The organism is Flavobacterium sp. LHD-85, from assembly GCF_030929595.1.
In the GTDB taxonomy this organism is placed as follows: domain Bacteria; phylum Bacteroidota; class Bacteroidia; order Flavobacteriales; family Flavobacteriaceae; genus Flavobacterium.
Genome location: NZ_JAVFVR010000016.1, coordinates 1 through 115,343 on the forward strand (window position 1 = coordinate 1; position 115,343 = coordinate 115,343).

Consider the following 115,343-nt stretch of genomic DNA (forward strand, 5'->3'; position numbering starts at 1 on the left):
CGAGGAACGAGGAATCACACTCGAAACTCGACAAAGGTTGACAATTATAGCATATGGAATTACTAGTGTGATTTCTCGTTTCTCGGAATGACAAAAAAAGCCTCTTAATTAGAGGCTTTTCTGTTTTTTATAAATTACTCATTTTCCTGAACCACCAATTTCAAAGAATTAATATAATCAGTATCAAATTCTATAACTCGAATTTTTTCGGGATTAAAACTTAATTCTCCACCAAACTGACCTTGCGTATCTAAAAAATCGATGGTCAATTCTTCCTCATTTAATTCGATTAATTTTCCTAGGTAAGCAGATTTAGATGATTTTTTTGCAATCTGAAAAATGCCATATTTCTCAGAAATAAATTTAATAATCGAAGCCAAATCTTTAATCGGGATAATATCATCAGAATTGATTTTTAAACCTTTCAGACGGATTACTTTTTCTGTGAAAGCCAGATCATGATCGCGGTTTACTGCTTCAATGTTTTTATTTCTCAAAATAACAAAACCATCCAAAATAAAATCTACAGGATTATTTCGAAGTAAAATCCATTCGTCAGAATAATCAATAAGAAATCCGGAGAAAATCTGTTTTTTATCCTGAAATTCTATTTCGACCAATTGTCTTAAATATTGTTCCATCATGTGTTTTTAAAATTCCAATAATTTAGTTCCAAATTCCAATATTTAAATTCCAAACTCCAATTACTTTGAGATTGGAATTTGGAATTTCAAAAATTTAGAATTTATTCTTTACGGGTTAGTAGACCAGATACTGCTGTTTTTAATAAACACTCTTCGGTTTAATTTTAACTGTGCAATTATTAAATCTGCCATATCTTCAGACTGCATTACTTTTTCTGGATTTCCATCCGTTAAGTTTAAGTCTTTTGCCATATCTGTAGCCACAGTACTTGGTGTCAAGGCAGTAACACGAATATTGTGTTTTCTCATTTCCTGCATTAAAGAATCGGTTAAACCTAAAACAGCAAATTTAGAAGCACTGTAAGCACTTGTCAGAGCGTTTCCGTTTAATCCAGCAGTTGATGAAATATTGATGATATCTCCAGTTTGTCTTTCGATCATATTTGGAATAAGGGCACGAGTTGTATAATACGTTCCCATTAAATTTACCTGAATAATTCTTTCCCAAGCTTCTGGTTCCAATTCTAAGAATTTTCCAAAAGAAGCAATTCCGGCACTGTTGATTAAAATATCGATGTGTTTAAATTCAGCAATAGCTTTTTCAGCAGCAGCATTTATAGAATTAATGTCAGAAACATCAGCAGACAAGGCCAAAGTTTTTACTCCCAATTTTGAAGTTTCTTTTGCCAATTGGTCAATATCGCTTTTGGTTCTAGAAACCAAAATCAGGTTTACACCTTCTTTTGCCAAAGCAATTGCCACAGCTTTTCCTATTCCTTTTCCTGCGCCCGTTATAAAGGCGTTTTTATTTTTTAAGTCGGTCATGATTGTGTTTTTAGAAATGCAGAAAGCATCATTTTAAGTCTTACAAAAATAAGATTTTGAAAACTAAAATGATGCTTTAAAAGATATTCTTAATCTAAGTTTAACAACTTTTGTTATTCTTTTAGAACCATGTCAATACACATGACAGCTCCTAAAATCAATTGTCTCAACGGACTGTCAGCTGTAACTGTATCTTCAATCTGAAGAACATAATTATCGGCACTTGTAAAAAACTCTTTTCCTAATCCTGCCCATTTTTTACTTACTTGAGCCAGTTGCTTATTCTCGTGCGAAAATTTAAAATCCCAGCCGGTCCATTTTCCTTGCAGTGTTGCAACCGGTTTTTCGTTTTTATCTAAAATTTCAAATCTTCCTCCGATTGAGAAAAATTTTTGTTTGAAAGTTCCAATCAAACGATCTTTTTCATCCAATACTTCAACGGTAGATCTAAAGATGGCAACACCTCTTCTTACGGTAACTAATTTTTCTCCAGAAGCAGTTGTAATTTCAACATTAAACGGAGTTGCTCTTTTATAATCTGTAAATCGAAATACTTTTGTGAAGAAACCAAGATTGTTTTCTCGGCAGTTCATAATGATTTGATTGGTTTCTGGATGATATATGTCGTAATTATTTGCGGCTTTGAACATTCCAACATGTTCTTTTACTAAAAATAGATTTTGGCTTAAAATGGGATTCATACGTGTGTAAAATATGTTTTAAAAATGAAGCCGCAAATGTAATACAATATTTATTAATTATACTGTTTAGAAGTTTCAACCAAACGAATAAACTCAGCTTTATAGCCTTCGCCATCGTTTGAATTTCCTTGCTTGGCAAGTTTTATAATTTCTTCAGAAGACTTGTCGGCAATTAATTTTGAATCTCTCAATTTTAATCCAAACCAAGCTACGGCAGAACTAAATTTCATATCATCGCTCGCTTTCTCCAAAGCAACCGATTTGTTTTCGATTACCTGAACCATTTCGATGCTTTTTTCGCCATCAGGTTTTTTGTAACGGAATTTAATTGTAGCCAATTCGTTGCTGTAATTGTTTGAACTGGTTTCTGTTTTAGTGTATTTTAAAGGATCTGGCTGTTCCGCCAAATAATCACTTTTTACACCAGCTGGAATAATTTCATACAAAGCTGTCACAGTATGATTGCTGCCTAATTCGCCAGCATCAATAGCATCATTTTTAAAATCTTCTGGACGCAATTTTCTGTTTTCATAACCAATCAAACGATACGCCTGAACTTGTTTTGGATTGAACTCGATCTGAATTTTTACATCTTTCGCAATTGCAAACATCGAACCTTTGAATTCTTTTCCTAAAAAACGATTCGCTTCTTGAATGTTATCGATATAAGCGTAATTCCCGTTTCCTTTATCAGCCAAGATTTCCATTTTGCTGTCTTTGTAATTTCCCATTCCGTAACCTAAACAAGTCAAGAAAACACCTGTTTTTCTTTTTTCTTCAATTAGTTTTTCCATATCAGAATTAGAAGTGCTTCCAACATTAAAATCTCCGTCAGTTGCTAGAATTACGCGATTGTTTCCGCCTTTAATGAAATTTTCAGTTGCCGTTTTATAAGCCAGTTCGATTCCTGCACCTCCGGCTGTACTTCCTCCAGATTGTAATTTATCTAAAGCATCGATGATTGTTTTTTTCTCGTCTCCAGAAGTTGGAGGCAAAACCATTCCTGCAGCGCCAGCATAAACCACAATCGCAACTTTGTCTTTTGCACGTAACTCGTTTACCAATATTTTTAAAGATTGTTTCAATAAAGGCAATTTGTTCATATCGCTCATGGAACCCGAAACATCAATCAGGAAAACAAGGTTTGAAGCTGGTAAATCATGGGTTGGAATATTTTCTCCTTGTAAACCAATTTTCAAAATTTTATTGTTCTTATTCCAAGGCGAATCGCTCACTTCTGTATTGATAGAAAACGGATGCTCATTTTTTGGCTGTGGATAAGTGTATTTGAAAAAATTCACCATTTCTTCTACACGAACCGCATCTTTTGGAACTTGCTGACCATTGTTTAAAAAACGTCTGATATTCGTATAAGAAGCATTATCAACATCTATAGAAAAAGTTGAAAGCGGAGCTGTTTTTGGACTTTCGAAAGCATTTTCTACAAAAGCATCATAATCTTCCTGAGTTGGTTCAGCTGGATTCGGAAGGATGTTTAATTTTTTATCTAATTCTTTTTCAGAAAGGTTCTTATAGATTTCATTTTTGGTTGAAATAACCACAACGCCATTTGAAGCTTTGCTTCCATAAATTGAAGTCGCATTTTTATCTTTTAAAACCGAAACATTATCAATATCATTAGGATTAATTTTTGCCATTTGATTGGCTTTTGCTGGAACTCCATCAATAATGTAAATAGGTTCATTCTTTGGAGAAACAGATTCATTTCCGCGAATAACAACAGTTGGGCTTGGCATAGCAGAATATCCCATCGAATTTTGAACTTGAATTCCCGTAGCTTTTCCTTTTAGTGCCTGCGCAGCATCTTTTTTCTCTCTTCTTCTTTCAGCACGAGCATAGCTTCGGTCTTCGTATTCCGAACTGCTTACGCCATAACCCACAACGACAACTTCGCTTAAAGTCTGATTATCTGGAAAAAGTTTTATATTAATCGTATTTGAGTTTTGAACCTTTTGACTTTGGTTTTTGTATCCAATGAAGCTGAAAACTAACATGTCTCCAGTTTTAGCTTGAATGGTATACTTTCCATCAAAATCAGTTGCAACATTTTTTTTTGATGTCTGATTGAAAACAGTTACGCCTGGAAGTGGCTGTTTGCTTTCATCTGAAACGATTCCAGAAATTGTTCTTTCTTGTGCCATGGTTACGAAACATATAAGCATAGCAATGGCTGATGAAATAAGTTTTAGACTTTTCATGATAATAAGTTTTAGAATTAATGTTTGGGTTTTGCTTTGTCAAAGCTGCAGACTTTGACAAAGCATTAGATTATTTTTTCGGAGCTGGTTTTCCGTTTTTTGTAGTGATTATAACAACTCCTTTTTTACCTCTTTCGCCATATTTTTCGGTCGCTTCAAGGTCTTGTAAAATAGTTACGGTTTTAATGTCTTGTTTATCTAAAGGCGCATAAGGGCTTGTTGGATTTTTGCCGAATAAATCATTTTCAGAATAATAAATTCCGTCAATGATATACAAAGGTTCATCAAGAACTACAAGCGAATCTAAATTTTCTGGTTGTAAATTCGGAAGTTCGTTCTGAATCATTTTGTCTTTTTTTGCATCGTTGCTGTGCGCTAATGCATTTCCGTTTAGAACAACTAAAGGACTGCTTTTTTTTGCTCTTTGCGTTGGTGTTGCAGAGTAAGCCGTTTTTGCAGATTCTCTTTGAGGATAGCTTGAATAGCCCATTTCTGGAGTCACTTCTTTTTTTGAAACGATGTTATTTTCTTCCTCATAAGATTCGCTTCTAAGAGGTGCATTTGCAGAAACAACAGCTTCTGCCGCAATACTTGGACTTGGTGCAGACAGAACTGGTCCAGCTTGAGGAGCCGTTACTTCTTGAACAGCAACTCGTTCTTTCTTTTTAGTTTGATTGTTTAAAATTTTAACGGCTTCTTCGTTTGAAACTATTCCTGAAGAAGTTGCATCATTTTGTTTTACAATAGGCTCTTCAGTTTGAGGCTGTTTTATTTCTTTTTCTTCCAAAACTACTTTTGGAGTTTTTGTTATAGTTTCTTTATTAGAATTTAAAAATTGAAATCCTAAAGAAAGCAATAATAGAAGAGAAGCTGCAACCGCGATTTTTTTCCATAATGTTATTGTTTTTTTGTCTTCTTTTTTGTCCAGTTTTTCTTCTACACGCGCCCAGACTTTTTCCATTCCTGGAAAGTCTTGAAACTCGGCTTTTTGCGAAGCTTCTTTTATTTTATCGAATAATTTATCTTGATTGTCCATGACTATTTTGCTTTTTGATAATACAGTTTATTAACCAGTTCTTTCAGTTTGGTCTTAGCAGCATTCAATTGTGATTTTGAGGTACCTTCAGAGATTTTCAGCATTTCGGCTATTTCTTTATGCGAAAAACCTTCAATGACAAAAAGGTTAAACACAGTTTTACAGCCATCAGGAATATGGTTTAATAAATTAAGTAAATCTTCTTCTTCCAATGTATTTAGTTCGTCAACAGAAGGCTGAGAAATCAGCTTTACGTCGTCGAGATACATGTTAAAGTTGGTTGCTTTTCTAATGGTCGCCAAACAATGATTTACAGTTATACGTCTTGCCCAAGCTTCAAAAGCATACGCTTCTTTTAACTGTTCTAGTTTGGTGAAAATAGTAAAGAAAGAATCGGCCAAAGCTTCTTCGATTTCCTCTTCCTTTTTTAAATATCTTTTGCAAAGGCGGTACAACTTTGGCGCCATGTATTCGTACACCTGACGCTGGGCATCGCGGTGCATTTTTTTACAGTTTGCTATTTGAGTTTCGTTTATCACAATTGTTGTCTTTCTTATATAGAGAGATAAAAAGATAAAAAGGTTGGGACGAGGGTGAAAAAAATATTAAAATATTTTTTTTAGGTTCAAAGTTACAAAGCTACAAAGTTACAAAGGTTTATTGTAGAGATGCACTGCAGTGCATCTGACCGTAATCATTCTCCTAAACAAATATCATTATAAAATTCTACGATTTCTTTAATGTCTTCGAAAATCCATTTGTCGCTTTTTAGTTTTTTGACGATAAAATCGCAGTCAGCAAAAACTTTAGAAGTGTTTTTTCGCCATGAGTTTACAATACCGCAGTTTAAACACGTTGGATATTTGTCTTTTGCTTTTTTTACATAATAAAATTCAGAAGATTCAGTTGGTTGGGAGGAAGAACTGGTTTGAGGATTGTAAGTTGCTGGTCGTTCATCATGTGGATTATAAATTTGATCGAGAAGACTAAAATCTGACCCAAATTTTTTATATAAGGTGGCTTCTCCTTTAATAATAATCTCGACCAGTTTTGGCTTGTCTAATGAATTTAATTTCACATATTCAAAAGACCTCGCAGAGTTAAAACCTAAAAATGTAATTTTTTTAACAAATTCATCATTCCAAGTATCAGGTTTGTCTTCGGGAGCGACCTTAAATTTTATTTTATTGAAATTTAAAGAAGCAAATCCCTCAATAGAATCTCCGTCTTTAAAGTAAATTATAGCTTCTTCTGTTTGAGAATAAATTTTAAGGCTGATAAAAAATAAAATGAATATGATTCTGTAGAGTTGTTTCATTTACTAATTAGAAATAATTTAAATTTTCTTTGTCTTTCTGTACCAGTTTTCTATTTTTCTGATTGATTCTTTGCTAGTTTTTGGATAGCTATTTAAACCCAAATTTATTTTTGTTTTGGAAATATAAGAATCTAAAAAAATTAAAGCAAAACCTCCAATTTCAGCATCTTCTTTTGAAATATGTGAGGAAAAAATGTTCATATATCCGCAACATTTTTCTTTAGAATACATTAAAGAGATTAAATAATTCACATCGTTTGGTTTTACCCAATTTTCTGGAAATTCTCCCGCCATTGTCACACTATTAATTGGCGTTTTATTATATCTCTTTTTGCAAAGCTCAATAAAAGATTTTGGATTCAAGTCTTTCACGTATATAGTTTTGGAGTATTCCTTTAATTCTTTGTTTTCTTTAAAATTGTAGAATAAAAAAGCGCTTGTTGCAATAACACCAATTATAAATAATAACAGAATTATTCTCTTCATAAAATACGTTTTATTTCACTAGATTAAGTTGTGTTGTAAAATTTCGGATATAAATAAAAAGCTCAATTTCTTATTTTATAGAAATCGAGCTTTTGTTTTTTTGCAATTATTTCGCAATTTGAAACTTAGGGTTCCCAACTTGCCATAAGGCAAAAGCAAACATATCGGCTTCGTCTCCAAATGTAACATCTAAATCATTTGAATGATGGCCGTTTGCATAGTTAACATGTAACAAAATTGGATTTTCTGATTTATTATAATTTTGTAGGATTGCTGCAAACTTACCTGGTTCCCATGGTACAACTCTAGGGTCGTTGATGCCTGTTCTAATAAAAACTGCTGGATATTTTTCGCCTTTCTTTACTTTACTCTGCGAATCCATTTCTAATATATGTTTTACATCTTCTTCATTTTTTAGAGATCCAACTTCAGGTATCTGATTTGGACCATTAGGGGTAGTTTCCATTCTTAAAGTGTTTGTACAGCCTACTTCTACAAGTGCTACTTTATAAAGATCAGGACGTTCTGTGATTGCTCTTCCAATCAATACACCTCCCATACTAACTCCATTTCCAATAAGTTTCTCTTTAGAAGTAAATTTTTCTTTAATCAAATATTCAGAGCAGGCAATAAAGTCCTTCCATGTATTTGGTTTTTTTGCTTTCATTCCGTCTACATGCCATTGATTACCTTTTTCACCTCCGCCTCTTACGTGGGCAAAAGCTACAATAGTGTTCTGTTCTAATAAAGTCATTAAACTAGGACCAACAAAATACGGATATTCGCTAATTCCATAGCCACCATATCCTGTAATAAAGCAAGATGTAGAACCATCCATTTTTACGTTTTTTGGATAAATAATAGACAGTGGAACCATTACACCGTCATGACTTGGAACCTCTACTTCTTTTACAACGTGATCTTTGCTAAAGTCAGGAAAAGCACCATTAGAAGTTAATTCCGTACTTTTTTCTAGTTTGCCTGTTAAGCTATTATAATCATAATCTGTAGAAGGTGTAACCCAACCATTGTTAAATAATAACAAATCGTCAGTTTGATGTGGATTTAATGGATAACCGCCATTAGAACCCACTGGTAATGGAATTTTTTTGGTTTCTAAAGTTTTGGCGTTAACTTGAAAAATTTCCTGATTGATTCCGTCGCTCAAATTATAATAGATAAAGTTTTTAGACTTTCTTAATCTTCGTATTACTTTGTCATTTTCTGGAACAAGGATTGTGGCATTATCAAAATTTGGTTTTTTTATACTTGTATAGGCAAGTTTATAGTTTGGCGCATTTTTGTGAGTAAGAAAAAATAGTTTGTCACCAATAATGTGACTTCCCGTTATTTCATCCTCATATTTAATTAATGGTTTCCAATTAATTTTTGATTTTCCAAGTTCAGAAAATGGAACGTAAAAAGAAAATTCTTCATTTTTTGTAGACCCAATATTTAAAATTATATACGCATAATCATTAGAAAAGGTAACATAAGGGAATTGTTCAGACAGAATGCCTAATTCAGGATTGTTTTCTTTTGAAGCCAGTATTTTATCTGTTTTAGAATCAGTGCCAATAATGTGCAGGAAAGATTTCATATTCTTCAAAAAATCTTCACTTGTATTATCTCTGGTAACCATTTGTGTATATGTTATGGCCTTACTATCTGGAGTAAATTCAAAAGGAAATTCGCTCCAAACAGGTGTAAGTTTATCCGAAAGGAATTTTTTCGATTCAAGATCCATAATTTGGAGATCACAAACTTCTGCACCGTCTTGAGAGATGGTTACTGCCAATTTTTTATTGTCAGGACTAATAATAAAACTTGTAATAGTTGCCCCTTTTTTGATCGTAGTAGGATCTATCAATAAAATTTCGGTTCCGTTTTTACCTTTGCGAAGGTACAATTTATCGATATTTTCATTTTTTTTATTTTTAGTATAATAATAAATATCTCCAACCTGCCTGATTAAAGCGTATTGATCTCCACCCAAAGCTTGAATTTCTTTCATTCTTTTAAAAAGGTCATCACGCCCAGAAATAGTTTTTACAATAGAGTTGGTATAATCCGATTCGTCTTTGAACCATTTTTGAACCTCAGGATTGTTCATGTCTTCAAGCCATCTGTATGAGTCTGTGATTTTGGTTCCAAAATAGTCATCTACAACAGGACGTTCAGGAGTCGTAGGGTATTTGTATTGGGCTTGTGAAGCTTGACTTGTAATAAAAACTAAAAGAGCGAAAGCGGTTTTTCTGATCATTATTTTTTAAATAAATTTATAATTATTGGTTTTTTGGTTTTGGTATAAAAGACGCTATTTTAAGAAAAATGTTACAATTTATTTAAGAGGTAATGTTAATTTATAAATCTTTGTTTCCAAAATTTCTGTATCATTATCCTCGCAAAGCAAAAACTCGATTTTATTATTTTCTTTTTTATAGAAAGTCAGACCTTCAAATTTATTGGTTGAGGTAATTTTTTGAGTGAAATCTATTTTCATGGTTTTTACGTCAATTCTTCCGATGAAACTTCCTAGAATTTCTCCGTCATCGTAAGTTGATTTTGTGTCTTCGGCAGTTGAGAGGAAATAGATTTTATCGTCGACCAAAACAGCATCGGTAAAACTGGAACGAACGCCTTTTATTTTTGGAAGTTTATAATTAACCGAAATCAGAGCAAATTCTTCTCCTAGATTTTTGGCGTGAATCGTAAAAATGGTGTTTTTGTTAGAAACGCCATTTCCGCGATTGAATAAATACCAGTTTTCACCATCAAAAATAGCACCTTCAAGATTGAAATCTTCTGGTTTAATTTCTCCAAAATTCTGCATTACGGCATACAAATCGACTAAATTGTTTTTCTGTAAAACAGTTTTTGATTTCAAATCGAATTCAATCATTTTGTTTCGGTTTTCGGTAGAACCAGAACCAAAAACATAAAGTGTATCATTATGATGTGTGATAGACTCAAAATCGGGTTTTAAGTTTTTTGGAATATTCTGTGTTGGATTATCAATCAAAGCATGCTGATTCAATTGCTGATTTTGCATATTGTACTCGTAAAGAAATCCGCTGTTGTCGCCAATTACATAAAGAGCATCATTATTGTAAAATAATCCCGATGCCGAACCGATTCCGATAATTTGAAATAATATTTCTAATGTGAATTTTTCCATGAATGTTGTTTTGAAAGCTTCTGCTATTTTATTTTTTTTGTTTTACTGATTTTGAGTTGTTAATTAACTCCATTGTTGTTTTATTTACTGCTTCACATATTTTTATTAAAGAGTTTGAAACAATACATTCTGCAACACTTATATAGACTAAATTATCGTCATCTGTCAAAATTTGATTATCCCAATCGGCTTGACTTGAACTGTTCATTCCATAGATTAAAGATACTGGAGTTCCTTCACTATAAAGTCTGACAGTTATTTCTATAGCTCTTTTAATGATTGCTTTTTCGATATCTTTTTGTTTCTCTGCATATTCAATTCTTGAAACACATTGGTATAGGGAACAGAATTTTACATTTTTCTTTTCAGGAATAAGACCTCTTGTTCCTTCAATTGACTTTAAATCCTTGTAACATTTCCCATATACTTTAATTAAGGCTTTTTCAGGATTTGAGTAATTTCCATCTTGACAATAAGACTTATTTAAGAAAAGTAAAAATACAATTAGAAATATCTTTTTCATTATGAATTTGAAATATTTGAATTGTTCTTTTGAAAATAAGTGCCTAGCCCTGATAGTAATGGAAATACTTTGAAAAGAAATTGCATTTTTTCCTGACATAAGAAAGCGACCAACGGAAGCTCTTGTTATGGCTTTGGAAAAAAGCTATTTATTGAAAAGTATTGCAATGGATAGCAGGAATATGCTTCGTAAAAGTAGTATATTTATGATATAAAATTTGAAAATATGAAATCAATAGACCCGAAAGATTTTAAAGTTGTAGATAAAATAAAGCTCAAAGAAATTCCAACTGTTTTAAATATTAAAGCCGATGACGATGAAAAAGAAGAAAAACTAGACAAGGTTCAAGCCAAATTGAGCGATTTGCAAGACGTAATGTATGCGCACAACAAATACAGCGTTTTGATTTGTCTTCAAGGAATGGATACTTCGGGTAAGGACAGTTTGATTCGGGAGGTTTTTAAAGAATTTAATCCGCGTGGAGTAGTGGTTCATAGTTTTAAAACTCCAACTTCAGCAGAACTGGAACATGATTATTTGTGGCGTCATTATATCGCGCTTCCAGAAAAAGGGAAATTTGCTATTTTTAATAGGACACATTACGAAAATGTTTTGGTTACGCGAGTACATCCTGAATATCTTTTGGCTGAAAACCTTCCGGATATTAATTCTGTTGATGATATTACGCCTGAATTTTGGGAAAATAGAATTGAGCAGATCAATAATTTTGAAAAGCATATTTGCCAAAACGGAACAATTGTAATGAAATTCTATTTGCACTTGAGCAAAGAAGAACAGCGCCAGCGTTTATTGCGCCGTTTGGAAGAAGAAAAACACAATTGGAAATTTTCTCCAGGTGATTTAAAAGAACGCGGCTATTGGGATGAATATATGAAGTATTATGAAGAAGCGATCAATAAGACATCAACACCTCATGCGCCATGGTATATTGTTCCTGCAGATGATAAAGAAATGTCACGCTATATTGTAGCCAAAATTATCTGGGAAGAAATGAAAAAACACACCGATATTAAAGAACCTGAATTGGACGAGAAAACGGCTATAAATATCGAGCTCTATAAAAAGGAACTTGGAGAGAAGTAATTGGGCAATTGAGATAATTAGTCAATTAGATAATTTTTTTGTAAACCCGACAGGTTTTTAAAACCTGTCGGGTTTATTTTTATGTCCGAAAATTTTTAAACTGCTTTTTTATATTCCATTGGTCAAAACAAAAACGCAGTTCGTCAAATTGATTTCAATAACACTTATGGTTTATGCTTCTTTGCTGTTTGTTTAAAAAATATAGAACTATTTTTGAAGTTAAATTTTCTCAGTAAATTATATATAGATGATTGCAATCAATAAAAATAGGCATTGGATATTTTTAGTCTTTTTTTGGAGTTTGTTAGGCATCACGATTTGGGCGCAGATGATCGAAGATTACGATTTTTTGACGGCTACGATTCAGGCTATTTTAGTTTTGATTTCTTCTGCCGTTTTAGCTCATATTTTAAGTGATGTTATACTGCCCAAAGCATTAAAACAAAATAAAATGAGCTCGTTTGCCGTACAAAGCGTTGTTGTTGTGCTGCTTTTGGCATTTTGTCTGTCATTGATTTATATTGTTTTTTCTGATTCGGTTATAAGAAGGAAAGCATATCCTGAAGAAACAGATGTAGATTCTCTTCATTTTTTATGGTCGCGATTTTACGGCAACATTCCGTCTGCGATTTTAATTTGCGGCACTGCTTGCGGACTTCGGTTTTATCAGGAACATAATGTTATCGAAAGAAATCATGCGCAATTGCAGCAGGTTCATTTAGAAGCTCAAATCAAGATTTTGCAAGATCAGATTAATCCGCATTTAATGTTTAATGTTTTGAACCATATTCATATTCTGATGCAGAGCAATGTAAAGTTAGCTTCAGATTTATTGGTTCAGTTTTCGGATATTTTGAGGTATCAATTGTATGAATGCAACAAAGAATATGTGCCTTTGCATCTTGAAATTAAATATTTAAAAGATTTAATTGCCGTTGAAGAAACTCGTTGGGGAAATGAATTGGAAGTAAAAAGCAAATGGAATATAGAAGACGGACAGCTTCAAATCGTACCGTTACTTTTGGTTCCTTTGATCGAAAATGCTTTTAAACATGTTTCCCGACTTCCAAATCAAAAAGGATATGTGCATTTGTCCTGCGAGCAAATAAATCATCAACTGAATTTTAAAATAGAAAACTCATATACAGAGCAATATAAAATACCTTCAAAAAATCAAGGATTAGGTTTAGAGAATGTGAAGAAAAGATTGGAAATACAATATCCTGAAAAGTACAAATTAGACATCCATAAAACCGATTCTGATTTTACAGTTGAAGTGGTTTTAGATTTAAAATAATTTTTTAGCCACAGATTATAAAGATTAAAAATGATTTTATTTTAGCCACTAATTGCACGAATTAGCACGAATTTTTAATCTTCAAAATCTTAACATATTGCTTTGTGCTCTTAGCATCCTTTTATAAAATTAAAACTTTGCGTAAAACCTTTGTGTTCTTTTCGTTAAAATTTTTAGCCACTCCCGATAGCTATCGGGATAAAAGATTATAAAGATTAAAAAGGATTTTATTTTAACCGCAAATTACGCAAATTAGCACAAATTTTAATCCGCAATGCTTTGTGATCTTTGCATCCTTTTAAAAAATTAAAACTTTGCGAACTTTGCGTAAAACCTTTGCGCTCTTTGCGGTTAAAGAAAAAATCTGCTAAATCTGCCCAATCTGCGAGAAACAAAAAAATACCAAACCAGAAACAAAAAAAACTATGAAAATGAAATGCCTCATAATAGACGATGAACCTATAGCAAGAAATGGAATAGCAGATTTTGTTTCTAAAATTGATTTTCTAGAAGTTGCCGGTACTTGCGCTTCGGCATTAGAAGCGACTTCGTACCTTCAGGAAAAGCAAATCGATTTGATGTTTCTGGATATCAATATGCCTTATCTTACGGGATTGGAGTTTCTGGAATCATTAGAGAACCCGCCCCTGGTGATTTTTACAACTGCTTATTCAGAACATGCTTTAGATGGATATCGTCTTCAGGTTGTAGATTATTTATTAAAACCTATTACTTTTCAGCGTTTTTATCAAGCTTCGTTAAAAGCAAAGCAATGGCATCAAATGCTGAATTCTCCAAAACAAAGCCAATTGGATCCTTTTTTATATGTGCGTCAGGAAGATGGATTTCAGAAAATTTCTTGGATAGATATTTTATATATCGAAGGAATGCAAAATTATGCAAAGCTTCATTTTAAAGATAAAGTGTTGATTATTCATCAGACGATGATTTCATTAGAAGAAACACTTCCCAAAGAAATTTTCTTTCGAATCCATAAATCATTTCTCGTAAATGTTACGCATATAGATTCTATTTCTGGCGGACGACTATTTATAAAAGGACAAGAACTACCCATTTCAAGAACACGCCGTGAGGAATTATTGAAAGAGGTAGTCTATAAAAACTTATTAAGCAGGTAGCTCTAGAATTTCCATTTCAGCGCTATTGCTCCATAAAATGTAGTGGTGAATCTTGGATCTGCAATATCTTTTTCCTTGAAAATTTCTTTAATTTTTCGGTTTGTTGTCGAAAAACTTCGAAGAAGAGTAGTTCCGCCAGTTGGTTCTAAAATCCAATGTTTTCCAAATTTCATCTGAGGTCGTAAGCCTGCAATTATTTGCTGATATCCAAGTAGTGTAGATTTATTTCCAATTTTGGTTTCAGCTGTCATTCCGCTTATTTCCGCTACTGCTTTTAAGTCAAAAGTATCAGACATTCGATAGCCAATTTCTACACCTTCCGGAAAAGCTACTTTAAAATGCAAAGCTCCTGTAGATTCCCAGTTAAAATAAATTCCAGGAAGAACCATTGGCACACCAAAACTATTAGTTAAAACCGGTCCAGCCCCCAAAGCCAGTTTAGGATTAAATTGTTTGATAAAAAGAATTCCACCTTGAAGCAGGACATCGTCTTTATTAATTTCGACCATGTCTGTATAAACCCCTACAGAAGCCATTATTAACAGCGACCAAGAAGAAGAAATAGAACGCAAATGCTTGACTCCAACTTGCGTATTGAGCAATTCATCTGGAAATCCGCTTTGAAATGCTACTGGAAGATCTTGAATGTTGTAGTTTCTGTTTTCCATTTTGGCATAACTGCTATTAAAAAACACCGACCAGAGTTTTGGATGATCATATTTATCCATTTTTAAAGATAGCGGAACTTCAAAAGCCAATTGCGCTCTTTTAAAATTGCTTTCGGCATTTGTTTTTGTGCTATCCATTGGTCGTACATATTTAGAAAAAGGAACGTAATCGACTTTGAATTCGCCTGAAATTCCCGATTGTGATCGTGCGGCAAGAGTAACAAGTAAAAAAATAAAAAGCTGCGATAAATAAAAGACTGTTTTGTTCATGATTTGATTAATTTTTCTGCGAATTACCGCGTTCTAAACCAATCCCAAAAAATCATTTGACTACCAGCACTTTTCTTTTGACCAATGGCATAAAATAAAAAACCCGACAGACTATTCAGACTATCGGGTTTTTACCAAAAACAAAATAATAAATTAAACCTATTTTTTAGAGTTGAAAACCATAAGCAACACGCAATGCTACTTGATTGGTTCTAAAATCATGATAATCTTCGTAACGAACACTTAAATCGATATATTTGTTGGCATAGCCAATTCCTGGAGCCCATAAAAATGTGGTTTGATTGTAACCATTAGTTACCGCAAAACCGGCACCCAGTTCTCCTAAAACATAAAATTGATCTTTTAAAACAAAAGCTTTAAAACCAGCTTTGGCCGGAATGAATCCAAGATCTTTTATGTCATTTCCAAGATCGTCTTTCCCCATAAATAAATTCGTAAAACCTGTTGTTAAGGTCAACGATGTTTTTTTGGAAAGATCATACTGTAAACGAACATCTCCCCCAAGAGACCAGTCGTAGTCATTGTCGGTTGGCAATCCCCCATTTAAGCCAAAACCTAATCTAAAACCTTGATCGTAATTTGTTGCTTCTGTTTCTTGAGCAAATGTGGTGTTGGCAAATAAAAATGTGAAAGCAGCTAGGCATAACATCTGTAATTTTTTCATGGCTTATATTTTTGAAATTTCTATGATGTAAAATTATAGGGAAGCCATTTGGAGTTTGTTATACAATTTTTAAAAATCGTTACATAATATTGAGTTCGTCTTATTTTTGTCTTAAAATAAGGATATATTTTTATTGATAGGATAGAATTCGAAGCTTCTGACTATCTTTGCGCACAAAATAGAATAGAAGTGAATTTTAAGCAGTACACCAAAGAGTTTTCGTATAATTTAAGACTGGCATATCCTGTTATTTTAGGAATGGTCGGACATACCTTAATTGGTATTGTCGATAATATAATGGTTGGTAAAATAGGAAGTACAGAACTAGCAGCGGTTTCGCTTGGAAATAGTATGATTTTTATCGCCATGTCTTTAGGGATTGGTTTCTCTACAGCCATTACGCCAATTGTTGCAGAAGGAGATGCAGAGAAAAACGACACCAAAATTCGTTCTGCTTTTCATCATGGATTATTTCTATGTACGATTTTAGGACTGGCGCTTTTTACCGTAATTATGTTTGCAAAACCCATTATGGAATTGCTGAAACAGCCTGCAGACGTAATTGTGCTGGCAAAACCATATTTAGGCTGGGTGGCTTTTTCTCTAATTCCGTTGGTAATGTACCAGGGCTATAAACAATTTGCAGACGGAATGTCATTGACCAAATATTCTATGTATGCTATGATAATGGCAAACGTGCTTCATGTCGGAATTAATTATGTTTTAATCTACGGAATTTGGTTTTTTCCAAAAATGGGAATTATCGGAGCCGCTTTAGGAACGGTGATTTCGAGAATATTTTTGGTAATGTTCATGCATATTATGCTTTCGCGAAGAGACGATTTAAAGCGCTTTTTTAAAGGTTTCAGTTTTAATGAAATAAAAAAGGCAACAATAGAAAAGATTATCAGCATCGGATTTCCTTCTGCAATGCAAATGCTTTTTGAAGTGGTTTTATTTACAGCCTCTATCTGGCTTTGCGGCAATATCGGAAAAACGAGTCAGGCGGCAAATCAGATTGCTTTGAGTTTGGCATCAATGACTTTTATGTTTGCCATGGGATTAAGCGTAACTTCGATGGTTCGTGTCAGCAATCAAAGAGGGCTAATGGACTATAAAAAACTAATTGTTGTAGCGCGTTCTATTTTCCTGCTTGCTATAATTTTAGAAACGATTTTTGCGATTTTCTTTATCGTTTTCCACGATTATCTGCCATATATTTTCTTGAATATGGAAAATACGGGACAGATTTTAGATAACGAAGAAGTGATAGGAATTGCCTCAAAACTGCTTTTAATTGCAGCAATTTTCCAGATTTCTGACGGAATTCAGGTTGTGGTTTTAGGAGCGCTCCGCGGTTTGCAGGATGTGAAAATTCCAATGTATATTACTTTTGTGGCCTATTGGGTTATTGGTTTTCCTATTTCGTATTATTTAGGAGAACACACCGAATTGAAGGCGCAGGGAGTTTGGGTCGGACTTTTGGCAGGTTTAACCGCAGCGGCAATTTGTTTGTATATTCGTTTTCATTACCTAACAAAGAGATTAGTTAAGAATTCAGACACAGAATAATTAAATTTGAATAAAAAATAGGCCGAAAATTATAAAGCTTAAAGTCTGGAGAAATCCTTTTAATCCTTATATCCCGATAGCTATCGGGAGTGGCTAAAAAAATAACCATTAAAAAATGAACACATATGGAATTACCTAAATTTTTACTTGGAGATAATACCGATTTTCCAGACGATATTTTTATCATTCACCTAGATTACCCAAGATTTATTATCAATTTGAAAGATGATGAGGTTGAGTTTTTAGAAGAACCAGAAGATCTTGACGAAGCTGAATTAAACGCCGAAATGGAAAGTTTGATTGAAAAAGCTAATGAGTTTTATGATAGAGAAATTAACCGTTACGAAGAGTAATTTGTTTTTCTAATCTCACGTTCTTATACTATTTTTAATGAAAAATTTACGTTTCTTAAAACCTATTTTCAGTTTTATATTAATCGGATTATTGATCACCACTTTAAGCCGAATCTTTTTATTTTTTCTTTTTAAAGAAAGAGTAGAGCAGACGCCAGATTTCTGGTATATTTTTCCAATCGGTCTTCGAATGGATTTGATATTGCTTTGTTATTTGTCGTTTCTTCCAGCATTGTTAATCACTTTTTTGCCGAATAAGGCGATAAAGTTTACCAATAAATTTCTGGTAGTTTATAGTTTTCTATTTCTGTTTTTAATTCTTTTTGTAGAATTGGCTTCGCCAGATTTTGTAAAACAATACGATACTCGTCCAAATAAGATTTTCTTAGATTATCTTATTTATCCAAAAGAAGTGGTTGGAATGCTTTTAAAAAGTTATTTAACTTCTATCATCGTGACATTCATAATTCTTGGAGTTGTAATTTATTTTGCTTTCAAAAAAGGAAAACAACTTTTCTACACTACAAGTACAGATTATAAATTCAAATTAATGGTGTTTCCATTAGTGGCTTTTTTATTGTTTTTTGGAGCACGTTCAAGTCTTACTTCAAAACGTCCTATAAATGCTAGTAACGCTGTTTTCTCAACAGATCAGTTAACAAATACTTTGGGATTAAATTCATTTTATACCGTTGCTTTTGCGGCGTATTCAATCAAAAATGAAGGAAATACGAAGATGTACGGTAAAATGGACGAAGCCGAAGCGATTGCCCGTGTAAAAAAATACATGATCGCTGGACCAAGTGATTTTACAGATAAGGATATCCCGTTTTTACACATACAGCAGCCAGATTCTGTTAAGAAAAAGCCATACAATTTGGTGATTTTTCTGCAAGAAAGTTTAGGTGCGGAATACGTTGGAATTTTAGGAGGAAAACCATTAACACCAGAATTTGATAAATTGTCTAAAGAAGGATTGTTGTTTACCAATTTATATTGCACAGGAACTAGAAGTGTACGCGGAATTGAAGCAGTTGTAACTGGATTTTTGCCTTCGCCATCAGAAAGTGTGGTAAAACTTGGAAACTCGCAGCAAGGATTTTTCACGCTGGCAGATGCTTTAAAACAGAAAGGTTATGATACAAGTTTCATTTATGGCGGAATGGCCAATTTTGATAATATGGCTTCGTTTTTCAACGGAAATGGGTTTACAGATATTGTAGACCAAACCGATTTTGATTCTGATGGAAATAAATATGCATTTAAAGGAACTTGGGGGTATTCTGATGAAGATTTGGTAACCAAAGCCAATCAGTATTTCAAATCAAAAGGAGACAAACCATTTTTCTCTTTAATGTTCTCAACTTCTAATCATGAACCTTTTGAATATCCAGCGGGAAGAATTAAGGCTTATGATAAAAAGCCTGCTACAGTAAACAATGCCATGAAATATGCCGATTTCTCAATTGGGAAATTCTTTGAAATGGCTAAAAAAGAAGATTACTTTAAAAACACGATTTTCATTGTAATTGCCGATCATAATACCAGAACTTACGGTAAAAATTTAGTCCCAATTAATAAATTCCACATTCCAGCATTTATCATGGGGCCAGGAGTTCCAAAAGGAACAGTTTATGACAGATTGGCAAGTCAGATTGATATTCCGCCGACATTGTTAAGCTATTTAGGACTTCCGTTTGAAACACCAATGGTAGGTAGAAACTTAAGCAAACTTGATCCAAAAGTACAGGGGAGATCTATTATGCAGTTTAATGATATTAATGCATTTAGAGTTGAAAATCAGGTTGTGATTATGCAGCCAAATTTGAAACCATTGCAGTTTGAAATCAAAAATGATACGACTTTAGTTCCTGTAAAGCTAAATGAAGATTTGGCAAAAGATGCTTTAGCGCACGTTATTACAGCAGGAAATTTATATAAAGAAAGCAAGTATAAGCTCAGAAGTAAATAGGTGCAAAGGCACAAAGCGACAAAGGTTCAAAGGTTTTACTTTGGACCTTTTTCTTTTTTAGTGAAATTGAAATACTTTATGGTTTTTCGGCTCCGCTCGAACTGACAAGTTTGTGTATAGAGATTGTTGAAGAATAAAAGGAGTAAAGCGACTTTTTTCTATTCTGAACCTTTGTCGTTTTGAGCCTTTGCACCTTTATTAAAATATAATTTTAATAAACTAGAAGCAGCGGCAAACGATGAAATCTCATTGTTTTGCACTGCTTTTTTGCTTTTTTCTAAAAGCGAAATGATATCAGGCTGATTATAGAAATTTTGTTTCAATTGTTCGTTGATGGTTTCCATCATCCAGAAGTGGTTTTGTTCGTTTCTTCTTTCGTCAAAAAATCCGCTTTCTTTGGTTAATTCGAAATAATCAGAAATCGTATTCCAAACTTCAGGAATGCCTTCTTTTGTCAGTGAACTGCAAGTCGTTACTTTTGGTTGCCAATTTGATTTTTTGGGAGGAAATAAATGCAAAGCCCGATTGAATTCTAGTTTCGCCTGATTGGCTTTTTTAATATTATCGCCGTCAGCTTTATTGATTACTATTGCATCTGCCATTTCCATAATACCACGTTTAATGCCTTGAAGTTCGTCGCCAGCGCCAGAAATCTTTAAAAGCAAAAAGAAATCGACCATGCTGTGAACAGCGGTTTCACTTTGGCCAACACCAACTGTTTCGATAATAATCGTATCAAAACCTGCAGCTTCACAAAGAATAATAGTTTCTCGAGTTTTTCGAGCCACACCGCCTAAAGTTTCACCTGAAGCACTTGGACGAATAAAAGCATTTTCATCTTTTACCAATTCTTCCATTCGGGTTTTATCGCCGAGAATACTTCCGTGAGAAAGCGAACTGCTTGGATCAACGGCTAAAACCGCAACTTTTTTTCCTAACTGTGTCAGATGTTTTCCAAAAGCTTCAATAAAAGTACTTTTTCCAACTCCGGGAACTCCCGTGATTCCAATTCGAATTGATTTATTGGCATGAGCTAAACAGCCTTGAATCACTTCGCCAGCTTTGTCAAAATGATCTGGATTGGTGCTTTCTATTAAAGTAATGGCACGGCTTAGAGAAGTTCGATTTCCTTCTAAAATGCCGTCGATTAATTCTTTAGAAGTTGGCTGCTGTCTGCGTTTGCTTTTAATTTGATTGATAGCCAAAACATTGGTAATTTCAGGAGGCGAAATTCCAGCTTTTTCAGATATGCTGCCAGTTTGTTTATTAGAATTTGACAAAACGCACTTTTTAGAAATGTAAAAGTACAGAAAACAAAAACAGTTTCAAAAGGATGGGTTGCCACTAATTACACGAATTTGCACTAATTAGTTTTTTTTCAATCTTGTCTTCCTTTGCGTAGTCGAAGAACACGCAGGTAGCTCGATAAAGATTGGTTAAACGCAAAAAGACCCGATAGGCTTTTAAAACCTGTCGGGTCTGATTTGTATTACGGAGTTATTTTGCGCCCTTCGACTTCGCTCAGGAGAAAAAAAACAATTAATAATTATTTAAGAATATCTGTATCGACAAGTCTTGCGTATTTACCCGTAATTATTCCTTTTTCGTCGATGGTAAAAAAAGTCGGGGTTCCTATTATGGCATAGGTTTGAAAGTTAGGCCCCGCAAAACCTTTGAAATCGCATAATTTTTCCTTCCATGGCAAAGTGTGATCGTGGCCTTCTGCGGCATCTTTGGTCATATCTGCGGCGACGCTTATAATTTCGTAGCCTTTGTTTTTTACGATTTCATAATTGCCCAATAACTGATGAATTTCGTTTTCACAGTTATTGCAGCCCGATTCGTAAAAGAATAATAACGTTTTTTTATTGATCGTTTTTTTTCCTGCCGCCGTCTGCAAAGCAGGCGCCGAAGCGCCAATTACAGGAGCACTAATCGCGTTTGTTAATTGCTTGCCGGGTTTTTCTAACCTTCCTGATTTTGCAGCATACTGGCTTATGGCACTTACCATATCATCTTTACCAGCTTTGGTAAATAATGCCACAGTTTTTTCTGTAAAAGCAGTGTAGATTTCATTGCTTTTTATGCGGGATAATATCTGTTTGGTATCTGCCAGCCAGGCTGTATCATCTTTAATAACGGCTTGTTGCAGCTGCATCCAGCCTTCAATAAGATTATTCCACTGGCCGCTGTTGTACAATACGGCCATATCAAGTTTGTCTTTTACAAAAAGGTTACTTTCTTTGGCTCTTTCTTCTTCTGACTGATTAATAGGGCTTCCTATTCCCAGTAAAACATCATAAATTTCTGCCAATCTTGCAGCATATAGTTTGCTTTGAGAGGTATTGCTTTTTAAAACGCTCAACTCTTGATTAAGGCTCTGCCTTTCTTTTTCAAGAGCATTATATAAAGGTTCTTCTTTTGTATAAATGTTAAGCCCATACTGCACCATACTTACTTTTTGGAAAAACTGATTCTGCTTTTTCTGCCTGCTGTTTAGAAATTCATTCTCCGGAGAACCTATATAATTGGTATTCTCAAAATTGGGCTGTTCTTCAAGACAGGAAATGGAGAAATTCTCCTTGTTTACAATAAAATCCATGCCGCCCCCGTCTGTAAGCACAAAATGCGAAATACCGGCATAGCCTTTTTTGGCATCAGGCACTACAAGTACTGCTTTTCCAGACGGGTCAAGCTTACCTGTAAGAATTGTGTCGTTTTTGTTTCCTCTCTCGAGTACATAAACATATTGTTTCCCTCCATAATGAGAAAAATTTACATTTATAGTTTGCGCCTGTACAGAAGTGATCACTCCGAAAACTGCAAGGGCTCTTAATAGTATTTTTTTCATATTTCCTTTTATTGATTCAAAAATTTTACAAAACACCGAAACGCCCTTCATTCTTGCTTGTGCGCAGGAAATGAAAAGCGTTGCAGTCTTTTTTGGTAATTTTATTGGTTAAACTTCTTATTAGGTAACAATATGCTTTTAGGGCTAAATTTATTTAGCCCTAAAAGCATTAATTGTTTTACAAGATTAAAAGCAATTTTTAAAATTATTATTTTTCACTATCAGGTATTGCTATACAACGAATCGCATCTGTGTCTATAGCTGCCCCATAACTACCTGCTACTAACGTAGAAGTATAACCTCCGTTATTATTATATAGCCCTGAAGCATACCAATTAATTACAGGTGTACTTGATAGATATCTAATAGGATTGTTTGATGTAGTTGAAACATAAGGCAACATTAAACTTGAACCCACCATAACTCCTCCATTTCCGACACTTTGAGAGCCTGTAAGACTTCTTACATTATTATCTACCATTCCTTGTAATTCACTTAAAGTTGGTACACGATAATTTGCAGGACAAGGATCCGTTGATGATTTTCTTCCGTTTTGATACCAATTTGTTGTATTTCCATTAAATGTATAAGTTAGTCCTTTTGTTGTCGGTATCGCTACTAAAGGGTTTGCGGTTTGTCGAACGGCTGTTGTAACACCTAAATTAAAGCAAGCAAAATTTCTCCATTCTGTAGCGCTTACCATTGCTCCACAGCAGTTGCAATCTCTTACTTGTATTGGCAGCATTGTTGTATAGTCTTTACCGTTTGATGCTGTATAAATTGCATATAATTTAAAAGTAAGCGCATTAGCTGCTGTTCTTCCTTTTGCTTTACCAGTAACGCCAGCGGCACTACTTAAGTCCTTTTTGAATGTTACTGTACAAGTAACATTTGACCTTATATTACTTGCAGGGTTGTCTCCAGTTATACCTTCAACAATTTGACCGCTAACGGTTTCTATATAAACAAAACGAACATTACTTATTGAAGTTCCTGTAGGAACAATTAGTGTATAGGTTTGTTTATTAGTCACATTAAAATCTGATTTGTTTCCAGCTCTTGACGCAAGAGTTCCACAATCTGTTGCTGCCCCATCTGTTTCTGCAACATCAAAACACTGCTTGCCTGAAAATAGCAATCCTCCAGGCCCTAAACTATCAATACTAGTTACAGTAATTGTAAATGATTGTGAAGTTACGGTTGTGCCAGAACAGCTATTCTTCACAACACAATAGAAATAGTATTTGCCTACTGCAGTTGGTTTGTACGAATAAGTGGCTAAAGTTGCACCATTGATAACTGTACCGCCTGTTGTACTTGTGGATGTATTTGAGTACCATTGATATGTAGTACCCACACTAGTGCCATTTGTTACAGCAACAGTTAAAGCAGCGGTCGCCCCCAGTAAAATATTTTGACTCACACTCGTCTGTTCTGCAACAACTGGCGTAGGACATGCATTATTTAAAGTAATAAAATGTTCTAAAGGAACTGACTTACCACAATCATTTTCTGCTGTTACAGTAACTTTTATTTTTAGTCCATCAGCTCCTGAAGCAGGAAGCTGTATTGCTACACTTTCGCCAGTACCAATGACGGTTGCATCATTATCAGCAGTCCACGTATATTTTTTTGGAGTAAATGTAGCCGAAACTTGTAACGTAACTGTTGCTCCAAAAGTAGCCGTTGCAGGATTAGCTTCCCACTTAACTGTAGGTATATTTGAAACTGTTGATGAAACGGTCATTAATGTCAGAACGCTGGTACAACCTGTACTATTTGTAACAGATGCACTATACTCACCACCTTCACGAACAGTAATGGTGGCAGATGTTTTATCATCCATTTTTTCACCATCTTTATACCATGCATAGGTATAACTGCCGTCAACAGCTGGCACTACAGTTAAATCTGTGCTTCCATTACAAAGTAATGTATTTCCTGTAATACTAGGCTGTGCAGGGGTATTGCCTGATACGATATTTTTATCTAACACATGCGATTCAGCAGGACATTTAGCACCGCTGTTGTCACTAGCAATCATACGAAGCGAAAGCTTGGTTTGAGATTTTGGTATTACAAAAGGATTTGTAGTAATAAGTTCACTGCCATTATACCAAGTGTAAGTAACAGAAGGATTTGGATTAGCAATACTTAAATCTAAACTACCATCTTCACAAAATGACGTAAAAGTATTTAATGCTTTTCCGTTTACCAATACATCTGCATCCGGAACGGTAATTTGTCCCGATCCTGTACTTTTGGTTATGATAAGAATATTAGATCTGTTAGAGTAACAGTTTTGGTCTTTTACTGCAGCAAACCATTCTCCAAGATTACTGTCTCCGCTTATTAAAATTTTTGCGCCAGACATTTTTTCTACTCCATTTTGAAACCATACTATTGTGCCACTGCTGTTTCCTGATGCCGAAAGTTCAATTTGATTTCCACCGCAAATTACGCCATTGTTTTCAGCAATAGCATTAAGAGTAACTGGTGTTATGGTGCCATTATTAGTAATATTGCGCTCATTTGCCACATTAGTATTACAGCCTACAGCACCCATAGAAATATTGTATTTTCCTGCTTGAGTCGCAATATAATAATTAACGCCTCGAGCTACCTCAATGCCATTACGGGTCCAGATTAATTTGTCAAGATTTGCTGTATTTGCCGGAACAGATAAATACACTGAACCTCCAGCACATAAAGATGTTCCCGATGCTGTCACTATTGGCACTGCATACGGCATAGAACCGCAGTCTACGCCATTTTGAGAGAATAAAAACTCTTTATACAAACTCGTACAGGTGCTTGTAACACGCACCAAAACAGTATGTATGTTTACAGTCTCATTCTGATAAAAGTTAATTTTGAAGTTTCCGTTAACATTATCCACATCCGTTAATGCTGCATAATCACCGCCGGCGACAATAGCAATTGAAAATGGCCCGTTCGGACAGTCGGGATCGGTAATCGTAAACGTGTCAGTGCATCCAGTGCCATCAGCCGGTACATTTATGCAGGGCTGCGGGCTGATTGTAGTCTGCGATGTTCCTTCACACAGACTCACCCAGCGCGTTGCGTTCCAATACTCCACACATTTAGTGTCGCTATTATAAATGGTTAGGCCTTCGCCTTTAGCATTGCCTTGTACCGCAAATGCATTACGCTGTGCAGTTGTCATCTGAGGCAGTCTAAGTCCGCCTTTGTTAAGCAGTTCGAGCACTGAGAAAGGTTCGGGAGCTTTTTTTCCCCCTATGGTCATCTGGGCTTGAGTATTTACAGAAAAAAATAGGGCCAGAAGGAGAAGCCACATACAAAATAGATTTTTCTTCATTATATAATGTGTTAAGTTGTTTTAAAATTTGAAACTGTTTATTAGCATAAATTGCAAGTCATCGAGCAATAGCATATAAACATATTTTATATGAATATTATCTTTATTTGACTTGCACTTTAATCTCTAGAAAGCAGATGCTAAAGAGAGGAAACTACATACCACTTATTTCCATCAGATTGCAAAGTGATTTTAAGAGTACCACCTGTAGATGAATAATATGGAGCGGCAATTTCATTTACGCTATAGGTATCTGAATAGAATACAGGAACATTAAATTTAACAGTAACTTCAGTACCCGAAGAGTTTAAGACATTTGTCTGATTAATCAATAAAGTTCTGTCTTTACTGGCCGAAGCATCTGGAAGCGTAATGGTAATATCGCCAGAAAGCTGCGAAGCAATAATGGTATAATCTGTATCTGTTACAGTGTAATTGGTGTTGATAATCTTAACATCTTTTACATTGGCTATAGATGAGCTGCTTATTTTTTTTAGAACTCCATTGGCATCTGTAACTATTATATTGTCTGTAGTAGCACCTTGTTCTAATCCTGTAACTGCTAATGTATTGACTGATGAAGTTGCCAGAGTAGTTGATCTAATTAAAGCACCGCCGAGTTGAACATTTCCGGCATTAGCAGATAAACCGTTATCTGCAGTGTTTAAAGAATTAGGGTTAATTTGTACTTTTTTACCGTTAATAGTAACAACAGTTTCCGTTTGTGCTATGACAAATCCGCTTTGGATTAGTAAAAGTATACATACAAGCTTTTTCATTTTTAATTGGTTTTTAGTAATTATTTGAATCTTTATTTATAAATTTTAAGCGATTTATAAATTGGGATAAAATTAACTGTAAAAATTATAGTAGTTTACCTGTTAAAATTTTTGTAATAACAGAATAAGACAAATTAATGGAAGGGAGGTTTTTTTTCTGCACTAAATAACACTGCTGATTTTTAATTCTATCTCAAACTTTGATAAGATTTATAATCATTTACGATCTTCATTATAAAATAAAAAAACCGCAGACTCTGTGATTTGTTTAAGAATCATTTTATCTGCGGCAAAAATTCCAATTAGAGATGGAAAAATTTTAATAATGTGCTATACTAAAATAGCCTTCAAACATAACTTATCTTCAGGACTATATTATTTTAATTTTTGTATTGTTATTTGCAATTACATCTGTTTTTGCTATTAGCAGTACAAATATATGTATTACTATGTAATAAAACTTACAAAGACCTCAAAATTAAGTAAGTTTTTTTTTTATTAAAAAACACTACCTTGTAAAGTCTTAAATAGTTGCATTTATCAAATGGAAACCTAAAATTATCACAAAACCTAAAATTTTACTCAGGATTGTGTGTACAGATACCTTGTTTTGACGCAAAGAGACCCAACAGTTTTTTAAAATCTGTCGGGTCTGAGTAGTATTGTGGAATTACTTTGTGTGTTCTTCGACTTCGCTCAGGAAGACATAAAGAACTCAAAAAAATGGCGAAAATTCATATAATTACTTCGCCTGTTGCTATCGCTCGGGTCACGGTAAAGAACTTAGTACCTCAGTCCCGATTGCTATCGAGATAGTACCTTAGCGTCTTTTAAGAAAATTAATATCCGGCAGTAAACCTAACTTGATGGTGTTTTGGATTTTCTACTTCATCAGCAATAACAACCGCTAAATCTTCTACAGATAAAATACTTCTTTGCTCGTCATTGAAAACAGGATTTTCTAAACCTAAACGGTATTTTCCTGTTCTTCCCGTTTTAGTTCCAGCGTGCATTTCGAAAGCAGGGCTAAAGAATGCCCAGTCCAAATCTTTTTCTTCTTTGATGATATTTAAATAATGTCTCGCAGCATTGGCACCTGGGAAAATCTCTTTTGGAAAATCTGGAGTATCAACCGCTTGTAAATCTGGCGCAACATATAAACTTCCAGCTCCGCCAATAGTGATAAAACGTTTAACACCCGATTTTTTAACCGCTTCTTGAATCGCTTTAGAACCTGCTAGAAAATCATCGTAAATATTTGGGTTTGTCCAACCTGGGTTATAAGCATTGACAACTGCATCGTGACCTTTTAAGATTTCTGCCAAAGCATTAACATTAAAAATATCTGCAGCAACCCAAGTTGCGTTTGCTGTGTCTTTTGGAGTTCTTGCAATTGCAGTAATTTCATGTTTTCTGTCTGCTAATTCATTTAAAATTGATGAGCCAACAAATCCTGTAGCTCCGATAAGTGCGATTTTCATAATATATAAATTTATTTAGTAATAAAAAATGTTACAGTTTAGGGTAAAAAAATAGTTTTAAAACTGATTCGAAAAATCTTCCAATGAAATTCCCTCCAGCTGTTTGCTGACGTTTTGATTCATTTCGCTGTACAAAGCTTCCAAATGCTGATTGATGTTTTTTCCAACAGGACAATCAGGATTAGGCTGATTCTTTGCAAAACCTAAACCAATCGTTTCAAAGGTCATTTCGAATATTTGTTTTAAAGTCAGTTCAGCAGCGTTTACTGCCAATTTTGTACCGCCATTTTTTCCTTCTTTACTTTCTACAATATGATGCGCTTTTAAGTTGGCAATTTCTTTTCGAACCAAAACAGGATTTAGATTAATACTTCCCGCAATATACTCCGATGACAAATAATCATTTGGGAATTTATGAAGCAAAGTAAGAATGTGAATCGTTATGGCAAATTTACCTGAAATCATACTGTAATAAAATATGTTACAAATTTACATCTTTTTGTAATGCAAAAAAACAATTTTAACTTAAAGTTAATTAAAGAAATTAGAAACATAAAATAAAAGTAAAGGAAAATGCAAATCATTAATTATGAATGACGTACAATTTCCTTAATTGACTATTTTGATTTTTGATTGATTCCATAGAGAAGAAAAATATACCCACGCTATAAAAAGAAGTTGCATTGGTATTCTAATCCATAAGTACGATAAACCTTTGCCGGTATAATCGGCAGTTTGTAAATTGATATTATGGCTTGCGGCATAAATGTTAGCGGGTAGGAGTAAGATAAAGAATAAAATCAGCAGTTTTCCTGTAAGGATTTTAGTTTTCGGCAGCAGTAATCCAATTGCAGCAATTAATTCTATAATGCCAGTAACAAATACAATAGCATTTGCCCAAGGCAAAAAAGAGATCATCATCGCCATTCCTTTAGCAAAAACAAAATGCCCAACAGCAGTAAATGTCAGCATAGCCGCCATGGCTACTCTTCCAGCAAATGCTAATTCAAACCGCTTAGTTGTAAGCCAAATAATAAGCAGTACGGTGATAAAAATTCCAAAAAGCACGATTATGGTTTCCATATCTTTTGTTTTATTGTACAAAGTTGCACAGTAAAGAAACCTAAAACAATGAACCTGGGTTAATAAATGCGTTTTCTGATTCGGCTTAAAGCTTGTGGAGTAATGCCAATGTAAGAGGCAAGATATTTTTGAGGAATTTTTTGTATTAAGTGAGGCTGCTCGGTGAATAAGTTAAGATAACGCTGTTCTGCAGAATCGTTTAGCAAAGACAGTTCTCTCTTTGATTTTTTAATAAATAAATCTTCGCTTGCTAATCGGCCAATGGTATTGCCAACTTTAGTTTCGGCATAAATGTCCTGAAGATCATTATAAGAAACGCGCCAAAGAATGGTGTCAGAAAGTGCTTCGATAGTATAGTTTACCGGTAATCTGGTAATAAATGAATCGTAGCCGCTTGTAAATTCGCCATCAAATACAAAAGTAAAGGTTAGGTCTTTATTCTCAGAAGGAATATAATATCTAAGAATTCCTTTTTCTATAAAAGAAAGATAATTTTCTATATGACCCGTTTGAAGTATTGCCGTTTTCTTTGGAAATTCCTGACGAATGAGTTTTGACGAAAAGATGTTCCAGTCTTCATCAGAAAGTTTGGCCATTAGTTCAAGATTATTCCTTATTTGCTGCATAGGTTTTAGAATTACATATTAAAAGTAACAAAAAACTCAAAGAGAGGAGATAATTTGTTCAATCCATCAAGTTATATTTTCCTATTTTTGTGCTGAAGTCATGATATGAACAACTTTATACTAATATTTCTCTTTCTTTCGCTGGGCTTAGTTCTACAGCATGTAAAACAGTTTCCTACTCACATCTATAAGACGCTCAATAAAATTGTTATTTATTTCTGTCTTCCTGCGATTACTTTATATCATATTCCTAAAATAAAATGGAGCAGCGAATTGCTGTTTCCAATAGGAGCAGGGTGGATTACTTATATTCTGGCTTTTATTTTTTTTCATTTTTTAGGAAGAAGAAATGGCTGGTCTAATAAATTGATTGGCTGTTTGATTTTGACGGCAGGATTAAGCAACAGTTCTTTTCTTGGTTATCCCATTATTGAAGCTCTGTTTGGAAAGAAAGGTTTAGAAACAGCTGTGTTGGTAGATCAGCCTGGAACTTTTGTAGTAGTTTCGACACTTGGCGTTTTTACTGCCGCTTTTTATTCTAAAGGAAGTCCAAATGCATTAGGGATTTTCAAAAAAATCATCACGTTTCCGCCATTTCTGATGTTTGTTTTGGCATGTCTAATGAATGTTTTCGATTATAATTTAAATGAAAATATCCAATCTGTATTATTGAAAATAGGAAGTTTAGTAACCCCTTTAGCTTTGCTTTCTGTTGGTTTGCAATTGACTTTTGATCGAAAAAGCCAGCATTGGAAATTTTTACGACTTGGACTTTTCTTTAAACTGCTTTTGATTCCTTTTGTAATTTTTGTGCTGTATGTTTTTATTTTTAACCAGCATTCTGAAGTTATAAAAATTACGATAATGGAAACGGCTATGGCGCCCATGATAACGGGTGCAATCCTTGCTTCGACTTACGGATTAAAACCAAAATTAAGCAGTATGATGATTGGTTTCGGAATTCCAATTTCTTTTGTCACGCTTGCGATTTGGTACTTTGTGGTGGGTTTTATATAATCTTTAATCGTTGGTTATATTTTTTTAAACACATAGAGACATAGCTTTTTCTTTGTCTAAAAGAGAAGATTAAAAGAAACTAGTTTCTAACACATAGTCTATGTTTATTAATGCAAGTGAAACGCCTTTTTTAGAATTACAAAAGCTATGTTTCTATGTGTTATAATTGCGCTCGAAACGAGTTTAAAATACTAACTAGATAGAGAATGTAGAATTTTAACTTTTTTTTACCTTTTGAATGTTTTCTAAATGTATTTTTTAGTTAATTTTAGATGAACTAAAAAAATGAAATTATGTCAACATTAAGATTAGGCGATATAGCTCCCGATTTTCAAGCAGAAACCACACAAGGACCAGTTAATTTTCACGAATGGCTAGGAGATTCGTGGGGTGTTTTGTTTTCGCATCCGGCAGATTTTACGCCAGTTTGTACTACTGAATTGGGAACTGTGGCGAACTATGTGCCAGAATTCAAGAAAAGAAATACTAAAGTTATTGCTCTGAGTGTAGACGGTTTAGACTCACACAAAGAGTGGATTAAAGATATTAACGAAACTCAAAATACAGAAGTAAATTTCCCGATTATTGCAGATGAGGATAAAAAAGTGGCAAATCTATACGATATGCTTCATCCAAATGCAAGCGATAAATTTACGGTACGTTCTGTTTTTGTTATCGGACCAGATAAAAAAATCAAATTAACGCTGACTTATCCAGCTTCAACAGGAAGAAATTTTGATGAATTGCTTCGTGTAATTGACAGTTTGCAATTAACAGCAAACTATAGTGTTGCAACCCCTGCAAACTGGAAAGATGGAGAAGATGTGGTAATTGCACCTGCAATTCCAGACAGCGATATTCCTGCAAAATTCCCAAAAGGACATACACCAATAAAACCTTATTTGAGATTGACTCCGCAGCCGAATAAGTAACTTTAAGGGACAAAGGTTCAAAGGGACAGAGGGACAAAGTTTAAAGGCTGGGATTTTTCCATTTGGAAAAATCCCAGCCTTTTTATTTTCTACGAGATCTTTGAACCTCTGTCCCTTTGAATCTTTGCACCTTCAAAAGCCATCAAAGCATTCATTTTTTTCTTGTCTCCTACAACCCAGAGAATATCATTTTTCTCTAGGATCAAACTAGATTCTGGGTTTAGGATACGGTTTCCATTTCTTTCAATTCCTACAACCATTCCGTCTGTTTTGGCTCTGAATTGGCCAATGCTTTTTTGGATAAATTCATCTTGAGAAACTTCAAGCTGGCGTAAAACAATATCGGTTTCTTCTACTTTTGTAGGCGGTTCTGTTTCGTTTTGAGTTAAGAATTTTGTGAATTCTGCAATTTGTGCATCAGTTCCGATTACGCAAATTTCGTCGCCTGGAAATAAGCGTTCGGTTTTGGTCGGAATCGGAATGGTAACTTCTCCTCGTTTAATGTAGGCAATATTTATTCCGAGTTGTTCGCGAATTCGGAGTTCTTGTAAAGTTTGTCCAACTAAATTAGATTCTTTTTTAATTTCAAAGAAAGACATGTGTCCGTCCCAGGGCATTAAATTGGCATATCTTCTGTCGATCTTTTTGTTTTCACGATCGTTGAGGTTTTTCAAAAAGTGATTTTCGATTTTATGATACTGCTCGTTTAGTTTTTTAGGGAAAATTTGATAAGCTCCAATTGCAATAATCAGCGCTATAAATGCCACTAAAGGAGAGAAGAAAATATTTAATAAGAATCCGACAAAGAATAGACCGAGACTCATTCTTATCAAGATCAGCATTAAAAGTGCACCACGGTATTTACGTTCTTCCCAAAGAGCTTCAACTTCATCTACTTTAACTCGGCGAAGTGAAAGCGCCCATAAAAATGGTGCAATTACAACCAATGTTAGCAAGGCAGCCAAAGTATTTCCGAATCTTGTATCGGCAACCAAAGGCGCTACAAATTTAGATGACAATAATATAATAGCCGTAATAATAATAGTATGAAGAATTATTTGTGTAATCGAAGAACGAAGAACAATCTGCCAAGTGCTGACAGACTTAATTGCTTGCGCATTCACACTATAACGGTTAATGTTTTTAACCCATCTTTTTGGCATTTTAGCCTCTAAATATAAAGCAAAGCTCTCCGAATATTTAATTAAAAAAGGAGTAGTAAAGGTGGTAATTGCAGATACAGCCACAATAATTGGGTATAAGAAATCGCTTGTAACTTTTAAAGACATTCCGAGAGTGGCAATAATAAACGAGAACTCCCCAATTTGCGCCAAACTCATTCCTGTTTGTACCGATTGTTTTAAAGGCTGGCCAGAAATTAATGCTCCAATAGAGGAACTAAAGGCTTTTCCGAATATGGTCAATAAAGTAATTATAGCCACCGGAAGTGCATAATTAATTAAAGTAACCGGATTGATTAACATTCCCACCGATACAAAGAAAACGGCACCAAAAAAATCTTTTACAGGCTGTATTAAATGTTCGATTTTTTCTGCCATCGTAGTTTCAGCAATAATAGATCCCATGATGAAAGCGCCTAATGCCGGAGAAAAACCAACATTTGAAGCAAAAATTACCATCATTAAACATAAGGCTAAGGAGATAATCAATAGCATTTCGTCGGTTAAGAGGTGTTTTGCTTTTTTGAAAATAGTCGGAATGATAAAGATTCCTCCTAAGAACCAAATGATTAAAAAGAAAACTAGTTTTAAAACAGATTGGAGTAGTGCAGTTCCCGAAACTTGATCGCTAACAGCAATGGTGGATAGTAAAACCAGCATTAAAATGGCAACAATATCTTCTACGATTAAAGCTCCAAAAACAATTCCAACAAACTTTTTTCCTTTTACACCCAGTTCATCAAAAGCTCTAATTATAATCGTTGTGGACGAAATAGAAAGTGTTGCACCCAAGAATATACTGTCCATTTTTCCCCAGCCCATCCATTGTCCGACTGCATAACCAATTACGGTCATAAACAAGATCTGGGTTATGGCGGTGACAGACGAAGTTCCTCCAACCTTCATTAGTTTTTTAAAGCTGAATTCGAGTCCTAAACTAAAAAGTAAAAATATAACCCCAATTTCTGCCCAAACTTCAACACTTTTCATGTCGGTGATAGATGGGAAAAAATCAAAATGGTTTCCGGCCAAAAATCCTGCGATCAGGTAACCCAAAACCAAAGGTTGTTTTAATCTTTTAAATAATAGAACGGCAATTCCGGCAGTCATTAGGATTAATCCTAAATCACTAATTAAAGGTTGTAAGTGGTGTGTGGTTTCTGCAGCGGCATTTAATGCAATCATATAAAAATGTGGTATTTTTTAGCGGCTGATCCAGCTTTTTGTTTCAAATGAAATTCATTAGCTCCAATTAAAATAAAAGGAGTGTAATCTGGATTTGCCTCTGGATTTAATAAAAAAAAGCTATCTCGATAAAGATAGCTTTTTTTGGTAAAATATTTGGTATTTTTCTTAGATTCCTGTGTAATTGCTAGGAGTTATAGCCAATAATTCTGCTCTAACTGAATCTGAAACTTCCAAGGTTGCAATGAAATTGTGAATTGCGTTTTTGTCGATTGCTTCATTTGTTCTAGTTAAACCCTTTAAAGCTTCGTACGGATTTGGATATGCTTCGCGACGTAAAATAGTTTGGATCGCTTCAGCAACTACTGCCCAGTTTTTCTCTAAATCTTCAGCAAATTTACTTTCGTTTAAAAGCAATTTGTTCAAGCCTTTTAAAGTTGCTTCAAAAGCAATAATAGTATGTCCGAAAGGAACACCAACATTGCGCAAAACAGTACTGTCTGTTAAATCACGCTGTAATCTTGAAACTGGTAATTTTGCCGCTAAATGCTCGAAAATAGCATTCGCAATTCCTAAGTTTCCTTCAGAATTTTCAAAATCAATTGGGTTTACTTTGTGCGGCATTGCAGAAGAACCAATTTCTCCAGCTTTGATTTTTTGTTTGAAATAATCCATCGAAACATACGTCCAGATATCACGATCTAAATCGATGATAATGGTGTTGATTCTTTTTAAAGCATCAAAGAAAGCAGCGAAATGATCGTAGTGTTCAATTTGAGTGGTTGGGAAAGAATGTTTTAAACCAAGATCTGTTTCAACAAATTTGTTTCCGAATTGTTTCCAGTCAATTTGTGGGTATGCTACGTGGTGCGCATTAAAGTTTCCTGTTGCTCCTCCAAATTTAGCTGCAAACGGAATATTGAACAACAAACGCATTTGCTCTTCTAAACGCTCTACGAAAACCAAAATTTCTTTTCCTAAACGAGTAGGAGAAGCTGGCTGTCCGTGCGTGCGAGCTAACATTGGAATATCTTTCCATTCAACACTTAATTCTTTTAATTTTGCAATTACAGCAATTAAAGTCGGCATATAAACTTGCTCAAACGCTTCTTTTGTAGAAAGCGGAATGGCAGTGTTATTAATATCTTGAGACGTTAATCCGAAGTGAATGAACTCTTTGTATTGAGATAAACCTAATTTCTCAAAAGCATCTTTTATAAAGTATTCAACCGCTTTTACGTCGTGGTTGGTTACTTTTTCTGTTTCTTTAATCCAAAGTGCATCTTCAGTTGAGAAGTTTTTGTAGATGTTTCTCAAGCTTTCAAACAAACTAGAATCAATACCTTGTAGTTGAGGCAATGGAATTTGGCATAAAGCAATGAAGTATTCCACTTCAACCAAAACGCGGTATTTTATTAAAGCTTCTTCAGAGAAGAAAGGTGCTAAATTTTGAGTTTTATTTCTATATCTTCCGTCAATTGGCGATATAGCATTCAATTCGTTTAGAGTAGTCATTGTTATGTTGTTTTTCGAAAGGTGCAAATATAAATAGAATTTGCGGATTAAAAGTTATTCTAAAGTCAATTGAAGGCATTTTAAAAGGTAAAAAAGAATACAAAACACAAATTTCACAAATTGACACGGATTTTTTTGCTACTTGATAGATAATACAAAAGATTCGTGTCAATTTGTGAAATTTGTGTTCAATAAATGATGTGCTTAAATCGATTTTAGTTTTTCTCTCAAATCGGCAACCCCTTCAGAAGCAAATTTGGCAATGGTTTCAACTTTATTGCGAAGGTTCGGAATTGAAATAGGTTTTGGATCTATATAAAAAACAGGAGTTGTGCTTGGAGTATAAGAAATTAATCCAGCAGCAGGATAAACTTGTAATGAAGTGCCAATAACAGCAAAATAATCTGCAGTTTCGGTAATGTCAATGGCTTCCTCGAGTGCAGGAACTTCTTCGCCAAACCAAACAATATGTGGGCGCAATTGATGTCCGTTTGCATCAAAATCTCCAGTAAGCAAATCTTCTGTCCAATCTAAAATCAGGTTTTTATTTTGAGTGCTTCGTACTTTTAGCAATTCGCCATGCAAATGCAAAACGTTTGTGCTTCCTGCGCGTTCATGAAGATCGTCAACGTTTTGAGTGATAATCTGCACGTCGAAGTCTTTCTCCAATTCAGCCAAAATAATATGACCCAAATTCGGATTTACTTCTTTTAACTGTTGGCGTCTTTTATTGTAAAAATCTAGAACCAATTCCTGATTTTTATGCCAGCCTTCTGGAGTGGCAACTTCCATAACATCATGTCCTTCCCATAAACCATCGCTATCGCGAAAAGTCTTAATGCCGCTTTCGGCACTGATTCCTGCTCCTGTTAAAACAACAAGTTTCTTTTTCATTCTTAGTTTTTTAAAAGATAAAAATAGTGATTTCTTTATTCAAATGTTTAGTAAATAGTAAGGAGAGACTGCAATTTTTTGGATAAAATAATGGGGGTTTATACGCTTTGTCTCTCTTTCTGAATTGTTTAATTTTAATGTTCTGTTTGGTAAAAGTGATTCAGTATGATTTTAATTCAGTTTACAGGGCTGTCAGGTTCAGGAAAAACCACACTGGCGGAAAATGTCCGGCATCTGCTGCTTCAAAACAATTACGAAGCAGAAATAGTAGATGGCGATGTTTACAGGCAGACAATCTGTAAAGATTTGGGATTTTCTAAAGAAGATCGCTGCGAAAATGTAAGACGTCTTTTTAACGTTGGTAGAAGTTTGATCAAGGAAAATAAAATCGTTTTGATGTCAGTTATAAATCCTTATGAAAATGTTAGAAATGAATTAAGAACTTTTGAATTTGTAAAAACAGTATTTCTAGATTGTTCTATTGCTAATTTGATTGAAAGAGATCCAAAAGGGTTGTACAAAAGAGCATTATTGCCAGACCATGATCAAAATAAAATTAGAAGTTTTACGGGGATAAGTGATGTTTTTGAAATTCCAGAAAAAGCAGATTTGGTCTTAAAAACAGATTCTGAAACGGTTTCTGCCTCTGCCCATAAACTGTACAATTTTATAATTAGCAATTTAAATTTTTAAGGCTTATGAATCCTTCTTCTTGTCAGCTTCCCATTTCTTTTTCGATAGAAAAACTTCAAAATGATTTAGTGACTTGCGAGACCAATTTATGGACACCGCATTTTAATATCAATCGTTACGAAGGGAAATGGACAAGTGTTTCTTTGCGATCGCAATCTGGTTTGGAAACCGATATACTTTCTTTTGCAGATAAAGAATATAAAAATACGCCTTTGCTTGACAGCTGTCCGTATTTTAAAGAAATAATGGATTGGTTTGAATGCGAAAAAGAAGCAGTGAGATTATTAAGGCTCGGTCCTGATAGCGAGATCAAAGAGCATTGTGATAATGATACCTCTTATGAAGATGGTTTTTTTAGGATTCATGTTCCTATAATTACCAATTCTGAAGTTTATTTTTATGTAGATAAAAAACTAGTTCCAATGAAAATGGGAGAGTGCTGGTATGCTAATTTTCAATTGCCGCATAGTGTTCAAAATAAAAGTTCGGAACCTAGGATTCACTTAACATTGGATTGCATAAGAAATGACTGGTCTGATGAATTGTTTTCTAAAATGGGTTTTGATGTGAATTTTGTGCCCAAGAAACAATATTCAGATGACGTAAAACAGCAGATTATTGATGAGCTTTCAAGAAATCCATCTGAAACTAATGCTAAGATTATTGCCGAGCTTCAATCACAAATGAATTTATAAAAAATGGAAAATCTAAAAGATTGTATTGCAAATTGGATTCCGATTAAATTGATTGAAAGAGAGAATGAAGTTTATTTTGAATGGATTTATTTCGCGGATATTCCTTTTGCAGATCCTTTTTTTGAAGAAACAATTGTGAAATGTAAAAGTCACAGCTATAATTCAAAGCCGTTTAAATTAATTAGTACAGCAGAAAATCTGATTGATTGGTCTAAAGAACTTGATTTTGTTGAATTGAAAGGATTGGTTTTTCATGTATCAAGATGTGGATCGACTATGTTGAGTCAGTCTCTGGCGACTTCAGCTGAAAATGTTATGGTTTCTGAGGCTCCTATTATTGACGAGATTTTAAGAAGTGATTTTTTTGATGAAGATACCAGAACGGTTTTGCTCGAATCGGTTATTAGATTGCTTGGGCAAAAGAGATTTGGAGAACAAAAGAATCTTATTGTAAAATTGGATGCGTGGAGTATTTTTAAGGCTTCTTATCTTAGGTCGATTTTTCCTGAAATTCCTTTTGCTTTATTGTATCGAAATCCAGGAGAGGTTCTAAGATCGCATCAGAAAATGGCAGGAATGCATATGGTGCCTAATTTAATTCCGCCTAGTGTTTTTGGAATTACTTTTAAAGAAATTCAAGAGACAAGTTTTCAGCAATATCAAGCTTTGGTTTTAGAAAGATATTTTCAAGGTTTTCTAGATTTTTATGAAATTGATCGCAATGTAATTATGCTTAATTATAATGATGGAATGAAAAATGTTATAGAACGATTTATATCTTTTATTGATGTCGATTTTTCTGAAAACGAAATAAATCTAATGTTGGAACGACTTAAAAAACATTCTAAAAATGAAAATGCTGCTTTCGTTGGAGATTCATATAAAGATGATGTTTTGTCTGTTAATTTGGATGAAGTTAATGTACTTCACGAAAAGCTTAATGCCAATTTCATTGAAGATTTAGCGCGTTGAAAATTTAGTTGGATTCTTCTTTCTCTATTATTTATGTATTTTTGCGCCAAACTTAAATAAAATGATTGATTTAGATTATCTCGCATTCTTAGAAAACATATTAACTGATAATAGAAAAGCTAATTTTTTAAAAGTACTAGAAAATAGAACAAAACATTTTACAGTTGCAGTAGAAGATGTTTATCAGATGCACAATACAAGCGCGGTAATGCGAAGCTGCGAAGTTTTTGGAATTCAGGAATTAAATGTAATTGAGCAGCGTTTTGGAAAAAGAATCGATAAAGAAATTGCTTTAGGTGCGCAAAAATGGGTTGATATCAATCGATTTGATTCGGTTTCAGGATGTCTTTCTGATTTAAAAAGTAAAGGATATCAAATTATTGCGACAACTCCGCACGAAAAAGACTGTATGTTGGAAGATTTCGATATTACAAAACCAAGCGCCTTATTTTTCGGAACAGAAAAAGAAGGTTTGTCACAAGAAATTATGGACAATGCCGATGGTTTCTTAAAAATACCAATGGTTGGTTTCACAGAAAGTTTAAATATTTCTGTTTCTGCAGCAATTATCATTCAAAGCTTAACGAATAGACTTAGAAGATCTGATATCGATTGGAAATTGTCTGAAGAAGAAATTTTAGTTAAACGTTTGCTATGGGCGAAAAACTCTATAAAAGATATAAAGCGAATTGAAGAGCGTTATTATCAAGATAACCCAAGATAAATTTTTTTAAGATTCTAAGATGCTAAGATTCTAAGGTTCTAAGAAAAAAACTTAGTATCTCAGAATCTTAGCATCTTAAAATTTACTTTTTCAGGAAAAGAATAAAACCTAAAATACTTACAATTAAAATTGAAAGCGCGACCAAAACAGTCGCTAAATCCCGAATATTTTTCCCAGCCCAATCCATAAATAAAAATTTGTGAAGAATAGCAAAAGAATAACCTTCAACTCGATCTGAATTATTGACAACCGCAGCCAACCTTGATGTTGAAGTTTCGATAAAATAAGTTGTTTTTTCTGGCGTGTCATAGGCTAGCTTTACTACCGGAAGCCTTTTGTTTACAAAACCATATTCTCTACTATCAAAATCGGTTAAAACTTTTGACTCAAGCAATTTTATATTTTCAAAAGAAGGTTGAGAATCATCTTCTGAAGTATCAATCATTTCGCAACAAGAAGCTTTTGGAGCTCCGTCAGTAAAATAATAAGCTAAAAACTCAGCATATTCCAAATCGAGATTTGGTGCAACTTTATTTGTTGTTGCATTAATGTAAACCACCTCAGATTTTGATTTTTCTTTTTTATCCCATTTCGAATCTGATTTTGGTATTTTGAACCTTTTTGTTTCTTTTTCAAGCAATTGACATCTGTAATAAATAGTGTCATTCAGCGTAATTAAGCTAATGTTTTGAAAACGATTCGAATCTAAATTAAGATTATTATTTGCACCAGGAGTTTCTTTGGTCACAAAAGTCGGTTCGTAAACCATTTGCGATAACGTGTAAGGCGCCCATTTTGTAGTCGCATGATAGGCACCGCTAAAAGCAAAAGTCAAAGTGAAAAGTGAAATACAGATTCCAATTTGACGATGGTATTTTCTCAATCCTTTTTTTGGTGCTAAATTATCCGTTTTCTTAAATTGTTTCCAAAGCAAACCATAGATTAGAATCCCGCTCAAGGCAGAAAACCCAATAATTGACAATAAGATGATCATTGTAATAATTCTGATACTATTATTGCTTATGGCATCTATAAACGACCAATTATGAAAAGTGTCGAAAAACCAGATAAAAGCTTGTCGAGAAATTGGGTTATAGGTTGCCAATTTACTAGATGAGGTTTCTACATATACTTGCATGCCATCTGGGCGATCAAAACTTAATTTATAAATGGGTAAATAACGATTTACATATTTGTATTGTGAGGTAAATTCGGTTACAACTTCGCTGTGTTTTACAGGATTTTTTTGGTCATCTAAGAAATAACGAGACAGCCATTCAGCGTATTTTTGATCTCCGTTTTCTAGTTTTTTAGCATTTGAGGCATCATAATACCAAAGCTCGCCAAGAATAGTTTTTACTTGATAATAAGTTGAATTATTAAAAGTGACAATTCTAAAATTTTTGAATTGCGATATTTCATTTTTCAGTAAAACTTCCTGAATAGAATAATGCAATTGATTTTTATCGATAATGGCTTGTTCGATTTTGTCATGAGCAATTTCAGGTTTGAAAAAGTGCGCCATAAATGGATGCATCAAACCAGAAAATGTCCAGAAAATTACAGGAACAATTGTAATCAACCCAATAACACGATGCCATTTGTACATGTGTTGTTTGACTTTTTTGATGAATTTGGAATCTTTTTTCAAAGATTTTTTATTGTTTTCTTTATTCATTCTTTACTTTTTTAATGAAAAATTATATTGAATTCCGAATACAAAAGTTCTAGGTGCTGCAGCTGTGTAAGTTGGCTGTGCATTGGCAACATTTGTTCTTGTGACATTGTAGGCGTATAATTTGTCAGTGAGATTTAGCACATTTCCGTAAACCTCAATTTTTTTCCATTGGTAACCAATTCTGGCATTGAAAATATTGTAGCCGTCATATTTTACCGTATTGATTTGATCTTGATAATAACTTCCTACGAGTTGCCATTCGATTGAAGTCCTTAAATTTGGAAGCCAGTTTGGATAATAACTTACTTCTGAATTTCCAGACCATTTTGGAGCAGACGGCATTTCTTTTCCGTTTAAATCTTGTATTGGATCTGATTGTTTGTCTGAAAGTTTAAAATCAATATAAGTATGCTGTGCATAAGTACCGCCAAGACGAATATTGAATTGTTTTGAAGGTCTGTATGAAGCTCCAAACTCAATTCCTTTATGACGCGTTTCTCCAGCCGAACGATAATCGGTTGAATTATCTGGAAGTTTGATATTTAGCAATTCATTTTTGCCTTCCATATAATAAAAAGCATAATCAAGGTTTAGCTTATTTTCGAAGAAAGAAAGCCATCCGCCAATTTCATAATTATCAAAATCTGCTGGTTTTAGATTGTAATAAAATTGGGCAGGAACGCCTGATGTACCGCCAGTTCCCGGTTTGGCTCTGAAAATTGAAGTAATCCCAGGAGGTGCAAAACCTTGTGAGTAATTGCCATAAAACCCCGCAAATTCTACAGGATTGTAATTAGCTCCAGCTTTAAAAGTAAATTTATCATATACTTTGCTTCCTGTAGAAAGATCAATTGCATTATCGTAATTCACTTTCATATTGTCATAACGTCCACCAACAGTAACAATTAATTTCTCGATTGGATTAAAGCTAATTTGCGCATAACCCGCAGTGTTAAAAATATCGGCTGTATAATCTGAAAGTTTAGAATCGGGATGTTCGGCAATTATTTCATATGAATCTACCGTTTGTTTTCCTGGCTGTCCTGGATTCAAATTGGCTTTTAAATCAATTACATACGACCAATAGGTGACAGGAGAGTAATCGTACAAAGCTCCTGCAACAAGCTTGGTGTTTAAAAAATCAAATTTTTGAGTGTGCTGTGCAATTGCGCCATAACTTTTAAAGTTATTCGAATTTACTTCACCCTTGGCTGTTGTCGGATTTACTGTCGGACTCCATTTGATTCCGTATGATGGATTTTGCCCTAATTTATTATCGCGCAAATAAGCTGTAATGTAACTGCTAGAATTGCTATTCCAGTCATGTTCTAATGTTAAACGAGTTCGCAAAGCATCAGATTTTCTATACGTGAAATCAGAAGTGCTTTTATAAGTTCTGTTGTTGAAAGCTTCCTCATTGACAGTTCCGCTCATGTCTGAATAATATTTTCCATACATCGTATTACTGATCAATCGAGTAGAAGGCGAGATATTGTAATCAATTCTAGCATTCAGATTATCTTTATTGTAATCAGAATAGGTCATCCAGCCATTTTCTTGTAAACTTGAAATTCCTGCAATATGAAAACCGACTTTTCCAATTGTGGCGCCACCTGCGGCCTGAAATCTTCTGTAGCCATAATTATCAGCTTGGATCCCGAATTTAAACTCAGGATCAACGGGAGGTTTTATCGAAATTAAATTGATAGTTCCGCCAACAGCTTCTGGCCCGTATAGAGAAGAAACGGGACCTTTTACAACTTCAATACTTTGCAGATTGTATTGGTTTATTTCCAATAACGCATTGTGGTTGAAAATTCCCATTGGGCGAATTGGCAATCCGTCTTCTAGATATAAATAATAGGCATTTGTAGTCATAGGTTGGCGAATAGACATCATGTGCTGTTCGTTTCCTAGGTTTACCATTAAGACTCCGGGAGTTTTATTTATGATTTCGTAAACTGCTGTAGCCTTGGTTTCATTGATAGTTTTTGCAGTCAATTTACTGATCGCAACTGGAGTTTCTTTTCTCAAAGTTGCCGTACGATTTGCCGTTACAAAAACATTTTCAAGTTCCTGCTTTGTTGTGTCTTGCTCGGTTTTGTTTTGTGCAAAGACACATTGCCCTATGATTAATAGGGTAAAGTATATTTTTTTCATTTTGAATTATATGAATTAAAGCTGTAAGCTATAGGCTTTAGGCCGTAAGCGAACTGCAAGTCTTAGAAATTTTGACTTTTTAAAATTTATATAAAATAGGATGGAGGATGAAAAATTGAATTTGCGATTGCAATAGGTTTTTTATTGAATGAAGTGAAAATTTTTGCTTTTGATTCAATAAGTCCTGTTAATTTGAAATTGTTTAAGATTGAAGTTTGAATGTAAACTACTTCTGCTTTTTCTTTCAGATTGTTTTGCATTCTTTTTTCGTTATCTGCGTATTTTTTTAAGCTTTTTTGAAGTTCACAACGACCATTACAGCTGTTGAAAACCATTTTGCGTTGTACACAGATTGTTTTAGAAATTTCTTCCTGATTTAATTTGAATGAGGTATAAACAAAGAAACTGCCAAAAGAAGGGACTAATAGCATGCAAGAAAGAAATATGACGAAAAGTCGTTTCAAAATAGGTTTCGTTGTTTTCGAGAGCAAAAATACATTTTAAATATTATCTACAAGAAGGATTTTTATCATTTAATATAAAAAAAAGAGCAACTGGAAGCATTAGAAAAGAAAAACCCGACAGATTTCAAAATCTGTCGGGTTTTTATGTTTGCTATTTGAAATAGAAATTATTAGTTAATTAAAACCCAAGTTCCAGCAGCGATTAAAGCTTCAGCTTTTTTGTACTTCATTGTTTCTGTTTTACCAGTAGCAACTTCTTGAACTACAACAGTATCATTTCTGTTGATTTTTGGCATATCTCTAACGATAGTTTCAGTAACTTGGCGTTGTTGAGTTTCTCCAGCCTCACGGTTGATGCTTTCGCTGTTTGGAATTTCGTCTTTACTTAATTGTAAATTTTCTTTTGGACGAGCCACTTCTCTTGCTTCGTGAATTTCAGGAACGTTTTGAGCTGGTAAATCACCTTTGAATAAGAATGAAATTACTTCTTTGTTAACGTTGTCTAACATTCCTCTAAACAAATTGAAAGCTTCCAATTTGTAAATAAGCAATGGATCTTTTTGCTCGTGAACAGCCAATTGAACAGATTGTTTCAATTCGTCCATTTTACGCAAGTGTTTTTTCCAAGCTTCATCAACAATAGAAAGCGTGATGTTTTTCTCAAAATCAGCGATTAATTGAGCACCTTCGCTTTCGTAAGCTTTTTTCAAGTCAGTTACCACATTCAAAGTTTTGATTCCGTCTGTAAATGGAACTACAATTCTTTCGAAATGATTGTTTGGCTCTTCGTAAACTCCTTTGATAATTGGGAAAGCTTCTCTAGCGCTTCTTTCTGTTTTTTCAGTATAGAAAGCTAAAGCTTCTTTATACACTTTTCCAGTAACTTCAATGTCAGATAATTTTAAGAAATCAGCTTCAGAAATTGGAGATGTTATTCCGAAATAACGAATTAAATCAAATTCAAATCCTTTGAAATCATTTGCTACTTTACTGTTGCTTACAATTAATTCGCAAGTATCATAAAGCATGTTTGCAATATCCAGTTTTAAACGCTCTCCGAACAATGCATGACGACGACGTTTGTAAACTACTTCACGTTGTGAGTTCATTACATCATCATATTCTAATAAACGTTTACGAACACCAAAGTTATTTTCTTCTACTTTTTTCTGAGCACGTTCGATAGATTTAGTCATCATAGAATGCTGAATAACTTCACCTTCTTTAAGTCCCATTCTGTCCATTACTTTAGCAACTCTTTCAGAACCGAATAAACGCATTAAGTTATCTTCAAGAGAAACATAGAATTGAGAACTTCCTGGATCTCCTTGACGACCAGAACGACCACGTAACTGTCTGTCTACACGACGAGAATCATGACGCTCTGTACCAACGATTGCTAAACCTCCCGCAGCTTTTACTTCTGGAGATAATTTAATATCGGTACCACGACCAGCCATGTTTGTTGCAATGGTTACAACTCCAGCTTTACCAGCTTCTTCAACGATTTGCGCTTCTTGCTTGTGCATTTTAGCATTCAATACGTTGTGTGTGATTCCTCTCATTTTAAGCATACGGCTTAATAATTCTGAAATCTCTACAGAAGTTGTTCCAATCAATACTGGTCTTCCAGCTTGTGATAATTCAGTAACGTCTTCAATAACTGCGTTGAATTTCTCACGTGTTGTTTTGTAGATGTAATCTTCTTTGTCAATTCTTGCAATTCCACGGTTGGTTGGAATTTCAACAACATCCAATTTATAAATCTGCCATAACTCTCCTGCTTCTGTAACCGCTGTACCAGTCATACCAGCCAGTTTGTTGTACATTCTGAAGTAATTCTGTAATGTAACAGTTGCAAAAGTTTGAGTTGCAGCTTCGATTTTTACATTTTCTTTAGCTTCGATCGCTTGGTGAAGACCGTCAGAGTAACGACGTCCGTCCATGATACGACCTGTTTGCTCATCGACAATCATAATTTTGTTGTCCATGATAACGTACTCAACATCTTTTTCGAATAAAGCATATGCTTTTAAAAGCTGAGTAAGAGTATGGATACGCTCGCTTTTTACTCCAAAATCTTGGAATAATCTTTCTTTAGCTTCCGCTTCCGCGTCTTTGTCTAATTTTTGTTTTTCAATCGCAGCGATTTCTGTTCCAATATCTGGTAAAACGAAGAAATCGGCATCTGTATCTCCAGAAAGGTATTTAATACCATTGTCTGTTAATTCTACTTGATTGTTTTTCTCTTCAATCACAAAATACAAAGCTTCGTCCACTTTATGCATTTCGCGATTGTTGTCTTGCATATATTGATTTTCAGTTTTTTGAAGCAATTGTTTAATTCCTTCTTCACTTAAAAATTTAATTAATGCTTTATTTTTAGGTAAAGATCTGTAAGCTCTTAATAATAAGAAACCTCCGTCTTTAGTATTTCCTTCTTTGATTAATTTTTTAGCTTCAGCTAAGAAACCATTTGCTAACTGACGTTGTTGTGCAACTAAGTTTTCAATTTTTGGTTTCAATTCGTTGAATTCATGACGATCTCCTTGAGGAACTGGACCAGAAATGATAAGCGGAGTTCTAGCATCATCAATTAATACAGAGTCAACCTCGTCGACAATCGCGAAATTGTGTTTTCTCTGCACTAAATCGCTAGGCGAGTGTGCCATGTTATCTCTTAAGTAGTCAAAACCAAACTCGTTGTTAGTTCCGTAAGTGATATCGGCGTCGTATGCTTTCTTTCTTTGCTCTGTACTTGGCTGGTGATTATCGATACAGTCAACAGATAAACCGTGGAATTCGAATAAAGGCGCTTTCCACGTGCTATCACGTTTTGCTAAGTAGTCATTCACCGTTACTAAGTGAACTCCATTTCCTGTCAAAGCGTTTAAGTAAAGCGGAAGTGTAGCAACTAAAGTTTTACCTTCACCCGTTTGCATTTCGGCAACTTTACCTTCGTGCAATACCATACCACCAATTAACTGAACATCATAATGAATCATGTCCCAAGTAATGTCTTTTCCAGCAGCATTCCATTTGTTAGCCCAAACAGCTTTGTCGCCTTCAATAGAAATGTATGATTTTGTTGCTGAGAATTCGCGGTCTTTTGGAGTTGCAGTAACTTCAATATGAGAGTTTTCTTTAAAACGGCGAGCAGTTTCTTTAACTACAGAAAACGCTTCTGGAAGAATTTCCAATAAAGTTTTTTCAGAGATTTCGTAAGCCTCTTTTTCAAGAGTATCTATAGCATCATAAATGTCTTCTCTTTTATCGATGTCTTCGATGTTTTCTACTTCCGCTTTAAGCGAAGCAATTTTTGCATCTTTATCAGCTCTAGCATCTTTTATTCTATCTTTAAAATAAACGGTTCTAGCTCTTAACTCATCGTTTGATAGACTCATTAGAGGAGCTTCGAATGTCTTGATTTTGTTTAAGTAAGGTTGTAAAGCTTTGACATCTTTCTGCGACTTATCGCCGACAAAGACTTTAATAATACTGTTTATGAAACTCATGATTTATTGTATTTCTTTATTATATAATATGTATTTGAACCAAAAAAAAAGTCTCCATGATGAGAGACTTTTTCCTTTGGTTTATTTTTTAATATTCATCCTCATTCCAAAGATAATCTTCGTCTGTTGGATAATCAGGCCAAATTTCTTCCATTGATTCATATATCTCACCTTCGTCTTCGATTGATTGAAGGTTTTCTACTACTTCTAATGGAGCACCTGCTCTGATAGCGTAGTCTATAAGTTCATCTTTGTTAGCAGGCCATGGCGCATCACTTAAATAAGATGCTAATTCTAATGTCCAATACATCTGTTATCTGTTTAGTTTGTGCAAAAATAAATTTTTTACTGAAAAAGACAAGTAAAATTTGATTTATTTTAATAAAATTTAAGAACGTCAATTGCTAAATTCCAATTTTTAAATTCCAAACCCCAAAAAAGGCAGTTATAGCGCCTAGTTTCGGAACTTTATTATGTAATTTAAATTCCTGGATTTTTACTTTTTCCTTGGAATTTGGGATTTCAAAAATTTGGAATTTCCAGAAGATTTATTTTCTGGGTATCCATTTCACCTCGTCCGCTTTTAAGTCTGAGGACAACTTTCGTGCCAAGACAAAAAGGTAGTCAGAAAGTCGGTTTAAGTATGTAATTGCTATTTCAGGAACGTGTTCATTATGACTTAAATGCACCGCTAAACGCTCTGCACGACGACAAATACAGCGTGCTATATGACAATGTGACACGGTTGGGTGTCCTCCAGGCAAAACAAAATGCGTCATTGGCGGAAGGCTTTCGTCCATTTTGTCTATTTCGTTTTCTAATAATTCAATATCCGAATCGATTATGCCTAGATTTTCCAAACGAAGTTTTCCGTTTTTTAAAACTTCTTTTTCTTGAGGAGTTGCCAAAATGGCACCAACTGTAAAAAGACGGTCTTGAATTTCGATTAAAATAGTTTTGTAATGCGAATCCATTTCTTGATCGCGGATTAATCCGATATAAGAATTTAGTTCGTCAACAGTTCCGTAACTGTCAATTCTGATATGGTCTTTTGGTACGCGAGTTCCTCCAAAAAGTGCCGTTGTGCCTTTGTCGCCTGTTTTTGTATATACTTTCATTTTTTTTAAGATGCTAAGGTTTTAAAGTGCTGAGATGCTAAGTTTTTTAGTTTTCTGTGAAACCGAGTTCATCATGCAGTTGAGTTAATTTTTCTTGAGCTTGATTGTTGAAGTTTCCGTCTACTCCATCAACAAAATGAGCAGTTGATTGAAGTTGGTAACAGCTTAGACAAACTTGAGTTTGGCAAATTACCGCATTATTTTTAAAATATATAAATGCAAGTCTTGGTTCATAACAGCCCGCTATGTTTGGATTTTTATATGTTTTTTTATTTCCAATAATCGAATTTAATCTTAAAATCTGACTTTGATTAAGTTTTTTCCTTTGACTAATTGTATTTATATATTTTCCTTTTTCATTAATAGGATTAAAGAAATGTTCACCAGAGAAACCAATATAATTTACTCCGATCACAGAGTCACATTTTATATTTTCACAATAGGATAGAGCGGGGTCTATTTTTAAGTTGACGATTTTATCGTTTAGCCAAAATATTTTTGTACTTGGTTTTTTTAGTGGTAATTCAGGATATTGATTTTCATTTTTTGACACATTTTTGCATGATGTCAAAACCAAAAACGCGAGTAAAAAATATTTTATGATTCGCATTTGTTTTTTTAAATTTTATTTGTTTGCAATTCTTTAGAAGTATCACTTTCAATCAGTCCATCTCTTAAACGAATAATTCTATGCGCATAAGCAGCAATGTCTTCTTCGTGAGTTACCAGAATTACAGTATTTCCTTGTGCGTGAATATCTCCAAAAAGCTTCATGATTTCTATAGAAGTTTTACTGTCCAAGTTTCCTGTTGGCTCATCGGCTAGAATAATCGAAGGTTTGTTTACTAGTGCTCTTGCAACAGCAACACGTTGGCGCTGTCCTCCAGAAAGCTGATTCGGCTGGTGATCCATTCTATCAGCAAGATTAACTTGTTTTAAAACTTCGGTTGCACGAGCGATTCTTTCAGATTTTCCATAACCCGCATAAATCATAGGCAATGCAACATTGTCTAAAGCCGTAGTTCTTGGCAAAAGATTGAAAGTCTGAAATACAAAACCAATTTCTTTGTTTCTAATTTCTGCCAATTCATCATCTTTCATTTTGCTGACATCTTTTCCATTTAAAATATAACGACCCGAAGTTGGGGTATCTAAACAGCCTAATAAATTCATTAATGTAGATTTTCCTGATCCAGAAGGTCCCATTAAAGCAACATATTCGCCTTTTTGTATCTCTAGATCTATTCCTTTTAAAACATAAACAATTTCGTTTCCTAAAGTAAAATTTCGTTTTATGTCGGTTATTTTAATTAATGGTTCAGCCATTTTATTTTACAATTTTGGATTTAAAAGTACAAAACACTTTTGAATAAGTAGTTGATAATTGGTTTTTGTTACAAAATCACTTTGACTTATAAAAATATCCATATGATAAAAAAAATACTCTTTTTAAAAGCAAAATGATTATATGATTCAGGTTTGATTTTATGTAATTCTCATTATTTTATATCTTTTATAGTTTTATGATGTTTTTTGTTTTAAAAACGTGAGAATCATGTAATTTCTTCAGTTAGCTATTAAGTAAATTTGTCTATATAATTAATTAACAACTAAGATTATGAAAAATATAAAAATAGCTATAGGAATTGCATTAGTAGTATTAGGGTTTACATCGTGTAAAGATGAAAAACAAGAAAAAGCTCAGAAAACAGTAGAAAACTATGTAATCTATGTTGACTCTGTAAAAAATGTAGCAGCTGCCGACTTAAAAGACAACTGGAAGAGCGTAGAAGCTGAGTACGATAAAAGATCTCAAGAAGCTCAGGCTGCTTTAGCAGATATTAAAGATAATGCCGCCGCGACTGAAAAAGTAAATGCAAGTAAAATTAAGTACGAGGAATTTAAAAATGAAGTGACCGCCCAATTTGCCCCGCCAGCTCCTAGTCCAAAACAACAGTTAAGAGATGCTTTGTTTGGCGCAGGAAAAATTGGTGATGATATGAGTTTTAATTGGGTGAATGCTCAAAATATTCATAGTGTTTATCAGCAGTTTGTTCATACTGTAGAAAATAATAAAGACAGATACTCTAGAGAAGACTGGGATGAAATTAAATTAATGTATGAAGCTCTTGACAGCCGTAAAAATACAGTTGAAAAAGAAGGTCTGTCAGCAGAGGATAACAGAAAGATTGCTGGTTTGAAAGTTAAGTTTGCACCAATGTATACTGTAAACAGAATGGGAGCAAAATCTGAAGAAAATAAAGACGCAAAAAATTAGATTTTTAAAATTTTGAGTTAGAAATAAAAAAGACGATCAGCAATGATCGTCTTTTTTATGCTCGAATTATAAAATGCTCTTTTGGCTGTTCTCTTCTAAAAAATACAAACCCCCATTGATAAGTGTCAATTGTGACTTTTACTTGAGGATGATTTTTTATAATCTCCCAAGCTTCTTCCATTTCGGGAGACCAATGAATATCATCGAAAATCCAAACGGAATCGTTGTCTATGGTTGGCAGTAAAAGGTCAAAATAAGCTAAAGTTGCTTTTTTTGAATGATTCCCATCAAAATATATCAGATTGTAATTTGTGGCTTGAATGTTCTCAGAAACTAAAAAAGATTCAAATTCAGAAATTACATTTTCAACATTCTTGCAATCAAATTCAGCCAATTGATTTTGAGCAACGTTTGCTGTATTTGGACAGCCTTCAATAGTAACTACTGTAGCTTTGGGATTTCCTAAAGCTAGGGCAGAAGTTGCCAATCCCAGGGAAGTTCCTATTTCTAAAATAGTTGAAGGCTTAAAATAATTGCTAACTCGAAACAATAATTCGGCACGTTTTGGCGAAATTCCAGCAGTTTGCGCAATTTTAGAAATTTGTCTTCGATTTGATTTGAAAACTCTTGAACCTGCTCCGAAATCAGTCACTTCTATAAAGTTTTTATTCTCTAAAAGCGTTTTTCTGTATTTTTTTAGAATAGCATATTCAGGTTTGGATTTCTTATCGTAGAAGCATTTTGTAAGCAGACTAAAAACGAACGGCGAATGAACCGCGTGTTCGTTTTTAGAATGCCAAAGAAATTTTAAATAAGATTGTATGTGAAACAGCACTCTTAGAATGTTTTGTTCTTCAGATCGATTAATTTACAGAAACTAGTTTTATTTCAAAAATTAAAACAGAGCCACCAGGAATGTTTTGAACCTTACTACTTCCATATCCTAAATGTGCTGGAACAAATAAGATACCATTTCCACCTTCTTTAAAAAATGGTAATCCTTGCTGCCATCCTAATATTAATTTGTTTAGAGGAAAAGTTGCTCCAGAAGCATTTTGGTCAAAAACAGTTCCGTTGGTAAGAGTACCTTTATAAGTAACGGTAACATTTGACTGTAAAGTAGGTTGTTTTCCTGTTCCTTCTTCTGTAAGAATATAATGCAAACCAGTACTTGTTTTTTGTGCTGTTAAATTATTTTTAGTCAAATAATCGGTAATTTCTTTTTCGTTTTCGACACTATAGTCTATTTTTTCTGGAATTCTTTCCAATCCTGAATCACTTGAGCAAGAGATGAAAAATGCAAGAATAGAAAATGCTGCTAATAATTTTTTCATGTGGTATTTATTTTAAAAGTCGTAAATATATTAATTACTTTTTTAGTCGTTGCGATGGTTTTCAGATATTAACATTAATTGCTGAAAATCAAAGCATGATTTATCCTTCAAGTTTCGCAGAAAGTTCAAACCAGCGTTCTTCTTTTGCGTCTATTTTATTAATTATATTTTGAAGTTCATTTGCTTTCTTTTCAATATCTGAATCTGCGACTTTTCCGTCAGAGAACAATTGTTCGATTTTAGCTTTTTCAGCTTCAAGATCTTTAATTTCTCGCTCGATTTTTTGATATTCTTTTTGTTCGTTGAAACTTAAATTTCCTGTCGGATTATTTTGTTTCCAGTCTTTCTTTTCTGCTTTGTTTTCTTCTTTTTGAGCAACATCTGCACTGTCTTCATAAGCTCTGAAATCAGAATAGTTTCCTGGGAAATTTTCTATTTCACCCTGTCCTCTAAAAACAAATAAATAATCGACAATTTTATCCATAAAATAACGGTCGTGCGAAACCACCAATAAACATCCAGGATAATCTAAAAGGAAACTTTCCAAGACATTTAAAGTTACAATGTCCAAATCGTTTGTTGGCTCATCGAGAATCAAGAAATTCGGATTCTGAATTAAAACGGTACACAAATACAAACGTTTTAATTCACCACCGCTTAATTTCTCTACATAATCGTATTGTTTTTTAGCATCAAAAAGGAAACGCTCTAATAGTTGCGAAGCCGAAATAATTTTTCCTTTAGTCAACGGAATATATTCTCCGTATTCTTTTATAATGTCAATAACACGCTGACCTGGTTTCGGGTTAATTCCAGATTGCGTATAGTATCCAATTTTTATAGTATCTCCTTTAACTACACGTCCGCTGTCTGGCGGAATAGTTCCTGTCAAAAGATTTAAGAAAGTTGATTTTCCAGTTCCGTTTTTACCAATAATTCCGATTCTTTCTCCACGTTGGAAATCAAAACTGAAATTGTCCAGAATAACACGGTCTTTAAATTTTTTAGAAAGTTTGTGAAGCTCAATAATTTTGCTTCCCATTCTTCCCATTCTTTCCATATTAATTTCAAGTTCAACTTTGTTTTCTTTGCGTCGGCTCTGTGCCTTTTCTTTAATAACGTAAAAGTCGTCTTGACGCGATTTAGATTTGGTTGTTCTCGCTTTTGGCTGACGGCGCATCCATTCTAATTCTTTTACAAATAGGTTTTTAGCTTTGTCAATACTTGCATTTTCAGAAGTGATTCTTTCTTCTTTTTTCTGTAAATAGTAAGAATAATTTCCTTTGTATTGGTATAGTTTTCCGTTGTCTAATTCGATAATTTCATTACAGACACGTTCTAAGAAGAAACGGTCGTGTGTTACCATAAACAGTGTAATGTTTTCTTTGGCAAAATAACTTTCAAGCCATTCGATCATTTCTAAATCCAAATGGTTGGTTGGCTCATCCAAAATCAATAAATCTGGACGGTTGATTAGAATTATAGCCAATGAAAGACGTTTTTTCTGTCCTCCAGAAAGATTTTTTACTTTAAGTTTAAAATCTTCCAGTTTTAATTTGAATAAAATCTGCTTGTATTGAGTTTCAAAATCCCAAGCATTATGCTGATCCATTGCATCGAAAGCTTTTTGGTAAGCTTCTTCATCTGAAGGATTCTCTAGAGCTTTTTCATAAGCTTCAATAACTTTAAGCGTTTCGTTATCTGAAGCAAAAATACTTTCTTCAATTGTAAGTTCATCCTGAAGATTATTGTCTTGCGAAAGAAAAGCCATTCTGATTCCTTTTCTTAAAACAACTTGCCCTGTATCTGGTTCTTCAAGTCCGTTGATAATGCTCATCATGGTTGTTTTACCAGAACCATTTTTTGCAATAAAAGCGATTTTTTGATCTTTGTTGATCCCAAAAGAAATGTTGTCAAAAAGGACTCTTTCGCCAAATGACTTCGATATATTTTCTACAGATAAGTAATTCACTTTGTAAATTGTAAGTTATAAATTGTGAGTTATGAATGTTTCTAAAACATAACTTTCTGCAAAAGTAAACTATTATCTTGCATTTGCGAATTATTTATGGAGATACAAGCCTACTACAGAACTCAAATCAAAATAATGAATTTGTTGCGGATTGTTTAAAACAGGTTTGCGAACAAAAGATTCGTTTGTAATAAAATAATGAAGACCGTCTTTTGTTGCAATTCCTTCTATTTGATGAAAAGGAAGTTTTAAACCAATTCGTTTTTTATTTCCAGACAAAAAATCTTGGTTTTTAAAATCGTAAAGTAAGTATAAAAACGGTTTTCCAACTTTGGTATAGCCACACAAAGCAATCAGTTTTTTATCTTCTAAATAAGTTGCACCAGTGACCAAACCTTTTGTGTCGAGTGTTGCTTTGAGTTTTGCAATATGTGTTCCTTTTTGTTTAGATAAAACGTAAATATTGGTTTTAGACGATTTCCATTGTTTGGAGAATAGATAAATACTGTCTTTAGAAACAATAAAGGCTTCACAGTCAAAATCGGTTTTATTGGGTTTCGAAGGAGAAAAATCATTTTGATTGGAATAGGAAAATGAAATGGTTTCAATTTGTGGATTTTCTTCTAGAAAAGATTTTTTTTCAATTTTGAGAATTTTCAAATCCGATCGGTTTCCCGAATAATTGTTTCCAAAATCTCCAATATAGATATAAGTATCATCTTGCGAGATTTCTTCCCAGTCGTTATTTACTGCCTGTTCCAGAACGATTTTCTTTTTAATTTTTCCCAAGGAGTCTAAGCCGTAAATTGTTTTGTCTTGATCGTCATTGTGCGTCCAAAGCAGATTCTCGAAGGCAATTAATCCAGAAGTTTCTTTTATAGAATCGCTCAAACGAATGGAGTATTCTGGTTTTAATTTCTGGTTTTTATCGCTGAGTTTACCATTATTTATTACTGCTGTAGAATTGTAATTTTTAGCTTTTACATCTGGGCGCACTTCAATTTGACTATAAGCTGAAGAGATAAATAGAATCCAAAGTGCTAATGTTCTAATCATTTCATTAAGGTTTATTAAGAAAGTAAAAATAGAGTTTAATGCCCGAAAAATGAGGCTGATTGTTATAAAAAAAAAAATTTTGCTCCATTTTGAGCAGGATACTTCGAGGTTTTATTTGTGATAAAATAAGACAATTCTTTCTTTTCGCCTTGTGAATCACCTAAGTGTTAAACTACTTTTGCAAAAAAATAAAAGCATAAGCTCGCAATATAATTTAAAAAAGGGTTTGTGTATTTAATCGACATCAGATTTGATCCCAGTTTATGTGAGTGGGAGTAGCGAAGCTGTGTCAGTCAGTTAAGATTTTAAACAATTATAAGCAAATAAGTAAATAAACTAATGTTTAAGAAATGAGGGTAGGAATAACTTTTAGCGCTTTTGATTTACTGCATGCAGGACATATTAAAATGTTAGAGGAAGCAAAGCAGATCTGTGATTATTTAATCGTTGGTTTACAAACAGACCCAACATTAGACAGACCAGAAAAAAATAGACCAACTCAAACTGTAGTCGAAAGATATATACAACTTAAGGGTTGCAAGTTTGTAGATGAAGTTGTTCCGTATTCGACAGAACAAGATTTAGAAGACATCTTAAGATCTTTTAAAATTGATGTTCGCATAATAGGCGATGAATATCAACATAAAAAATTTACAGGAAGATCATATTGTGAAGAAAAAGGGATTGAGCTTTATTTTAATAAACGGGATCATCGTTTTTCGAGTAGCGGGTTGAGAAAAGAGGTGGCTGTTAGGGAGTTGGCTAAAATCTGATTTTTAGGATGAAAGCTGATTCAAATGCTTATTGTTTTGACTTAACATAAATTTTTTCAATAAAATGTCACAAAGTAAAATTATATATACATCAGGAACATTTGATATGTTTCATTCTAATCATTTAAAAATGATTAAATATGCCAGAGGATTAGGAGATGTCCTTATTGTTGGGGTTAGTACAGATGAATTAGTTTGTTCTTATAAAAAGGCTCCAATTATTCCTTTTGAAGAACGTCTAGTGATCTTAGAATCTTTAAAATACCCTGATATTGTTATACCACAAAGATCTTTAGATCATACAGAATTAGTAAGAAATCTCAATATTGACTCATTTGTAGTAGGTGATGACTGGATTGGAAAATATGATTACTTAAGAGATTTAGGAATTAAAGTTTTTTATTTTCCCTATGGAGATGGTGTTTCTTCTTCTAAGTTAAAAGAAGATATTTTTCATAAGTATAAAGAATTGAAAAATAATAGTGATAAACATCCCAATCCTGAAGTTAATATAAAATGAAAACTGCATTAATTACAGGAGGAACAAAAGGAATAGGTAAGGCAATTGCTGAACGGTTATTAAAAGAAGACTGGAATGTAATACTGACTTATCTTTCTGATGAAAAAAATGCTGAATCATTTCAAGAAAGTTTATCATTATTACATCCGGAAAGATTTATTGTTTTAAAGGTAGACTGTAGTAATTTACAGGCTATAAGCGTAATTGATAATTATTTAATTGAGAATAATATTTTTTTAGATTCAATAATATTTAATGCAGGAATAACAGACAGAGCTGCTTTTGAGGATATTATTCCTGAAAATTGGCAACGAGTTTTTGATGTAAATATTAATTTTCCCACATTCTTATTGCAAAAAATTGCCTCAAAACTTAACAATGAATCTTCAGTTATTTTTACGGGGTCTTTAATGGGTATTCATCCACACTCAGTTTCTTTATCTTATGGCGTGACAAAAGCTGCGGTACATTCTCTTGTGAAGAATTTCGTTAAAATATTCTCTAATAGAAAAATTAGAATAAATGCAGTTGCGCCTGGTTTTGTTAATACTGAATGGCAAAGCAATAAGGCAATAGAGCAAAAAGCGAATATTTATAAAAAAATTTCTTTAGAACGCTTTTGTGAACCAACTGAATTGACTGACGCATATTGGTTCTTAATTAATAATAATTATGTAAATGGAGAAATATTGGTCATCGATGGTGGTTATTCAATGTTATAATGGTAAAAAAGAATAAATGTTCGCAAAAAAAATAAATTTAAACTCTTCATTGGTATCCAATTTTTTCTCGTTAGTAATTTTACAAGGAGCCAATTATATCTTTCCGTTGTTAACAATCCCGTATCTATTTAGAACTCTGGGTGTGGAAACTTTTGGTTTGATAAGTTTTGCCTCAGCATTTGCACAGTATTTTGTGATTTTAACAGATTTTGGATTTAATTTGTCAGGTGTTCAATTTATTTCAATAAATAGAGATAATAAGCAATTACGAGATATTTATTTTGTACATGTATTAATTTCACAACTTTTTCTGTTTCTCGTAGGTTTAGTCATTTTACTATCTGTACTTTTTATTTTTAATAAATTTAATCATGATAAGTGGGTTTACTTATTGTCTTACATGACGGTATTTGGTTCGGTACTTTTGCCAACTTGGTTTTTTCAGGGGATAGAACAAATGAAGTATATAACCAAAATTAATATTGCAACACGTACTTTGGCAATTATCCCTATTTTTTTTTTGGTAAAATCTGATGCAGATTATTTATTAGTTCCCTTTTTTTATGGCTTGGGTTCTATAGCATCGGGCGCAATTGCACTTTATATAGCGAAATCCAAATTTGGTGTAAATTTCAATTTAACAACAGTTTCTTTGACTGGAATAAAAAAGTGTCTTAAAGATAGCTCAGATTTTTTTGTTTCTAGAATTTCTGTTTCAATATATACTGTAAGTAATACATTCATATTGGGGTTAGTTTTAGGAAATACTGCAGTTGGATTTTATGCTGCTGCGGAAAAACTGTACCTGGCATTACAAAGCATGTTTGGACCATTGAATAATGCCTTATATCCATACATGATTAAACATAAGAATATTAAAATGTTTAAGAAGATATTTATTATTGTAATAGTAATTAATTGCATCTCCCTGCCAATTTGTATTTACAACTCAGGTTTTATTATGCAGTTGGTTTATAAAAATGTTGCAATAGAAAGTATTAATACTTTAAAAATTCTTTTTGGTGTTTGCCTTATCTCTGTTCCTTCGATTCTTTTAGGTTATCCTTTACTGGGAGCTTTTGGGCATACAAAATTCACTAATTACACAGTCATAGTTGCATCTCTTTTCCATGTGTCTATGCTAGTGGTGATGTGGTTTTTCAATTCAATTACGGTTTATTCAGTTGCTATGTTAGTTGTTTTAACAGAGTTACTGGTCTTGGGTTTAAGAGCAAATGGAGTTAGAAAGTTAATTATCAATAATTAAAATGGAAGATTTAAGCTGTTATAATCCAGAGGGATCTGTGTTAAGAAATGCCCAATTAAGAATGCTAGATATAGCGATAGAGTTTGATATAATTTGTAAAAGAAACAATATTACTTATTGGATAATGTCTGGTACATTGTTGGGGGCAAGAAGGCATGGAGGGTTTATCCCTTGGGATGATGATTTTGATGTAGGTGTAAAAATGGAAGACTATAACAGATTGCTAAAAATTTTAGAAGTTGAACTGCCTTATTTTCTAAAACTACAAACAAAAAAAACAGATCCCAATCATCCTTATTTTTATGCAAAAATACGCGATTTGAATTCCTTTATATTGGAAGACCAATGCTTACACAGAAATTATAAATATAATGGATTATTTATAGACATTTTTCCATTTGAATCTATTTGTTTACCAAAGAAAAGTAAACTTCTATTTGATTCATTTTACAGTAAGTTTAGATTTGAATTAAAAAAGGGAATCATTTGGAGTTTAATTTCTTCTTTTTTTTATCATATTACCTTATTGCTACTACCACTTTTAAAAGTCACAGGAAAAATTACTAAGAACAAATTTTCTCATGCATACGGTATAGGTTTTTATGCCCCACATAAATTGAATACTTGTTTTCCTGTTGGCAAAATTAAATTTGAAGAATATGAATTTAGTGCCCCAAATAATATTGATGAATTTCTGACAGATGAATATGGTGACTTTATGGGAATACCTCCAAAAGAGAAGAGATATGTTCACAGTTCTAAAATTGAGCTATTTAGTTAATTAGGTCAAGTAATAAAAAGAATAATTTAATGAGTATTCATAATCCTCTTATTTCTGTTTTAATGCCAGTTTATAATGGTGAAAAATTTCTTAGAGAAGCAATTGATAGTATTCTTAATCAGTCGTATAGAAATTTTGAATTCATAATTATAAACGATGGGAGCACTGATGAAACTGAAAACATAATTTTTTCATATAATGATAATCGAATCAGATATATAAAAAATGAAAGTAATCTACGCCTGATAAAGACTTTAAATTATGGAATAGAATTAGCCAAAGGTGAATACATTGCCAGAATGGATGCCGATGATATTGCGGTGACTGACCGCTTTGAAAAACAAATTAAGCAGTTTATTCTTCATGATGAAATCGATATGGTTAATTGTCAATGTCTTTTACTAAATGAAGACGGGAATGGATATAGAAAAAACAGAACAAATATTACGGTTAATTATGAAGCAATAAAATATGTTTCAATTTTTCAGACCATGATTGTTCATCCTGCGGTTATGATCAAAACTTCAATAATGAAGCGTTTTAAATATAATGATCAAATTAATACTGAGCATGTTGAAGATTTTGAATTATGGAATAGACTGTTTGAAAACAATATTAAATGTTTTACAATTCCTGAGTCACTGATATTTTATCGTCTCAATTCTGAAAGTATTACAAATACAAATGGAAGGGAGCAACAGGAAAGAATTAAAAGAATTACTATTTCAATCTTAAAGAAGTACGATACAATAATAGATGATAAAGTTTTGAATTTAATTTTAGGAGATTCTGAAAATTGCAGCTTTAAATTATTTAAAAAAGCGGACTCCGCTATATCTAATTTTTTCTTGAAAATTAGGAATGAAAAATTAGTTTCTAAAATTGGGTATAATGATATGATTTTGTGGAAAAACTCCAAAATTTTATTTATTTCATTTAAATCATTAAGACGAAATGGTCTTTTTAACAGCTTTGGAGTAGTGCTTTTTCTTATTACAAAGATGTTTTCATTAGTAAACATAAAATTAGTTAATAAGTTAAAATGAACTATTTAAGGGGGCTATGTTTTAAACCCTTTTATATGATTAAGATTTTTTTAGTGAAATGATTTCAAAATTTAATGTACTTCCCGCATTTTTTATTATTAAAATAATTCTAGATTTTTTTAGTCCTTTTAGAGAGCTTAATAGTGTTATACAATTATGCATTACACTTCCAATCTTGATGGATAGAGAATTTCTAAATTTTATAGTAAAGCGTAAATTGAATTTTGTTTTATTATATTTTCTGCTTTATGTGTTTATATCAAAAAATATTCAATCGGTTAAGATTTTTATCGCTGTTCTTTTTTATTGTATTTTTTTATTTATTGGTTATAAATCAACACTTAATGTAATAATTAAAAGATCTAAAATAATATGGAAAGTTGGTTTAGTTTGTTTTTTTGCAAGTTTACTAATTTCGATATTAACTGGTCGGTATTCGAGAAGAGAGTTTTATAATTTTGAACATGTAAACCTTTTAGGGACTTATTTCGTTTTTATCTCTATTTTTTATTTTATTCATTATAAGAATAAAAAGAAAAAAGTTCGTTCGCTGGAAAGTTCATCTCTCAGTTTAGTAATTGCTTCTTATTTAACTCTTTCAACAGGAGCTTTTGTTAGTCAGCTTACGGCATTTATACCTTCAAGATATTATAAACTGAGGAATATTTTGTATTTATCTCTTTTAATAATAATTGCTGGCATAGGTTCTTATTATATAACAGACTCAGTTTCTCCTGATTTACATCAAAAAATATTTGGTTCAATTAATTATTTTGGAAAAGAAATATCATTAAAAGAGTTTTATCAGGATTCAATTCATCAAAATCTGGAACTAAATGATTCAGAAAATAGTGGCTCTTTTACCTGGCGAATTTTTTCTTATACTTTCTATTTGTATAATATTTTTCATCAAGACATTATAAATTTTTTGTTTGGTTCTGGAGTTGAATCATTTTTTCAATATGCGACTTTTGCACCACATAACGATTTTATTGCAATTTTTCTTGATTTTGGTTTAGTCGGTTTATTATGTTTTTTGTTTTTCTTATTCAAACTTTTTAAAGCAGCAATTCGGAGTAATTCTAAGGTTCTAATAACTTTTATTGTTTTTTTAGTACTTCGTTTATCGTTTGAAAATGTTATTTATTCATCATATGTGTTTTCCTTAATTACCGCTACAGGAGGACTAATATCTGGCACTTTACTCAGAAAAAATAATAGAAATAATTATGAAAATACTGTATGTATCTAATATGTTTCCTACTCAGAAACACATTTATTATGGCATTCATGTACAGGAACAAATAGAAGGTTTTAAAAAGAAATTTGGGATCGATAGTATGCTGTATTTTATCAATGCATTAGAAAACGGAAAAATAGAATATGTAAAAGCAATATTTGGATTAAAAAAAACGATCAATAAATTTGATCCTGAAATAATCCATATACATTATGGTTTGTCTGGTTTGTTTCTTTTATTTTTTAGACCTAAATGCAAGGTATTTATTACGCTTCATGGCGGGGACATTCTTCCTAAACAAGGAAAATACATGCAACTATTTTTTACACGAAAAATATTAAAAAAAGTTGATAAGGCATTTATTTTAAATGGAGAAATGGCTGAGATACTTTCAGAATTAAAAATTCCTTTTGAAATTCTTCCTTGTGGTGTTGATATAGATTGTTTTAATCAAAATCAAGATTATATTATCAGAAATAAAACAAATAAAGTTTTGGTTTTTCCGGGAGATTCTGCCAGACCAGTTAAAAACTTCCCTCTTTTTAAAAAAGTTTATGAAGAAGTAAGAAAGAAATATCCTTATAATCTTGATATGAAAATTGTTCACAATTTGAAAAGAGAAGAAGTTGTAGATCTATTGTCTTCTGGTGATTGTTTAGTTATGACATCATTAAGCGAGGGCTCTCCACAAATAATAAAAGAAGCATTGTCCTGTAATTTGCCTGTTGTTTCTGTAAATGTAGGAGACGTATCGAATGTGATAGAAGATTTACCAGGTTGTTTTGTTAGTAACACTTATTCAGTAACAGAACTTGCGGAATGTATTTTTAGATCTTTTGACTCAGACATAAAAGGTCTAAGAGAAAAGTTTATTAAAAAAGGTTTATATGATAACGATTCTATTTTTAAAAGACTACTTCAAGCGTATAAAAATTAATAATGTACAATAAGATTACAGTAGCAATCTATTATATGTTAATTTTTAAATTGCCCAATTCAAGGTATTTAAGAATAAGTAATAAAATTAGATTGTGGTATTTGAAAAATATTCTTAAGGTATTCAATTGTTCTACAGATTGCATCTTTGAGGAGGGGGTTTATATTTCTACAGGAAAGGACAAAGTTTCAATAGGACACCATACACATATCAACGAAAATGTATTTATACAAGCAGCAAAAATTGGAAATTATGTTTTGATCGCTCCCAATGTGTCCTTATTATCAAACTCTCATATTTCTGTTCAAATTGATTTACCAATAAATCTTCAGGGAATGACGTCAAGTAATCCTGTAATAGTTGAAGACAATGTTTGGATTGGAAGGAATGTTGTAGTAATGCCTGGTTGTGTAATTGGTACAGGCTCTATTGTTGGCGCGGGAGCAATAGTTACTAAAAACATTCCTCCATTTTCGATAGCAGTTGGTGTTCCTGCAAAAGTTATTAAAAACAGAAAATAAACTCAATCGTTTTATGATTCCAAAAATAAATATATTGAACATAAATATTCAATCATTATCAAAAGAAGATTTGTTGCGGAAGCTTCATAAAGGAGTATTGTTTACTCCCAATTTAGATCATATGGTAAAGTTACAAAAAGACCCAAACTTTTATAATGTTTACCAGAATAGTGATTGGATTATCTGTGATAGTAAAATTTTAAAGTTGGTATCTGGATTTTTGGGGAAGCCTATTAAAGAGGCAATTCCTGGATCTTCATTCTTTGCTTCTTATTGTGATTTTCATAAAAATAATCCAAGTATAAAAATATTTCTTTTAGGTGCTGCTCCTGGTGTAGGTGAGAAAGCTATGTTTAGGATAAATGAAAAAAATGGAAGAGAAATTATTGTAGGTGCTCATTCTCCGTCTTATGGTTTTGAAAAGAATGAAATAGAATGCCAGGAAATAATTAGAAAGATTAATAATTCGAATTCTAATGTTTTGGTGGTTGGGGTCGGTGCTCCTAAACAAGAGAAATGGATAATGAAGTATAAAAATGGCTTGCCAAATATCGATTTGTTTATGGCATTAGGCGCCACAATAGATTTTGAGGCGGGAAATATAAAGAGGGCTCCTCTTTTTTTTCAAAAATTATATCTTGAGTGGTTTTACAGATTTATAAAAGAGCCAAAAAGATTATGGAGAAGATACTTTATCGAAGATCCAATCTTTTTTTATCATCTTTTTATGCAGAAATTAGGGTTATATCGTGACCCTTTTTATTAGAATTAATTAGTTATGAAAATTTTACAAAAACTATCTGAATATAGTTTTTCGAGATATTACCAAATTACGTTCATTGTTTGGGACATGATTTTATTGAATGTTGCAGTCTTTGTTTCTGGTTTAATTAAGTCTGATGATCTTGATGTGCTATCTACAAAAGAGGCGCAAACTATTTCTTTGTTGGGTAATTTGATATGGATTGGATTATTGCTCTATAAGAATTCTTATAAAATTATTAGGATAGAAACCTTAGAATCAATCTTAAGCAGAACAATTAAAAAAGTTATTATTCATGCTTCTATTGTTGCAGTTTTTGTGGTTTTTCTAGAATATTCCAATATTTCTAGAATGCAATTATTTTGCTTTTATGTGTTTTTCTTTGTGTTATTGATGTTATCAAGATTTTTTTTGATGCGGTTTTTAAAACATGTTAGGTCTAAGGGATATAATTTCAGAAACATTGTTATTGTAGGAGCTAACGACAAGGGGAGAAGAATGCGTAAAATATTAGCCAAAAACTTAACTTATGGTTATAGATTTTTAGGCTTTTTTGATGAAAACCAAAATAATTCTGATTCAGCAAGCGATAGTATTTTGGGCGGGTTCAATGATATTCAGAACTACATGGCAAAAGTTCACGTAGACGAAATGTATATCGCATTGCACATTGATAATGTTAATATCATTAATTACTTAATAGATATTTGCGAGCATCATATGGTTCGTGTAAAGTTTATACCTGATTTTCAGCTGTATACTAAATCAAGTAGAGTTGAGATTTCTTTTTATGAAAATACACCTGTATTAATGTCTCGTCGAGAGCCTTTAGAATATGCAATAAATAGATTATTGAAAAAAGCTTTTGATATTTGCTTCTCAGGGTTGGTTATTCTATTGATATTTCCGTGGCTGTTTCCGATTATAATGCTAATTATAAAAATGGAATCTCCGGGGCCTGTTTTTTTTAAACAAGATCGATCTGGGCGGGATAACAAATCTTTTGCATGCTTTAAATTTAGAAGTATGACTGTTAATGCTTCTGCAGATCATAAACAGGCACAAAAAGGAGATTCACGAGTTACGAAGTTTGGGGCCTTTATGCGTAAAACGAGTATCGATGAGTTGCCTCAATTTTTTAATGTTTTTCTTGGCAATATGTCTGTAGTGGGACCAAGGCCACATATGTTGTATCATACACAAGAATATAGCGAGCTAATCAATAATTATCTAGTTCGACAATATGCCAAACCAGGGATAACCGGTTGGGCGCAAGTTAATGGCTACCGCGGCGAAACTAAAGAACTGGTTGATATGGAAAATAGAGTTGAATGCGATATTTGGTACATTGAAAACTGGAGCTTACTTCTGGATGTGAAAATCATTATAAAAACAATTATTAATGTTTTTCGGGGAGAAAAAAATGCGTATTAGATTTCTTCCAAGTTAAAAATACAATCCCTTTTTAGTAAAAATACGTTTGCAGGATAGTCTTTCTATTTTGTTGCAAATGTTCTATGATTTAAAATTCAAACCTAATGAAATTTCACTTTAATTTTTTTATAAAAACTGTAGTTTTTTTATCAGTTTTTTTCTTGTTCTTTTCTTGCGCTTCTAAGAAAGATCTTGTCTATTACCAAAATATTGATTCCCTTCAAACCAAGCAAAATATAACTTCTTATGAAGTTAAAATTCAGCCTGACGATTTATTAATGATTATTGTTTCTGCGGATGATCCTGAGGCTGCTATTCCTTTTAATTTAAAAACATATAGTATTGCCAGTAACACTAAGCTGGATATCGCTCGTGGTCAAGAAACGGTACAGTTGTATTTGGTAGATCATAGCGGAAATATTGAGTTCCCTATAGTTGGTAAAATAAAAGTAGGAGGATTTACTCGTACAGAGGTGCTGGAATTATTGCAGAATAAAATTGGAAATTACATTAAAAATCCAATAATCAATCTACGTATAACAAATTTCAAGGTTTCGTTGCAAGGGGAAGTGAACCAGCCAGGAACTTATTCTGTCGCTTCAGAAAGGATTACGTTAATAGAGGCTTTGAGTATGGCCAAGGATTTGACTATATATGGCAAAAGAGATAATGTTTTAGTTATTCGGGAAGTTAATGGGGTAAAATCATACAATAGAGTAGATTTAACAAAGTCAAATTTTATTAATTCTCCTTTTTACTATTTAGCTCAAAATGATGTAGTATATGTTGAGCCTAATAAAACTAGAGTGAATTCCTCGGCTGTTGGGCCAAATACCTCTGTAATCATTTCTGCGATCTCTATTTTAGTTTCGCTTTCAGTTCTAATTTTTAAATAAAATCGAAATAATAATAAAGTATAATGAAAGAGTTTTACAATGATGTTGAAGATGATGATATCGAAGATCTCGGTCTTAAGCAACAATTAGAAAAATATTTAGCTCATTGGCGTTGGTTTTTACTGAGTATTATAATAGGTCTGTTGTTGGCTTTTTTATATTTAAGATTTTCAACACCTAGTTATGAGGCTTCAACTACAATACTTGTTAAGGATGAGAAAAAGGGTGGGATGCTTTCAGAGCTTTCCGTTTTTTCAGATTTAGGTTTGGGAGCAAGTATGAAAAGTAATGTTGACAATGAAATTGAAATTTTAAAATCAAGAACTTTGGCAGAAAGTACAATTTTGAAACTTAATTTAAATATTGCTTTGTTTTATGAGGAAAATTTTATCAAGCGTGATATATATGGCGAAGCTCCGATCGAAATTCATTTTGTAAACAAAAGACAATCATTTGGAGAGGCAAATGTCAATCTTAATTGCGAATTAATAACTGCTGAAACTTTTTCATTAGTAGAGAAAACCGATAATAAGGAAAGCTTTATAGCATCGTCTAAAAAAGAGTTTAGATTTGGAGAAAAAATTTTCACGAAAATAGGAGCTTTAGTAGTAAACAAAACAGCTTTTTTTTCTGATTATTATTCAAATGGAGAGAAATCTATCTGTATTTTGATAAAACCATTAGATGATTTGACAGAAGATTTTAGAAAAAAACTCAAAGTAGAGCCTATTAGTAAAACCAGTAGTGTGGTTAGTATTTCAATTTCAGATCCAGTTGCTAAAAAGGCCGAAGAGTTTTTAAATAATATGGTTGAGATTTATAATGAGAGTGCGGCACAAGATAAAAATTTCATTTCAGAAAACACTTCTAATTTTATTGCAAACAGACTTGCCCTGATAACGCAAGAACTTGATGGTGTAGAGCAAAATGTTGAGAGCTTCAAAAAATCAAATCGACTAACCGATATTGAATCTGATGCAAAGCTGTATGTTGAAAGTTCAAATGAGTATGACAAAAAAGGGGTTGAAACAGAAATTCAGTTAAACGTAGTTTCTTCGTTGCTTGATTTTATTAAAAAAAGTTCAAACTCAGATCTCTTGCCTTCTAATCTAATATTAGATAAAGGAGGAGATGCATCTAATTTGATTAATTCCTATAATCAAATGGTTTTAGATCGTAATCGAGTTTTGAAATCGGCAACAAATGAGAATCCAACGGTTGTAAAATTAGACCAGCAAATAAATTCTTTAAAACTTAATGTAGCAGAAAGTTTGAATACAATGCAGTCTAATTTACAAATTCAAAATCGCGATCTAAAAACTAAAGAAGGGGTTTTGAACAGTAAGATTGGAAAAATTCCAGTTCAAGAGCGTCAGTTTAGAGCGATAGCAAGGCAGCAAAAAGTAAAAGAAGAGCTGTATTTGTACTTATTGCAAAAGAGAGAAGAAACTGCAATTTCTTTAGCTGCAACTGAGCCTAATGCTAGAATAATTGATACAGCAAAAGCAGAAAAGAATCCGGTAAGTCCGAAGAAAAAAATAATTTACCTAGCAGGAATTTTACTGGGGCTATTGATTCCGTTTAGTGTTATTTATGCGGATGATTTATTAAATACTAAAATTAAAAGCAGAGATGATTTAGAAGGGAAAACGCAAATTCCTTTTATAGGAGATGTGCCAAATTGCGAGCATGTATCAGAACTAATCAAACCTAATAGCAGGAGTAGTTCCGCAGAAGCGCTTCGTATTGTTAGAACCAATCTTGGATTTATGCTGAATAAGGGGGAAGAAGGAAAGGCAAAAACGATATTTGTAACTTCAACTTTAGCTTCTGAAGGGAAAACATTTATTTCGACAAATTTAGCAGCTAGTTTTGCATTGTTAGATGAAAAGGTTTTACTTGTAGGTATGGATATTAGAAGTCCAAAACTGAATGAATATATCGACCTTCCGACTGAAGGGCTGACAAATTATTTGTCTTCAAACAATAAAGAAATTGAGGATTATATCGTAAAGCATGATAAATATGAGAATTTTTATATTTTGCCTGGAGGAATAGTTCCACCTAATCCACCAGAATTGTTGACGAACAAAAAAGTAGATCAGCTATTTGAAAAATTAAAAGAAGAATATGATTATATTATAGTAGATACTGCTCCAGTTAGTCTTGTAACAGATACATTGCTCATTGCAAAAAATGCTGACACATTTGTTTATGTAATGCGTGCCAGATTTTTAGAAAAACGAATGATATCTATTGCAAACAGGTTTTTTAGAGATAAAAAACTTCCTAATATGTGCATTGTTCTCAATGATACAAATCCGAAAGGAAAGTATAGTTACGGTTATGGGGAGAAATTGGAGAAAAGAGGTTGGTTTAAAAAACGTATCAGCTAAAATAAGAAAAAACGGTTCAAAATATTTTGAGCCGTTTTTTTTTATGAGTTCAAAATTGGTAATGTATTCTTAATCTAATGTTTTGCAAGAATTGATCTAAAAAATAGCATTTAAGAATAATTAAAGTATTATTTTCGTCATCTATACCAAAACAAATCTTATCTAGGCAAATAAGTTGAAGATGAATTTTTTGCAAAACGTATCACATTATCGTATTTCGCGTTACTCCAAACTATTATTTGTATGCTGGGATTTACTATTATTAAATCTTGCTATCTATCTGTCCGCTATGGCGAGATTTGGAGACGTAGATAAGCTTTTTTTAAAAGACGAAAAAACAATCTCGTTGTTAGCAAACTTGATTTGGGTAGCTTTGCTGATGCAAAAAGATTCCCATAGAATAATTAGAATAGAGTATATAGAATCAATTCTAAGAAGGACTATTAAAAAGCTTTTTATACATATTGCGTTAATCGTTTTTTTTGTAGTACTTCTGAAATATACAGATATCTCTAGGCTTAGATTATTGTATTTTTATTCATTTTTCTTCATTTTGTTGTTGATTTCTCGTTACATTTTCATGAAGCTTTTAAAGAACTTTAGAGCGAAAGGGTATAATTTTAAAAAATTCATCATTATTGGAGCAAATGAGACTGGAGAGAAAATGCGAAAAATACTAGCTAAAAATTTAACCTATGGCTACAAATTTTTAGGATTTTTTGATCAAAAAAATGAAATTGAAAATCAGCCAATCCCAATTATTGGTGGATTTGATGATGTGCAGGAATTTATTATTAGAGAAAAAGTAGAAGAAGTGTATGTAGCTTTACATATTGATCATATTGAAATAATTAATAAACTGACAAAAATATGTGAGCAAAACTTGGTGAGGATCAAGTTTATACCAGATTTCCAATTGTACACAAAATCTAGTAAAGTTGAGGTTGCTTTTTACGAAAACACACCTGTTTTGATGTTACGACGCGAACCATTAGAACTTGCAGTTAATAGACTTGTAAAAAAAATATTTGATCTTTGTTTTTCAATATTGGTTATAATTTTAATCTTTCCGTGGCTATTTCCTATAGTGATGCTGTTTATAAAGTTAGAATCACCTGGACCAGTATTTTTTAAACAAGAGCGCTCTGGTCGTGACAATAAAACATTTTCATGCTATAAATTTAGAAGCATGTATATTAATGATTTTGCACATGACAAGCAGGCTAGAAAAGGGGATTCGCGTATTACAAAGTTTGGAGCTTTTATGCGAAAAACAAGTATTGATGAACTACCTCAATTTTTTAATGTTCTATTTGGAAATATGTCTGTTGTAGGACCAAGACCTCATATGATAAATCTTGCTAAAGAATATGGAGAGCTAATAGATAACTATTCGGTTCGACATTACGCAAAACCTGGAATTACAGGATGGGCACAAGTAAATGGATATCGCGGAGAAACAAAAAAGCTTTCGGACATGGAAAACAGAGTTGAATGTGATATCTGGTATATAGAAAATTGGAATTTGTTGCTGGATGTTAAAATTATAATTCGAACAATAATGAATATTGTTCAAGGGGAAGAAAATGCATATTAGTGGTCCTCTTAAAATTTAAAAAAAGCATTGTTAGCAATAACTTCTTTTAGATTTGAAATGCTTTTAATATTTACTTTTTCATCAAAGGCTCTAACATGTTTAACATGATGTATATCGGTTCCTGCAAAATCATACATACCTTTTTTTAGCAGCTCTTCAGCAATTTTAGTGATTTCTCCACCATAATAACCAACAATAGAAAGTAAATTTAACTGAAATTTGCAGCCAGCTCTTTTTAATTTCTCATATTCATTAAAACTTTTGTGATAAAAAATATATCTTTCGGGGTGTGCTAAAACCGGAATGTATCCAGCTACCTGTAGGTCAAAAAGTATTTTGTAAAGTTCTAATGGGGCATTAATGTATGACATTTCGACTAAGACATAATTGTCTTTTAACGTTAATAGCTCTTCAGTTTTAAAATGTTTTTCAAACCAGTCATCCATAAAATATTCTGCCGCAGCTTTAAAAGAAATATTCATGCTTTCTTTTTCTAAAAGACATTTGGTTTCTTCGTAAGTGTTTATAATGGTTTGAGGAGAGTTATCCCAAATATAATGACTTATGTGAGGTGTAGTTACGAATTGTGAAACGCCAATTTCTTCTAAAGATTTAATCAGATTTTTTGTGTGTTGAATGGTTTTTGCACCATCATCAATTCCTGGCAGAATATGAGAATGAATATCTACAAAACTGCCATCAAGCAGGTCTTTTAAAATAGGTTTTGATTTGAAGAATGATAGCATAAAGTAAAAACTGTAGAACTCAAATATTAATGTGCAAAATTAGTCGAGAATTTGTTATAAGACATTTTAGAATTATACTATATTTGATTTTTAGTAAAAAAGTAAAAAATTATGAAAATAAAAGAGAATCTGTTTAATCAGCGTATTATTTCTATTGATGCTTTGCGTGGAATCACCATTTTTGTAATGATTTTTGTAAATGAACTTGCAAGTATTAAAAATGTACCGCAATGGATGAAGCACATGCCCGCTGATGCCGATGCAATGACTTTTGTTGATTTAGTTTTTCCTGCTTTTTTATTTATTGTTGGAATGTCTATTCCGTTTGCTTTTAATGCTCGACTTATAAAAGGAGATAATCCGAAAACAATCTGGACTCATACTTTTAAAAGAGCGATTGCGCTTATTGTAATTGGTGTTTTTATGGTCAATGCCGAATATGGTTATGATGCATCGAAGATGATTATCGCACCTGCCTTTTGGGGACTTTTGGCTTATAGCATGCCAATTCCGATTTGGAATAAATACCCAAAAGATTTTCCTGTTTGGATAAAAAATGTGCTTCAATATGGAGGGATTTTAGTTCTCATTGCACTTTATTTCATCTATGTCCAAGATACAGGAGATCGTGGAATGACGCCAAAATGGTGGGGAATTCTAGGTTTAATAGGTTGGGCATATCTTTTTACCGTAATTTATTATTGGCTGGTTTCGGGAAGCTTATGGGCAATGATTGGGCTTTTGATTTTTTCTGTTATTATGAACTCTCTCAACTTAATTGAAAGCTCTTTTGTTCAAAGCACTTCTTGGTTGAGTTTTATAGCGGGGCACCTTACACATGTTTCTCTAACTTCGGCTGGAATTATAATTTCATTATTGTTTTTTGATCGAAAAATCAGTTCCAAAATTAATTGGACGGTAATTGGTTTTATTGCTTTGTTTACGATAACAGCAATTTTGCTTCGTCCGTATTTCGGAATATCAAAAATCAAAGGAACACCATCTTGGACAATGTTTTCAGCAGCAATTTGCACCGTTCTCTTCTATTTTCTGTATTGGCTTATGGAAGTTAAAAAACAGACAAAATGGAGCGAGTTTTTTATGCCAGCTGCAGCAAATCCGTTATTGATTTATATTTTGCCGGGTATTATTTTTTATTTCAATAAAGCACTTAATCTTCATATTCTGCCAGAATATTTTACCGAAGGAGTTCCAGGAATTATCTGGTCTTTGGTGTTCTCTATTATTATGCTTTTTGTGATGAAAATTTTGAACCGATACAAAATTCAGCTGCATCTTTAAGATTTAGTTTTCAGTCGCCGTTTTCAGTTTGCAAACTGTGACTGCGACTGAAAACTGTGACTAAAAAAAACTTTCAAGCATAAAATTAGCCATTATTCTTAATAAAATTTTAAATTTGTAAGAAGCGGTTTTTAAGATATTGTGTGTGAATAGTTTAAAAATTAAATACATTTTGGTTTTGTTTTTAATAGGATCGTTTTGTCAGGCGCAAAATGATAGTACCGCCGTGGAAACTAGAGATATCTTAGATGTTATTCATAAAATTTTTGATAAACAGGATACTATTCGGCCAGACAGAAAACGAAAACTAACTTTTTCCTTATTGCCTGTTCCTGTTGGGGTTAATTCTAGCAATGGTTTGGTTGTTTCTTTTCTGACTACTTTTTACTTGGGAGATGCAGAAAAAACTAAAATGTCTCAAATTACCTTTTCGCCTTATTTCAGTTTCAGCAATCAATTTGTATTTCCGATCCAGTCTTATATTTATACAAGTGACAATAAATGGAATCTTATTGGAGATTATCGTTACATGATTTATCCGCAGGATACTTATGGATTGGGTATAGACAATTCTGATAAGGAAATGTCAACTCTCGATTATAAGCAGTGGCGTTTTTATCAGTTTATTACGAGGCAGATTGTGGGCAATTATCGTTTGGGAGTTGGTTTTCTTTTCGATAATTATAAAAATATTTCTGAAGAATCTTATATAGACGGAGAAACAGATTATTATAAATATATGAATGGTGATTATTCCGATGAGACTTCTTTCGGGTTTGCCATTCAAGGTTTGTACGATTCCAGAGAGAATATTATAAATCCAGAACAAGGTTTATATGTCGAAGCCGATTTACGACTCAATACCAGTGGAGTAGAAGGCGATAAGTGGCAGTCTTTGTATTTTGATGCCCGAAAATACCATTCTTTTAGTAAAACCAAACATCGTGTTTGGGCTTCTAGAGCATTCTTTTGGTCCACTTTTGGTGGAAAACCGCATTATTTGGATTTGCCAAGTATTGGTTGGGATCGTGAAGGGAAAACAGGTCGTGGATTCACAAAAAACAGATATCGAAGCAATGCTTTAATTTATTTTGAAACCGAATACAGAACCGATATCAGCCGAAATGGTTTTTTTGGCGCTGTTTTTTTTACCAATGTTTCTTCGGTTTCTAAACTTGATACCTATGAATTTAAAAAATGGAATCCGGCAGTTGGAACCGGAATCCGTATAAAATGGAATAAACGTAACGGCAGTAATCTCGCTTTAGATTACGGAATCAGCAAAAACGATTGGTCGCTGCGTTTGGGGTTATCAGAAAATTTTTAACTTCGGCCAAAATCTACAGACCCAATATATTCATGCAGTTATCGGTTGTTATTTTAAATTACAATGTACGTTACTTTCTCGAACAATGCCTTTTAAGTGTTCAGGAAGCAGTTGCGTCAATCGATGCCGAAATTATTGTGGTCGATAATAATTCATCAGACGAAAGCGTTTTGATGATGAAAGAAAAATTTCCAAACGTAAGACTAATTGAAAACAAAGAAAATTTTGGTTTTCCAAAAGGCAATAATATTGGTGTTCGTCAAGCGAAAGGAAAGTACGTTTGTATTTTAAATCCTGATACTGTCGTTGCAGAAGATACTTTTATAAAGATTCTGGCTTTCGCCGAAAGGCAAAATAATCTTGGAATTGTAGGCTGTAAGTTAATTGACGGGAAAGGAGCATTTCTTCCAGAAAGCAAAAGAGGAATTCCAACGCCTTGGGTTGCTTTCACAAAAATTTTCGGATTGTATAAAATCTTTCCCAAAACCAAACTTTTTAATCAATATTACGCGCAGCATTTAAACGAAAACGAAACGGGAAAAGTAGATATTCTCGTTGGTGCTTTTATGTTTTTAGAAAGAAAACTATATGGGGATCTAAATGGTTTTGATGAAAAATGTTTTATGTATGCCGATGATATCGATTTGTCATATAGAGCTTTGCAAATAGGAAAAGTAAATTTTTATTTTCACGAAACTATCGTTTTGCATTATAAAGGCGAAAGCACCGTAAAAGACGAAAAATATATGATGCGTTTTCAGGAGGCTATGAATTTCTTTTATGAGAAACATTTTAAGAAATCGAGGTTCTTTAGTATCTTTATTCAAATTGGTGCTTTTTTGTTTTCTGTTGCTAAAATGTTTCAAGGAAAACCAAAAGAAAACCCATTGCCGGAAAGTTATTTTTTATACTCCGAAAATGAGAAATTCGCTAAAAAACTAGCTCCGATTTTGGAAAATAAAGTTGCTTTTTTAGATTTCAAAGGAGAAAAAATGGTAAATTCGTGCCTAATTTTAAAGGGTAAAAAGGCAGAGATCATTTTGGATAATCACTATATTTCATTCAAAAAATGTATCGAAATCATAGAAACTCTTAAAGATAAGCAGGTTACTTTTAAAATTTTTCCCAAAAATACAGGTTTTATTATTGGAAGTAATTCAAGGAATGACAGAGGGCAAATCGTGAAAATTCAGTAAAAAATTATATTAAGTGTAATTTATGTTTAAAATTTTCATTAATTTCGCAATCTGAAAATCAAAAACATCTTTTAGATTAACAATATGGCAAGATTTGAATTAAAGCTTCCTAAAATGGGAGAAAGTGTCGCTGAAGCAACCATAACTAACTGGTTGAAAGAAGTTGGAGACAAAATTGAGGCTGATGAAGCCGTACTCGAAATTGCAACAGATAAAGTTGACAGCGAAGTGCCTAGTGAAGTATCAGGAATTTTAGTTGAGCAATTGTTTGGTAAAGATGATTTAGTGCAAGTAGGGCAGACTATTGCCATTATTGAAACTGAAGGCGGAGAAACAGCAGCTCCAGAAGCTGTAAGTACAGTTCAGGAAACTGCCGCTCCTGCAGAAGCTATCGAAATCGAAAAAACAATCGAATCGGTTAAAGAAACGGTGACTTCTCAAGATTTCTCAGGATCAGATAAATTCTTTTCTCCATTAGTAAAAAATATTGCAAAAGAAGAAGGTCTTTCTTTAAACGAACTTGAAAATATTGCAGGTTCTGGAAAAGACGGACGTGTGACTAAAGAAGATATTCTAAAATATGTAGAAGCTCGTAAATCGGGTGCTGTTCAAGTTCCTCAAGCGGTTGAAACGGCTCCAAAAGTGGCTGTCGAAACTCCGAAAGCTGAAACTCCAAAAGCAGTTGAGCCAGTTGTTCAAAAAAGCCAGCAAGCAGTTCCAGTTTCTGTAAACGGAGCTGACGAAATTGTGGAAATGGACAGAATGCGTAAACTGATTTCTGGCTACATGGTGGCTTCGGTTCAGACTTCTGCTCACGTACAATCTTTCATTGAAGTTGACGTAACGAACATTGTAAAATGGAGAGATAAAGTAAAAACGGCTTTCGAAAAAAGAGAAGGCGAGAAATTGACTTTTACTCCAATTATGATGGAAGCGGTTGCAAAAGCTTTAAAAGATTTCCCAGGAATGAATATTTCTGTTGATGGAGATTATATTATTAAAAAGAAAAATATCAATTTAGGAATGGCGGCAGCATTGCCAAACGGAAATTTAATTGTACCTGTAATTAAAAATGCAGATCAGCTGAATTTGGTTGGAATGGCAAAAGCGGTTAACGATTTAGGAAATCGTGCAAAAGCTGGAAAGCTAAAACCAGACGATACACAAGGCGGAACTTACACAGTTACAAACGTTGGTACTTTTGGAAGTGTATTTGGAACGCCGATTATCAATCAGCCGCAAGTTGGAATTCTAGCGCTTGGTGCAATTCGTAAAGTCCCTGCGGTTATTGAAACTCCAGAAGGTGATTTTATCGGAATCCGTCAGAAAATGTTCTTGTCGCACTCTTATGATCATAGAGTCGTAGATGGTGCATTAGGAGGAAGTTTTGTAAAACGTGTGGCAGAATATTTAGAAGCTTTTGATGTAGATAGAGATTTCTAAAAATAGATTGTAAAATAAATTCAAATCCGATAGGTTTTAAAGCTTATCGGATTTTTTTGTTTTGTAAGAAAAGAATTAAGTGGATATGCCTACTCTTGCTGAGGCCTCATTTTGGAAAAGTTAAAATCGCTATTTGAAAGCTTTTTTCGACAAAAAAAAATCAGAATAAAGAGAGATATTCGGCTTTAAAAATTACATTTGTAAACTTATAAAAATTAGAAATGGAATTAAAACTTAACAAGCCAATTTGCTTTTTTGATCTCGAAACAACGGGAATTGATATCGGTAAAGATAGAATCGTAGAAATTTCAATATTCAAAGTTTTTCCTAACGGAAACAAAGAAAGTAAAACCTGGTTGGTTAATCCGACAATTCCAATTCCTCCGCAGACAACTGCAGTTCATGGCATCACAGACGAAAAAGTGGCCAACGAACCAACTTTTGCAGAACTCGCACCGCATATTCATAACATGATTAAAGATAGTGACTTGGGCGGATTTAATTCTGATCGTTTTGATATTCCGCTTCTGGCTGAAGAATTACTTCGCGCGGGAGTTGATTTTGATATGAAGAATAAGGTTTCTGTAGATGTTCAGACGATTTTTCATAAAATGGAAGAGCGTACTTTAAGTGCTGCTCTGAAGTTTTATTGCGGAAAAAGTCTTGATAATGCGCATTCGGCAGAAGCAGATACAATGGCAACTTACGAAATCTTGAAAGCGCAATTAGATCGTTATCCGGAATTAGAAAACGATATGAAATCTTTATCTGAATTTACAACGCGTAAAAAAATCGCTGATTTCGCTGGAATGATTGCTTTTGATAAAGATGATGAAGAAATTTTTACTTTTGGAAAACACAAAGGTGCCAAAGTGGAGAAAGTTCTAGAAACAGAACCAGGATATTTCAGCTGGATTCAAAATGCCGATTTCCCTTTGTACACCAAAAAAGTTTTGACAGCAATTAAATTAAGAAAATTAAATACGAAGTAAGTTTCTAAGATGCTAAGTTTCTAAGGTTCTGAGTTTTTTCCTTAGAAATTTAGCGTCTTAGTATCTTATAACCTATAAAAAAGATGAAAATTATCTGTGTCGGCAGGAATTATGCCAATCATATAGAAGAGTTGAAAAACGAACGCCCAAGTGAGCCTGTTGTTTTTATGAAACCAGATTCTGCTGTTTTGCTGAAACAGCATCCGTTTGTCATTCCAGAGTTTTCTGAAGATGTCCATCATGAAGTTGAGATAATCGTAAAGATTAATAAAGTTGGGAAATATATTGAGCCAAAATTTGCTCATAAATATTATGATGAAATTAGTGTTGGAATCGATTTTACAGCACGAGATCTGCAAAGTAAGTTAAAAGAAAAAGGACTTCCGTGGGAAAAAGCCAAGGCATTTGACGGTTCAGCGGTTATTGGTGATTTTTTACCAAAAGATAACTTTGTTTCTATGGAAAACCTTAATTTTGAATTAAGAACAAATGGAGAAATAGTTCAAAAAGGAAACTCAAGTATGATGCTTTGGAAAATTGACGAATTGATTTCTCATGTATCTCAGTTTTTTACTTTAAAAATTGGAGATATTATTTTTACAGGAACGCCTGCAGGTGTTGCGGCTGTAAAACCAAATGATGTTTTAGAAGGCTTTTTAGAAGATAAAAAATTATTCAGAATACAAGTAAAATAATGGCTTTAAAGTACAACCTTTCGAAAGTTTATGCGCTTTCAGATAATGACCCTGAATTTGTAAATCAGATTTTAACTTTATTTGTTACAGAGGTTCCAGAAGATTTGAAACAAATTAAAGAAGGAATAAAAAAGAAGGATCATAAATATGCTTATTCCTATGCTCATAAAATAAAGCCTACATTGGATCTAATGGGATTGAATGTGGCTTTTGAAGAAATTTTGCAGGTAGAAGCCTGGACAAAGGCTGAGGGCAAGAAAAAAGATATTATCGAAACTTTTAAAAGTATTAAGGTACAAGTAAAAGAAGCGATTAAAGAAATTAAAAAAGACTTTGATCTTTAATATAAATTTGACTTATTCCTGGTTTATTTAAAATTGAGGGATAAGTCAAAATCATTTTTTAAATTTTGTAAGCGGCTTGTAGTCTGTAAAAGCTGTTGATACCTTCCTCCAAGACAAAATTTAAATTTTCTACTTATAAATTATGGCTTACTTAGTGTAAGAAACAAAAATATTTCACTGATATGAAAGCAGCAATTATTACTATTGGAGATGAAATCTTAATTGGCCAAATCGTAGATACAAATTCGGCTTTTATTGCTAAATCACTTGATAGAATTGGGGTTGAGGTGGCAGAGATGCTATCAATAAGCGATGATAAAAAGCATATTTTAGACACTTTTGCGCAATTGCAAAATAGAGTAGATGTTGTAATTGTAACTGGCGGATTAGGTCCGACAAAAGATGATGTTACAAAGAAAACGTTTTGTGAATATTTCGATGATGAGTTGGTTGTAGATCAAAAAGTTTTGGCGCACGTAACAGAATTAATTGAAGGTTTTTATAAAAGACCAATTTCTCAATTGAACAAAGATCAAGCTCTAGTTCCATCAACTTGTACTGTTTTGCATAATAAAGTGGGAACTGCCCCAGGAATGTGGATGAAGAAGGAAAACACGGTTTTTATTTCGCTTCCAGGTGTGCCGTATGAAATGAAATATTTGGTCGAAGAAGAAATAATTCCAAAAATTGTTCGCGAATACAAACGTCCTTATATTATCCATAAAACAATTTTAACTTATGGTCAAGGCGAAAGTTTAGTTGCAGAACGTATTGAGCAATGGGAAAATAATCTTCCTGAATTTATAAAATTGGCTTATTTGCCAAATCCAGGAAGAGTTCGTCTGCGTTTGACCGCGCGAGGAACTGATAAAGAAGAACTGGAAGAGGCGATAGAATCTAATGTTCAATCTTTAGATGCTATAATTCATGATATAATTGTAGGTTACGAAGAAAATGAAACAATTGAAACTGTAATAGGTAAATTGCTTTCTAAACAAAATAAAACCGTCTCAACAGCAGAAAGTTGTACAGGAGGAAGAATTGCTTCATTGCTGTCATCTGTTCCGGGCTCGTCAAGCTATTTTAAAGGAAGTGTTGTTTCTTATGCAACAGAAGCCAAAGTAAATGTTTTGGGAATTTCACAAAATTTAATTGATCAGTTTTCAGTCGTAAGTGCTGAGGTTGCGTCGGCTATGGCTTTGAGTGTTAAAGAATTGCTGAAAACAGACTATGCGCTTGCTACGACAGGTAATGCGGGACCTTCAAAAGGAGATTCTGATGCCGAAATAGGTGCAGTTTTTATTGCTTTAGCCACACCAAACGGAGTAATTGTGGAAGAATTTAACTTCGGACAACCGCGTGAAAAAGTGATAGATAGGGCATCAGTTAAGAGTTTGGAAATATTACAGAAAGAAATTTTAAAATTTGTGCAATAATTTTTTGCTACAATGGTTTATTTTTCTTTTCTTTGCACCCTGATTTTGAATAACGATAAAAGATAAGTATAATGTCAAGAGTTTGTGACCTTACAGGTAAAAGAGCGATGGTAGGAAATAACGTTTCTCACGCTATGAACAAAACTAAGAGAAAGTTTTCTGTAAACTTAGTTAAAAAGCGTTTTTATCTTCCAGAAGAAGATAGATGGATTACTCTTAGAGTAGCAGCATCTACGATAAAAACAATTAATAAAAATGGAATCACTGCAGTTTTGAAAAAAGCGCAGTCAGAAGGATTTATCAAATAATCTTTTCCTAAATAAATATATAGCAAGATGGCAAAGAAAGGTAATAGAATCCAAGTAATTTTAGAATGTACTGAGCACAAGACTTCTGGTGTTCCAGGAACTTCTAGATATATTACAACTAAGAACAAAAAAAACACTCCAGATAGATTAGAGATTAAAAAATTTAATCCAATCTTAAAAAGAGTAACTGTTCACAAAGAAATTAAGTAATAATTAGAGATTTTGATAAAATCTCAAATGATTTTGCATTTGAAAATTTATCGAATTCCAAAACATTTGAATCATGGCAAAGAAAACCGTAGCATCGTTACAAACATCTTCTAAGAGATTATCAAAAGCCATCAAAATGGTAAAATCTCCTAAAACTGGTGCATATACATTCGTAGAATCTATTATGGCTCCTGAAGAAGTTGATGAATTCTTGAAAAAGAAATAATTACAATTACATTATATAGAAAAGCTACTTTCATTCGGAAGTAGCTTTTTTATTACCTATATTTGTCTAAAAATTTAAAGAATCGTAACAATTGATTGTTTTTTGAAAAACAATTGCACTTTCTTTAAAGATTTGGATTTCTTGTCTGAAAAGCGAGAAATCTAGTAAATCTAATAATCTACAAAAAATGAGTTTTTTTAAAAAATTATTCTCTAGCGAAAAAAAAGAGACTTTAGACAAAGGTCTTGAAAAAACAAAAACTACTTTTTTCTCGAAGTTAAGCAAAGCCGTTGCAGGAAAATCTAAAGTTGATGATGATGTTTTAGATAATTTGGAAGAAGTACTTGTTGCTTCTGACGTTGGAGTAAATACTACATTAAAAATCATTGAAAGAATTGAGAAACGTGTTGCTGAAGATAAATATCTAGGGACAGAAGAGTTGAATCAGATTCTGCGTGATGAAATTGGTGCTTTGTTGTCTGAAACTAATACAGGTGAAGCAACCGAATTTGAAATTCCGAAAGATAAAAAGCCTTATGTTTTAATGGTTGTTGGAGTAAATGGAGTGGGCAAAACAACAACGATCGGTAAATTGGCTTATCAGTTTAAAAAAGCGGGTCATAATGTGGTTTTAGGTGCTGCAGATACTTTTCGTGCTGCTGCAATTGATCAATTGCAAGTTTGGGCAGATCGTGTAAATGTGCCGATTGTAAGACAGCAAATGGGAAGTGATCCTGCTTCTGTAGCTTTTGACACTTTGCAATCTGCTGTGGCTCAAAATGCAGATGTTGTTATTATTGACACTGCTGGTCGTCTTCATAATAAAGTAAACTTGATGAATGAGCTGACAAAAGTAAAACGTGTAATGCAGAAAGTGGTTGCCGATGCGCCTCACGATGTGCTTTTAGTTTTGGATGGTTCAACAGGACAGAATGCTTTTGAACAGGCAAAACAATTTACAGCTGCAACAGAGGTAACTTCATTAGCAGTTACTAAATTGGACGGAACAGCAAAAGGTGGAGTTGTAATTGGTATTTCTGATCAATTTCAAATTCCAGTTAAATATATTGGTGTCGGCGAGGGAATTGAAGATTTGCAAGTCTTTAATAAGTATGAATTCGTTGATAGTTTCTTTAAATAATTTATAATGAAAAATATATCAGCTTTAACCTTTTATTTTGCTAGTGTATTATCTTTTGTTCTGGCAAATGTTTTAAAGGATAAAAATCTTTCAGTATATTATATTTTGCTGGTTTTAGGAATTGTTTTATTCTTTTTAGGAGTTCTTAAGAAAAGAAAAACCAATAAAAATAATTGATATAGTTTTCTTTGACTAATATGAAATACAGTATTTTCATTTTTATTTTTTGTTTATGCTGTTGTGTAAACAAACAACAGAATGAAAATACTGAAAAAAATCAAACAGTTATAGTGATACAGCCTTTGGGTGATTTTGAACTTAATCAATCTCAAAAAGTTTTAGCTGAAATAAAAACAATTAGCCCAAATGTTGTTTTAAGACAAAATATAGACTTTCCTAGAAATTCTTTTTACAAGCCTCGCAATAGATATCGTGCTGACAGTATTATTAAAAATCTTAAAAATAATATTGGCAATGATTCCGTGATTGTTGGGTTGTCGCATTTTGATATTAGCACAACAAAAAACGATATTAAAGATTGGGGTGTAATGGGTTTGGGTTACATGCCAGGAACGGCTTGTGTTGTTTCGGATTTTAGATTGTCTAAAAAACACAGAAATAACCAGTTTTATAAACTAATTCTGCATGAATTAGGTCATACAGCGGGTTTGCCACACTGCAAAATTAAGACGTGTTTAATGCGTGATGCTAAAGGCGGAAACCCACTGAATGAAGAAAAAGACTTTTGTAAAAACTGTAAAAGGTTTTTAAAAAATAAGGGATGGCAATTGATTTAAAGTGAAATTCTTCGCTTATTGATATATAGTATTAATTTTTTCCCATAATGGTTTATCAAAATCAGATAGGACGAGATTTGCATTATCGGTAGTATCTTCCATTCTTCATTTGGAATTATATCGTTTTTCCATTTTTCTTTATTAGCATTATTAATCCGCTTGCTTTTGCTACAATATTCTAAAGTTTTACATATACATTAAGATGTCAGGATGGTAAAAACAATTTCGTTAATGTTTTTGCTTTGGGGTTTAGCTGAGAATTTGCAAAATTGTTTAATGTGTTTTTCGATTTTTTATTTCTTTTGATAATTATAAGGTTATCTTTGTAGTTCGATAAAATTTCTTTTGAAAACGGGAGCCCTAGCCCTGATGGGAGCGGCATCCTTTTGTGTCCGCCACGGCGGACACAAAAGATATAGCGGACAGCAGGATCAGCTCCTAATTCTTCGACTTCATTCTAAAAAAAAAGAATAATTTTTAATATTTTTATTTATGAAAAATACTTTCATAGTTTTGTTTTGTTCGCTTTTGTTTGTGAGTTGCAAACAAGAATTAAAACCTGCAGATATTGCTAAATTGAATGGCTATTGGGAAATTGAAAAAGTAGTTTTTGAGAAAGGTGAAGAGAAGGAGTATAAAATGAACGAGACTTTTGATTTTTTTCAAATTAAGAATAATAAAGGTGTTCGAACGAAAGTGATGCCACAGTTTGATGGGACTTTTTTAACAACAGATACTTTTGAAAATGTTTCGGTTCGTTTTGCCGGAGAGCAGGTTTTCTTGGATTATAAAACAAAGTATGCAAAATGGAGTGAAGAAATTATTTCGCTTTCAGATGACAAATTAGTGGTTAAGAACCCGCAAAAGATAGAGTATCATTATAAAAAAGCTGGACCAGTAAATTTATTAAACGATGGCGAAAAGACTAAATAACGAAAGTACTATTAGTGCTGTACTACAGCAGATTATTCAAGTGAATAAATTGCAGCCAGGCATGGATCAGATTGATGTTCGTGACGCTTGGAAAAATCTCATGGGAAGCGGTGTGAATACTTATACTCGAAATGTTGTACTGAAAGGCAGTACACTTTATGTGGAATTAGGGTCTTCTGTTTTACGTGAAGAGTTGACTCACGGAAAGTATAAAATCGTAAAAATGATCAATGAAGAATTGGGCCGCGAAGTGGTGAAAGACGTGATTTTGCGGTAGTTTTTTTTAGTAAGATAAATTTTAAAATTAATTAACACTTCTATTGTGAGGTGTTTTTTTTTACGATACATTTGGGCAGTTATTTCTTTAAAATAGCGTCTTTTTTATAAACCCAAAACAATAAAAAATCAATGAAAAAAATTTTACTAATTTTAACTGTATTATTTACGTTAACTGGTTATTCACAAAAGAAAAAAGTTGCTGTTGTTGCTTTTTATACTGACAAAACAATTGATCTTTCAGAGCTTGGTTTAAGTGCTGTTGCGGCAGTAACAGATTTAGGAAACAATCCAAATTTTAACCTACAACCAATTTTGGAAAAGTATCACAATGCTTTTTTTAATGATTATTCTAAAAAGTTTCCATTCGATTTACTTCCTGAAACAGATGTAACTCAAAAACAAGAGTATATTGACTATATTCCTCATTTTGATAGAGAGGGAGAAAAAGGAAAATATATTATCAATTACCCTGGATATAAATATATCTATGAGGGAACAAACGGTTCGGCAAATGAGGTAGCGACAGCTACTATGTTTAAAGATAATGCAGATGGTGTCTTGTTTACAGAGATTCACTTTGCTGTGGTAAAAGGGTTTGCAGTTGGCGGAACTGGTACTGTTAAAATGAGAGCTTATGCAAGAATTGCTTTGTATGATAAAAATGGAAAAAAAGTTTTTGCTTTTAATGAAGGAGCAAATTCAAAGAAAACTGGAACAATAGTAGGAGGAATTCCTGTTTTATCTTTTGATAAAGTATTGCCAATGTGCGAAAGCGCATTAGACGAACTTTTAAAAGATTTGGATGGAAGAGTTGAGAAAATGGTAAAGAAGACTTCTGAAAGTCTTTAATGATTATAAGTAAATAAAAAAACCGCTTCAGTTATGAAGCGGTTTTTTTTATGATTTAAGAAGTCTTAGAATTGCTCTCTTCCTGCAAAGTGGAATGCACTTTCGATAGCAGCGTTTTCGTTGCTGTCAGATCCGTGAACTGCATTTTCTCCGATAGAAGTAGCGTATGCTTTACGAATAGTTCCTTCAGCAGCTTCTGCTGGGTTTGTAGCACCGATTAAAGTTCTGAAATCTTCTACTGCGTTGTCTTTTTCTAAAATAGCAGCAACAATTGGTCCACGAGACATAAATTCAACTAATTCTCCGTAGAAAGGTCTTTCTGCGTGAACTGCGTAAAATGCTTTTGCATCTGCTACAGTTAATTGAGTTAATTTTAATGAAACGATTTTGAAACCACCATTAGTAATCATTGCTAAGATATTCCCGATGTGTCCGTTTGCAACAGCATCTGGTTTAATCATTGTAAAAGTTCTATTTGTTGCCATTTTATATTTTATTAAATTTTGTGCAAAAGTATACTTTTTTTGTGAATTGATTTTAATAAAATCATAATTAAAACGCTTTAGAATGATGTTTTGATTAGAACAAGTTTTTTGAAAACCATAAAAGTGATATAAGTTCATTTAAATAGCGATGCGGAGAATATTTATTGTAAATTTTGCATTACTTCTAAAATGAACTTATATCACTTATATGGTGAAACAATTTTATACCTTGAATATTAATTTGTTTCTATAGAAAATCCATAAAATAAAAGTCCAGATTGTTACATAGGTTAATGCGCCTGCTAAAGAAGCACTCATTGGATTGCTGAAAAATGGCGCGATTCCAAAACGGTATAAATATTCTAAAAGGTTAATTTGTTCGCCAGCAAGTAATGGATGTTTAAAACGAATCATTACCAGAGCTTGTGGAATAATTTGCGAAGCAAAGAAAACAATCATGGGATTTACTCCCCATATGACAAATAATTTAAAGCCTTTTTTGTATTCTTTGATGTCAATGATGTAATATAAAATGGTTAAACATACTGTTGCTAATCCTGTAGTATATATTACATAACTGCTTGTCCAAATTGATTTGTTTATAGGGAAAACTAAATCCCACATTAATCCAAAAAAGATAAGTGATGTGCCAATCATGCCCATTCTTTGAGCTTTCTGGATTTTAGTTAAACTAAGAAGTAGAATTTGGCCGATAAATAAACCAATAATTCCGTTTACAATTGACGGAAGCGTACTCAAGATTCCTTCAGGATCCCAAGTATTGGTTTCATGATACATATGTCCTTTTAGGAAGACGCTGTCCACCCAAGCGGCTAAATTGGTTCCTTTCTCTAAACTAGCTTCTCCAAATCCTGGAACCGGAATTAAAGTCATAACAGCCCAATAGCCTAAAAGTAAAACGATTCCCGTAATAAGCTGTGTTTTTCGTGATGTTTTTAAATATAAAAGCGAAACTACAAAATAGACCACTGCAATACGCTGCAGTACTCCAGGAAGTCTCACATCTGCATAATTTTCAAAACCTCCATAAGCTAGAATGAGATATATGGCTAATATGCTAAAGGCAAAAATGTTTTTTAGTCTGTTGCTAAAATTTCCCATTAAAGCATAACCAACAGCAAAAGTAATAACCAATCGGCCGATCAGAAGTGGAATTCCGTCTAAACCAAATAACTGAATTTTGCCAAAGAAATTAAAGAAAATCCCCAAACAGAACATTCTTAAAGAACGAATCAGGATTTTGTTGAATGTTGTTTCGTCGTATTTTTTGTCGGGCATTGCAAGCGGAACTGCAACTCCCATTATAAATATGAAAAAAGGAAATACAAGATCTGTTGGTGTACAGCCATTCCATTGTGCGTGCAAAAGCGGAGGGTAAACATTTCCCCAATCACCAGGATTGTTTACAATTGTCATCAATAGAATAGTCAGTCCGCGAAAGACATCAAGCGAAATTAGGCGTTCTCTTACCATTAGGTTAGTTCGTTAATAGGTTATAAAATATAATTCTATTTGGTTTGAGAGAGCAATAATTTAGGAAATGTGCTGGTTATTTGTTCCGAAATTAACGCTTTTGAATTTCTAAAGATAATTATTTTTAGATGATTATGATGTCAAAATTATGTTCTAAAGGCTTTAATTTTTGAATTAAAAGCGGAATCAATTGTTCTCCTTTTTCTAAATAAAATTCAGAAAAATTAGCTTGGCGTTCTTGAAGGCTATTGTTCGGAAATAATTCACATTGTAAATCGGTAACACGTTCCAATTGATCGGCCAGTTTTCTTTTTTGCGCTTTTAATAAACGCTTTTCTAGATTTTCTAAACCTTTCTTTTGTTTTACTTCTTGTGCTTTTACAGCTCCAGAGAAAGATTTATCTGTTTTTTCGGCCAATTCAAAAAGGTAGGCAAACTGCTTTTCAAGTGCTTCCTTTTGAGGAGTTAAATCTATTGGAAATGGAGAAAGTTTATGAGTGATCTCATTAATTAAATTCTCTGATTTGCTGAATAAATCTTTCCATGATAAATTTAAATTATCAGCTTTTTTAACTTGTTTTTCGGTTGCCAGAAGAACAGAATTTCGGACTAATACTATTGGGAAAGTGATATTTACAGCATCAAAGAAAGCTTTCAGTTCTAACCAATAAGCGATTTCTCCGCCTCCGCCAATGTAGCAAAGATTAGGTAGAATAATTTCTTGATATAATGGACGCATAATTACGTTTGGACTGAATTTTTCTGGATTACTTTCCAGTAATTTTAGAATTTCTTCTTTAGAAAATGAAATTTTGGTATTGTTAACCCAATATTTGCCATTTTCAAAAATGATTCTTTCGCGCAGTTTATCTTCAATATAAAATAAATTGATTTCGCGCGGATTTACCTGAACGGTATATGCGGCGAGCTCTTCAATTGATTTTTGAACTTCTTTAAACGAAGTCTGATTTTCTAATTCTTCTTTTGCATACGGAATAAAAGCACGTTTCAAATCGGCATCATCTGCATCTATAATTACTAAGCCATAGCTAGCGAAAAGTGTATTTGCTAAATAGCGGGTTGCATCTGCTAAATTTTCATGTTTTAAGTAAGCATCTTCAAAAAGCTTTTTCAGTGCATTTGCATTTGTGCTTGAGCCTAATTCCTGAGAATAAATTTCAAATAAATCTTCCAAACCATCAGTCGAAAGTCTTCCGACTGGACCAGTGCTTTCGGCATTCCAGCGGATCTTTTTTCCTTTAAAATTAAAATAATTAATTTCTTCAAAATCGTGATCTTCTGTCGCCATCCAGTAAACTGGGACAAAATTGGAGGAAGGATATTTCGATTTTAATTCTTTGGTTAAATTAATTGTTGAAATGATTTTATATAAAAAATATAATGGTCCGCTAAATAAATTCAGTTGGTGACCAGTGGTAATAGTAAAAGTATTTTCGAGTGCTAAAAGCGAAATATTCTGTCTTGTTAAATCTGAAATTTCAATGTTTTGATATTGCTTTTGCAATGTGTCAACCAATACAGCTCGGTTGTTGTTGTCAAAATTTGCTGATTTTTCGGCAATTTGTTTTTCGAAATTTTCTAAGACTGGAAAATTATTGTACAGCGGTTTTAATTCTGGTTTTTGATCTAAATAATCCTGCATTAGTTTAGAGAAATATCCAGAAGATTGAAAGCTGATACAGTCGGTAGGCATAATTTTAAGTTTATTTTTGATAGCTGTAAATTTAATGAAAATATACAGTTAAAAACGCTATTAACAATTGCTTAAGATTTGATTTTTTTCTGATGCTTTTAAAAACGTTGTAATCAGGATTTTAAAATCTGATTATACGTGATTGTGAAAAATTGAAAATTTAGATAATTTGTTAAAATTATAAAGTAGTGGCAAAAGTAATTTGTCTAAATATGAGTTTTTAATAATGAAACTCTATTTTTGCAAATAAAAAAGATATCAATTTTCATGAAAAATAACCCGAATAAAAAGAACTCCCTAAAACATGTTCTTTTTGGAAGCCTTATAGGTACTACAATCGAATTTTTTGATTTTTATATTTATGCTAATGCAGCCGTATTAGTTTTTCCGCAATTATTTTTCCCTAGTTCAGATTCGACAATGGCGACTCTGGAATCTTTAGCAACCTTTTCAATTGCTTTTTTATCACGTCCGTTAGGTTCTGCATTTTTTGGACATTACGGAGATAAAATCGGACGTAAATTCACTCTCGTTGCTGCTTTATTAACAATGGGAATTTCTACTGTGACAATTGGTTTTCTGCCAAGTTATGCTAGTATTGGTGTTGTTGCCCCTTTATTGTTAATGCTTTGTCGTTTCGGGCAAGGAGTTGGTTTAGGAGGCGAGTGGGGAGGAGCAGTTTTGCTTGCCATCGAGAATGCACCGCCAAATAAACGTGCTTGGTATGGAATGTTTCCACAATTAGGCGCTCCAATCGGATTGTTGCTTTCAGGCGGAACATTTTTATTGCTTACCGATTCAATGAGTAATGAAGATTTTATGGATTATGGCTGGAGAATTCCATTTATTGCCAGCGCGCTTTTAGTAATTGTTGGTTTTTATATCAGAACAAAAATTACCGAAACTCCTTCATTTGAACAAGCTAAAAAACACGAAGAAGAAGTAAAAGTGCCATTTTTAGAATTGGTGAAATCCTATAAAAATCAATTGATCTTCGGAACTTTCGCGGCGATTACGACCTTTTTAGTTTTTTATTTGATGACAGTTTTCACTCTAAGTTGGGCAACTTCTGATTTAGGAATTGTAAAAAGAGACGGGTTATTGATTCAATTATTCTCAGTATTATTCTTTGCACTTTTTATTCCGGTTTCGGCAGTCGTTGCAGATAAAATCGGACGTCGTAAAATGCTTATTGCAGCGACTGCGGCTATTGCCGTTTTCGGTTTTTTCTTTTCTTATTTCTTAAGTTCAGGAAATATAACTTTGGTAACTGTTTTCGCTTGTATTGGAATGTCTTTGATGGGATTCACATATGGGCCTTTAGGGACTTTCTTGTCTGAGTTATTTCCAACCAATGTTCGTTATTCGGGAGCGTCATTAACGTTCAATATGGCAGGAATCCTCGGCGCAGCTTTTGCACCGATGATTGCAATTTGGCTGGCTAAGACGTACGATGTGAGTTATGTAGGCTTTTATTTAGTTGCAGCTGCACTTATATCTTTAGTTTCATTTTTGGTAATTAGCAAAGACGAACATAAGTTTTAAATAAATTTATTTTAAAATATTTGAAAGCAGTAATGTAAAAAATTACTGCTTTTTTTTGTTTGTTTAAAAAGTATTTAGATATTTGTCTAAATATATAAATGTAATGAATGATATTTTTAAAGCATTAAATGATGCGACTAGAAGAGAGATTCTGGATCTTTTAAAGCAAAAAGATATGTCGGCAGGAGAGATTGCCGATGCTTTTAATATTTCAAAGCCAAGCATTTCTCATCATTTAGATATTTTAAAACGAGCTGATTTAATTACATCTGAAAAAAACGGACAATTCATCATTTATTCCATCAATACCACCATAATGGAAGATGTTTTGCAATGGATATTAACCTTTAAACAATAATAAAATGAATTTAGAATTGAAAAAAGAACTTCCCCTAATTGGAATTGTTTTGATTCCTTTTGTTTATTTGGCCACAATTTGGAACACACTTCCTGAAAGAGTTCCTATACATTGGAATTACAAAGGAGAAATTGATAATTGGGGTGATAAGTTTAGTTTGGTTTTTTTGCTTTTTATGCTTCCTGTTTTGATGTATGTCTTAATGACTGCGGCATCTAAAATTGATCCAAAAAAGAGAATTTTATTAATGGGAAGAAAGTTTTATCAGCTTAAATTTTTCTTGGTTTTATTTATGTCCGTATTGGCTTCGTTTTTTGTTTACTTGGCCAAAAACCAATCGCTCTCTAGTCCTGGTTTAATGTATGTAGCTGTTGGAGTGCTATTAGTTATATTCGGAAACTATTTTAAAGTTATTCAGCCTAATTATTTTATCGGAATTCGTACCCCTTGGACGTTGGAAAATCAGCAGGTTTGGAAAGCGACACATGCTTTTGCTGGAAAATTATGGCTTGCAGGCGGTTTAGTAATAATATTGGGAGGTCTGATATTTTCGGGATTTAATTTTTCTAAAATTTTTGTTGGTATAGGAATTACTATTGCCGTTGTCCCTATGATTTATTCTTATTTCAAATTTAAAAGTCTCGATAAAAAAGAAGGTAATCTTTAACTAAATTAATTAATGAAAATGAAAAAAATAATACCTCTTTTGTTTATACTTTTTAGCTTTTCTCAATCATTTGCACAAGATATTTCGGGACAATGGAATGGAGTTTTAAAAGTTCCCAGTTCTGAATTAAGAATAGTGGTAAATATCACTAAAACTGAAAAAGGATATACTTCAACAATGGATAGTCCCGACCAAGGTGCAAAAGGAATTCCAGTAGCTAAAACCACTTTTGAAAATAATGTGTTGAGATTGGACATTGCTCCTCAAGCTGGAGTTGTGTATGAAGGGAAATTAAATGAGAATAAATTTACTGGCAAGTTTACTCAAAATGGCCAGTCTTTAGAACTTGATTTGGCAAAGGGAAATGTTCAAATTCTAAGACCTCAAGAACCTAAACAGCCATTTCCTTATTATACAGAAGATGTAAAATTCGAAAATATAAAAGATCAAGTGACTCTGGCAGGAACTTTATCGTTGCCTAAAAAAGAAGGTAATTTTCCAGTAGTTATTTTAATTTCTGGAAGCGGTGCGCAAAATCGAGATGAAGAAATGCTTCAGCATAAACCTTTTCTAGTTTTAGCTGATTATCTTACCAGAAAAGGAATCGCTGTTTTACGCTTTGATGATCGTGGTTTTGGAGAGTCTACGGGTGATTTTAAAAGTGCAACGACTACAGATTTTGCGAAAGATGTACAGGCAGGAATTGACTATTTAAAAACTCGAAAAGAAATCAATAAAAAGAAAATTGGTTTAATTGGGCATAGCGAAGGAGGAGTAATTGCGCCAATTGTAGCTGGAAATTCTAAAGATATTGCATTTATTGTTTTAATGGCAGGAACGGGAATTCGTGGTGATAAATTGCTTCTCTTGCAAAAGGAATTGATCGAAAAACAAATGGGAGTTTCTGAAGAAGAAGTAAAAAGAGGACAGGAAACTTATAAAGAAGTTTATGAACTTATAACTTCCAGTTCTGCAATTGACGAAAAACTTAAGAAAGATGTTAAAAATATTTTTGAGTCTAAACTTGGCGTAACAGACAAAATAGCAGAGGCTTATACCGCTGAAGTAACAAATCCTTGGATATATGATTTCCTTAAACTGGATCCTGCTCCGTATTTAGAAAAAGTAAAATGCCCAGTTTTGGCAATTAACGGAAGCAAAGATGTGCAAGTTCCTCCTGAAGCAAATCTTCAAAATATTCAAAGAGCCTTAACAAAAGGGGGAAATAAGAAGATTACAATAAAAACACTTCCAAATTTAAATCATTTATTTCAAGAATGTAAAACAGGATCGCAATTTGAATATGGAGCAATTGAGCAAACAATATCTCCGACAGCATTAGAAGAGATTTCAAGTTGGCTTTTGTTGCAGACGAAATAAAATTATTGAATCGCAAAGATTTATACAATTGAAAAGGGTTTCTTTTTAAACATAAATCTTTGCGGTTTTTGCTTTATCTCTTTAAAGAAAAATGGCCTCTATATTCTGTTCCATTTATTCTGGTAGCGGTAAACCAATAATCTGATGTAGGTAGTTGATTACCGAGATAAGTTCCGTTCCAAGAAGTATTTAATGCCAATTCTTTAATTAATTTTCCGTATCGATCAAATATTCTAATAGATGAATTAGGAGCCAAATAATCTGGATCAATTGTCCAAGTGTCATTAAAACCGTCGCCATTTGGCGTAAAGAATTTTGGAAACGGAAGTTCATTAACCAAATGAATACAATCTCCAGCTGCAGCCTCTAAAATACTTATTGTTACAGGGATTCTATCGCTTTCACAAGTGTTTATTGTTTGAGAAGCGTAATAGGTAATTCCATTTTCAAGAGAAGTTGATTCTGATAAATTACTTGTAGACGAAGAACTGTCATACCATTTGATGTTTTGACCATTAATTTCAATGTCGCTTATTTTTGAGCTTTTCTGAATACAGAATTGCTGTGGAGAATTGGCTATTGGAATTTGCGTGTCTTGTACTTTTACAGTTATTAAAAATTTTTCGCTTTCGCAGTTGTTTAGAGTTTGACTAACATAGTACTTTCCATTTTGTAATAAAGTTGTTTCTTGCAAAATATTTCCATTTGTTGCAGCATCGTACCATTTAAGTGCAGTTCCTGCTATATTTAGATTTTCAATTGTCGCTATTTCATCAATACAAAACTGCTGATTATTATTTCCAGTTGGTAAAGGTGTGTTGTATACATGAACAAGAAAAGGAGTTCGGTCACTATCACAGCCAATTGTTTGCGAAGCATAATACGTTCGATTATTTTCTAAAAGAGTTGTATTTGGTAAAACAGAGGCAGAGAAACTCGTATCAAACCATTTTATATTTTGTCCCGTTATTTGAATGTCATTAAGAGTTTTATTTTCCTTTTTACAAAACGATTGTTCAGGATTTCCAGTTGGAGCAGGAGGTGTGTTTACAACAGAAACTGTAACTCCAAATCGAGAGCCTTCGCAGTTATTTATGGTTTGAGAAGCGTAATATGTTTTTCCGTCTACAAGAACAGTAGTTTCTGGTAATAAATTACCATTAGTTAACGCATCAAACCATTTTATTGAATTTCCAGTAACTTGAAGATCTGCAATTGTTGGATTTTGTCCTGTGCAAAATGGTTGATTTGCTTCTCCACTTGGAGCAAGTGTATTCTGAATATTAATAGTTACAGGAGTTCTCTCGCTTTCGCAACCATTTATAGTTTGAGAGGCATAATAAATGGCTCCATTTTGAAGTGTAGTTGTATTAGATAAAAGTGTTCCCGCTGTTTGCGCATTGTACCACTTTATATTTTGCCCTGTAATTTGAATTTCATTTATAGTTGCATTTTGATTACCACAGAAAGTTTGTAAAGGATCTGCTGATGGTAAAGGCTGGCCAGTAATAGTAACAGTTTGGTTTTGGGTTGATGTATTTCCGTTTCCGTCATCGTAATTCCAAACAATAGTATAAGTCCCCGGTAAATTGTAAAATAGAGGATTTGTAGTTGTTCCATCAATAGATCCGGCACAAGTATCGGTTGCGGTTGGAATCGTGGCTAATACTGTATTACAGTCTCCAGTTATAATTGGTAAGGTAGCAATATTAGGAACAGGGGCTTCTGTGTCTCCAATTTTAATATTAATTTTTTTGATGCCATCACAACCACCAGTTCCGGTAATTAAACAGCTATACTCTCCGGAATTAATTAACGATACGTTTGTAATTGTTGGATTTTGGTCTGTTGATGTAAATCCGTTTGGACCAGTCCAATAATAATCAGTCCCGCCCGATGCTTTTAGTTCTAATGTTTTGTTAGTACAGATTGGTGAATTTGAAGAAATTTCAGGAGTTTTAATTAGAGGATCTTCGGAAAATTTCATTAAAAAAAAATTTTTATTGCCCAAAATATTAGATTGATAAGAACTTGCATCAGCAATGTCATCATTGAAACTTGATAATCCAGCGACAAAAATTGAACTGTCAGTATGTAAAGCTATTTTTATAGTATTATCATTGCCAATATATGTTCCCCAAATAAAAAGACCCTCTTTAGAAAATTTACCAGTATATCCATAGTGAGTCCTAATTCGATCTGGTTTGTAAGAACATGGAGTGGTTAGTTTATAATCAGTTTTAAAATCCATATTTCCGCCTCCAATGTAAAGTGAATTATTTTGAAAGACTATAGAAGAAATGTTAATATCTCCAACATAAGTACCCCATATTCTTTGTCCTTGAACATTTAGTTTTGCTAATAAACCTTTGTAAAGATTTGGATTTGAGTCTTCAAATGTTCCAGATGTCGTAATATTGTCACTACTATAAGTGTATCCACCGATATAAATATTTTCTTCATTATCAATTTCGACAGATTCAATATTTTCCATCGGGGAGCTACCACCATAATAACTGCCCCAAATTCTTTCTCCGTTTATGGAAAACTTACAAACGTATCCATCTCCTAGAAAATTAGAGTTTGGTTTTTCCTGAAAAACACCAGTAGTTGCCATATTGTTTGTGCTTTTAGTAGACCCACCAGCAACTAAGTAAGAATCCTTTATTGTGATAGCATTTAAATTATCATTTCCATCCCCTCCAACATAAGTGCTCCATATTAAATTTCCATTTTTATTAAATTTTGTAATAAACGCGTCTGTATTTATCCCATATGGACTTGCTGAATAACTTAATTCAGTTTGAAATTTACTGTTTATAGCGATATTTGTTTTACTGGAAGTTGTACCAACAATGTAAACATTATCATTAATGTCAATATCCAATTTATTTGCATAGTCATAATCTTCACCACCAAAATAGGTTCCCCATTGCCTTGCACCATTACTATTAAATTTTACTAGGAAAGCATCTGAAGATCCCTTTAAATTTGGCTGAAAAGATCCCACAGTACTGATGTTTGTCTCTGACCCTGTATAGCCTGTAATTAAAACATTATTTTGTGAGTCAGTTTTTACACCATAAATATAAACATATTGTGTGCCAGCATAGTAGGTTCCCCATAGTCTATTACCATTTTTATCAAACTTAAAAAGAATACCATTTGTAATTGAATTGACATACGGATGACTTCCGCTTGTTTGATGTGCCCCAGAAGTAGCATAAGAAGGACTTTGAGAAGTTGTAGTTCCCGAAACATAAGCATTTCCTAAGGAATCAGTCGTTAAGTCAGAAGGATACCAATTTGCTGCATCCAATCCAGTTTCATCTCCATAAAAAGTCCCCCAAAGTCTAATCGGCACAGGATCAATTACAACTTTTTTCCCAATTAAAAAGTTTGCTGAACGAAATCCATAAACATCTTTTTTTATTTTTTGATACCCAACAACAATCGCTTTTTTTTGTCCTTTTTCTTCAATCCAACTTACAGGAAGCGTTTCTTCCATTTTTCCAAAACGAACATTCATTTGGATTTTATTATCAACCAAACTGGTTTCTGCTCCATTAAACTTTAATTGAATATCAGAGATTTTTCCTTTTGGGTGAATGACAAAATTATATTCTACTGTTTTTTGTAGATCTTCAGGAATTGTAAAAATAACATCAATATTGGGATAAATATTTTTGTAGGTAATTTGTTTGTACTTATAAACACCGGTAACTCCTTCAGGTTTGTTAGGGATATTGTAGTAATTATCAAAATCCGTTGATTTTTGTTCTGCAATTAATTCAACTTTAGAATTGGAATTTACGAAGTCAATATCGATTCGATGAAAGGAATATTCAAGATTAAATTCTTCTTTTTCTTGATTGTTTTTTTCGGGAATTAAATAAGGAAGTGTTTTTGCTGTTACAGAACGAACAATTGGCGTCTTTTTTACTTCATAAACATCATATGAAAAACCATTTTTCTTCAATTGAACATTCAAACCATTAGAATTCAATAAATATTTTACAGCAATATTTGATTTTCCATTTTGATCTATAATTTGTCCTTTATTTTCTGTAAAACCAATAGATTGATTTTTATTTTGAGAAAATGAATGTTGTGTTAGTAAGAAAAAAAGAAATAGTAATGTATGTTTCATTTTAATAATTTGGCTACTGGCAAATGTAATTAAATGTTTACAAACTCAAATCAAAAATTGAAACGCTGAAAAGTCTCAAAATATCCCGTATTTTTGCAAAAAAAAAATTCCCTTTTGAAAACGAAACTTTTTGTAATTACGCCGCCTTTTACCCAACTGAATACACCGTATCCGGCAACGGCGTATATAAAAGGTTTTCTGAATACCAAAAATATCGAATCGGTTCAGGCTGATTTGGGTATTGATGTGATTTTGGAATTATTTTCGAAAAAAGGATTACAAGATTTGTTTCAAGTTTCAGGTTCTGAAATCTCAGAGAACTCGAAACGTATTTTTGCTCTTCAGAACGAATACATCAAAACGATTGATCCTGTAATTCAGTTTCTGCAAGGAAAAAATCCAACGTTGGCATTGCAAATTTGTCAGGAAGATTTTCTGCCCGAAGCTTCTCGTTTTGCACAATTAGAAGAATTGGATTGGGCTTTTGGCTCAATGGGAACTCAGGATAAAGCAAAACATTTGGCTACGTTATATCTTGAGGATATTTCGGATTTTATTGTTGAATGTGTTGATGAAAATTTTGGTTTCAGCCGATATGCAGAACGTTTAGGACGAAGTGCTAATTCTTTTGATGAATTGTACGAAGCCCTTCAGCAAGAGCCAACTTATATCGATTCGATTCTGATTTCGCTTTTGAAAGCTAAAATTGAGACCGTAAAACCAACTTTATTTTTAATTTCCGTACCATTTCCTGGAAATTTATATAGCGCGTTTCGTTGCGCACAGTGGGTAAAACAAAATCATCCCGAGATAAAGATTTCGATGGGTGGAGGTTTTCCAAATACAGAATTACGTTCGCTTTCTGATAAACGCGTTTTTGAGTTTTTCGATTTTATCACTTTAGATGACGGAGAAGTTCCAATTGAGGAATTAATTTTCAATTTAGAAAATCCAGATTACAATTCTTATAAACGAACATTTTTGCTAGAAAATGGAGAAGTTGTCTATAAAAACAATTCTCTAAAATACGATTATAAACAATCTCAGGTTGGAACTCCAGATTACTCCGATTTGCCTTTGGATAAATATATTTCGGTTATCGAAATTGTAAATCCGATGCATAGAATGTGGAGCGATGGCCGTTGGAATAAACTCACAATGGCGCACGGCTGTTATTGGGGAAAATGTACTTTCTGCGATATTTCTTTAGATTATATAAAAGTTTACGAGCCCGTTGCGGCAAGTCTTTTATGCGATAGAATCGAAGAACTAATCGAGAAAACAGGCCAAAACGGATTTCATTTTGTGGATGAGGCCGCTCCGCCAGCTTTGATGCGTGCGTTGGCACTTGAAATTCTAAAAAGAAAACTGGCTGTAACGTGGTGGACCAATATTCGTTTTGAAAAAAGCTTTTCAAAAGATTTATGCCTATTGCTAAAAGCTTCTGGATGTATTGCCGTTTCGGGCGGTTTGGAAGTTGCTTCTGACCGATTATTAAAATTAATAGACAAAGGTGTTACCGTAGAACAAGTCGCAAAAGTGACTCGAAATTTTACCGAAGCTGGAATTATGGTACACGCGTATTTAATGTACGGATATCCAACACAAACGATTCAGGAAACAGTTGACAGTCTTGAAATGGTTCGTCAATTGTTTGAAGCGGGAGTTTTACAGTCGGGATTTTGGCATCAGTTTGCTTTGACGGCACATAGTCCGGTTGGATTGTATCCAGAACAATTTGGCGTGACCAAAAAAACAGAAACGATTGGAGCTTTTGCTAATAATGATATTGAGTACACCGATGCAACGGGAATCAACCACGATAAATTCAGTTTTGGATTAAAGAAATCGCTTTTTAATTTCATGCACGGAATCTGTTTTGATTATGAACTTCAAGAATGGTTCGATTTTAAAATTCCGAAAACAAAAATCCATCCCGATTTTATTTTTAATGCATTAGAAGAACGAAACGATTTCAATACAAAACCAAATGCAAAAGTGGTTTGGATTGGAGGAAAACCTACTGCAGAAATTTTTACAAAATCTAAAAAAGGAAGAAGCTGGGAAATGATGTCGCTAACGTTTCATGATAAAAAAGAAAGTTTCGATATTCAGACTAGTAAAGAAGAAGGCGAATGGCTACTTTCAATTTTGTCAAAAATAGCCGTTTCGGGTTCTAAAGGTTATACTTTTCAAGAAGTCAAAAATGATTTTGAAACTTCTTTAGAAGATTTTGAACTATTTTGGTATTCTAAACCAGTAAATACTTTGCGGGAGTTTGGATTACTTGTACTTTAAAAGTAATAATTAGTTTTTGGTTACCCAATAATGTAAATCTCTTTCTATATCATAAATCATTCTTTTTACACTTCTTCTGATTACGAAATAAGGGATTCCTAGCATTACAAACATGTGGAATAAAAGAAAAGGGAAAAAGATGAAAGGAGGAGAATTGTCACTAGGTATAAAAATAGAACTGAAAAGCGCAATCAAATAAAATAGAAGCACTACTCCTAAAACGAAAAACATTATTTTTCTGAAGCCATTAATTTCGGCATTTATATTTAATTGATTATTGTCTTCTTTAAATGTGCCAGTTACTTTTGCAAAAGAATAGTTAGTATCAAATAATTTTCGTCGTTTCTTTAACTCAAAATAATTATTAGAAATATTGCCTTTGTACTCATTTCTGCTGGATTGAAAAACTTCAAAAGGAACAAAACTTAAATCAGATTCATCAACATGACTTCTGAATTTCTGAATAAAATCTATTTTTGAAACTGGTAATTGTATAGAGATGTCTTTAACTAAGTGTATTTTTCTTAAAAAATCGGTCATTTATTTTGATTTGGTTAGCGAGCCAAATATACTATTTACGAGAGAATAAGAAATAAAAGCACAAAAAAAAAGATTTATTTTTTTAAGCTAATATTCAATGCATTCACCATCATTAGGAATAGAAGTTTTAGTCAAAAGCCCATGGTCTGAAAGTGCAGTTCTTAATTGCAATCTTGTGGTCGGACAATGATTTAACGCTTCTAAGTGATTGGCGAGGACTTTTCCTGGTGCAAGTGTCACGAATTTCAAAATATCATCCATTCGCATTAATAAAGGCTGACCAAAATCTAATCTTGCAGTTCCGCAGGCGACAATCGAAATGTCGGGTTTAAATTGCGTTAGAACTGTTTCTACATGTTCTGTAAAAATGGTATCTGAACTAATATAAATAGATTTTTGATCGGCTAGTTCTATGAGAAAGCCCATTACATTTCCCATTAATTTAGCAACAAATCCGTAGCCGTGTCTTGCAGGAATTCCTGTAATTTTTCCGTCTAGAAATTTTTGAGCTTCCCAATATTCTAAAGTTTGAATTACGCTTAATCCTCGTTGTATAAGTGCCTTTTCATCCTTAGAACTGCAGATTACGGGAATGCTTTTTCTTCTCAAAAAAACTTCTCCTGCTTTATCAATATGATCAGGATGCAAATGCGTAATCAAACAATGTGTTACACGGCTTAAAATTTCACGGCTGTTTTTGGGCAATGCCACTAGCGGATTTCGTTTTGGTTTATATCTGAAAATAGTAAAAGGCGGAATTGTTTTTCTTTTACCTAACATTGGGTCAACTAAAATGACATGCTTTTCTGTTTCAATTACCAAAGAGGCATTTCGCAAATGATGTAATTTCATATCCAAGAAAATTAGATATTAAAAATACAAAGTTTTTCTAAAAACTGCTTACAGATTTTTCTTTATTTTTAACAGAATTGTTATTTTACCCAATAGAAAATCTAAATCCAATTCCGTGCAGATTTTCTATTGAAATGCCTTCTTCATTTGCCAAGATTTTACGTAAACGCGAAATAAAAACATCCAAACTCCTTCCCATAAAATAGTCGTCTGTTCCCCATAAAGAGGTTAAGATTTGTTCGCGTTTTAAAACAGAGTTTTTATGATCCAAGAAAAGTTTCAGTAATTCGGCTTCGCGCTGTGTTAATCCAACTTTTTCTTCATCATTAAAAAGAATGAAATTTTTGGTGTCAAACTGATATTTGCCAACTTCATAAATCGTTTTTGCAACTGGAATGTTTTTCTGCGAACGCTTCAAGAAAATTTCAATTTTCAGCAATAATTCTTCAATACTAAAAGGTTTCACTAAATAATCATCGGCGCCTAAACGAAGACCTTTTATTCGATCTTCTTTTAAAGTTTTAGCCGAAAGAAAAATAATCGGAACATCAACATCAATTTTTCGAACGGCTTCGGCAAGTTCAAAACCATCCATTTTTGGCATCATAATATCAAAAATGCAAATATCAAATTCTTCTTCCTCGAAAATTTTCAGTGCCGACTTTCCATCAGAACAATGAATTACCTCATAATGGTTTTGCTCCAAATTGTCTTTGGTTAAAAACGCTAGAGTTTCATCGTCTTCGGCATATAGTATTTTGAAATTTCTCATTTTTTGTAAGGAATTGATAAAGTTAAGGTAATACCTTTTTCTGAATTATTTTCGGCTTTTATTTTCCAGTTTTGCAGGGTGCAGATTTCTTTTACATAGTATAAACCAAGTCCAAATCCGTTAACTTCGTTGCTTTTCTCATTCTGAACTCGGTAAAACTTATCAAAGATAAAAGATATTTTTTTAGGATTAATACCGATTCCATTATCAATAAACTCCAATTTTAAACAGTTATTATTTTCGATAATTTTTATCGTAACTTCTGGCTTTTCATTGCAGTATTTAATTGCATTATCTAGCAGATTGTAAACTAAATTGGCAAAATGAAAAGTATCTGTTTCTAGTAAGTATTCTCTTGAAACCGTTTCAATTGTAATAGAAGCTTCAGGATATTTTAATTTGATATTTTCTATTGCCTCTTCAATTATCGGAACAATTAAAATGTTTTCTTTTTTAAGTTCTAAAGGAGCATAATCAGACTTTGCAATATTTAGAATCTTTTCGATGTGACTATTTAACTTATTTCCCTGATTGATGATAATATCAGTATAAGTGTACAGTTTTTTATCTTCTTTAATTGGTTTTTGCTCAATCAGATATTTTGACGCAATCAGAATAGAAGCCAAAGGGGTTTTGAATTCATGCGTCATATTATTAATGAAATCACGCTGTAATTCTGAATACTTTTTATGCTGCAAAAGAGTAAAAATCGAGTAAACATAAATAAGCAGAATTAGAATCAATGCAGTTGAAAGGATAAACCAAAAACGCATCGAACTAAAAAGATAAGTCGTTTCGTTTGGAAAACGAACGGCAAAATAATAAACCAGATTTTTATGTTTAGGGAAATAAACAGTCTTTTTACATTCTGCTTTTTTCTTATAAAGCGAAATATAGTCACCATAGATCATTTCGTCGCTTTGGCAATTGTACATCGCGTATTCGAAATCGGTGGTAATATTCATTTTTTTGAATTCCGTTTTCAGATAAAATTCTAAAATATCGGGTTCAAATTCATTATCCACATTTACGATATAATAGTCATTTGCAATTTTCTGAACGGGATTCTGAACAGGGAGTTCGTGGTTGGTTCCTTCGTATAATTTTTTAGCCACTTCGAGCAAAGCAATATGCGCTTTCTGGCTCAGCTTTTTTTGTTCTATTGTAAAAGCCTCTTTTGTCCATAGCAATTGCGCTACCAAAATACTAATGATAGCTACTAATCCTAAGATAATGATGCTGTTGAGTTTATTAATTTTCAAGAATAAAGAATTTTGAGAGTGTAATATTAATCAATTTTGGCCTAAAAACAGGCGGTTAACAAGTCATTAACAAACGTTTGAAACCAGTTAACAGCGACTTGAATTTGTCTGAATTACCTTTGTAATATCAAAAATGAACTATAAACCATTTTAAATATATCAGTTATGAAAATGATCAAAATTTCGATGTTAGCTTTGGCTTTAGGCCTAATGTCTTTTTCTGCAATTGCTCCAGTACAATCTTTAGTTTCAGAAACTGAAATTTCAGGAACTGCAGGTTCTACAATTGCTTGGAAAGCAGAAACAATTGATGTGGGACAAATTCCGCAGGGAACTCCAAAAGCAATTGTTTACGAATTTAAAAATACAGGAAAAACGGCTGTTGTGATTACAAACGTGCAAGGATCTTGCGGATGTACAGCAACAGATTACACAAAAGAGCCAATTCAGGCTGGTAAATCTGGAAAAGTTACTGCAACTTACAATGCTGCAAACAAAGGCGCTTTTACAAAAACGGTAACTGTTACGACTAGCGCAGAAACAACACCAAAAGTACTTACTCTAAAAGGTACAGTTATTTAATTAGAATTTTAATAGGTTGGTTATATGGCGAAAGCTCCAGACATGTATATTGTTTGGAGCTTTTTATTTTTATTAACCGCTTAAATTTCAAAAAAATAAGATTTAAGATTTATTGCTGAGTACTTTGTTTTAATAGAATTTTTTCTACTTTTAATCAAAAATTTGGAGTTATGAAAATCTGGTATACGCCTATTATTGCTATTGTTTTTTTTGCTGTTTTTTCGTGTAATTCGAAAGCTGATAAGAAAGAGGAAAACTCGATAAAAGCGGTTGAAAAAGTTCCTGAATTAAAACTTACTATCGACAGCGTGCGCATTGCTAAGTTTTATGAAAATTATCCGAAACTGGACAAGTTTAAAAATGATGTAACTGCTTTATATCAAAAAAATAAGTCGACTCAATTGTGGCAGGACAATAAAGGAATTGTCGAATTTGCCAATACATTGTTCAACCAATACAAAAATCTAGATCAAGAAGGTCTAAAAGCTAATTATCCTTATAATGAGCAATTAAGTTCTGTTTTTGATAATAACGCAAACACCAAACTTTCAAAAGAAGATACCGATTTACTGCTTTCTAATTTATATTACTATTATGGTGAAAAAGTAGGTGGTTTTGACGAAAAAACGGTAGTTTCTTTAGAATGGCTTTTACCTCGTAAAAAACTGAATTACCAAGTACTTTCAGATTCAATCTTTAAAAAATCAACCATTTTGGATGATAAGAAAAAAAAGATGTTCAGCCAGTATTATAAACTTCGTGATGCGCTTAAAGAATATAGAGAAATCGAGAAAAACGGCGGATGGAAAACTATAGAAGTTGGTGAAGATTATAAAAGTCTAAAAGTTGGCGATTCGTCTAATATTATTGCTGAAATTAGAGAAAGACTTTTCATAACTAAGGATCTAAAAGAAGACACCAAAAGTGCAGTATGTGATACAGTCTTGATGAAAGCCATGAAAAACTACGAATTGCGTCATGGTTATACGGCAAAGAACACTATTCTTAAAGAACATATTGAAGATTTGAATATTCCTGTCTCAGATCGTATCAAAACCATTATTGCAAACATGGAGCGTTGTCGATGGATAGATCCAGAATTAGAAAAAGGGCAGAAGTATATAGAGGTTAATATTCCAGAATTTAAATTGTATATAGTTGAGGATGGTAAAATTTCTTTTGTTTCGCCTGTAGTTGTAGGAAGGTCAATGACAAAAACCGTTATTTTCAGTGGAATGATGAGCAATATTGTTTTTAGTCCGTATTGGAATGTGCCGCCAAGTATTATCAAATCGGAAATAAAACCTGGAATGGCAAGGGACAAAAACTATCTGCAAAAGAAAAATCTGGAATGGAATAATGGAGCTGTTCGTCAGCTTCCGGGGAAAAATAATTCACTTGGTTTAGTAAAGTTTTTATTCCCGAATTCAAGCAATATTTATCTTCATGATACGCCATCAAAAAGTTTGTTTGAAAGAGAAAGTCGCGCTTTTAGCCATGGTTGTGTGCGTGTAGCAAAACCTCGTGAATTAGCAATTGAATTATTAAAAGTTGATCCGCAATGGAATCCTGAAAGAATTGATAAGGCAATGCATACCGGAAAAGAAAGCTGGTATACTTTGAAGAAAAAAGTTCCAGTTTATATTGGATATTTTACCGCTTGGGTAGATCGACAAGGGAATTTAAATTTCTATAAAGATATTTATGGAAGAGATGAAAGTATGATCAAACTCTTAACTGAAGAATAAAAATAATTTTCACGCAGATTTAAAAAGATTTAAGCAGATGCTCGCAGATTTCATACAAAAAAATCTAATTAAATCTGTTCCAATCTGCAAAATCTGCGTGAAAAAAGAATGATAAAAACTATTCCGACAAAACATCTACACATTTATAAAAACGTTTGGTATAATGTTCTGTATCCAGCGCTGTTATAGTTACTTGCTGTGCTTTTCCTGAAGAAGCATGAATAAATTTTGACTGCATTCCGTTGGCTTCACAAATTATCCCGACGTGACCAACAACATTTCTATTTTTATATCCGTAGAAAACTAAAACGTCACCAACTTTAAATTCTTCTGGTTTTAAAGTTTTGCCTATGTTTTTATAACCGCTTGAACTTCTTGGCAATGTCAATCCGAAGTTCTTAAAAACATAACACACAAAACCCGAACAGTCAAATCCTTTTTGCGGATTGTTGCTGGCGTATACGTAAGGAGTTCCTAAGTATTGTTTGGCGTAAGCAATAATAGAATCACGATTTATTTCGGTTTGAGTTGGATTGTTTTGAATTTGTTTTTTTTCCTTTTTTAAATTGAAAGAAGAAAGAGTGATAAAAAACAATAAAGAAATTAAACTTAGGGCTTTCATTTTTGCTGATTGTAAAAGTGTAAAACGACAAAGATAAATCTAAATTGTGGGTTGTTCTTGCAAAAGTAAGAATTAACACATATAATTACCCAAATGATGGGTTTGTGTGGTGTTTTTTTATTACTTTTTGACATTTTAGTATCTTTTTGGATAATCTCTTTCCAATATATTTGTGAATCGTATTTAGATTTAACAAATAAATTATGTTTCTCAAAAAAATAGCTGTTTTAATTTCGTTTTTACTGATTTCGGCGATTTCGAATTCACAAACTCAAAATTCCACTAAAACTTTTTTATACGAAGGTCGAATTGATAAACTTCAAAATGATCAGGTTATTTTAATTGGAACAGCTTCTTCAGTTTCTTTCAATTTTACAGGAAATGAATGCTCCATTTCGCTTCAAAGTGTAGATCAGCATCATAATTATGTCCAATTGGTTTTGGACGATAAGTATATTGGGAAAATTAGAATTGAAAAAGGAGCAATCCAGTCATTTCCAATAAAAGTTACCGAAAATATAAAAAAGCACAGATTAGAGATTTATAAAAATACAGAAGCTCAAAGCGGTAATATTTTGTTTGTTGGAACAACAGCAAAACTGGTTCCGATTTCGTTTCAAAAGAGAAAGAAAATAGAATTTATTGGCGATTCTATTACGTGCGGAGCAGCGAGCGATCCGTCAGATGTTCCTTGTGATAAAGGAGAATATATGGATCATCATAATGGCTATTATGCATATGGGCCAACACTTTCAAGAACAATTGGTGTTGATTATTTAATGAGTTGTGTTTCGGGAATTGGAATGTACAGAAACTGGAACGATGAGCATAAAGACGAAGCGATAATGCCAGATGTTTATCCTAATTTATATCTAACGAAAGATGCTTCGAAACCGAAATACGATTTTGCTTTTCAGCCAGATATTATCAGTATTGCTTTAGGAACAAATGATTTCTCTGGTGGAGATGGTAAAAAAGAACGTCTACCTTTTAATTCTGAAAAGTATGTTTCGAATTACATCAATTTTATAAAAATGCTTTATGAACACAATCCGAATGTGCAGATTGTGATTACAAACAGCCCGATGGTTGGCGGAGAAAGGGCAGTAGTTTTTGAAGATTGTTTGATTAAAGTTAAAAATGCTTTCGCGAATGACAAAGCACACAAACCAATTCAAATTTTCAAGTTCAAACCAATGACTCCAAATGGATGTACGGGACATCCAGACGTAGCAGATCATAAGGTTTTGGCAGAAGAATATGGTCCATTTTTAAAGAAGTTGCTAAATGAAAAATAATATTTTTAAGTTTGTTTTCTTTCTATTGATTTCCAGTACTATGATGGCAAACGTGTCGCTTCCGAATATTTTTAGTGATAATATGGTTTTACAGCGCAATTCTGAAGTGAAAATTTGGGGTTGGGCCAATCCAAAAGAAGAAATCAAATTGGTTTCAAGCTGGAATAGTCAGGAATATAAAACCGTTGCCAATAATCAGGCAAAATGGGAATTAACGATTAAAACTCCAGAGGCTGGCGGGCCTTTTACCATTTCTATAAAAGGCTACAATGAAGTGGTTTTAAAGAATATTTTGATTGGAGAAGTTTGGCTTTGTTCCGGACAATCTAATATGGAAATGTCAGTGAGTTGGGGAATTGACGATGGCGAAGAAGAAATGAAAAATGCAACGAATCCAAACATTCGATTTTTTACGGTTCCAAAATTGACGGCTGAAAATCCGCAGAATAATTTACTGGGAAATTGGACAGAATCGACTCCTGAAAGCATGAAATATTTTAGCGCTGTTGGTTACTTTTTTGCAAAACGCCTACGCGAAGATTTAAAAAATGTTCCTATCGGATTAATTTCTTCTAATTGGGGAGGAACTCCCGCAGAAATCTGGATGCCGGCAGAAGTCGTAAACAACGATTCGATTTTATTGGAAAACGCCAAAAAACTAAACGAACAAGAATACGGTCCAAGACAACCAGGACGTGCTTACAACGCGATGATTTATCCAATTATCGGATTTAAAATTGCGGGTACGCTTTGGTATCAAGGCGAATCTAATGTGGGTTCTTTGGTTTATGATAAAACTCTGGGCGCTTTAATTACATCTTGGAGAAAAGAATGGAAAGATGAATTTCCGTTTTACTATGTTCAGATTGCACCGTTTAAAACTGGAAAGAATAATTTTTCTAATGTAACAGTTAGAGATTCTCAGAGAAAATTATTGAAAGAAGTTTCAAAAACAGGAATGGTCGTAATCAGTGATATTTCGGATACGATTGATATTCATCCAAAAAATAAAAAATCAGTTGGAATTCGTTTAGCAAATTTAGCTTTAGCAGAGACTTACAAAACCAACAATAATTTAGTTAATGGACCGCTCTTTAAATCCATTAAAATTGATAAAAATAAAGTAACCGTTTCTTTTGACTATGGAGACGGATTGTATTTCAAAGACAAAAAATCGAATCAGTTTGAAGTTGCGGGTGCAGATGGAGTTTTCTATCCAGCCGAAGCTTCGATTAAAAATAGCGAAGTGATTTTGACAAGTAAAAAAGTAGCTTCTCCAGCAAAAGTGAGATTTGCATGGGGAAATACGATTCAGTCAGATTTGTTTAATAAAGCGAATTTGCCGGCTTCTTGTTTTGTTTCTGAGTGAGTGTGGAAAGAAGAAAGAAGAAAGAAGAAAGATAAAAGAATAAAGAAGCAAGTTTTTAGATTTTAGATTTTTTGTCAGGCTGAGCGAAGTCGAAGCGCCGCAAAGTAAAGACACCAAGTTTGTCATCCTGAGGAACGAAGGATCACACTCGGGATTTGACAAAGATTGGCAAATTTCTGTGTGGAGTTTCTAGTGTGATTCTTCGTTCCTCAGGATGAAAAGATAACCAAAAACGCCCTTTTGAAACCGATTTGCGTGAGGGATAGAAGTGGAAAGCCCGGAGCCTGACGAAGGAAGTGCGAGGACTTGTAACGAATAGCCCGACCCGGAGGGACACGCCCAAAAAAAGAAACTTAGGATCTCAGCATCTTAGAACCTTAGCAACTTAAAAAGAACTAACTAAACCACAATGAAAAATAAAAAAATACTAATTATTGGAGTTTTTGCTCTGTTTACTGTTGGAAATATGAATGCACAAAAAAAGCCGTATCTGGATAAGAATAAAACTGTTGAGCAGCGCATAGACTTGCTTTTACCGTTAATGACGCTGGAGGAAAAAGTAGGGCAGATGAATCAATATAATGGTTTTTGGGATGTTACTGGACCAGCGCCAAAAGGAGGAACAGCCGAACTGAAATATGAACATTTAAGAAAAGGACTAGTTGGCTCTATGCTGACAGTTCGTGGTGTGAAAGAAGTTCGTGCCGTACAGAAAATTGCGGTGGAAGAAACCCGTTTGGGAATTCCGTTAATTATTGGTTTTGATGTAATACACGGTTACAAAACGTTAAGTCCGATTCCGTTGGCAGAAGCGGCGAGTTGGGACTTGGAAGCGATTAAAAAATCGGCGGCGATTGCGGCAGATGAGGCTTCGGCATCTGGAATTAATTGGACATTTGGCCCAAATGTCGATGTGGCAAATGATGCTCGTTGGGGACGCGTGATGGAAGGTGCGGGAGAAGATCCGTATTTGGGAAGTAAAGTAGGCTATGCCAGAGTAAAAGGTTTTCAGGGTGAAACCATTGCTGATTTGGCGAAAGTAAATACGATTGCGGCTTGCGCGAAACACTTTGCCGCTTACGGTTATGTTGAAGCGGGATTGGAATATAATATTGTAGATATCAGTAATTCGAAATTGTATAATTCGGTTTTGCCTCCTTTTGAAGCGACTGTTGAGGCAGGAGTTCGTACGTTTATGAATTCGTTTAATACGTTGAATGGTGTTCCGGCAACTGGAAATGCTTTTTTGCAACGAGATATTTTAAAAGGAAAATGGAAGTTTGATGGATTTGTAATTTCTGATTATGCTTCGATTCGTGAAATGATTGCCCATGGTTTTGCAAAAGATGAAGCCGATGCCACTGCAAAAGCGGTAATTGCGGGTTCTGACATGGATATGGAATCGTATTTGTATGTGGCAAAATTGGTTGATTTGGTTAAATCTGGAAAGGTAAAAGAATCTTTGGTTGATGATGCCGTTCGAAGAATTCTTCGCGTGAAGTTTGAATTAGGATTATTTGATGATCCGTACAGATATTGTGATGAAAAACGCGAAAGAGAAGTTGTTGGAAGCAAAGCCAATAATGAAGGCGTTCTGGACATGGCGAAAAAATCGATCGTTTTGTTGAAGAATGAAAAGAATTTGCTTCCGCTAAAGAAATCTGGACAGAAAATCGCTTTGATTGGCGCTTTGGCCAATGATAAAAATAGTCCGTTGGGAAGCTGGAGAATTGCAGCTTCTGATGATACTGCGGTTTCGGTTTTAGAAGGAATGCAGCAATATAAAGACAATCAGCTTACTTTTGAAAAAGGTGTTGATTTATTGAAACAAAAAGCAACTTTTTTAACTGAAACGGTTTTCAATACAACAGATAAAAGCGGATTTGAAGCAGCAAAAAAAGTTGCAAAAAATGTCGATGTTGTGGTTATGGTTTTAGGAGAATACGGATTCCAAAGTGGTGAAGGAAGAAGTCGCACCGATTTGAATTTACCAGGTTTACAGCAAGAATTATTAGAAGAAATTTATAAGGTAAACCCAAATGTAGTTTTGGTTTTAAATAATGGTCGTCCGTTGAGCATTCCGTGGGCTGCAGAAAATGTTCCAGCAATTGTAGAAGCTTGGCATTTAGGAACTCAGGCTGGAAATGCGGTTGCACAGGTTTTATACGGAGATTACAATCCGAGTGGAAAATTGCCAATGTCGTTTCCTAGAAATGTAGGTCAGGTGCCAATTTATTACAATAAATACAGTACAGGAAGACCAACTGACAGTGATAAAAATGTTTTCTGGTCGCATTATATGGATGTGGAAAAAACGCCTCAGTTTCCGTTTGGTTTCGGATTGAGTTATACAACTTTCGATTATAAAAACTTGAAGTTGAATAAAACGGCTTTCGCAAAAGGTGAAAAAGTTCAAGTTAGCGTTGAGGTTACGAACTCTGGAAATTATGATGGAAAAGAAGTAGTGCAATTGTACATTCATGATGAATTTGCAAGTATCGTTCGCCCAATAAAAGAATTGAAAGGTTTTGAATTGGTTAATCTGAAAAAAGGTGAGACTAAAACAATAAACTTTACTTTAACTGATAAGGAACTTGGTTTTTATAATAATGAAGGAAATTATCTTGTAGAACCTGGAACTTTTAAAATCATGGTTGGAGGAAGCTCTGATAAAGGTTTGCAGAGTGGTTTTGAGATAAAAGAGTAAAAGGTTTTTGCCACGAAGGCGCTAAGACGCTAAGTTTTTTTAATCTCACAATCCTGATAGCTATAGGGCGCAGAGGCGTAAAGATTTTTGAATAGCCCCTAGCTTTAGCTAGGGGAACAAGATTTAAATTAGAAAGGGCTTTAGCCAAACCTACAAAGTTTGGCTAAAGCCCTTTTGATTGTGTTGCTGTTGTCATCCAGCTAAAGCTGGACGCTATTGAATTGTTATGTTGCAAAAGCTAAAGCAACAAGAATATCTTCTTTATTTAATTCTGGAAAATTCTCAACAATTTCTTCAAAAGCAATTCACATTTTTTGAATAGCCCCTAGCTTCAGCTAGGGGAATAAGATTTGAATAAGAAAAGGGCTTTAGCCAAACTTGTAAAGTTTGACTAAAGCCCTTTTCATTGAGATTATGTTTTCATCGAGCTAAAGCTGGATGCTATTGATTTGTTGTATGCTAATGGTATTATATGTCAGTATTTTATTATAGAAAAACTATTTTGGTCTAAGCTTTTGTCTTATCTTTGATAGACAGCCATTTAAAAAAAAATTAATTGGTAATTCAAGGTAAGCTGAAAACTTTATAGAGTAGGCAAGATTTTAAAATAGTATTATGGAACATTCTTTATTTAAAAAAGTGAAAGCAGCAATTGATTATTGGTACATTCCGTTATTAGTGGGAATACTTTTTGTAATCATCGGATTTTGGTCTTTTGCCACACCTGTAAAAGCATATTTGACATTGGCATTTTTATTTAGTGTTTCGTTTCTGGTCAGCGGAATTTTTGAAATTATTTTTGCACTTTCAAACAGAAAAAAAATAGACAATTGGGGCTGGACACTAGTATCTGGAATTATAGGTTTAGGTGTTGGAATAGTATTAATTGCTAATCCATTAGTTTCGGTAACACTTTTGCCACTTTATGTTGGACTGGCTATTTTATTTCGTTCTGTAATGGCTATTTTTATGGCTTTTAATTTAAAAAGCTATTCTGTTCCAGATTGGAAAAATCTTTTAGGATTAGGAATTTTGGGAGTGTTATTCTCATTTCTGTTATTATGGAATCCTGTTTTTGCAGGGCTTTCAATAGTATATTGGACTGCTTTTGCTTTCATCGCAAGCGGGATTTTCTATATTTATTTTTCTTTCAAGCTGAAAAGAATACATGATCTAGGTTGAAAAAATAAGATTATTTTTAACTTCTATAAAACACTAAACCCGACCGATTTCTGAAATCGGTCGGGTTTAGTGTTTATGTCTGTTACTTAGTAAATTTCTAGAATCATTAGTTCAGTATTAGTTATAAACGATTCGATAATGTGTTTTTTTGAAAACAAAATTTCAGCTATTTGTTTGGTGTTTTTATTGAAGGTTTTTAGAATTATAACTTTTGGCGGAGCTCCTTTTAAAAGCAATAATTTTTCAAAATCATCATCATGAGTCAAAATAGTGAAATTGTTTGCTTTCGCAAATTCCCAAATCTCAATATCCTTTGCTGGTTGATTGACAGGAATATCATTAGCATGTAAACAATTCAAAAAATCATTTTCAACTAGTTTAATTATTCGCCATGAAATATTTGCATCCAGAAGTAACTTCATTACGCAGCGATTATTTTCGTAATATTTTCTCTATTAGCAGCAAAACTTAAAGCAGCAAGAATATGCTCTTTCTTTAATTCAGGAAAATCCTCAATGATTTCTTCAAAAGACATTCCTGTAGATAACCATGAAAGAATATCAGAAACACAGATTCTAGTTCCTGTAATTATAGGTTTGCCAAATCGAATATCTTGGTTTATCGAAATTAAATTTTGCCAGTTATTTTCCATAATTTTATTATTTAAACAAATTTACAAAAATTAAAATGAATGATATTTTTAATTTTCTCGCAGATTCGGCAGATTTTTTTATCTCCTAAATCTGCTAAATCTGCGGGAGTTTTTTTTACCTTTAAAATCTATTAAAACTCCAATTTATAAATTATTACAATGAAATATAACAGATGTGGCAAAAGCGGTTTATTACTGCCTGAGATTTCTTTAGGATTATGGCATAATTTCGGTTCGGTGGATAATTTCGAAAATGCTGAAAGTATTGCGATTGAGGCTTTTGATAAAGGAATTACCCATTTTGATTTAGCGAATAATTACGGACCCGTTCCAGGTTCTGCTGAAGAGAATTTCGGAAAAATATTATGGCATAATTTTCAAGGGAATCTTCGTGATGAAATCGTAATTTCTACAAAAGCTGGTTATACGATGTGGAAAGGACCTTATGGAGATTGGGGATCGCGAAAATATCTTTTATCTAGTTTGGATCAAAGTTTAAAGCGAATGAGTATTGATTATGTAGATATTTTTTATTCACATCGTCCAGATCCAGACACGCCGATTGAAGAAACAATGATGGCTTTAGACCATGCCGTTAGAAGCGGAAAAGCCTTGTATGTTGGAATCAGTAATTATTCTGCGGAACAAACGAGAGTTGCGGTTGATGTTTTGAAACAATTAGGAACGCCATGTTTGATTCATCAAGCAAAATATTCAATGTTGGAGCGTTGGGTTGAAAATGGTTTATTGGATGTTCTGGAAGAAAAAGGAGTGGGCTGTATTGCGTTTTCGCCTTTGGCACAAGGGCTTTTAACAGATAAATATTTAAACGGAATTCCTGAAAACTCAAGAGCACATAATCCGAATGGGCATTTAAAAGAAGATGAGGTAACGCAGGAAAGAATTCAGAAATTAATTCAGCTGAATGAAATTGCTCAAAATAGAAATCAGTCTTTGGCGCAAATGGCTTTGGCTTGGTTGCAGAAAGATAAACGAATTACGTCGGTTTTAATTGGTGCTAGTTCTGTAAAACAATTGTGTAATAATATTGATTGTTTACAGAATACAGAGTTTTCGCATGATGAGTTGAATGCGATTGAGAAGATATTATCTTAATTGTGAATTGTTAATTATAAATTGTTAATTCGTAAAAATACATAATCGTAGATACGCTTCTGTGCGTCGACGTCATGTTTAGATATTATAAACCCGACAGGTTTTTAAAACCTGTCGGGTTTGTTTATAGAAATGGATTTTATTTTATAATCATCGCCAATCCGCCTCCGCTTGCCAATCTATATTTTAGCTTTGTTGTTGAATCTATCGTAATTATTTCCTTTTTATAATCAGTTGCCGCTTTGTCGGCATTTATTCCATCTGAGAAGATTTCGGCTTGGAATTTTTTGCCTTTTTCAAGGAAAGAAAAATCAATTGTTACTTCTCTAGAGTCCCAATTTGTTATTGCCCCTAAGTACCAAGTATTTCCTTTTCTTCGGGCAATAGAAACATATTTTCCAACTTCACCATCAAGAGCGGTAGTTTCATCAAAAGTGGTCGGAACTTTAGCGATAAAATCGGTGCTTTCTTGTTCCTTCATAAAAGCAGTCGGACTATCAGCCATCATTTGTAAAGGCGCTTCAAAAATGGTGTACAATGCCAACTGATGACATCTTGTTCCTTGACTCATTGGAGTCGAATGACTTGGTTTGAATTCGCTTTTTGTAGCATTTCGCATCGCACCTGGTGTATAGTCCATTGGACCAGCCATCATTCTAATAAACGGAATTGTTACATCATAAAGTGGAACATCGTCATTTGGTGTCCATTTATTATTTTCTAGACCTTTTACGCCTTCAAAATTTAAAATGTTAGGAAAAGTTCGCTGGATCCCAGTTGGTTTGTACATGCCGTGAAAATCGATAATCAATTTATGATTGGCTGCTTTTTGTGCAATATCATAAACCGAATTGACCATTTTGGCATCATCACGGTCAATAAAATCTACTTTAAAACCTTTTACGCCCAGTTTTGCATAATTGCCAAAAACGGCTTCTGTTTTGTCATTTATTGCCATCCACGAAGCCCACAAAATAATGCCCACGTTTCGTTCTTTCGCGTAAGCGATTAAAGCTTCCAAATCTACATTTGGATTGTGTTTCATAATGTCGGTTTCAACACTCCAGCCTTCATCCAAAACCACATATTCGATTTTGTTTTTAGAAGCAAAATCAATATAATATTTATACGTCTGCGTATTGATTCCAGCTTTAAAATCTACGTTATAAATATTCCAGTCGTTCCACCAATCCCAAGCTACTTTTCCAGGTTTTATCCACGAAATATCTTTTATTCTAGATGGCTCTGCTAATTTCTGAACCATATCATTATTGGCTAAAGTGGCATCATTTTCAGAAATCACAATTGCTCTCCACGGAAAAGTTCGCGTTCCTTTTGTTTTTACCAAATAATCGGCTCTTTCAGTAATCAGTTTGTTGAGGTAATTAAATCCGCCGTTGGTTTCTTTTGTTGGATATTTAGAAAAACGAGATTCAAAACCAGTTTTGTTTTTATTATTCGTTACAAATAATCCCACATAATCTTCGAGATCGGCTTCTAAGAAAACTGTCTTTTTACGGTTTTTGTAATCAATTAGAAATGGAAGAAAAGCTAAAGTGTCTTTAGAAAATTCACTTATTTTTTTGTTTTCATAATGCGATTCAAACGAAGAAATAAACTGATCTTTCGGATTTCTCAAATCACGTACATACGGCATTAAAGTGTTATAATCCTGATCGAAATTCAGAACGACTTCTTCACCTTTAACTGTAATCTCTTTTTTCTTTTTTGTGATGAAACGATACGCTGCGCCATCATCAAAAACGCGAAATTCGATAGCAAAATCATTTTTGAAATTAAGCGTCAGTTTGTTGTATTGATCTTTAACGGTTTTCTTTTTGTATAAAGGCGTTTCAAAAGAAGTATTTACACTTTCTTTTTTCGAATTTAAAACAACAGG

106 protein-coding genes (1 of these 106 running past the window's edge) are annotated in these 115,343 nt (G+C 33.2%); 56 read left to right on the forward strand and 50 right to left on the reverse strand.

The window, feature by feature from the left end; translation table 11 throughout:
• Nucleotides 1–134: 134 nt before the first annotated feature.
• The 11 genes from RB618_RS20075 to RB618_RS20125 all read right to left on the reverse strand — a co-directional run bounded on the left by RB618_RS20075 (nt 135) and on the right by RB618_RS20125 (nt 10,930).
• Nucleotides 135–641: a hypothetical protein gene (locus RB618_RS20075; RefSeq protein ID WP_308070587.1), complete on the reverse strand. Its 507-nt coding sequence runs from the start codon at nt 639–641 to the stop codon at nt 135–137.
• A gap of 111 nt (nt 642–752) precedes the next feature.
• On the reverse strand, nt 753–1,469 hold the full coding sequence (locus tag RB618_RS20080; protein ID WP_308070411.1) for a 3-ketoacyl-ACP reductase: 717 nt from the start codon (nt 1,467–1,469) through the stop codon (nt 753–755).
• Nucleotides 1,470–1,582: 113 nt separating this feature from the next.
• Nucleotides 1,583–2,170, reverse strand: coding sequence for a phospholipid scramblase-related protein (locus tag RB618_RS20085; RefSeq protein WP_308070412.1), 588 nt, complete (start codon nt 2,168–2,170; stop codon nt 1,583–1,585).
• Between the two features lie 53 nt (nt 2,171–2,223).
• Entirely contained in the window at nt 2,224–4,389 is a 2,166-nt protein-coding gene (locus RB618_RS20090) for a von Willebrand factor type A domain-containing protein (protein ID WP_308070413.1), read from the reverse strand.
• Between the two features lie 70 nt (nt 4,390–4,459).
• Nucleotides 4,460–5,425: a hypothetical protein gene (locus RB618_RS20095; protein WP_308070414.1), complete on the reverse strand. Its 966-nt coding sequence runs from the start codon at nt 5,423–5,425 to the stop codon at nt 4,460–4,462.
• 2 nt (nt 5,426–5,427) lie between these two features.
• Nucleotides 5,428–5,928, reverse strand: a complete 501-nt coding sequence (locus RB618_RS20100; protein ID WP_308070415.1) for a sigma-70 family RNA polymerase sigma factor — start codon at nt 5,926–5,928, stop codon at nt 5,428–5,430.
• A 191-nt stretch (nt 5,929–6,119) separates the two neighbouring features.
• On the reverse strand, nt 6,120–6,743 hold the full coding sequence (locus RB618_RS20105) for a hypothetical protein (RefSeq protein ID WP_308070416.1): 624 nt from the start codon (nt 6,741–6,743) through the stop codon (nt 6,120–6,122).
• 18 nt (nt 6,744–6,761) lie between these two features.
• Nucleotides 6,762–7,229, reverse strand: a complete 468-nt coding sequence (locus RB618_RS20110; RefSeq protein ID WP_308070417.1) for a hypothetical protein — start codon at nt 7,227–7,229, stop codon at nt 6,762–6,764.
• A gap of 106 nt (nt 7,230–7,335) precedes the next feature.
• Nucleotides 7,336–9,492 carry a prolyl oligopeptidase family serine peptidase gene (locus RB618_RS20115; RefSeq protein ID WP_308070418.1) on the reverse strand — a complete coding sequence of 719 codons (2,157 nt, stop codon included), beginning with the start codon at nt 9,490–9,492 and terminating at the stop codon, nt 7,336–7,338.
• Nucleotides 9,493–9,570: 78 nt separating this feature from the next.
• The gene (locus tag RB618_RS20120; RefSeq protein WP_308070419.1) at nt 9,571–10,407 is read right to left on the reverse strand and encodes a hypothetical protein; all 837 of its coding nucleotides are present in this window, start codon (nt 10,405–10,407) and stop codon (nt 9,571–9,573) included.
• A gap of 28 nt (nt 10,408–10,435) precedes the next feature.
• On the reverse strand, nt 10,436–10,930 hold the full coding sequence (locus RB618_RS20125; protein WP_308070420.1) for a hypothetical protein: 495 nt from the start codon (nt 10,928–10,930) through the stop codon (nt 10,436–10,438).
• Nucleotides 10,931–11,155: 225 nt separating this feature from the next.
• Between RB618_RS20125 and RB618_RS20130 the strand changes: the two genes are divergently transcribed.
• The 3 genes from RB618_RS20130 (at nt 11,156) to RB618_RS20140 (ending at nt 14,470) form a co-directional block, all read left to right on the forward strand.
• Nucleotides 11,156–12,034 carry a PPK2 family polyphosphate kinase gene (locus RB618_RS20130; protein WP_308070421.1) on the forward strand — a complete coding sequence of 293 codons (879 nt, stop codon included), beginning with the start codon at nt 11,156–11,158 and terminating at the stop codon, nt 12,032–12,034.
• A 247-nt stretch (nt 12,035–12,281) separates the two neighbouring features.
• Nucleotides 12,282–13,331 carry a histidine kinase gene (locus RB618_RS20135; RefSeq protein ID WP_308070422.1) on the forward strand — a complete coding sequence of 350 codons (1,050 nt, stop codon included), beginning with the start codon at nt 12,282–12,284 and terminating at the stop codon, nt 13,329–13,331.
• A 425-nt stretch (nt 13,332–13,756) separates the two neighbouring features.
• On the forward strand, nt 13,757–14,470 hold the full coding sequence (locus RB618_RS20140; protein WP_308070423.1) for a LytTR family DNA-binding domain-containing protein: 714 nt from the start codon (nt 13,757–13,759) through the stop codon (nt 14,468–14,470).
• Between the two features lie 2 nt (nt 14,471–14,472).
• Here RB618_RS20140 and RB618_RS20145 read toward each other — a convergent pair whose 3' ends face one another.
• Together RB618_RS20145 and RB618_RS20150 are read right to left on the reverse strand one after the other, a co-directional pair.
• Nucleotides 14,473–15,408, reverse strand: coding sequence for a DUF6268 family outer membrane beta-barrel protein (locus RB618_RS20145; protein ID WP_308070424.1), 936 nt, complete (start codon nt 15,406–15,408; stop codon nt 14,473–14,475).
• Nucleotides 15,409–15,574: 166 nt separating this feature from the next.
• On the reverse strand, nt 15,575–16,093 hold the full coding sequence (locus RB618_RS20150; protein ID WP_274254087.1) for a hypothetical protein: 519 nt from the start codon (nt 16,091–16,093) through the stop codon (nt 15,575–15,577).
• A gap of 189 nt (nt 16,094–16,282) precedes the next feature.
• Between RB618_RS20150 and RB618_RS20155 the strand changes: the two genes are divergently transcribed.
• From RB618_RS20155 to RB618_RS20165, 3 genes are all read left to right on the forward strand, one after another.
• A complete protein-coding gene (locus tag RB618_RS20155; protein ID WP_308070425.1) occupies nt 16,283–17,665 on the forward strand; it encodes an MATE family efflux transporter in 1,383 nt (460 codons plus the stop codon).
• A 125-nt stretch (nt 17,666–17,790) separates the two neighbouring features.
• On the forward strand, nt 17,791–18,018 hold the full coding sequence (locus RB618_RS20160; protein ID WP_008468034.1) for a hypothetical protein: 228 nt from the start codon (nt 17,791–17,793) through the stop codon (nt 18,016–18,018).
• A gap of 37 nt (nt 18,019–18,055) precedes the next feature.
• Complete coding sequence (locus tag RB618_RS20165; protein ID WP_308070426.1) at nt 18,056–19,990, forward strand: LTA synthase family protein; 1,935 nt, start codon at nt 18,056–18,058, stop codon at nt 19,988–19,990.
• 158 nt (nt 19,991–20,148) lie between these two features.
• Here the strand turns inward: RB618_RS20165 and meaB are convergent, their stop codons facing one another.
• The 8 genes from meaB to RB618_RS20205 all read right to left on the reverse strand — a co-directional run bounded on the left by meaB (nt 20,149) and on the right by RB618_RS20205 (nt 30,150).
• Nucleotides 20,149–21,270, reverse strand: a complete 1,122-nt coding sequence (gene meaB / locus RB618_RS20170; RefSeq protein WP_308070427.1) for a methylmalonyl Co-A mutase-associated GTPase MeaB — start codon at nt 21,268–21,270, stop codon at nt 20,149–20,151.
• Nucleotides 21,271–21,536: 266 nt separating this feature from the next.
• Complete coding sequence (locus RB618_RS20175) at nt 21,537–22,841, reverse strand: redoxin domain-containing protein (RefSeq protein ID WP_308070428.1); 1,305 nt, start codon at nt 22,839–22,841, stop codon at nt 21,537–21,539.
• A gap of 208 nt (nt 22,842–23,049) precedes the next feature.
• Nucleotides 23,050–26,181, reverse strand: a complete 3,132-nt coding sequence (locus RB618_RS20180; RefSeq protein ID WP_308070429.1) for a hypothetical protein — start codon at nt 26,179–26,181, stop codon at nt 23,050–23,052.
• 140 nt (nt 26,182–26,321) lie between these two features.
• Complete coding sequence (locus RB618_RS20185; protein ID WP_308070430.1) at nt 26,322–26,960, reverse strand: hypothetical protein; 639 nt, start codon at nt 26,958–26,960, stop codon at nt 26,322–26,324.
• 839 nt (nt 26,961–27,799) lie between these two features.
• Entirely contained in the window at nt 27,800–28,441 is a 642-nt protein-coding gene (locus RB618_RS20190) for an NAD(P)H-binding protein (protein WP_308070431.1), read from the reverse strand.
• A 57-nt stretch (nt 28,442–28,498) separates the two neighbouring features.
• Nucleotides 28,499–28,906: an Rrf2 family transcriptional regulator gene (locus tag RB618_RS20195; protein WP_119792608.1), complete on the reverse strand. Its 408-nt coding sequence runs from the start codon at nt 28,904–28,906 to the stop codon at nt 28,499–28,501.
• 144 nt (nt 28,907–29,050) lie between these two features.
• On the reverse strand, nt 29,051–29,524 hold the full coding sequence (locus RB618_RS20200; RefSeq protein WP_308070432.1) for a hypothetical protein: 474 nt from the start codon (nt 29,522–29,524) through the stop codon (nt 29,051–29,053).
• A 59-nt stretch (nt 29,525–29,583) separates the two neighbouring features.
• Nucleotides 29,584–30,150 (reverse strand): Crp/Fnr family transcriptional regulator, encoded by a 567-nt coding sequence (locus RB618_RS20205; protein ID WP_308070433.1) that lies wholly within the window; start codon nt 30,148–30,150, stop codon nt 29,584–29,586.
• A gap of 105 nt (nt 30,151–30,255) precedes the next feature.
• Here RB618_RS20205 and RB618_RS20210 point away from each other — a divergent pair, with 105 nt between their 5' ends.
• Together RB618_RS20210 and RB618_RS20215 are read left to right on the forward strand one after the other, a co-directional pair.
• A complete protein-coding gene (locus RB618_RS20210) occupies nt 30,256–31,167 on the forward strand; it encodes an AEC family transporter (protein ID WP_308070434.1) in 912 nt (303 codons plus the stop codon).
• A gap of 293 nt (nt 31,168–31,460) precedes the next feature.
• Nucleotides 31,461–32,099: a peroxiredoxin gene (locus tag RB618_RS20215; RefSeq protein WP_308070435.1), complete on the forward strand. Its 639-nt coding sequence runs from the start codon at nt 31,461–31,463 to the stop codon at nt 32,097–32,099.
• An 89-nt stretch (nt 32,100–32,188) separates the two neighbouring features.
• Here RB618_RS20215 and RB618_RS20220 read toward each other — a convergent pair whose 3' ends face one another.
• The 3 genes from RB618_RS20220 to RB618_RS20230 form a co-directional block, all read right to left on the reverse strand.
• Nucleotides 32,189–34,465, reverse strand: coding sequence for a cation:proton antiporter (locus RB618_RS20220; RefSeq protein WP_308070436.1), 2,277 nt, complete (start codon nt 34,463–34,465; stop codon nt 32,189–32,191).
• A 168-nt stretch (nt 34,466–34,633) separates the two neighbouring features.
• Nucleotides 34,634–35,980, reverse strand: a complete 1,347-nt coding sequence (gene purB / locus RB618_RS20225; protein WP_308070437.1) for an adenylosuccinate lyase — start codon at nt 35,978–35,980, stop codon at nt 34,634–34,636.
• A gap of 204 nt (nt 35,981–36,184) precedes the next feature.
• Complete coding sequence (locus tag RB618_RS20230) at nt 36,185–36,874, reverse strand: NAD-dependent deacylase (RefSeq protein ID WP_308070438.1); 690 nt, start codon at nt 36,872–36,874, stop codon at nt 36,185–36,187.
• A gap of 165 nt (nt 36,875–37,039) precedes the next feature.
• Here RB618_RS20230 and cysC point away from each other — a divergent pair, with 165 nt between their 5' ends.
• The 4 genes from cysC (at nt 37,040) to RB618_RS20250 (ending at nt 39,958) form a co-directional block, all read left to right on the forward strand.
• A complete protein-coding gene (cysC, locus tag RB618_RS20235; RefSeq protein ID WP_308070439.1) occupies nt 37,040–37,567 on the forward strand; it encodes an adenylyl-sulfate kinase in 528 nt (175 codons plus the stop codon).
• 5 nt (nt 37,568–37,572) lie between these two features.
• Nucleotides 37,573–38,262, forward strand: a complete 690-nt coding sequence (locus RB618_RS20240) for an aspartyl/asparaginyl beta-hydroxylase domain-containing protein (RefSeq protein WP_308070440.1) — start codon at nt 37,573–37,575, stop codon at nt 38,260–38,262.
• A gap of 3 nt (nt 38,263–38,265) precedes the next feature.
• Entirely contained in the window at nt 38,266–39,234 is a 969-nt protein-coding gene (locus tag RB618_RS20245) for a sulfotransferase family protein (RefSeq protein WP_308070441.1), read from the forward strand.
• A 61-nt stretch (nt 39,235–39,295) separates the two neighbouring features.
• Entirely contained in the window at nt 39,296–39,958 is a 663-nt protein-coding gene (locus RB618_RS20250; protein ID WP_308070442.1) for an RNA methyltransferase, read from the forward strand.
• An 82-nt stretch (nt 39,959–40,040) separates the two neighbouring features.
• On the opposite strand, the gene RB618_RS20255 is transcribed toward RB618_RS20250, so the two are convergent.
• The 8 genes from RB618_RS20255 to RB618_RS20290 form a co-directional block, all read right to left on the reverse strand.
• Nucleotides 40,041–41,636, reverse strand: a complete 1,596-nt coding sequence (locus tag RB618_RS20255; RefSeq protein WP_308070443.1) for a PepSY domain-containing protein — start codon at nt 41,634–41,636, stop codon at nt 40,041–40,043.
• Nucleotides 41,637–41,639: 3 nt separating this feature from the next.
• The gene (locus RB618_RS20260; RefSeq protein WP_308070444.1) at nt 41,640–43,796 is read right to left on the reverse strand and encodes a TonB-dependent receptor; all 2,157 of its coding nucleotides are present in this window, start codon (nt 43,794–43,796) and stop codon (nt 41,640–41,642) included.
• 86 nt (nt 43,797–43,882) lie between these two features.
• Complete coding sequence (locus RB618_RS20265) at nt 43,883–44,227, reverse strand: hypothetical protein (RefSeq protein WP_308070445.1); 345 nt, start codon at nt 44,225–44,227, stop codon at nt 43,883–43,885.
• Between the two features lie 203 nt (nt 44,228–44,430).
• Entirely contained in the window at nt 44,431–47,775 is a 3,345-nt protein-coding gene (gene secA, locus RB618_RS20270; RefSeq protein ID WP_308070446.1) for a preprotein translocase subunit SecA, read from the reverse strand.
• 88 nt (nt 47,776–47,863) lie between these two features.
• Nucleotides 47,864–48,085 carry a DUF2795 domain-containing protein gene (locus RB618_RS20275; protein WP_007138072.1) on the reverse strand — a complete coding sequence of 74 codons (222 nt, stop codon included), beginning with the start codon at nt 48,083–48,085 and terminating at the stop codon, nt 47,864–47,866.
• 238 nt (nt 48,086–48,323) lie between these two features.
• A complete protein-coding gene (locus tag RB618_RS20280; RefSeq protein ID WP_111378383.1) occupies nt 48,324–48,893 on the reverse strand; it encodes a cob(I)yrinic acid a,c-diamide adenosyltransferase in 570 nt (189 codons plus the stop codon).
• A 46-nt stretch (nt 48,894–48,939) separates the two neighbouring features.
• A complete protein-coding gene (locus RB618_RS20285; protein ID WP_308070448.1) occupies nt 48,940–49,446 on the reverse strand; it encodes a hypothetical protein in 507 nt (168 codons plus the stop codon).
• Between the two features lie 65 nt (nt 49,447–49,511).
• Nucleotides 49,512–50,219, reverse strand: coding sequence for an ABC transporter ATP-binding protein (locus RB618_RS20290; RefSeq protein ID WP_308070449.1), 708 nt, complete (start codon nt 50,217–50,219; stop codon nt 49,512–49,514).
• A gap of 292 nt (nt 50,220–50,511) precedes the next feature.
• Here RB618_RS20290 and RB618_RS20295 point away from each other — a divergent pair, with 292 nt between their 5' ends.
• Nucleotides 50,512–51,171, forward strand: a complete 660-nt coding sequence (locus RB618_RS20295; RefSeq protein ID WP_308070450.1) for a hypothetical protein — start codon at nt 50,512–50,514, stop codon at nt 51,169–51,171.
• Nucleotides 51,172–51,226: 55 nt separating this feature from the next.
• On the opposite strand, the gene RB618_RS20300 is transcribed toward RB618_RS20295, so the two are convergent.
• The 4 genes from RB618_RS20300 to RB618_RS20315 form a co-directional block, all read right to left on the reverse strand.
• Nucleotides 51,227–52,006: a class I SAM-dependent methyltransferase gene (locus RB618_RS20300; protein WP_308070451.1), complete on the reverse strand. Its 780-nt coding sequence runs from the start codon at nt 52,004–52,006 to the stop codon at nt 51,227–51,229.
• Between the two features lie 28 nt (nt 52,007–52,034).
• Nucleotides 52,035–52,505, reverse strand: a complete 471-nt coding sequence (locus tag RB618_RS20305) for an FKBP-type peptidyl-prolyl cis-trans isomerase (RefSeq protein WP_308070452.1) — start codon at nt 52,503–52,505, stop codon at nt 52,035–52,037.
• A 100-nt stretch (nt 52,506–52,605) separates the two neighbouring features.
• Entirely contained in the window at nt 52,606–54,477 is a 1,872-nt protein-coding gene (locus tag RB618_RS20310) for an ABC-F family ATP-binding cassette domain-containing protein (RefSeq protein WP_308070453.1), read from the reverse strand.
• A 90-nt stretch (nt 54,478–54,567) separates the two neighbouring features.
• Nucleotides 54,568–55,533, reverse strand: coding sequence for a T9SS C-terminal target domain-containing protein (locus RB618_RS20315; protein ID WP_308070454.1), 966 nt, complete (start codon nt 55,531–55,533; stop codon nt 54,568–54,570).
• Between the two features lie 350 nt (nt 55,534–55,883).
• On the opposite strand from RB618_RS20315, the gene RB618_RS20320 reads away from it, so the two are divergent.
• The 14 genes from RB618_RS20320 to RB618_RS20385 all read left to right on the forward strand — a co-directional run bounded on the left by RB618_RS20320 (nt 55,884) and on the right by RB618_RS20385 (nt 70,426).
• Complete coding sequence (locus RB618_RS20320) at nt 55,884–56,306, forward strand: adenylyltransferase/cytidyltransferase family protein (RefSeq protein WP_308070455.1); 423 nt, start codon at nt 55,884–55,886, stop codon at nt 56,304–56,306.
• Nucleotides 56,307–56,370: 64 nt separating this feature from the next.
• Entirely contained in the window at nt 56,371–56,826 is a 456-nt protein-coding gene (locus tag RB618_RS20325) for an adenylyltransferase/cytidyltransferase family protein (RefSeq protein WP_308070456.1), read from the forward strand.
• Nucleotides 56,823–57,548 carry an SDR family oxidoreductase gene (locus RB618_RS20330; protein ID WP_308070457.1) on the forward strand — a complete coding sequence of 242 codons (726 nt, stop codon included), beginning with the start codon at nt 56,823–56,825 and terminating at the stop codon, nt 57,546–57,548. Before RB618_RS20325 ends, RB618_RS20330 begins: the two co-directional genes overlap by 4 nt.
• Nucleotides 57,549–57,564: 16 nt before the next feature.
• Nucleotides 57,565–58,815 carry an oligosaccharide flippase family protein gene (locus RB618_RS20335; protein ID WP_308070459.1) on the forward strand — a complete coding sequence of 417 codons (1,251 nt, stop codon included), beginning with the start codon at nt 57,565–57,567 and terminating at the stop codon, nt 58,813–58,815.
• 1 nt (nt 58,816) lies between these two features.
• Entirely contained in the window at nt 58,817–59,596 is a 780-nt protein-coding gene (locus RB618_RS20340) for a LicD family protein (protein WP_308070460.1), read from the forward strand.
• A 29-nt stretch (nt 59,597–59,625) separates the two neighbouring features.
• Entirely contained in the window at nt 59,626–60,642 is a 1,017-nt protein-coding gene (locus RB618_RS20345) for a glycosyltransferase (RefSeq protein ID WP_308070461.1), read from the forward strand.
• Nucleotides 60,643–60,700: 58 nt separating this feature from the next.
• The gene (locus RB618_RS20350; protein WP_308070462.1) at nt 60,701–61,894 is read left to right on the forward strand and encodes a hypothetical protein; all 1,194 of its coding nucleotides are present in this window, start codon (nt 60,701–60,703) and stop codon (nt 61,892–61,894) included.
• On the forward strand, nt 61,872–62,819 hold the full coding sequence (locus tag RB618_RS20355; RefSeq protein ID WP_308070463.1) for a glycosyltransferase family 4 protein: 948 nt from the start codon (nt 61,872–61,874) through the stop codon (nt 62,817–62,819). Before RB618_RS20350 ends, RB618_RS20355 begins: the two co-directional genes overlap by 23 nt.
• A gap of 2 nt (nt 62,820–62,821) precedes the next feature.
• A complete protein-coding gene (locus RB618_RS20360; protein ID WP_308070464.1) occupies nt 62,822–63,340 on the forward strand; it encodes an acyltransferase in 519 nt (172 codons plus the stop codon).
• A gap of 13 nt (nt 63,341–63,353) precedes the next feature.
• On the forward strand, nt 63,354–64,106 hold the full coding sequence (locus RB618_RS20365) for a WecB/TagA/CpsF family glycosyltransferase (RefSeq protein WP_308070465.1): 753 nt from the start codon (nt 63,354–63,356) through the stop codon (nt 64,104–64,106).
• A gap of 12 nt (nt 64,107–64,118) precedes the next feature.
• Nucleotides 64,119–65,537 (forward strand): undecaprenyl-phosphate glucose phosphotransferase, encoded by a 1,419-nt coding sequence (locus RB618_RS20370; RefSeq protein WP_308070467.1) that lies wholly within the window; start codon nt 64,119–64,121, stop codon nt 65,535–65,537.
• A 104-nt stretch (nt 65,538–65,641) separates the two neighbouring features.
• Nucleotides 65,642–66,433, forward strand: coding sequence for a polysaccharide biosynthesis/export family protein (locus tag RB618_RS20375; RefSeq protein ID WP_308070468.1), 792 nt, complete (start codon nt 65,642–65,644; stop codon nt 66,431–66,433).
• A gap of 23 nt (nt 66,434–66,456) precedes the next feature.
• On the forward strand, nt 66,457–68,829 hold the full coding sequence (locus RB618_RS20380; protein WP_308070469.1) for a polysaccharide biosynthesis tyrosine autokinase: 2,373 nt from the start codon (nt 66,457–66,459) through the stop codon (nt 68,827–68,829).
• A 181-nt stretch (nt 68,830–69,010) separates the two neighbouring features.
• Nucleotides 69,011–70,426: an undecaprenyl-phosphate glucose phosphotransferase gene (locus RB618_RS20385; RefSeq protein ID WP_308070470.1), complete on the forward strand. Its 1,416-nt coding sequence runs from the start codon at nt 69,011–69,013 to the stop codon at nt 70,424–70,426.
• Nucleotides 70,427–70,434: 8 nt separating this feature from the next.
• On the opposite strand, the gene RB618_RS20390 is transcribed toward RB618_RS20385, so the two are convergent.
• Entirely contained in the window at nt 70,435–71,172 is a 738-nt protein-coding gene (locus RB618_RS20390) for a CpsB/CapC family capsule biosynthesis tyrosine phosphatase (protein ID WP_308070471.1), read from the reverse strand.
• 111 nt (nt 71,173–71,283) lie between these two features.
• Here RB618_RS20390 and RB618_RS20395 point away from each other — a divergent pair, with 111 nt between their 5' ends.
• From RB618_RS20395 to RB618_RS20475, 17 genes are all read left to right on the forward strand, one after another.
• Nucleotides 71,284–72,474, forward strand: coding sequence for a DUF5009 domain-containing protein (locus RB618_RS20395; RefSeq protein WP_308070472.1), 1,191 nt, complete (start codon nt 71,284–71,286; stop codon nt 72,472–72,474).
• A 145-nt stretch (nt 72,475–72,619) separates the two neighbouring features.
• The gene (locus RB618_RS20400) at nt 72,620–73,801 is read left to right on the forward strand and encodes a hypothetical protein (RefSeq protein ID WP_308070473.1); all 1,182 of its coding nucleotides are present in this window, start codon (nt 72,620–72,622) and stop codon (nt 73,799–73,801) included.
• Between the two features lie 32 nt (nt 73,802–73,833).
• On the forward strand, nt 73,834–74,997 hold the full coding sequence (locus tag RB618_RS20405) for a glycosyltransferase family 2 protein (RefSeq protein ID WP_308070474.1): 1,164 nt from the start codon (nt 73,834–73,836) through the stop codon (nt 74,995–74,997).
• 84 nt (nt 74,998–75,081) lie between these two features.
• Nucleotides 75,082–76,440 (forward strand): dihydrolipoamide acetyltransferase family protein, encoded by a 1,359-nt coding sequence (locus RB618_RS20410; protein ID WP_308070475.1) that lies wholly within the window; start codon nt 75,082–75,084, stop codon nt 76,438–76,440.
• Nucleotides 76,441–76,661: 221 nt separating this feature from the next.
• Nucleotides 76,662–77,432: a 3'-5' exonuclease gene (locus RB618_RS20415; protein ID WP_095931062.1), complete on the forward strand. Its 771-nt coding sequence runs from the start codon at nt 76,662–76,664 to the stop codon at nt 77,430–77,432.
• Between the two features lie 83 nt (nt 77,433–77,515).
• Nucleotides 77,516–78,127 (forward strand): fumarylacetoacetate hydrolase family protein, encoded by a 612-nt coding sequence (locus RB618_RS20420; protein ID WP_308070476.1) that lies wholly within the window; start codon nt 77,516–77,518, stop codon nt 78,125–78,127.
• Nucleotides 78,127–78,471, forward strand: coding sequence for an Hpt domain-containing protein (locus tag RB618_RS20425; protein WP_008468078.1), 345 nt, complete (start codon nt 78,127–78,129; stop codon nt 78,469–78,471). Before RB618_RS20420 ends, RB618_RS20425 begins: the two co-directional genes overlap by 1 nt.
• Nucleotides 78,472–78,653: 182 nt before the next feature.
• Nucleotides 78,654–79,907 carry a CinA family nicotinamide mononucleotide deamidase-related protein gene (locus RB618_RS20430; protein WP_308070478.1) on the forward strand — a complete coding sequence of 418 codons (1,254 nt, stop codon included), beginning with the start codon at nt 78,654–78,656 and terminating at the stop codon, nt 79,905–79,907.
• A gap of 71 nt (nt 79,908–79,978) precedes the next feature.
• Complete coding sequence (gene rpmB, locus RB618_RS20435) at nt 79,979–80,215, forward strand: 50S ribosomal protein L28 (RefSeq protein ID WP_008468080.1); 237 nt, start codon at nt 79,979–79,981, stop codon at nt 80,213–80,215.
• Nucleotides 80,216–80,242: 27 nt separating this feature from the next.
• A complete protein-coding gene (rpmG, locus tag RB618_RS20440; protein ID WP_008253902.1) occupies nt 80,243–80,425 on the forward strand; it encodes a 50S ribosomal protein L33 in 183 nt (60 codons plus the stop codon).
• Between the two features lie 73 nt (nt 80,426–80,498).
• Nucleotides 80,499–80,651 (forward strand): DUF4295 domain-containing protein, encoded by a 153-nt coding sequence (locus tag RB618_RS20445; RefSeq protein ID WP_008468081.1) that lies wholly within the window; start codon nt 80,499–80,501, stop codon nt 80,649–80,651.
• 187 nt (nt 80,652–80,838) lie between these two features.
• Nucleotides 80,839–81,792: a signal recognition particle-docking protein FtsY gene (gene ftsY / locus RB618_RS20450; protein WP_111426652.1), complete on the forward strand. Its 954-nt coding sequence runs from the start codon at nt 80,839–80,841 to the stop codon at nt 81,790–81,792.
• Between the two features lie 6 nt (nt 81,793–81,798).
• The gene (locus RB618_RS20455; RefSeq protein ID WP_308070479.1) at nt 81,799–81,969 is read left to right on the forward strand and encodes a hypothetical protein; all 171 of its coding nucleotides are present in this window, start codon (nt 81,799–81,801) and stop codon (nt 81,967–81,969) included.
• A gap of 20 nt (nt 81,970–81,989) precedes the next feature.
• The gene (locus RB618_RS20460) at nt 81,990–82,589 is read left to right on the forward strand and encodes a zinc-dependent metalloprotease family protein (RefSeq protein ID WP_308070480.1); all 600 of its coding nucleotides are present in this window, start codon (nt 81,990–81,992) and stop codon (nt 82,587–82,589) included.
• Between the two features lie 492 nt (nt 82,590–83,081).
• A complete protein-coding gene (locus tag RB618_RS20465) occupies nt 83,082–83,522 on the forward strand; it encodes a lipocalin family protein (RefSeq protein WP_308070481.1) in 441 nt (146 codons plus the stop codon).
• A complete protein-coding gene (locus RB618_RS20470) occupies nt 83,503–83,799 on the forward strand; it encodes a DUF721 domain-containing protein (RefSeq protein WP_308070482.1) in 297 nt (98 codons plus the stop codon). The genes RB618_RS20465 and RB618_RS20470 overlap by 20 nt, the downstream gene beginning before the upstream one ends.
• Nucleotides 83,800–83,930: 131 nt before the next feature.
• A complete protein-coding gene (locus RB618_RS20475; protein ID WP_308070483.1) occupies nt 83,931–84,650 on the forward strand; it encodes a hypothetical protein in 720 nt (239 codons plus the stop codon).
• A 65-nt stretch (nt 84,651–84,715) separates the two neighbouring features.
• Here the strand turns inward: RB618_RS20475 and RB618_RS20480 are convergent, their stop codons facing one another.
• The 3 genes from RB618_RS20480 to bshC form a co-directional block, all read right to left on the reverse strand.
• On the reverse strand, nt 84,716–85,135 hold the full coding sequence (locus tag RB618_RS20480) for a nucleoside-diphosphate kinase (RefSeq protein ID WP_308070484.1): 420 nt from the start codon (nt 85,133–85,135) through the stop codon (nt 84,716–84,718).
• Nucleotides 85,136–85,357: 222 nt separating this feature from the next.
• Nucleotides 85,358–86,629, reverse strand: coding sequence for a DUF5009 domain-containing protein (locus RB618_RS20485; protein WP_308070485.1), 1,272 nt, complete (start codon nt 86,627–86,629; stop codon nt 85,358–85,360).
• A 124-nt stretch (nt 86,630–86,753) separates the two neighbouring features.
• The gene (bshC, locus tag RB618_RS20490) at nt 86,754–88,343 is read right to left on the reverse strand and encodes a bacillithiol biosynthesis cysteine-adding enzyme BshC (RefSeq protein ID WP_308070486.1); all 1,590 of its coding nucleotides are present in this window, start codon (nt 88,341–88,343) and stop codon (nt 86,754–86,756) included.
• A gap of 267 nt (nt 88,344–88,610) precedes the next feature.
• Between bshC and RB618_RS20495 the strand changes: the two genes are divergently transcribed.
• The 4 genes from RB618_RS20495 (at nt 88,611) to RB618_RS20510 (ending at nt 92,293) form a co-directional block, all read left to right on the forward strand.
• Complete coding sequence (locus RB618_RS20495; protein ID WP_308070487.1) at nt 88,611–89,888, forward strand: MFS transporter; 1,278 nt, start codon at nt 88,611–88,613, stop codon at nt 89,886–89,888.
• Nucleotides 89,889–89,991: 103 nt separating this feature from the next.
• Nucleotides 89,992–90,246: an autorepressor SdpR family transcription factor gene (locus RB618_RS20500; protein ID WP_111378348.1), complete on the forward strand. Its 255-nt coding sequence runs from the start codon at nt 89,992–89,994 to the stop codon at nt 90,244–90,246.
• A gap of 4 nt (nt 90,247–90,250) precedes the next feature.
• Nucleotides 90,251–90,913 carry an SdpI family protein gene (locus RB618_RS20505; protein WP_308070488.1) on the forward strand — a complete coding sequence of 221 codons (663 nt, stop codon included), beginning with the start codon at nt 90,251–90,253 and terminating at the stop codon, nt 90,911–90,913.
• Between the two features lie 18 nt (nt 90,914–90,931).
• Nucleotides 90,932–92,293 (forward strand): alpha/beta hydrolase, encoded by a 1,362-nt coding sequence (locus RB618_RS20510; RefSeq protein WP_308070490.1) that lies wholly within the window; start codon nt 90,932–90,934, stop codon nt 92,291–92,293.
• 73 nt (nt 92,294–92,366) lie between these two features.
• Here RB618_RS20510 and RB618_RS20515 read toward each other — a convergent pair whose 3' ends face one another.
• Entirely contained in the window at nt 92,367–96,443 is a 4,077-nt protein-coding gene (locus RB618_RS20515) for a T9SS type B sorting domain-containing protein (RefSeq protein WP_308070491.1), read from the reverse strand.
• Nucleotides 96,444–96,557: 114 nt separating this feature from the next.
• On the opposite strand from RB618_RS20515, the gene RB618_RS20520 reads away from it, so the two are divergent.
• Nucleotides 96,558–98,741 carry a radical SAM protein gene (locus RB618_RS20520; protein ID WP_308070492.1) on the forward strand — a complete coding sequence of 728 codons (2,184 nt, stop codon included), beginning with the start codon at nt 96,558–96,560 and terminating at the stop codon, nt 98,739–98,741.
• A 9-nt stretch (nt 98,742–98,750) separates the two neighbouring features.
• On the opposite strand, the gene RB618_RS20525 is transcribed toward RB618_RS20520, so the two are convergent.
• The 4 genes from RB618_RS20525 to RB618_RS20540 all read right to left on the reverse strand — a co-directional run bounded on the left by RB618_RS20525 (nt 98,751) and on the right by RB618_RS20540 (nt 102,167).
• Nucleotides 98,751–99,281 (reverse strand): hypothetical protein, encoded by a 531-nt coding sequence (locus RB618_RS20525; protein ID WP_308070493.1) that lies wholly within the window; start codon nt 99,279–99,281, stop codon nt 98,751–98,753.
• Between the two features lie 87 nt (nt 99,282–99,368).
• Nucleotides 99,369–100,133: an MBL fold metallo-hydrolase gene (locus tag RB618_RS20530; RefSeq protein ID WP_308070494.1), complete on the reverse strand. Its 765-nt coding sequence runs from the start codon at nt 100,131–100,133 to the stop codon at nt 99,369–99,371.
• 85 nt (nt 100,134–100,218) lie between these two features.
• Complete coding sequence (locus RB618_RS20535) at nt 100,219–100,905, reverse strand: response regulator transcription factor (RefSeq protein WP_308070495.1); 687 nt, start codon at nt 100,903–100,905, stop codon at nt 100,219–100,221.
• The gene (locus tag RB618_RS20540; protein ID WP_308070496.1) at nt 100,902–102,167 is read right to left on the reverse strand and encodes a HAMP domain-containing sensor histidine kinase; all 1,266 of its coding nucleotides are present in this window, start codon (nt 102,165–102,167) and stop codon (nt 100,902–100,904) included. The genes RB618_RS20535 and RB618_RS20540 overlap by 4 nt, the downstream gene beginning before the upstream one ends.
• Before the next feature lie 165 nt (nt 102,168–102,332).
• Here RB618_RS20540 and RB618_RS20545 point away from each other — a divergent pair, with 165 nt between their 5' ends.
• Nucleotides 102,333–102,749 (forward strand): DUF1573 domain-containing protein, encoded by a 417-nt coding sequence (locus tag RB618_RS20545; protein WP_308070497.1) that lies wholly within the window; start codon nt 102,333–102,335, stop codon nt 102,747–102,749.
• Nucleotides 102,750–102,919: 170 nt separating this feature from the next.
• Nucleotides 102,920–104,497, forward strand: coding sequence for a L,D-transpeptidase family protein (locus tag RB618_RS20550; protein ID WP_308070498.1), 1,578 nt, complete (start codon nt 102,920–102,922; stop codon nt 104,495–104,497).
• Nucleotides 104,498–104,615: 118 nt separating this feature from the next.
• On the opposite strand, the gene RB618_RS20555 is transcribed toward RB618_RS20550, so the two are convergent.
• On the reverse strand, nt 104,616–105,119 hold the full coding sequence (locus RB618_RS20555; RefSeq protein ID WP_308070499.1) for a C40 family peptidase: 504 nt from the start codon (nt 105,117–105,119) through the stop codon (nt 104,616–104,618).
• Nucleotides 105,120–105,322: 203 nt separating this feature from the next.
• Here RB618_RS20555 and RB618_RS20560 point away from each other — a divergent pair, with 203 nt between their 5' ends.
• From RB618_RS20560 to bglX, 3 genes are all read left to right on the forward strand, one after another.
• A complete protein-coding gene (locus RB618_RS20560) occupies nt 105,323–106,417 on the forward strand; it encodes a GDSL-type esterase/lipase family protein (RefSeq protein WP_308070500.1) in 1,095 nt (364 codons plus the stop codon).
• Nucleotides 106,407–107,786, forward strand: coding sequence for a sialate O-acetylesterase (locus tag RB618_RS20565; protein WP_308070501.1), 1,380 nt, complete (start codon nt 106,407–106,409; stop codon nt 107,784–107,786). The genes RB618_RS20560 and RB618_RS20565 overlap by 11 nt, the downstream gene beginning before the upstream one ends.
• 409 nt (nt 107,787–108,195) lie before the next feature.
• Nucleotides 108,196–110,493: a beta-glucosidase BglX gene (gene bglX / locus RB618_RS20570; protein ID WP_308070503.1), complete on the forward strand. Its 2,298-nt coding sequence runs from the start codon at nt 108,196–108,198 to the stop codon at nt 110,491–110,493.
• A gap of 224 nt (nt 110,494–110,717) precedes the next feature.
• Here bglX and RB618_RS23735 read toward each other — a convergent pair whose 3' ends face one another.
• The gene (locus tag RB618_RS23735; RefSeq protein ID WP_374121153.1) at nt 110,718–110,798 is read right to left on the reverse strand and encodes a DUF433 domain-containing protein; all 81 of its coding nucleotides are present in this window, start codon (nt 110,796–110,798) and stop codon (nt 110,718–110,720) included.
• A gap of 310 nt (nt 110,799–111,108) precedes the next feature.
• Between RB618_RS23735 and RB618_RS20575 the strand changes: the two genes are divergently transcribed.
• Nucleotides 111,109–111,675, forward strand: coding sequence for an HdeD family acid-resistance protein (locus RB618_RS20575; RefSeq protein WP_008468121.1), 567 nt, complete (start codon nt 111,109–111,111; stop codon nt 111,673–111,675).
• An 86-nt stretch (nt 111,676–111,761) separates the two neighbouring features.
• On the opposite strand, the gene RB618_RS20580 is transcribed toward RB618_RS20575, so the two are convergent.
• A complete protein-coding gene (locus RB618_RS20580) occupies nt 111,762–112,097 on the reverse strand; it encodes a DUF5615 family PIN-like protein (protein WP_008468122.1) in 336 nt (111 codons plus the stop codon).
• The gene (locus RB618_RS20585) at nt 112,097–112,327 is read right to left on the reverse strand and encodes a DUF433 domain-containing protein (RefSeq protein WP_008468123.1); all 231 of its coding nucleotides are present in this window, start codon (nt 112,325–112,327) and stop codon (nt 112,097–112,099) included. The genes RB618_RS20580 and RB618_RS20585 overlap by 1 nt, the downstream gene beginning before the upstream one ends.
• Before the next feature lie 159 nt (nt 112,328–112,486).
• On the opposite strand from RB618_RS20585, the gene mgrA reads away from it, so the two are divergent.
• Nucleotides 112,487–113,443 carry an L-glyceraldehyde 3-phosphate reductase gene (mgrA, locus tag RB618_RS20590; RefSeq protein ID WP_308070505.1) on the forward strand — a complete coding sequence of 319 codons (957 nt, stop codon included), beginning with the start codon at nt 112,487–112,489 and terminating at the stop codon, nt 113,441–113,443.
• A 139-nt stretch (nt 113,444–113,582) separates the two neighbouring features.
• Here mgrA and RB618_RS20595 read toward each other — a convergent pair whose 3' ends face one another.
• Nucleotides 113,583–115,343: the 3' portion of a glycoside hydrolase family 97 protein gene (locus RB618_RS20595; protein WP_308070506.1), read on the reverse strand. The gene runs 219 nt beyond the window's last position; the window shows 1,761 of its 1,980 coding nt (coding positions 220–1,980); its start codon lies beyond the right edge, outside the window — the gene reads right to left on this strand; the stop codon is at nt 113,583–113,585.

Excerpts from the sequence above, each read along its gene's own strand:
- RB618_RS20205 (WP_308070433.1), bottom strand. The coding sequence starts at position 30,150 with ATGCAGCAAATAAGGAATAATCTTGAACTAATGGCCAAACTTTCTGAT.
- RB618_RS20145 (WP_308070424.1), bottom strand. The coding sequence starts at position 15,408 with ATGAACAAAACAGTCTTTTATTTATCGCAGCTTTTTATTTTTTTACTT.
- RB618_RS20460 (WP_308070480.1), top strand. The coding sequence starts at position 81,990 with ATGAAATACAGTATTTTCATTTTTATTTTTTGTTTATGCTGTTGTGTA.
- RB618_RS20305 (WP_308070452.1), bottom strand. The coding sequence starts at position 52,505 with ATGAAAAAATTATTAGCAGCATTTTCTATTCTTGCATTTTTCATCTCT.
- RB618_RS20220 (WP_308070436.1), bottom strand. The coding sequence starts at position 34,465 with ATGATTGCATTAAATGCCGCTGCAGAAACCACACACCACTTACAACCT.
- RB618_RS20315 (WP_308070454.1), bottom strand. The coding sequence starts at position 55,533 with ATGATTAGAACATTAGCACTTTGGATTCTATTTATCTCTTCAGCTTAT.
- RB618_RS20135 (WP_308070422.1), top strand. The coding sequence starts at position 12,282 with ATGATTGCAATCAATAAAAATAGGCATTGGATATTTTTAGTCTTTTTT.
- RB618_RS20455 (WP_308070479.1), top strand. The coding sequence starts at position 81,799 with ATGAAAAATATATCAGCTTTAACCTTTTATTTTGCTAGTGTATTATCT.
- RB618_RS20500 (WP_111378348.1), top strand. The coding sequence starts at position 89,992 with ATGAATGATATTTTTAAAGCATTAAATGATGCGACTAGAAGAGAGATT.
- RB618_RS20365 (WP_308070465.1), top strand. The coding sequence starts at position 63,354 with ATGATTCCAAAAATAAATATATTGAACATAAATATTCAATCATTATCA.
- RB618_RS20390 (WP_308070471.1), bottom strand. The coding sequence starts at position 71,172 with ATGCTATCATTCTTCAAATCAAAACCTATTTTAAAAGACCTGCTTGAT.
- RB618_RS20165 (WP_308070426.1), top strand. The coding sequence starts at position 18,056 with ATGAAAAATTTACGTTTCTTAAAACCTATTTTCAGTTTTATATTAATC.
- RB618_RS20250 (WP_308070442.1), top strand. The coding sequence starts at position 39,296 with ATGATTGATTTAGATTATCTCGCATTCTTAGAAAACATATTAACTGAT.
- RB618_RS20340 (WP_308070460.1), top strand. The coding sequence starts at position 58,817 with ATGGAAGATTTAAGCTGTTATAATCCAGAGGGATCTGTGTTAAGAAAT.
- RB618_RS20370 (WP_308070467.1), top strand. The coding sequence starts at position 64,119 with ATGAAAATTTTACAAAAACTATCTGAATATAGTTTTTCGAGATATTAC.
- RB618_RS20350 (WP_308070462.1), top strand. The coding sequence starts at position 60,701 with ATGATTTCAAAATTTAATGTACTTCCCGCATTTTTTATTATTAAAATA.
- RB618_RS20100 (WP_308070415.1), bottom strand. The coding sequence starts at position 5,928 with ATGCACCGCGATGCCCAGCGTCAGGTGTACGAATACATGGCGCCAAAG.
- RB618_RS20085 (WP_308070412.1), bottom strand. The coding sequence starts at position 2,170 with ATGAATCCCATTTTAAGCCAAAATCTATTTTTAGTAAAAGAACATGTT.
- RB618_RS20415 (WP_095931062.1), top strand. The coding sequence starts at position 76,662 with ATGGAATTAAAACTTAACAAGCCAATTTGCTTTTTTGATCTCGAAACA.
- mgrA (WP_308070505.1), top strand. The coding sequence starts at position 112,487 with ATGAAATATAACAGATGTGGCAAAAGCGGTTTATTACTGCCTGAGATT.
- RB618_RS20255 (WP_308070443.1), bottom strand. The coding sequence starts at position 41,636 with ATGAATAAAGAAAACAATAAAAAATCTTTGAAAAAAGATTCCAAATTC.
- RB618_RS20355 (WP_308070463.1), top strand. The coding sequence starts at position 61,872 with ATGAAAATACTGTATGTATCTAATATGTTTCCTACTCAGAAACACATT.
- RB618_RS20550 (WP_308070498.1), top strand. The coding sequence starts at position 102,920 with ATGAAAATCTGGTATACGCCTATTATTGCTATTGTTTTTTTTGCTGTT.
- RB618_RS20325 (WP_308070456.1), top strand. The coding sequence starts at position 56,371 with ATGTCACAAAGTAAAATTATATATACATCAGGAACATTTGATATGTTT.
- RB618_RS20375 (WP_308070468.1), top strand. The coding sequence starts at position 65,642 with ATGAAATTTCACTTTAATTTTTTTATAAAAACTGTAGTTTTTTTATCA.
- ftsY (WP_111426652.1), top strand. The coding sequence starts at position 80,839 with ATGAGTTTTTTTAAAAAATTATTCTCTAGCGAAAAAAAAGAGACTTTA.
- RB618_RS20535 (WP_308070495.1), bottom strand. The coding sequence starts at position 100,905 with ATGAGAAATTTCAAAATACTATATGCCGAAGACGATGAAACTCTAGCG.
- RB618_RS20230 (WP_308070438.1), bottom strand. The coding sequence starts at position 36,874 with ATGAAAAAGAAACTTGTTGTTTTAACAGGAGCAGGAATCAGTGCCGAA.
- RB618_RS20565 (WP_308070501.1), top strand. The coding sequence starts at position 106,407 with ATGAAAAATAATATTTTTAAGTTTGTTTTCTTTCTATTGATTTCCAGT.
- RB618_RS20465 (WP_308070481.1), top strand. The coding sequence starts at position 83,082 with ATGAAAAATACTTTCATAGTTTTGTTTTGTTCGCTTTTGTTTGTGAGT.
- RB618_RS20335 (WP_308070459.1), top strand. The coding sequence starts at position 57,565 with ATGTTCGCAAAAAAAATAAATTTAAACTCTTCATTGGTATCCAATTTT.
- RB618_RS20175 (WP_308070428.1), bottom strand. The coding sequence starts at position 22,841 with ATGAAAAAAATACTATTAAGAGCCCTTGCAGTTTTCGGAGTGATCACT.
- RB618_RS20410 (WP_308070475.1), top strand. The coding sequence starts at position 75,082 with ATGGCAAGATTTGAATTAAAGCTTCCTAAAATGGGAGAAAGTGTCGCT.
- bglX (WP_308070503.1), top strand. The coding sequence starts at position 108,196 with ATGAAAAATAAAAAAATACTAATTATTGGAGTTTTTGCTCTGTTTACT.
- RB618_RS20495 (WP_308070487.1), top strand. The coding sequence starts at position 88,611 with ATGAAAAATAACCCGAATAAAAAGAACTCCCTAAAACATGTTCTTTTT.
- RB618_RS20430 (WP_308070478.1), top strand. The coding sequence starts at position 78,654 with ATGAAAGCAGCAATTATTACTATTGGAGATGAAATCTTAATTGGCCAA.
- rpmB (WP_008468080.1), top strand. The coding sequence starts at position 79,979 with ATGTCAAGAGTTTGTGACCTTACAGGTAAAAGAGCGATGGTAGGAAAT.
- RB618_RS20555 (WP_308070499.1), bottom strand. The coding sequence starts at position 105,119 with ATGAAAGCCCTAAGTTTAATTTCTTTATTGTTTTTTATCACTCTTTCT.
- secA (WP_308070446.1), bottom strand. The coding sequence starts at position 47,775 with ATGAGTTTCATAAACAGTATTATTAAAGTCTTTGTCGGCGATAAGTCG.
- RB618_RS20130 (WP_308070421.1), top strand. The coding sequence starts at position 11,156 with ATGAAATCAATAGACCCGAAAGATTTTAAAGTTGTAGATAAAATAAAG.
- RB618_RS20180 (WP_308070429.1), bottom strand. The coding sequence starts at position 26,181 with ATGAAGAAAAATCTATTTTGTATGTGGCTTCTCCTTCTGGCCCTATTT.
- RB618_RS20360 (WP_308070464.1), top strand. The coding sequence starts at position 62,822 with ATGTACAATAAGATTACAGTAGCAATCTATTATATGTTAATTTTTAAA.
- RB618_RS20115 (WP_308070418.1), bottom strand. The coding sequence starts at position 9,492 with ATGATCAGAAAAACCGCTTTCGCTCTTTTAGTTTTTATTACAAGTCAA.
- RB618_RS20110 (WP_308070417.1), bottom strand. The coding sequence starts at position 7,229 with ATGAAGAGAATAATTCTGTTATTATTTATAATTGGTGTTATTGCAACA.
- RB618_RS20210 (WP_308070434.1), top strand. The coding sequence starts at position 30,256 with ATGAACAACTTTATACTAATATTTCTCTTTCTTTCGCTGGGCTTAGTT.
- RB618_RS20240 (WP_308070440.1), top strand. The coding sequence starts at position 37,573 with ATGAATCCTTCTTCTTGTCAGCTTCCCATTTCTTTTTCGATAGAAAAA.
- RB618_RS20195 (WP_119792608.1), bottom strand. The coding sequence starts at position 28,906 with ATGATTTCAGGTAAATTTGCCATAACGATTCACATTCTTACTTTGCTT.
- RB618_RS20275 (WP_007138072.1), bottom strand. The coding sequence starts at position 48,085 with ATGTATTGGACATTAGAATTAGCATCTTATTTAAGTGATGCGCCATGG.
- RB618_RS20120 (WP_308070419.1), bottom strand. The coding sequence starts at position 10,407 with ATGGAAAAATTCACATTAGAAATATTATTTCAAATTATCGGAATCGGT.
- RB618_RS20345 (WP_308070461.1), top strand. The coding sequence starts at position 59,626 with ATGAGTATTCATAATCCTCTTATTTCTGTTTTAATGCCAGTTTATAAT.
- RB618_RS20200 (WP_308070432.1), bottom strand. The coding sequence starts at position 29,524 with ATGGAAACCATAATCGTGCTTTTTGGAATTTTTATCACCGTACTGCTT.
- RB618_RS20380 (WP_308070469.1), top strand. The coding sequence starts at position 66,457 with ATGAAAGAGTTTTACAATGATGTTGAAGATGATGATATCGAAGATCTC.
- RB618_RS20280 (WP_111378383.1), bottom strand. The coding sequence starts at position 48,893 with ATGAAAGTATATACAAAAACAGGCGACAAAGGCACAACGGCACTTTTT.
- RB618_RS20245 (WP_308070441.1), top strand. The coding sequence starts at position 38,266 with ATGGAAAATCTAAAAGATTGTATTGCAAATTGGATTCCGATTAAATTG.
- RB618_RS20215 (WP_308070435.1), top strand. The coding sequence starts at position 31,461 with ATGTCAACATTAAGATTAGGCGATATAGCTCCCGATTTTCAAGCAGAA.
- RB618_RS20150 (WP_274254087.1), bottom strand. The coding sequence starts at position 16,093 with ATGAAAAAATTACAGATGTTATGCCTAGCTGCTTTCACATTTTTATTT.
- rpmG (WP_008253902.1), top strand. The coding sequence starts at position 80,243 with ATGGCAAAGAAAGGTAATAGAATCCAAGTAATTTTAGAATGTACTGAG.
- RB618_RS20505 (WP_308070488.1), top strand. The coding sequence starts at position 90,251 with ATGAATTTAGAATTGAAAAAAGAACTTCCCCTAATTGGAATTGTTTTG.
- RB618_RS20585 (WP_008468123.1), bottom strand. The coding sequence starts at position 112,327 with ATGGAAAATAACTGGCAAAATTTAATTTCGATAAACCAAGATATTCGA.
- RB618_RS20095 (WP_308070414.1), bottom strand. The coding sequence starts at position 5,425 with ATGGACAATCAAGATAAATTATTCGATAAAATAAAAGAAGCTTCGCAA.
- RB618_RS20160 (WP_008468034.1), top strand. The coding sequence starts at position 17,791 with ATGGAATTACCTAAATTTTTACTTGGAGATAATACCGATTTTCCAGAC.
- RB618_RS20330 (WP_308070457.1), top strand. The coding sequence starts at position 56,823 with ATGAAAACTGCATTAATTACAGGAGGAACAAAAGGAATAGGTAAGGCA.
- RB618_RS20185 (WP_308070430.1), bottom strand. The coding sequence starts at position 26,960 with ATGAAAAAGCTTGTATGTATACTTTTACTAATCCAAAGCGGATTTGTC.
- RB618_RS20395 (WP_308070472.1), top strand. The coding sequence starts at position 71,284 with ATGAAAATAAAAGAGAATCTGTTTAATCAGCGTATTATTTCTATTGAT.
- RB618_RS20260 (WP_308070444.1), bottom strand. The coding sequence starts at position 43,796 with ATGAAAAAAATATACTTTACCCTATTAATCATAGGGCAATGTGTCTTT.
- RB618_RS20470 (WP_308070482.1), top strand. The coding sequence starts at position 83,503 with ATGGCGAAAAGACTAAATAACGAAAGTACTATTAGTGCTGTACTACAG.
- RB618_RS20080 (WP_308070411.1), bottom strand. The coding sequence starts at position 1,469 with ATGACCGACTTAAAAAATAAAAACGCCTTTATAACGGGCGCAGGAAAA.
- cysC (WP_308070439.1), top strand. The coding sequence starts at position 37,040 with ATGATTTTAATTCAGTTTACAGGGCTGTCAGGTTCAGGAAAAACCACA.
- RB618_RS20140 (WP_308070423.1), top strand. The coding sequence starts at position 13,757 with ATGAAAATGAAATGCCTCATAATAGACGATGAACCTATAGCAAGAAAT.
- RB618_RS20475 (WP_308070483.1), top strand. The coding sequence starts at position 83,931 with ATGAAAAAAATTTTACTAATTTTAACTGTATTATTTACGTTAACTGGT.
- RB618_RS20425 (WP_008468078.1), top strand. The coding sequence starts at position 78,127 with ATGGCTTTAAAGTACAACCTTTCGAAAGTTTATGCGCTTTCAGATAAT.
- RB618_RS20290 (WP_308070449.1), bottom strand. The coding sequence starts at position 50,219 with ATGGCTGAACCATTAATTAAAATAACCGACATAAAACGAAATTTTACT.
- RB618_RS20125 (WP_308070420.1), bottom strand. The coding sequence starts at position 10,930 with ATGAAAAAGATATTTCTAATTGTATTTTTACTTTTCTTAAATAAGTCT.
- RB618_RS20510 (WP_308070490.1), top strand. The coding sequence starts at position 90,932 with ATGAAAAAAATAATACCTCTTTTGTTTATACTTTTTAGCTTTTCTCAA.
- RB618_RS20530 (WP_308070494.1), bottom strand. The coding sequence starts at position 100,133 with ATGAAATTACATCATTTGCGAAATGCCTCTTTGGTAATTGAAACAGAA.
- RB618_RS20405 (WP_308070474.1), top strand. The coding sequence starts at position 73,834 with ATGCAGTTATCGGTTGTTATTTTAAATTACAATGTACGTTACTTTCTC.
- bshC (WP_308070486.1), bottom strand. The coding sequence starts at position 88,343 with ATGCCTACCGACTGTATCAGCTTTCAATCTTCTGGATATTTCTCTAAA.
- RB618_RS20075 (WP_308070587.1), bottom strand. The coding sequence starts at position 641 with ATGGAACAATATTTAAGACAATTGGTCGAAATAGAATTTCAGGATAAA.
- RB618_RS20580 (WP_008468122.1), bottom strand. The coding sequence starts at position 112,097 with ATGAAGTTACTTCTGGATGCAAATATTTCATGGCGAATAATTAAACTA.
- RB618_RS20480 (WP_308070484.1), bottom strand. The coding sequence starts at position 85,135 with ATGGCAACAAATAGAACTTTTACAATGATTAAACCAGATGCTGTTGCA.
- RB618_RS20575 (WP_008468121.1), top strand. The coding sequence starts at position 111,109 with ATGGAACATTCTTTATTTAAAAAAGTGAAAGCAGCAATTGATTATTGG.
- RB618_RS20385 (WP_308070470.1), top strand. The coding sequence starts at position 69,011 with ATGAATTTTTTGCAAAACGTATCACATTATCGTATTTCGCGTTACTCC.
- RB618_RS20105 (WP_308070416.1), bottom strand. The coding sequence starts at position 6,743 with ATGAAACAACTCTACAGAATCATATTCATTTTATTTTTTATCAGCCTT.
- RB618_RS20560 (WP_308070500.1), top strand. The coding sequence starts at position 105,323 with ATGTTTCTCAAAAAAATAGCTGTTTTAATTTCGTTTTTACTGATTTCG.
- purB (WP_308070437.1), bottom strand. The coding sequence starts at position 35,980 with ATGACTACTCTAAACGAATTGAATGCTATATCGCCAATTGACGGAAGA.
- RB618_RS20485 (WP_308070485.1), bottom strand. The coding sequence starts at position 86,629 with ATGGTAAGAGAACGCCTAATTTCGCTTGATGTCTTTCGCGGACTGACT.
- RB618_RS20545 (WP_308070497.1), top strand. The coding sequence starts at position 102,333 with ATGAAAATGATCAAAATTTCGATGTTAGCTTTGGCTTTAGGCCTAATG.
- RB618_RS20515 (WP_308070491.1), bottom strand. The coding sequence starts at position 96,443 with ATGAAACATACATTACTATTTCTTTTTTTCTTACTAACACAACATTCA.
- RB618_RS20320 (WP_308070455.1), top strand. The coding sequence starts at position 55,884 with ATGAGGGTAGGAATAACTTTTAGCGCTTTTGATTTACTGCATGCAGGA.
- RB618_RS20420 (WP_308070476.1), top strand. The coding sequence starts at position 77,516 with ATGAAAATTATCTGTGTCGGCAGGAATTATGCCAATCATATAGAAGAG.
- RB618_RS20265 (WP_308070445.1), bottom strand. The coding sequence starts at position 44,227 with ATGCTATTAGTCCCTTCTTTTGGCAGTTTCTTTGTTTATACCTCATTC.
- RB618_RS20295 (WP_308070450.1), top strand. The coding sequence starts at position 50,512 with ATGAAAAATATAAAAATAGCTATAGGAATTGCATTAGTAGTATTAGGG.
- RB618_RS20445 (WP_008468081.1), top strand. The coding sequence starts at position 80,499 with ATGGCAAAGAAAACCGTAGCATCGTTACAAACATCTTCTAAGAGATTA.
- RB618_RS20525 (WP_308070493.1), bottom strand. The coding sequence starts at position 99,281 with ATGACCGATTTTTTAAGAAAAATACACTTAGTTAAAGACATCTCTATA.
- RB618_RS20190 (WP_308070431.1), bottom strand. The coding sequence starts at position 28,441 with ATGAAAATCGCACTTATCGGAGCTACAGGATTTGTTGGCTCATCAATT.
- RB618_RS20090 (WP_308070413.1), bottom strand. The coding sequence starts at position 4,389 with ATGAAAAGTCTAAAACTTATTTCATCAGCCATTGCTATGCTTATATGT.